The sequence below is a fragment of the Gordonia sp. 852002-51296_SCH5728562-b genome (assembly GCF_001665475.1).
Classification (GTDB): Bacteria; Actinomycetota; Actinomycetes; order Mycobacteriales; family Mycobacteriaceae; genus Gordonia; species Gordonia sputi.
Genome location: NZ_LZMI01000079.1, coordinates 57,672 through 144,299, shown reverse-complemented (window position 1 = coordinate 144,299; position 86,628 = coordinate 57,672). Strand labels below are relative to the sequence as shown.

Genomic DNA, 86,628 nt, shown 5'->3' with positions numbered 1-86,628 from the left:
CGGGCCCGACTGCGAAACGGCAGCCCCCGCTGGTCGAGCGGGCGCGAGCGCAGCGAGCACCCAGGTCGAGACCACTGGGCGCGGCGGGTGATCTCGACAGGCTCGATCAGCGGGGTTGGGGCTCCGACCAGCGGGCCGGGCCCGACTGCGAAACGGCAGCCCCCGCTGGTCGAGCGGGCGCGAGCGCAGCGAGCACCCGAGTCGAGACCACTGCGCGTCGCAAACGTTAGTCGGCGGGGGTGACCCTGCCCGGATAGGTTGCGGTGCGTGCCGCGTGGACGGGGCAATAGTGCATCGACTTGCCGCGTTCGGATTCTGGCGGCAGGTTGCGCGACGGCGTCTCGACGAGCGGTGCGTCGGCGGCAACGCGCCCGTTCACGCGGTCCCACGCATCGCGTGCGCGGGGGTGTCGCCACGGCCGCCGGGGCAGCAACCGATGGAACACGAGGTTGTAGGTCTTGCCGAGGAGACGGAACAGCCTCTCGTCCCGGTCGGTCCAGGGGAGTGCCATCATCTCGCGGATCGGTTCGTCGTAGAACCCCGTGGTGAGCCAGATGAAGTTGCGGGCGACCGCAGGGGCGATGACGCGACGCCAGAGCGCTGTCGGGAGGAACGAGAGGTACGGAGGTGGGGGAAGCGTCGAAATGTCGAGGACCGTGCGTACCGACTCGTGGTCGCGAAGCACGTTGCGGCACATGTGATCCCAGTATTCGAGGAAGTCTTCGTAGGTGTCGGGTACCGGGCGCATGCTCACGCCGTACATGGCGTACCAGTTCTTCGATTCTTCGAAGAGTTGCCGCTTCTGGTCTTCGCTCAACCACGGACCGAACCTCTCGCAGAGGCGCACGTTGCCGTACCAGAAGGTGGCGTGTGCCCAGTAGAAGACGTCGGGGTCGAGGGCGTGATAGCGCGAGCCGTCGGGCATGGTGCCCTTGATCTCGCGGTGATAGTCACGCACCTCTGTGCCGGTCTCGAAGCCCCAGTACTCGTCGAAGACGACTCCGCCGATCGGATACAGCGACCGCATGAGGCGTTGCCAGCGTTCGCCGAAGAAGTCGGAGTGATCCCAGACGGCTTGCCCGAGCTTGGGGTGCATGTTCTGAATCGACCCGGCCCACAGGCCCTGGATCATCCCGGTCCAGGTTCCCCACACCTGCCACGTCAGGGAGTCGGGGCCCAGCGGCGGGTACTCGACATGCGGGTACTCGGAACGGCGTGGGGTGTCGGTCGACGCAGCCTCGCGCTCGACGGCGTCGGACGTTTCGGTTGACGAGCTCGACGGGTTGGCTGTGACGTGCGTCATGAGACGAAACCCTAGGTGCGTCTCACGACGCTGTCAACGCCGGGCGGCGGTGATCAGCTCGGCCGAAAGCGGACGAGCGTGCCGGCGACGAGTTGCGCGGCGGCCGAGACCGACGTCGCCGACAGGACGCCGACGACCGGATATCCGCCTGTCACGGGGTGATCGGCGAAGAAGATCACCGGTTCGCCGGCAGGCGGAACCTGCACCGAGCCGTGGGCCACGCCCTCGGAGGGCATCTCGGGAAGGTTTGTGCGGTGTGTCAGGGTCGGCGCGGTGTCGTCGTCGCGACGTCGCAGGCGTACCCCGACCCGATTGCTCGCGGGCGTGACCTCCCATGTGCCCGCGAAGAGGTGGCCCGGCTCGGTGAGGCGATCAGCGCGTGGGCCGGGAAACGTGGTGAGTTCGACGACGCCGGCCCGTCGAGTGTCTGCCGGAGCATGCAGAGTTGCGGGCCATGTCTGGTGTGCGTCGCCGACGATCAGCTCGTCGCCCTGCGCCAGGGGAGCGGGTCCGGTTCCGGAGAGTGTGTCGGTCGACCGCGATCCGAGCGACGGCTCGACGTCGAATCCGCCTCGCGCGGCAACGTAGTTGCGGCATCCCCAGTGCGGCGTGCCGACCTCGACACTCGCGCCGGCGCGGGCCACGACAGCCGAATTGATCCCGACGGCAACACCGTTGACCGAGACCGAAGTGTCGGCTCCCGTGACGGCCACGAGTGTGTCTGTGTCACAACGGAACACGAGGCCACCGAGTGTGGTTTCGATCGTTGCGGCATCCTCGGAGTTGCCGACGAGGCGGTTGGCAAGTGTCATCGCGACTCGATCTGCGGCACCCGATCTCGGCACTCCGAGGTGTTGGTAGCCGGGCCGTCCGAGATCCTGGATCGTCGCCAACGGCCCGGTGGCGATCACCGCGACGCGAGTCACCGGTTCTCCGTGTCGTCGTCAGGTCGGGCGGCAAGGTCTCGGGGGACGCCGGCGTCGACGAATCGGACGCGGGTACCGGGTGCGAGCATGGCCGGCGGGTCGTCGTGTTCGTTCCAGAGGCTGATTCTGGTGCGCCCCAGCAGGTTCCAGCCTCCGGGGCTGTCACGTGGATACACCGCGCTGTATCCGGCGGCGATCGCCACCGACCCGGTCGGCACTCGGGTACGGGCGTGTGGCCGTCGGGGGAGGTTCAGCAGTCCGGCGAGGTCGGTGTCGGCGGCGTCGAAAGCGGGTACCAGATAGCCGAAACCCGGTGCGAAACCCATGAACTGGACGATCCACTCAGTGCCCCGATGCGCCGCGATCACCGCCTCGACACTCATGCCGAGTGCGCTGGCGACGTCGTCGAGGTCGTCGCCGTCGTAGTGAACCGGTATCTCCACGGGTTGCTGCGTCGACTCCGCAACGTCGATTCCGGCGGTCCCGAACCGCAGCGCGCGATGAATGCCGAGGACATCCACACCGCCACCTGTCTTGCCCTGCACCAGAATTGACGACGCACTCGGCACCACGTCCTCGGTGGCCACGAGACGACCGTCGGCAATCGCGGCCCGCAATGCGGTCGCCGATGTGAGCACCGCGTGTGCCGGGTCGTCGGAGTCGGCGAAGTCGAGAAGCACCGCATCGGGGCCGGCGGGTAACTCCTGCATACCGATCGAATCTACCGTCGACGGCCTCGTCCGGATGGCACACTGGGCGCGTGACACGCATGGGAGCGGATCGGTGAGAGAGATCGTCGTCTGCGGTGAGGCGCTCGTCGACGTGGTGTCCACGACGGCTCCTGGCCCCGATCCGTCGCACCTGCCACCGTTGCAGCCGGCACTCGGCGGCGGACCGTTCAACGTCGCGATCACCCTCGGCAGGCTCGGTAGTGCCGTCTCGTTCTGCTCCGCGGTCTCCACTGACACCTACGGCGACGCCATCGTGGCTGCTCTGAGTGCCGGGGGTGTCGGCACCACGCTGGTCCAACGTCGCTCCGAACCCACGTCGCTCGCACTGGCCACGATCGGCTCCGACGGCGCAGCGCACTACTCCTTCTATGTGGAGGGCACCGCCGACCGCCTGGTCTCCGAGCCCGGCGACTTCGCCGCGACCGTCTCCGCGGTGTGCTTCGGAACGTTGTCCATGGTCCTCGAGCCGGGTGCGAGCGTCTACGAGCTGGTGATGCGTCGAGCTCACGACGCCGGGCGTCTCGTCGCACTCGACCCGAACATCCGACCCTCCGTGATCGACGAACCCGACGTCTACCGTCGACGATTCCTGGACTGGGTACCCATGATCGACGTCCTCAAACTGTCCGACGAAGACGTCGACTGGCTCGGCGATGGAGCCGACGGCTCGTCGGTCGACGACTGGCTCCGCGAGGGCGCGGGGGCCGTCGTGATCACCCACGGAGCCGACGGAATCTCCGTTCGCACACGCGAATTCACCGTGCTGGCACAGGCTCCGGAGACAACCGTCGTCGACACGATCGGGGCGGGCGACAGTGCGCTCGGAGGGTTGCTCCATTTCTTCGACGAGTCGGGCGATTTGTCCGCATCCGCAGTGCGGTCGCGCGACGCCGACTACTGGCTGCGGGCGGCGGACTACGCGGCACGAGTCGCCGCGGTGACCGTTTCGCGTCCCGGAGCCGACCCTCCGTGGGCGAGCGAGCTCGATGCCCCGTGATCGAGGCGCAGGTCAGGCGGTATTCGGCTACGGTTGACCAACGTCAATGCACCCTCCGTGGGCGCGCATGTCGATAACCGACTACGTTTAGTAACGGAGAGTCCGACTCACAGTGCGTCACATGTACCTGTGGGTCTCATACCTGAGTAAAGGGGTTTTGGAGTGTCCGCTGAAACAGCTCCCGCCGACTCGGCATCGGATACCGCCTCGTCGACGTTCATCTACCCCGGTGGGCAGCTCGAGCTTCCCATTCTCAAGGCCACCGCGGGCAGTGATTCGGTTGCGCTGGGCAAGTTCCTCGCAGAAACGAATCTCACGACGTTCGACGGCGGCTTTGTCAACACCGCAGCCTGCAAATCCGCGATCACCTACATCGACGGAGAAGCAGGCATTCTGCGCTACCGGGGTATCCCGATCGACCAACTGGCAGAGAAGTCGACCTTCATCGAGGTCAGCTACCTGCTGATCTACGGCGAGTTGCCGACTCCGAGCCAGCTCGAAGAGTTCAACAACAAGATCCAGCGGCACACCCTGCTGCACGAGGATCTCAAGCGATTCTTCGACGGCTTCCCGCGCAACGCACACCCGATGCCGGTGCTGTCGAGCGCAGTCAACGCACTGAGTGCCTACTACCAGGACTCGCTCGATCCCAAGGACCCCGAGCAGGTCGAACTGTCGACGATCCGTCTGCTCGCCAAGCTGCCGACGATCGCGGCCTACGCCTACAAGAAGTCGGCGGGTCAGCCGTTCCTCTACCCCGACAACTCGCTGTCGCTGGTCGAGAACTTCCTGCGCATGACCTTCGGCTTCCCGGCCGAGCCTTACGTGGTCAACCCCGAGGTCGCCAAGGCCCTCGACATGCTGTTCATCCTGCACGCCGACCACGAGCAGAACTGCTCGACGTCGACCGTGCGTTTGGTCGGTTCATCGCAGGCCAACCTCTTCACGTCCATCTCGGGCGGCATCAACGCACTCTGGGGCCCGCTGCACGGTGGCGCCAACCAGGCCGTGCTCGAGATGCTCGAAGACATCAAGGCTTCCGGTGGCGACACCAAGGCGTTCATGACCAAGGTCAAGAACAAGGAAGACGGTGTGAAGCTCATGGGCTTCGGACACCGCGTCTACAAGAACTACGATCCGCGCGCAGCGATCGTGAAGAAGACCGCCGACACGATCCTCGAATCGCTCGGCGTCCAGGACGATCTGCTCGATATCGCCAAGGGACTCGAAGAAGTCGCCCTCAACGACGACTACTTCATCTCGCGCAAGCTCTACCCGAACGTCGACTTCTACACCGGCGTCATCTACCGGGCCATGGGCTTCCCGACCCGCATGTTCACGGTGCTCTTCGCACTCGGACGTCTGCCGGGTTGGATCGCGCACTGGCGTGAGATGAACACAGATCCCGCGACCAAGATCGGCCGACCGCGTCAGCTCTACACCGGTTACCCAGAGCGTGACTACGTCACGATGGGCGACCGCTGAGTTCGACGCTTCGACCTGACCACCAGCCGACTCAAAGGAGAGTCCCGTGACCAGTACCGAGAAGCCAGAAGTCGAGTTCCAAGAGGGTCCCGCTCCCAGTGAGCTGGTGATCGCAGACATCATCGTCGGCGACGGCGATGAGGCAAAGCCGAGCGACGTCGTCGACGTGCATTACGTCGGCGTCGACTTCGAGTCGGGTGAAGAGTTCGACTCGTCGTGGGACCGTGGTCAGTCGGCCAACTTCCCGCTCGATCGGCTGATCCCCGGCTGGCAGCAGGGAATCCCGGGCATGAAGGTCGGCGGTCGTCGTCGCCTCACCGTGCCACCCGCGCTGGCCTACGGGCCGGAGGGTGCGGGCCACCGGTTGTCCGGACGGACACTGGTCTTCGTCATCGACCTGCTGGGTGTGGGCTAGATCGCCTCGCAACGCAACAACGCCGGTGCATCGGATGTCGATGCACCGGCGTTGTGCTGGCTGCGGCGTGATCTGCGACTAGGGGATCTCCCGGCACTGGGCGAAGCGATCGGCGACGGCAATCGCGAGGTTCTCGTCTGCTTCGTGCTCGACCCACGTCTCGAATCCTCTTCAGGCGAGCGACGACTCGCCTTTCTCTACGACTCGCTACGCGAACTCGACGCCAAGCTCGACGGCAAACTCCTCGTCGTGCGTGGACGCCCCGACGAGGAGATCCCACGACTGGTCGACGCCGTCGGAGCGGGTTCGGTGCATGTGAGCGAGGACTTCTCGCCGTTCGGGCGACGTCGAGACGATGCCGTCGTCACTGCACTCGAAGAATCCGGCGCGACGTGGCAACCCGTCGGCTCGCCCTACCTTGTCTCGCCGGGGAGGGTGACGAAGTCCGACGGCACACCGTACAAGGTCTTCACGCCGTTCTTCCGAGCATGGCGCGACCACGGTTGGCGTGCGCCGGCAAAGACCGAAGCGCCGTCGAACATCCTGAATCCCAGCGACATTCACCCCTCCGGTCGTATCAGGATTCCGGCGGCACCCACGACGCTGGACCTGCCTGCCGGTGAAGACGCGGCACTCGAGCGGTGGCGCACCTTTGTCGACGACGACCTGTCGGGCTACGAGTCCGACAGGGACAGGCCAGATCTCGACGTGTCGAGCAGGATGTCGGCGTATCTGAAGTTCGGCAACATCCACCCGCGCACGATGGCCGCCGACCTCGGTAGGTCGCAGTCGGCGCAGGCATATTTGCGGGAGCTGGCATTCCGCGACTTCTACGCCGATGTGCTCTACAACTGGCCAAAGAGTCTGTGGCACAACTGGAATGACCAGTTCGACGACATCGCACTCGATACCGGAAAGTCCGCCGAGAAGCACTTCGACGCTTGGCGTGAGGGACGAACCGGCTTCCCGCTCGTCGACGCGGGGATGCGCCAACTGAGCGAGACGGGATTCATGCACAACCGGGTGCGCATGATCGCCGCGTCGTTTCTGGTGAAAGATCTGCACCTGCCGTGGTGGTGGGGTGCGAAGTGGTTCCTCGACCAACTCACCGACGGCGATATGGCGTCGAATCAGCACGGGTGGCAGTGGGCCGCGGGCACGGGAACCGATGCGGCACCGTACTTTCGGGTGTTCAACCCGGAGACGCAGGCCAAGAAGTTCGATCCCGACGGCGACTACATTCGACGCTGGATTCCCGAATTCGACACCGACGACTACCCGGAACCGATCGTCGATCACAAAGCCGAACGCGAAGAGGCACTTCGACGCTTTGGCGAGCTCTGAGACGCCGAAACCCTCGGTGGCGCAAGGCGATCCCCGCTCACGAGCGAACCCGCGTTCTTGACGCGCGAGAGTAGCGGGAGCAATTCGTACGAGGTGATCCCGTCGAGAGTTCCGAGGACATCGGTGACGAACGAGTACAGCTCGTCGGTGTCGTGCACCATCACACTGGCCGTGATGTTGGCCGCGCCGGTGACAGCAACCGCGAACGGCACTGCGGGGTGAGCTGCGAGTGCCTCGCCGGTCGCTGCCAGATGTCGGGGGTGCACTGTCAGCCAGATCGCGATCGCATCGCGCCCTAACGCGGCCGTGGCGAGATCGACGTCGAAGTAGGCGATGCCCGACCACACGAGCTGCTCGACGCGTCGGGTCACCTTGCCCGGCGTCGAACCGACTGCGCGTGCGAGGTCGGTATACGACGTCCGACCGTCGCGGGTCAGCACGTCGAGGATCGCTCTGTCGGTGCGATCGATCGTCGTCGTCGACGACGGCGCGCGGCCGGGTGCACGCGGAATGCGTGTTCTCCCAAGTGCGTCCGCCTCCGTCTGGGTGAGCGCATCATGCCAGCCCTCCCAATCCGTCGGTGCCCCGCCGACAAATGTGTGGAGCACCGCGGCCGGTCGTACGTCGAGAACGGGTGCAGCCTTGGGGAGTGTGCGGGTGAGGAGCTCCATTCCGCCGTGCGGATCGGCTGCGCGCAGATTGAAGACGATCTCCCAGCCGGCCTCGTAGATGGATACCCATGAGACGTCGTCTCGCGCTGCCAAGGCACCGGCGATACCGTCGGCTCCCTCCGGTCGACACCGCACACGCACGACCCACGTCGAGTTACCCAGGGCACGAGGATCGGTGGCCATGGTGACGCGCAGGAGGCCATCGCGTCGTAGTCGGCGATAGCGTCGGGCAATCGTCTGTTCGGCCACACCGAGGACGTCGGCGATCTCGCGGAACGAGGCCCGCGGCGACAGTTGGATGGCGCGAGCGATTCTCGTATCCAGATCGTCGAGAATGGAGGATTCTGGCGAGGTTGTGGCTCCCATGTCATGAATCTTACGGAATCAGGGTCTCCTGGCGACGCCGACCGATCGTGGGATCACACTTGGTTCATACCGCCTGAGGTGCGTTGACGCACCGGATTCGGGCGAAATCCTCGAAAGGTACACACTCATGGAACGTAAATGGTGGACGCTTGTCGTCGTCTGCGCGGCGACATTCATGTTGCTGCTCGACGTCACGATCGTCGTCGTCGCACTTCCCGACATTCAACATGCACTCGGCGCCAGTTTCAGTCAGTTGCAGTGGGTCACCGACGCGTATGCGCTCGCGCTGGCCTCGTTGCTGCTGACATCCGGATCGATCGCCGACAAGTTCGGCAGACGTCGAATCTTCTCGATCGGTCTGGTGATCTTCACACTCGGCTCGCTGCTCTGCGGCGTCGCACAGGACCCGGTCATGCTGATCGTGTCCCGCGCACTGCAAGGTGTCGGCGGCGCGATGCTGTTCTCGACGTCGCTCGCGCTTCTCGCGTCGACCTTCCACGGCCGTGAACGCGGCGTCGCCTTCGGCGCGTGGGGTGCGGTCACCGGCATTTCGACGGCACTCGGCCCGATCCTCGGCGGCGTGCTGACGACCGGTGTGAGCTGGCGTGCGATCTTCCTGGTCAATCTGCCCATCGGCATCGCCGCCCTGTTCGTCACGTGGAAGATGGTCGACGAGTCGCGCTCGCCTCATGCTCGTCGGATCGACTGGCCGGGCGTCGTCACATTCACCGCGGGTCTCGTCGCTCTGGTCTACGGACTCACCGAGGCCGGACAGCGCTCGTGGGGCGACAGCCTTGTCGTCGGTTCGTTCATCGTCGCCGCGGTCTTGCTCGTGGCGTTCGTGATCATCGAATTGCGTGTCGACGAGCCGATGTTCGACCTCTCACTGCTGCGGATTCCCACCTTCACCGGCGGTCTGATCGCCGCCTTCACGATGAACGGCTCGCTGTTCGCGATGCTGCTGTACGTGGTGCTCTACCTGCAGGAGGGCCTCGGCTACTCGGCGTTGCAGACGGGCCTGAGGCTTCTGGTGATGTCGGGCTGCACGATGGTGAGCGCCACGATCGCGGGCCGACTGTCGGACAAGATGCCGCTGCGCTGGCTCATCGGACCTGGCCTGCTCATCGTCGGCGTCGGACTGTTCGTGATGGCCGGTCTCGACGCGAACTCGTCGTGGACGCACCTTATCCCCGGCCTGATCATCGCGGGTATCGGCAGCGGCCTGGTCAACCCGCCACTCGCCGCGACCGCTGTCGGCGTCGTCGACGTGCACCGCTCCGGCATGGCGTCGGGCATCAACACCACGTTCCGGCAGATCGGCATCGCCGTGGGCATCGCGGTCTACGGCACCGCCTTCAGCTCGAAGCTGAGTTCGTCGTTCCGCGAGAACCCCGCCGGCGGCAAACACGCCGCCTACGCCGACGCCCTCAACACGCTGTTCTGGATCAGCGGCGCCGTCGCCGTTGTTGGCGGCCTCGCCGCGCTGCTGCTGATCCGCAGCCGCGACTTCGTGCCGCACGGCCCGGCCCCGACCGCCGAGGGCGGCGACACGTCGAGCGAGGGCGCCGGGGTACCTGCCGCGGCCTGACGCTGGCCCTCGCGGCTGGCCCGGCCGGCAGAAACCCGCGGAAGGATTCTTTCCGCGGGTTTCGTGTCTTTGCTCGTGTTGTTTCTCGAGGAGAGGTCAGTTTCTGGGGGAAAGTTTCTCTTCCCCTGGTTTCTGCGGGCGGGGGTGCTGGGTTGGTGGTGTTCGTCCCCGGGTATCTGCGGGTGGGGGCGTGGTGTTGGTCCTCGGCGTCGAGCCTCTCAGCTGGGCAGAAACCCGCGGAAGGGTTCTTTCCGCGGGTTTCGTGTCTTTGCTCGTGTTGTTTCTCGGGGAGAGGTCGGTTTGTGGGGGAAAGTTCTCTTCCCCTACTTTCTGCGCGGGCAGGGACTCTGCGCGGCCGCGGGCAGGGGGCCCGAGGCCCGGGGTGCTCAGGCCCCAGGCCCCGACCGCCCGCCCCGCCCCTAGCGCGCCATCGAGAGCACTTCGGACCACTTGACGCGGCTGCCCGTGCGCAGGATCGAGCGCTGGTAGATGCGCGCGGCGAACCAGGTCGCGGCGGCGCAGGCCAGGATCATCAGGATCAACGTGACGACGATCTGCATGGCGTTGGTGTCGCCGGTGGCGATCCGGATCGGCATCAGCACGGCCGAGAACGGCGGAATCCAGGTCAGCACTTCGATGAACGTGGACTGCAGCGACTGCACTCCGAAGATCCCGGCGTACATCACGGCCATCGACAGCACGGTGAGCGGCATGATCGTCGAGCCAAGTTCTTCCTGGCGCGAAACCAGTGCTCCCGCAGCGGCATACAGCGTTGCGAAGAACAGGTATCCGAGTAGGAACCACACCAGCACCGCGAGGAACATCCAGATGGCGGTACCGGCGATCGTCAACATCCCGGTGGCGATCCCCGCGATCAGAGCGGTCAGCCCGAGTATCACCACCTGCCCGAGCGCAACGGCACCGATCCCCAGGATCTTTCCCCACATCAGGTGTAGCGGCTTGACCGTCGCCAACAGCAGTTCGACGATCCGCGACGTCTTCTCCTCGACAACACCGACCGCAATCATGTTGCCGCCCAGCATGATTGCTGTGATGAGCAGAATCGCACCGACGAGTGCGATCACGATCCGCTGCGCCTTGTCAGGCTTGTCCGGGGTGGTCTGAACAGTGGTGACCGTCGGGGTCGGCAGCGACGCCGCGTCGACACCGCGGGCCGCAAGGCCTTGGGCCAACTCGTGCTGCTGGATCGACCCGCGCAGCACTCCCGACAGCGAGTCCGACAACCCCGTCTTGCTGACGATCGCATACGACTCACCGGAACCCCGCACCACCGCGGCATCGAGATCACCGGATTCGACGCTGCTGCGCGCCTGCGACAACGCATCCGGACCAGAAGCGATTGATACGACGGTGATCGGCGTGCCGCTGGCCTCGCCCACCTGGCCGATCGTCGTCGACAGGGAACTGTCGCCTGCGACGCCGACACGCTCCGGGTCGGTCCCGCCGCCGGAGATCGCCTTCCAGACAATCAGCCCGACGACGATCACGAGCATCAACACGACGGTGCTGATGATGAAGGATCGCGTCTTGGCGCGCGTGGCGATTTCGCGTTGTGCCACAAGTCGAATCGATTGCAGCGCACTCGCGCCGGTGGACGTTGTATTGCCAGTGGAATTGTGGGAGGTCATGCCGTCACCACCTCTCGGAAGAGTTCGGTCAGGTCGGGTGTTGTCCGCGCGAAGCGGTGTACCGGTCCGTGCGTCAACGCGCGATTAAGGACAGCCTGGTCGTCGAGCGTCGTCGGGTCGACGCGCAGCCGAGCACCGCCCGGCTGGTATTCGGCCTCCAGCACTCCCGGGCAGTCCTCTGCCCAGCGGGTCGTCGAATCAGGACCGTCGACCTCGAGGATCACGCCTGCACGTGTGCGGAGATCGTCGACGGCGCCGAGCGCACGCATTCTGCCCTTGACGACGATGCCGACGCGATCACACAGTCGCTGCACCAGATCGAGCTGATGCGACGAGAAGATCACCGGAATGCCTTCGGCTGCTTTCTCTTTCAGGACGTCGCTCATCACGTCGACGGCCACCGGGTCGAGGCCCGAGAACGGTTCGTCGAGGACGAGTACGTCCGGATCGTGGACCAGCGCCGCGGCGAGCTGTACGCGTTGCTGGTTGCCGAGCGAGAGGTCGGCGACGTTGTCGTCGTAGCGTTCGTCGACGCCGAGTCGCTGCGTCCAGCGTCGTGCACTCTCGGTGGCCTGGTCGGCACTCATTCCGTGAAGACGCGCGAGGAACACCAGCTGCTCGCCGACCTTCATCTTGGGATAGAGCCCACGCTCCTCCGGCATGTACCCGATTCGACGCCGCGTGCTGAGGTCGATGGGTGCGTCACCGAGCGTCACCCGACCCGAATCCGGTTCGAGCACACCGAGAATGATGCGCATCGTCGTCGACTTGCCTGCGCCGTTACTGCCGACGAAGCCGAAGATCTCTCCGGGTGCGACGGTGAATGTCATGTCATCAAGGGCGACGACGTCGCCATACCGTTTGGATAGTCCGTCAACGGTGAGGGATTCAGGCATGATCTTCCTCCTCGTAGGTTGCGAAATCTTCGGGGTCGGCGTCGTCGCTCCACCACGCGGTCAGCATGGTTGGCACGAGGGCGCCGGTCAGCACGAGGCTGATGAGCAAAATGGCGGTGCCGTAGACCAGCTGGCCGTGTACCTGCTCTCGGGTGCCCAGGACGATCAGGATGATGTACGGGATGAACATCAGCGAGAAGAGGGCGATGAATCCCACTGATCGGGCCGAGTTACGTTGCGCGAGTTGGATTTCGTCGAGCGCGGTGACCGGGGTTTCGGCGATGGAGCCGGTCACGATCCGCAGCAGATACTGCACGACGAACGCGCCGACGATGGCAATGATGAACGGGATGAAGAACGCGTAGGTGAAGAATGCCACCACCGCGCTGGCCAAGAGCACGACCAGCACCACGATCTCCGCAAGGACGATCCGTCGCGCGGCTCGACGATTGCGCCAGCTCATCAGCTTGCCTGCATGACGTTGGTTGAAGCGAACATGGCGTTGACCACGCCACTCGTCGTAGCGACGCCACAGCTCGGGCGTCGCTTCGGCCGGGATGGCCGAGTTGGGATCCCTCATTGTGCTTCCTCCGTGGTGGACGACGGTTGCGGTGAGTGTGTTTCGTCGACGCGGATGGCGCGTCGGGGGTAGAGCTCGGCCGACATCGCCGAGAACTCGGTGCGACTGAACACCGCTTCCACGGGGAGGTCGAAGACGTCGCAGATGCGAAATGCGAGGTCGAGGCTCGGGTAGTTGTCGCCGCGCTCGAGCGCGCCGACGGATTGGACGTTGATGCCGACGAGTGCTGCCAGATCGGCACGCGACATCCTCCGCTCGGCGCGTAGAACTCCGATGCGGTTGTAGATGGGGAGCTTTTCTCCCCGCCGTACTGGACTCACACTACATAGTGTTGGGAAAACACAACAACTTGTCAAGGCTGGGCGTCAAGAATCTCCACAACGTTCCGCGCTGCCTCGCGACCCGCGCGGTTGGCGCCGATCGTCGACGCTGACGGTCCATAGCCGAGTAACTGGATGCGCGGGTCGTCGGCGACGGTGGTCGCGAGGCGTCCGGTCATGACGATTCCGCCGCCGGGTCCGCGCAGGTGAAGCGGTGACAGATGATCGAGCGCGCTTCGGAATCCGGTGTTCCAGAAGATGACGTCGACGTCGAGCTGCTCGCCCGCAGCCACCACGCTGCCGCCGGCAGCCCCGTTCCCGCCGGCCACGCCCGTGCAGTCCCAGCACACGCCGGTATCGGTGATGCGGGTGAACATCGGTCGCCAGTTGTCGAGGAGTCCGTCGCGCTGCGCGGCTTCGATGGCGGGCGTCAGGGCAAGTCCGGTCACCGACACCACCGACGTCGGCGGCAGTCCCGCGCGAACCCGACGTTCGAGGCGTGCAACGGCTTCGCGACCGAGTTCGGGTGAGAAGGGATTCGAATCGAAGCGCGGCTCGGTGCGCGAACACCAGAATGTCTGGACGCCGGGAGCGCGTCGAGCGATCTCGATCAGTAGCTGAACTGCCGAGATGCCCGAGCCGACGACCAGTACGCGCTGACCGGCGAACTCCTCGGGGCCGGTGTAGTCGTGCGTATGCAGTTGCCTGCCGCGAAAGTCTGCTGCTCCGGGAATGTGGGGGATAAACGGCCTCTCCCACGTTCCGGTGGCGTTGATGAGTGTGCGCGCGGCGACCTCTCGTCCGCGGAGTCGACCACCGAGCGTCACCCGGAAACCTTCGCCGTCGCGTTCGACGGAACGTACGTCGACGGGTCGACGCACCCGTAGCCCGAACATGCTCTCGTACTTCGCGAAATACTCGGGAACCACCGACGACGCCGGGAACTCGCCGCGGTCGATGCCACGGCTTCGGCAAGTCCGTAGCCGGGCAGGTCGTGCACACGGTTAGTGCCCGACAACGTGAGCGTCGGCCATCGGAACTGCCATGCACCGCCGGGACGCGGGGCATGGTCGAGCAACTGGTAGCGGTCACCGAGGCCGAAGCGCTGCAGAAAGTACGCCGCCGACAGTCCCGCCTGTCCGCCACCGATGACGAGGACATCACTGAACGCGTCGGGGTCTTGTGCGACGGATTCGTGCACATCGGGGATTGTGGACTCGGAGGACAGCGACGGACTCGACACCTCTCCAGTGTGCCCGCCGGAATATGGCAGGGCTGGGTAGTCTCTCCTGCATGATCCACTCGCATGCAGAAGGTTCGGTGACGACGATCGAGCTCGATCGCCAGGACAAGCGCAACGCACTCAACGAGGACATGGTCGACGGTCTCGCGAAGGCTTTCGCCGACGCCGTCGACGCGGGCAGCAGGGCCATCGTGATCACCGGCCGCGGCAGCGTGTTCAGCGCAGGCGCCGACCTGTCCGGCCCCGTCTACGACCCCGCGTTCCTCGAGAAGCTCATCGCCACGCTGCGCGAGATCGAGTCGGTGCCCGTGCCCGTGATCGCTGCACTCAACGGTTCGGCACTCGGCGCGGGACTGCAATTGGCAATGGCGGCCGACCTTCGGGTGATGGCTCCCGACGCACTCGCGGGTATACCGGCAGCGAAACTCGGTGTTGCCGTTGACGAGTGGACAATTCGACGCCTCGTCTCGCTTGTGGGCGCCGGTCAGGCGCGCGGCATGTTGATCGGCTGCGATCCGTTGTCGGCCGACCGCGCGCACGCGCTCGGCTTCGCCAATCGCATCGGCGACCTCACCGACGCCCAGCACTGGGCGGCGACCATCGCCGATCTCGCACCCTTGACTCTGCAGCACTACAAGTTGGTACTCAACGGCGACGGCGCGCGCGACGACGCCCCCGCCGACCGTCAGGCCGCGATGCGTCGCGCGTGGGAAAGCGAAGACCTGCTCGAGGGGCGCGCCGCCCGCTCCGAGAAGAGAAAGCCGGAGTTCACGGGAAAGTAGATCGGACAACACTTTTCATTGTCGACGGTGCGTCTGCGGGCGCATCGTCGAACAGTTGTGGCCGTGATGTCTAGTTTTCCTGTGTGAAACATTCCGAGTAACTCGCCGAAACATGGCGTCCGTACGTTTGGCCGGTCTGTAACTCGGATCACTCAGGAGGGCCGATGGCCAGCGATAAGCATCACGAACACGTCGGCGAGGTGGCCGACGAGGTCGGCGAGATCGAGAACGCCGAACACAGCATCATCGCAACGGGTGCGCAGGCTGCGGCCATGCGAGAAACCCTGGAGGACTACACACTTCGGTTCGCGCCGCGCAGCTACCGTAAGTGGGGACCGGGCGTCGTCGCCATCTCGGCTCTCGGTGGTATCGCCTACCTCGCCGACTTCGCCATCGGCGCCAATATCGGCATCGCCAATGGCACCGGAAATGCCTTGTGGGGCATCCTCTTCTTCGCCGTCGTCATCGTGATCACCGGCTACCCGCTTGCGTTCTACGCCGCCCGGTACAACATCGACCTCGACCTCATCACGCGCGGAAGCGGTTTCGGCTACTACGGCTCGGTGCTGACCAACGTCATCTTCGCGTCGTTCACCTTCATCTTCTTCGCCCTCGAGGGTTCGATCATGGCGCAGGGCCTCAAACTCGGCCTGCACATACCGCTGTGGCTCGGCTATCTTCTCTCGTCGCTGTTGGTCATCCCGTTGGTCATCTACGGCATGAACACACTCGCCAAACTGCAGGTGTGGACCACGCCGCTGTGGCTGGTCATGATGGTGCTGCCATTCATCTACCTGGTGATCAAGCATCCGTCGGCCATCGGTGACTTCTTCGCGTTCAGTGGTATCGACGGCGACGGCAACCCGGCAGGGAAGGGCGTCAGCTTCGCGGGAACCATGCTCGCGGCCGGTGTCTGCTTGTCCCTGATCGCACAGATCGCCGAGCAGGTCGACTACCTGCGCTTCATGCCGCCCCGCACCCCCGACAACAAGCGAAAGTGGTGGGCCGCAACGCTTATCGCCGGCCCGGGGTGGGTGTTCTTCGGTGCCATCAAGCAGATCGTCGGCCTGTTCCTCGCTGTGTACCTGATCGGAATCAGCGTCGACAACGCGGGCATCGCGAACCAGCCCGTCCATCAGTTCGTCGAGATCTACCAGGACTTCCTGCCGCACTGGCTGGCTCTGACCCTCGCCGTGATCCTCGTGGTGATCAGCCAGGTGAAGATCAACGTCACCAACGCCTACTCGGGTTCGCTGGCCTGGACCAACGCTTTCACGCGCGTCACCAAGACCTACCCCGGACGCCTGGTGTTCCTGTTCTTCAATGTGGCGATCGCGATCGTGCTGATGGAAGCCAACATGTTCAGCTTCCTCAACAACCTGCTGAACTTCTACGCGAACTGCGGTATCGCGTGGATCGCCGTCGTCGCGTCGGACATCGTGATCAACAAGTACATCCTGGGTATCTCGCCGAAGCAGCCGGAGTTCCGTCGCGGCATGATCCACAGCGTCAACCCGGTCGGATTCGGCTCACTCCTGATTTCGGCGGGAGCGTCGATCCTGGTGTACTTCCACGTCTTTGGCGATGCCATTCAGCCGTACTCGCCGCTGGTGGCACTTGTGCTCGCCATCGTCCTGCCGCCCATCTTCGCGATCGCCACCAAGGGCAAGTACTACCTGCGTCGCGTCGACGACGGCATCGACATCCCGATGTACGACGAGCACGGCAACCCCACCGACGAGAAGTTGCTGTGCTGCGTCACCAACATCGAGTTCGAGCGACCCGACATGATCGCTTCGGCGGTGCCCGGTCCGAACGGCGAGAAGCAGTACATCAGCTCGCTCGCGCTCTCGTGCGACAAGACCGGTGAGCACGTCCTGCCCGCTCAGGACGTGATGTCGATGACCTCCGACATCCCCGCTGCGACAACCGAAGAGGCGACGGCTACACCGAGCTCGTCCTCGGAGGCGTCGAAGAAGGACGCATAGCGCCACGGGCAAGAATTGACGACGTCGGGTTCGCTCAGGTCGGGTTCGCTTCAGAGATGGAGCGGACCCGACGTCGTGTGTAATGGGGCAGCCGAGGCGGCGTGTCGATCCGCGATCAGCTGCGCGGCAATCGACACGGCGACCTCGGCGGGCGTATGTCCCCCGAGGTCTAGTCCGAGTGGCGAGCGCAGGCGACTCAATTGCGCTGCGGTGACGCCGGATTCGACGAGACGCTCGTTGCGATCGGCTACCGTCCGCCGGGAGCCGAGTGCTCCGACGAACCCAGCGGCGGAATCGGTCAGAGCCAGGCGAAGCGTCGGGACGTCGAACTTGGGGTCGTGCGTCATCACGCAGATCGAGGTGGTGGCATCGACTGCGCCGGAACGTATCTCGGACTCGAGGTAGCGATGCGGCCAGTCGACGATCACCTCATCGGCGTCGGGGAATCGAGCGCGTGTGGCGAAGACCGGGCGCGCGTCGACGACGGTCACCCGATAGCCGAGTGAGCGCCCGATGCTGCTCGTGGCACGCACGAAGTCGTTGGCGCCCACCAGGATCAGCCGTGCGTTAGGGGCAAAGGTCTGTACGAACGTGCGCGGACGGTCGCCGCCCGACTCCGCGGGCTCGTCGCAGTCGTCGACGCCGATGATGCCGCTACGTCCCGACGTAAGGAGATCGGCGACGTCGCGGCCGAGCCGACGCCACGGTTCGCGTGTCGACGTCGTGATGTACCACTCGGGGGAGTCGCTCAGCGTGGTTGCCCAGGCGACTCGACGGTCCGCCGCGAGATGTCCGGCGAGGTCGTCCAACGCGCGTCGATGACCGGAGTCGATGCGCTCGACGAAGACCTCCAGAGATCCACCGCAGGTCAGGCCGACTTCGATGCCATCTGGATCGGCAATACCGAAATGCTCGACGACCGCACAAGCGTCGTCGAGCACGGTCATGCAGGTGTGGACGAGCGCTGATTCGACGCAGCCACCCGAGACCGACCCGATGACCTCGCCGTCGGCCGTGACAGCCATCGCAGCGCCGACACCGCGCGGGGTCGGGCCACTCGTGCCGATGATGCGAGCGATGGCGACCGGCCCACGGCTGAGACGATCGATCACCACCGGCAACACATCACGCATTGATCCAGTGTCGGTGCCGCGGCGCGGTTGCGCCACTCGGCGTCACCGTCTCAGCGTGGCGCCACGTGCGTCATGACGTCACGGACCAGAGACTCCGTGATGGCACCGAGCGCGCTGTCGTCGGCTGTCGAGAGGTAGACCAGGGTGATCGCGATGATGTTCGCGATGAACACCGGAGCAATACGCGCAACCGGTGTGAGCCATTTGATCTGCGCCTCGTCGCCCGCTGCCGCCAACCCTTGTGCGGCAAGGCCATAGAGGTGCTCGTACATCTGCTTGCCCGCAGGTTGCAGTTCGGGATGATTGTGCGCGTAGATGCCGAGTGAGATGGTCGCCTGGAGCCGCCCGGGGTCGGCTTTGAGCATCATGTAGAACGCGTCGAGTTGCTCGAACATCTTGGTACGCATCGCCTCGACGCCGACCGCCGACGATCCGCCCACCGGCAGCAGCGATTCGAGCATCAGCGAAACGTCCTCGGGCACAGCCTTTTCCATCACTGCCCAGAGCAGCGCGGTGCGACTTTCGAACGCGTAGTGGAAACTTGCCAGTGGCATCCCGGCATGCGCGCAGATGCGTCGCGTCGTTGCGCCTTCGACGCCGTGATCGGCGATCACACGATATGCGGATTCGACGAGCGCTGTGCGCCTGTCGTCGACGGACATCCGAGCCAACGGACCGCTCACTCCCCAGTTGAAACGGATAGGTGACGGAAGCCTATCAGGGTCGATATCGGTCAGTGAACAATTGTGCGCTGAAGTGGTCTTCACGCGCGTCCGATTGATCCGGGGCCGAAGGCGATAGTCTGGCGGAATGGTCGCAAGGAGTTCTCGCCGGACACCGAATTCCCTACGAGGCAGGGATCCCCGCTCATGATCAGTCGTCTCGCCGACGTCGGGGTACGGGTGGCCGATTCGGCGACCGGCGCATTGTCGGCAGCTGGACTGCCCGCGGCCCGCGCGCTGGGCGCCGACCGCGACGCGATCCGACCGTACGTCGAGTCGTCGGAGTATCTCGTCGACGGCGCCTTCGTCAATCCCGAACCGTCGTCATTCGGTGTGGCAGCCGATCTCCAGGTCGCCCTCGACATGGCTCGTGGCCCCGGCAAGCCGAGCCGACCGGTCCTCGTCACCGTGCCCCGATTCGACGACGAACCGGGCAAACTCACCGTCACCTGGCTCGGGCACGCGTCGGCACTCGTCGAACTCGACGGCACCCGCATCCTCACCGATCCGGTGTTCAGCGAACGGTGTTCCCCCTGGCAGCAGGTGGGACCGGCCCGTCTGCATCCGGCGCCCGTCACGGTTGCCGACCTCCCGCAGATCGACGTCGTATTGCTCAGTCACGATCACTACGACCACCTCGACATGGACACCGTTGTCGCCGTGGCCGACTCATCGCCAGACGCGGTGTTCGTCGCACCTGTCGGTGTCGCAGCGCACCTCGTGAGCTGGGGAATCCCCGGTGACCGCATCCGGCAGGCCGACGTCTGGCAGAGAGTCTCGGTCACCTGCGGAGCAACCACACTCGAGTTCTTCTGCGGGCCGGCTAGGCATTTCTCCGGGCGCGGACTCACCCGCAACCTCACCCAGTGGGCGAGCTGGGCCGTCGTGGGACCCGAGCACCGGTTCTTCTTCTCCGGAGACACGGGCTACAGCGAGCGGTTCGAAGAACTCGGCGCACGGCACGGACCGTTCGACCTGACGCTCATCGCCGTCGGCGCTTACGACGCGTCGTGGCCGGACGTACACGTCGACCCGGAGGAAGCCGTCGCGATCCATCGGATGGTGTCGGGCGAATCGGGCTCCGACTCCGTGTTCCTACCCATCCACTGGGGAACGTTCAGTCTCGCGCGACACTCGTGGGCCGATCCCATCACGCGCCTGCTGCCCGCGGCCGAGCGACACAACACGTCCGTCGTCGTGCCGCAGCCCGGCGGCACCATCGACATCACCGCGCGGACCGGGACCGGACTGCGCATACCCACATGGTGGGAGACCTCGGCGTGAGCGAGCAGAGCACAGCGGCCCCCGAGCGGGGCCTGACCGCCGATGAGGTCGCCCAGCGCGTCGCCGACGGCAAGGTCAACGACATGCCCGACCGCTCGGGGCGCTCGGTCGGCGACATCATCAAGGCCAACGTCTTCACCCGGATCAACGCCATCCTCGGGGTGCTGTTCGCGATCGTCGTCTTCACCGGCTCACTCATCAACGGACTGTTCGGTCTGCTGATCATCGCCAACGGCGGCATCGGCATCATCCAGGAGGTCCGCGCCAAGAAGACCCTCGACAAACTCGCCATCGTCGGACAGGCCAAACCGCGGGTGCGACGCGACGGCGAGGTCACCGAGATCCCACCGAACGAGGTGGTGCTCGACGACATCATCGAGATCGGTGCGGGCGATCAGATCGTGGTCGACGGCGAGATCGTCGAGTCATATGTCCTCGACGTCGACGAGTCGCTGCTGACCGGTGAGGCCGATCCCATCGACAAATCCGTCGGCGACAAGGTGCTGTCCGGCAGCTTCGCGGTGTCCGGGGCAGGTGCCTACCGTGCGACGAAGGTGGGCGCCGACGCGTATGCCGCGAAGTTGGCGTCCGAGGCGTCGAAGTTCACGCTCGTGTCGTCGGAATTGCGGTCGGGCATCAATCAGATCCTGCGGGTCATCACCTGGCTGCTGATTCCCGCGGGGCTGCTGACCATCGTCAACCAGTTGTTCATCAGCAACAACGGTCTGCGTGCATCGCTGCTCGGTATGGTCGCCGCACTCGTGCCGATGGTTCCCGAAGGCCTCGTGTTGATGATGTCGATCGCGTTCGCGGTCGGGGTCATCCGTCTCGGACAGCGGCAGTGTCTTGTCAACGAACTGCCCGCGATCGAAGGACTGGCCCGCGTCAACATCGTGTGTGCCGACAAGACCGGAACACTCACCGAGAACGGCATGCGCGTCTCGGAGCTGCGGATCATCGGCGACGACGGGAAGGTCGAGGACAGCGGCGGGGGAGCAGCGTCGTCGGATCGTCGCACGGAGGCCGAGCAGGCACTCGCCGCGCTGGCCAAGAACGATCGCAGTCCCAACGCGAGCATGCAGGCCATCGGCGAGGTCTACGACGACGCGCCCGACTGGACGACATCAGCCGTCGAACCGTTCACCTCTGCCAAGAAGTGGAGCGGCATGTCGTTCGTCGACGCCGACGGCAACGACGCGGGCAACTGGGTCCTCGGAGCCCCCGACGTGCTGCTCGACGACGACTCCGAACCGGCGCGCGTCGCAAGCGATCTGGGTGCACAGGGCCTACGCATCCTGCTCCTGGCGCGACTCGACGTCGCCGTCGACACCGAACCCGACGCGGGAGCTGCGACGCCCGGGCGCCTGACTCCGGTCGCACTCGTCGTGCTCGAGCAGCGGGTACGTTCCGACGCTCGTCCCACGCTCGACTACTTCGAGCAGCAGGACGTTGCCGTCAAGATCATCTCCGGCGACAACGCCCGATCGGTGGGCGCGGTCGCGGAGTCGCTCGGCCTCGGCTCACCCGACACCTCCGTCGACGCGCGCGAGCTGCCGACCGAACCGAACCAGCTCGCGCACGCCGTCGAAGAAGGTGTGACGTTCGGGCGAGTGCGGCCCGACCAGAAGCGGGCGATGGTGCGCGCGTTGCAGTCCGACGGCAACAACGTCGCGATGACCGGCGACGGCGTCAACGACGTGCTCGCCCTCAAGGACGCAGACATCGGCGTCGCGATGGGATCGGGGAGTTCCGCCGCTCGATCGGTGGCCCAGATCGTGTTGTTGGACAACAAGTTCGCGACGCTGCCCTATGTCGTCGGTGAGGGTCGTCGGGTCATCGGCAACATCGAGCGTGTCTCCAACCTGTTCCTCACCAAGACCGTCTACGCGGTGCTGTTGGCGCTGTTCGTGGGTATCGCGGGACTCGGCGCGAAGCTGTTCGGCACGCCGTCGATCAGCTACCCGTTCCAGCCGATCCACGTGACGATTGCGGCGTGGTTCACCATCGGGATTCCGGCGTTCATCCTGTCGCTCGCACCCAACAACGAGCGGGCCCGTCCCGGATTCGTGCGGCGCGTGCTGACTCAGGCGGTGCCGAACGGAATCATCGTCGGACTCTGCGCATTCGTCACCTATCTGATCGTCAATCCGGGCGGGTCGGGTAACTCGCTCGGCGGTGATTCGGTGGAACTGTCGCCGCACCAGACACAGGCTGCGACAGCAACGCTGATCACGTTGATCGCCATCGCGGTGTACGTCCTGGCCGTTGTCGCGCGGCCGTACACGTGGTGGAAGGTGCTGTTGATCGCGGTGTCCGCCGGCGCATACGTGCTGATCTTCTCGTGGCCGTTCACCCAGCACATGTTCAAACTCGACTCGTCGAACTGGCAGATGAACTCGGTTGCATTTATTTCAGCGGCCGTCGGCATCGTGGCCGTCGAGATCATGTCGCGGATCGGGCCGCGCATCATCGCTCGTCACGAGCGTGAACGTGACGACGCCGAGCAGACGGCCTTGCGAGCGGCGAAGACGCAGTCGGCTCAGTCCTGATTTCTGGTCCATTGGTCCGTGGTTCCGGCCCTCCGATGGACATAGACTCAACTGCACGCGACGCGGCTCCCGCGGCGTCGACGTAGACCCAATCATCGAGTGCGACCAGGAGCAGACCATGGATCTCAAAGGACTCGTCGACAAGGCGAAGGAAGCACTCCGGGGCAACCCGAGTCTGATCGACAAGGGTGGCGACGCCATCGACAAGGCGACCGGCGGCAAGTACGCCGACCAGGTCGACAAGGCTCAGGACGCCGCACGCAAGGCTGTTGGCGCGGAAGACGCGCCCGCCGAGCAGAAGCCGGCCGAACAGAAGCCTGCTGAGCAAAAGCCCGCCGGGGATCAGCAGCCTCCGGCCAACGGCTGAGCGAGTTGGAACCGAGTTGCGGTTGCTGTGGGCTGCGGAATCCGCGCCTCGCGGCAACCGCAACTGTTGTCTAGTCGGCCCGCGGGTGGCGACGGTACGCCGACACCGTCGGATCGTCGGTGATCCAGTAGCGCCACGCGACGTCGGCGTTGCGTCGAACCCCAACGCGCGGCCCAGAGCTGATCGGTACAGAACTGATCGGTACAGGGTTGTGCGGTACAGGGTTGGCGGTCTGGCCGTCGACCTCATCCGGCGTGACGAATCGGACCCCGCGCGAGCGTGGTGCGTCGAGGTCGACGCCGAGATCGTCCATCGTGATCCCGAGCGCTTTGGCCAGATTCCCGGGTCCGCGAGCCAGTCGCGCCGGGGCGATGTGTTCCCCGCGCCTGCGAAGCGCAACGTCGAGGCCGTCGACCACCTCGCCCGCACGCAGCAGCACCGCCGACGCCTCGCCGTCGGGTCCGGTGACGACGTTGGCGCAGAAGTGACCGTGGATGCGGTACACATACAGCCTCGACGGCGGTCCGTACATGATCTCCGAACGGGGCGTCCGCGTGTACGCGTGCGAGGCCGGATCGAGCGGGCCGGCGTACGCCTCGACCTCGGTGATCCGAATGGTCACACCGTGCCCGCGCAGAAATCGGCCCAGCATCGAACGTGCGGCGGTGGTAACGCTAGGCTGACGAACCATGGCTAAGACGAGCAGCTCCATCGAGGTCGATCTTTCCCCGGAAGATACCTGGTCAGCAGCGTCGGATCTGAGTCGGTACTCGGAGTGGCTGCTTCTGCACGACGGTTGGCGTTCACCGATACCCGGTCCCGGCGAACTCGCAAAGGGTACGAAGGTCGCGTCCGTCGTCAAGGTCAAAGGCACGCGCATCCGGTTCGACTGGGTCGTCGAGACGTACGACCCGACCAGCCAGGTTCGTCTCAAGGGCAACGGCAAGGGTGGGATCAAGGCGAAACTGGATCTCGCCATATCGCCCACGGAGACCGGCTCGTCAGTAGTCTTCACTGTTGATCTGGGTGGTCTACCGCTGATCGGGCCCGCAGGGAAGGCAGCCGCGATGGCTGTCTCGGGCGACCTGACCAAGTCGCTGGACACCTTCCGCGAGGTCTTTGCGTAGAGCTCTCGAAGTCGACCGCAGACATACTTCTCGGCGCGCGCAGCGCCGATGACACCAGGGGGACGCACGACGATGGGGCGGCACTATTCCGACTCCGATTCCGACGGTCAGGGATTCGAGAGCCAGGAGTCCGACGGTCGGGGTTCCGACAGTCAGGGGTTCGGCGGTCAGGGATTCGGCGGCGACCGGGATGATCGGCGTCGCGAACCAGGCGCACCCGATCGTGGCACCGGCGGTTTCCCGGACAATCCGACCCGCGCCGGTGCGCGACCAACGCCGCCGCGACAGACACCGCCTCCGCGCCAATCGCCGGCTCCGCGCCAATCGCCGGCTCCGCGACAGACACCGCCTCCGCAGGGGCCCCGACAACAAGTTCCGGGCCGCCAGGCTCCTCGTCCCCAAGTTCCTGGATCCCAAGCTTCTGCATCCCAGCCTCCTGGATCCCAGGCCCCTCGGCCTCAGACGTCGCGACTGCAGGGCCAGACTCCACAGGGCCAGACTTCACAAGGCAAGACGCCCCCGCCCGCGCCTCAGCGCCGACAGGCCGCGTCCCCGACAACCCAGCCCGCCTCGGGTCGCCAAGCGGCGCAGCCCGACTCGGGTCGCCAAGCGGCGCAGCCCGACTCGGGTCGCCAAGCGGCGCAGCCTGACTCGGGTCGCCAAGCGGCGCAGCCCGCTTCGGGTCGCCAAGCGGCGCAGCCTGACTCGGGTCGCCAAGCGGCGGCGGCCGGCCTGGCGGCGTCGAGCGGTCAAGCCACGCCGCGTGGCAGCCGATCAACGCGCAAGGGTGGCTCGGGCGACGGGTTCGGATTCGAGCATCGTGAGGCGCGCAGCGGTCGTCGAGGGCTATGGCTGTGGAGTGCGGCCGCGCTGCTTCTCGTCGTCGCGATCGTCGGTGGCATAGCGATCTGGAAGTCCGGAATCGTCGGAGGCTGTGGCGACCGCACATCGGTCAGCATCGCGGCCGACCCGGCAATCCGAGATGCGGTCGCCGACGCCACGTCGAAGATGTCGTCGGATTCCTGCTACGACTACACCGTCACCGCGGTGGCGGGCGCCGACGTCCCCGGCCTCCTGACCAGCGGTGACAAGGCGCCAGACCTGTGGGTACCCGACTCGACGCAGCAGGCGAGGCGGGTGACGACGCAGGTGCGTCGCCAACTCGACACCGTCTCACCGTCGATCGCCGCCACACCCGTCGTGGTGGCGGGTACGCAGGTCGGAAAGCTGTCGAATTGGGTCGACGTGATGAAGCTCGACGGCCTGCGAGCGGGCAACCCGATCGACACCAGCACCGGCGACGCGCCGATCGTCGGAGCACTCGCCGAGGTCGACGCGGGCAAGCTCACCAACGACGACCTCATCGAAGCGATGACTGTGCTTGCGGTCCAACAGAACAACGCCCGCCTGGTCAACGACAACGAGGGCACCCGGCTCAATCTGGCCAACACGTCGACGACGCCGGTGGTCACCACTGAGCAGCAACTCACCCTGTTCACGCGAACGCATCCCGGTTCGAAGCTCAAGTCGTCGATCCCCGAGGACGGCACCGTAATGCTCGACTATCCGCTCATCAACACCGCACCGGAGTCGCGGGCGGAGACTGCGACAGCGGCGGCCAAAGAACTCGCCGATGCGCTCACCGCCGGCGACGGCGCTTCGTCGGTCACCGACGCCGGATTCCGAAAGCCCGGTGACAACAAGGGTTTGACGGTGCTGCAACTCAAGGACCCGTCACAGGTCGACAAGGCTCTGCGCCAGTGGCAGGTGCTCGGCGTCCCGATCCGCACACTCGTCGTCGAGGACACGTCGGGGTCCATGGCCGAGAAGGACGGCGGCGAGACGCGTGCGCAGCTGACGATCGACGCGTCACTGACAGGACTGAAACTGTTCCCCAACAACACCGAGATCGGCGGGTGGGCGTTCGGCGTCGACAAGGGCGGACCGGGACAGGACTGGAAAGAACTCTCGCCGATTCGTCGGCTCGACGCTCAGGCATCGGGCGGTGGCACGCACCGCGACGAACTGAGTGCAGCGGTGAAGGCAGGGCTGGCGCCGTCGGAGCTCGGTGGTGGTACCGGGCTTTACGACACGACGCTGGCGGCGTTCAAGAAGGTTCAGGACAGCTATGACCCGAACTACTCCAACAGCGTCATCATCCTCACCGATGGGCAGAACGAGGACCCGAACAGCATCAGCCTCCAGCAGTTGCTGTCGCGGCTCAAGCAGCTCGAGGATCCCGCGCGGCCAGTGCTTGTGCTCACCATCGGAATCTCCGAGGACGCCGACACCGACGCCCTGAAGCAGATTGCCGAGGCGACCGGCGGCTCGTCGTACGTGGCCAAAACCGCCGGCGACATCCAGACGGTGTTCGTCGACGCGATCCGCGCCCGGGTGCAGGCGGCCGGCCGCTGACGTCCGTCAGTTCGGCAACACCGACTGATCGTGGGCGACGTCGTGGAGGACGTCCAGCGCTCGTTCGACGATCGGGGCGTCGGCGGTGACGAGTCGGGCCGCCGCAAGATCGACGGGGTCGGCGTCGGGCGTCATCGGTAGGTAGCGGACGCCTGCGATTCCCAGAGCGGCGGTCGGCTCGGGCACGACGGCGACGCCGAGGCCCGCTGCCACAAGCGTGACGAGCGTCGAGGTCTCCTGTACCTCGTGTCGGATCTGCGGGACGAACCCAGCGGCGGCACACAGTGCGGCCAGTTGGGTGTGCATCACCGAACGTCCCTGTCCCGCATGGGAGATGAAATCGTCGTCGTGTAGATCGGCGAGCGCCACGTGCTGCTGGTGTGCCTGTGTGTGACTGTCGGGAAGCGCCACCAGCAACCGGTCGCGCCGTACCGGGGTGACAGTGACCTCGGGTGCGGTGATCGGTGGACGCAGCAGGGCGAGGTCGATGTCGCCCGCCAGCAGCGCCGCGATCTGTGCGGGCGCGAGCATCTCGCCGCGCACACTGACGTCGACGTCGGGGAGCTCTTCGCGAAGCGCCCGGACGAAGCGGGGGAGCAGCGAATAGGTCGCCGATCCGACGCACCCGATGGCAAGGCGACCCTGTGTGCCCTCGGCGATTCGTCGGGCGTGCGTTCCCGCATGGTCGACGGCGTCGAGGATGGCGACAGTCCGTTCGAGATATGCCTGCCCGGCAGGCGTGAGTTCCACGGTGCGGGTGGTGCGGATGAGGAGCGGGAAGCCCAGCTCGTTCTCGAGCTGACGGATCTGTTGAGACAGCGGCGGCTGCGCGATGTGCAGTCGCTCGGCGGCGCGCCCGAAGTGCAGCTCCTCCGCGACCGCGCGGAAGTAGCGAAGGTGGCGCAGCTCCATCGGGGCTCCCCTCAGTATGGATATCTCTGACGTTATTAATATTCCTGAAATCTTAATAGATCCCAAATGGATACTTCTCAATATCGCTGCCAGTTCCTAGGGTTGAATCCATGAACGCCCCCACAGATGTCGTGATCTGCTCCCCGCTGCGCACCCCGGTCGGACGCATGGGAGGTGTCTTCGCGCCGCTGTCGGTCGCCGACCTCGCGACAGAGCTACTGCGCGAACTCACGACGCGGACCGGTCTGGGCGAGGGCGACATCGACGATGTGATCCTCGGGCAGGGCTACTCCAACGGCGAGGCCCCGGCACTGGGCAGGATCGCCGCACTCGACGCAGGGTTGGGAGTCGGGGTGCCGGGCATGCAGGTCGACCGACGCTGCGGCTCGGGATTGCAGGCGATACTCAACGGTGCGGCGCAGGTCGCGACCGGAGGGGCGAACCTGGTGATCGCCGGTGGTGCGGAATCGATGTCGAACGTCGAGCACTACGCGCTCGGACTACGCACCGGCGTCCGCGCAGGCGGCGTCGAACTGATGGACCGGCTCGAACGCGGGCGTCTGACGGCTGGGGGCGAGTCGCATCCGGTACCTGGCGGAATGATCGAGACCGCGGAGAACCTGCGTCGTGAGTACCGGATCGGACGCGACGAGCAGGATGAGTTGGCCGTCCGATCGCATCATCGGGCCGTCGCCGCCCAACGGGAGGGACGATTCGACGACGAACTCGTCGCCGTCACCGTGCCAGGTCGACGCGGCAAACCGGATACGATCGTCGATCGCGATGAACATCCCCGCGCGGACGCAAGCGTGGAATCGCTTGCAGGACTTCGCCCGGTGCGCCAGCGCATCGACGCTGAGTCCACGGTCACCGCAGGAAACGCCTCGGGTCAGAACGACGGCGCAGCGATGTGCATTGTCACGACACGGTCAGAAGCGGAACGTCGAGGCCTCGATCCGATGCTCAGCCTGCGATCCTGGGCGGTCAGCGGATGTGCCCCGGAGACAATGGGTCTCGGACCCGTCGGCGCCACCGCAGCAGCGCTCGACCGCGCCGACCTCACCCTCGACGACATCGACCTCATCGAACTGAATGAGGCATTCGCCGCCCAGGTACTCGCGGTGCTCGCTGAGTGGAAGGTCGACGCCGAGGATGATCGCCTGAACCCCAACGGATCCGGCATCTCGCTCGGACATCCCATCGGTGCAACGGGAGGTCGAATCCTTGCGACCGCCGCGTACGAGGCGCGCCGTCGTGACGCTCGGTACGTTCTCGAGACCATGTGCATCGGTGGCGGACAGGGGATCGCTGCGATCTTCGAGGCAACCCGATGAGCGCGGTCGAGGTCAGTGCGCACGTCACAGGCCGCCCCGATGCGCCGTTCGTGGTGCTGTCGAATTCCCTTGGCTCCACTCATCGAATGTGGGACGCGCAACTCCCGGCGCTCGAGCAACGGTTCCGAGTGGTGCGCTATGACACTCGCGGACATGGTGATTCGCCGGTGCCCGTGGGTCCCTACACGATCGACGACCTCGCCGACGACCTCGTCGGTGTGCTCGATCGATTCGACATCGCATCGGCCCACGTCGTCGGACTCTCCCTCGGCGGACTGACCGCGATGCGGGTGGCGATTCGCAACCCCGAGCGGGTCGACGCTCTTGCGCTCCTGTGCACCGCAGCATGTTTCGCGCCTCCGCAGCCATGGCTCGATCGTGCGGCCACAGTGCGCGCCGACGGTACGAGGGCGATCGCCGATGCGATTCTCACACGTTGGTTCACCGCGGAATACCTTGCCGACGAACGTAATACGGACACGGTCGCGTGGTATCGCGCGATGATCGCCGGCACCCCGGCGGAGGGATACGCAGCCTGCTGCGAGGCGCTCGCCACCGCGGATGTGCGCGCCGAACTCGGGGCCATCAAGGCGTCGACGCTCGCGATCGCAGGCACCGATGATCCCGCGACGCCGCCCGATCGTCTCGTCGAGATCGTCGACGCGGTGCCCGACGGTCGGCTGGAAGTCGTCGGACACGCGGCCCACCTCGCCAATGCGCAACAGCCACAAGAGATCACACCTCTCCTCCTCGAGCATCTGGAGCACTCATGACCAACGTCAATTCGTCTGCACGGCACAGCAAAGTGGCCGAGTCGGCGGTCAGCGCCGTCGCCGACATCCCCGACGGCGCAAGCCTCGCAGTCGGAGGTTTCGGACTCTCCGGCATTCCCAAGTTCCTCATCGACGCCCTGCTGACGCAGGGAGCGAGTGGACTGACCATCGTGTCCAACAACTGCGGCGTCGACGGTGCGGGATTGGGCCTGCTGCTCGAGGCGCGGCGCATCGACAAGGTGATCGCGTCGTACATCGGCGAGAACAAGGAGTTCGGCCGCCAGTTCCTCGCGGGCGAGGTGACCGTCGAACTCACACCGCAGGGCACGCTCGCCGAGCGAATGCGGGCCGGCGGCAGCGGAATCGGCGCCTTCTACACGCCGACCGGGGTGGGCACTCCCGTCGAGGAGGGCGGTCTGCCGTGGCGATACAACTCCGACGGCTCGGTCGCACTCGCGTCGGCTCCGAAGGAGGTGCGGACATTCCACGGGCGGCAGATGGTGCTCGAGGAATCGATCGTCACCGACTACGCACTGATCCGCGCGGCCGTCGTCGACACTGCGGGCAACTGCTGTTTCCACGCTGCCGCACGGAATTTCAATCCACCTGCCGCGATGGCCGGACGCATCACGATCGTCGAGGCAGAGCGCGTCGTCGAAGTCGGTGAACTCGACCCCGACGAGGTACACCTGCCCGGAATCTTTGTGCAGCGGGTCGTCGAACTGACGCCGCAGCAGGCGGAGGACAAGGGAATCGAACATCGGACAACCCGGCCGCATCCCGTGGCAGTCGGCGCAGCAGAGGTGGCATCATGACCTGGACTCGTAACGAAATGGCCGCGCGCGCAGCACAAGAGCTGAGACCCGGCGACTACGTCAACCTCGGCATCGGACTTCCGACGCTGATTCCCGACCAGATGCCCGACGACTCGGGGATCACGCTGCACGCAGAGAACGGCATCCTCGGCGTCGGCCCGTTTCCCTACGACGAGGACGTCGATCCGGATCTCATCAACGCGGGCAAACAAACCGTATCGACGCTGCCGGGCGCGTCGTTCTTCGATTCGGCCACCAGCTTCGCAATGATCCGCGGCGGTCATGTCGATGTCGCAGTACTCGGCGGCATGCAGGTCGCGATGAACGGCGACCTGGCCAACTGGATGGTCCCCGGCGCGATGGTCAAGGGCATCGGCGGCGCGATGGACCTCGTCAACGGCGCCGGCCAGGTCATTGTGCTCATGGAACACGTCACCAAGAAGGGCGACCCGAAGCTCGTCGCCGCATGCTCACTTCCGCTGACCGGCCGCTCCGTGGTGAGCCGGGTCATCACCGATCTGGGCGTATTCGACGTTGCGGCAGAGGGATTCGACGTCGTCGAGCTCGCGCCCGGCGTCGAATTCTCCGACGTCGAAGCGAAGACCGGCGCGCCGCTGCGGGCGTCGACGTCGGCGTAGATTCTTCGGGAGGTCGAGGTCCGGGGTCTGGGGCTGCGTGCTCTTCCGCGGGTTTTGGGTGTTTCCGCGTGTTGTTTCGCGGGGAAGGCTATGGAGCTAGGGGAAAGTTTCCTTCCCCTACTTTCTGCGCGCGGGGTGCGGGCGCGACCCCAAACTCTTCCGCGGGTTTCGGGCGTTTCCGCGTGTTGTTTCGCGGGGAGGCGTCGGGATCTGGGGGAAGGGTTCTTTCCCCTACTTTCTGCACGCCGCGCCCGGCGCCGCGCCTACCGCCTCAGCGCGGCAAGCTCGGCGCGGGATCGGATGCCGAGCTTCGCGTAGGTGCGGGTGAGGTGATACTGCACGGTCTTCGGTGAGATGTAGAGCTCGGCAGCGACTTCCCGATTCGACAACCCGCGCGCGACCAGTGCAGCGACCGACTCCTCCTGCGGAGTGAGTACGACGTCGCTGTTGTCGGTGCGGGAGGTGTGGAGCCCGCCGGCCTTCAACTCGCGGTCGCACCGCTCGACGTATGTGACGGCACCGAGCGACGCGAAGATCTCGCGAGCGGTCCCCATCACGGTGTCGGCCTCCCGTCGTTTGCCGGAGCGGCGCAGGGTCTGGCCGTATGCGAAGTTGATTCGCGCGGAGTCGTAACGCAGGGGGAGACCTTCGACGAGCCGAAGTGCCTCCTCGAAAGCGGCTCGCGCGCCATGGATGTCGCCGATGGCGCCGAGGTAGCGGCCCCGTGCGTAGCCCAAGCGGGCTTGTGCCGGATGGTGACCGCGTTGGGCCGCGAGTGTTTCGTGTGGAGTGAGCAGATCGTCTGCGGCGTCGTGACGACCGCTGAGCACCAACGCATTTGCGAGCACATCGACCCAGGGCCACCAGCCGGGTTCGACGAGTGCGGGCGTGTGAGCTGCCAACTGTCGCAACGGCTCGAGTGCGCGGATCACGCCGGCGTAGTCGGCCTTGGCCTCGGCGAGATGCGCCCTGGTCAGCATCTGAGGCACGCGGATGATCTCGTAGTCGCCCGCGAGCGCAGTCGCCTCGTTGAGGTCGGCGTCCGCTGACTGCCAGTCCCCGCGAAGCGAATGAATCTGTGCGGCAGTCCACGTGAGCAATCCGGTGACCAGATGTATGCCGCTCGTCCTGGAAAGACGCCTACCTTCCTCGACGACGCGCAGCGCGGAATCCCAATCCCCGGTGGAAAAGTGCACGCGCGCAAGCCAACCGAGAGACCACAGCGAGATCCGGGTGGATCCGCCGAGCGCTGCCATCGACACTGCGCTTTCCAGGAGGCTCCGTGCGGTGACGACGTCGCCGAGCCCCAACCTGAGCCAACCATGGCCCATCGTGACCCGCTGTGCCTGCGCTCCGAACCGCACATGCGCGGAGAGCGACTCGTAGGAGGCGAGCGCCAGGTCAGGTCGTCCCGACCAGGCAAGCCCCAGCCCGCGGATGCTCGCGGCCTCAATCCCCGCGGGTGATGTGTCGCCTGCCATCGAGATGGCTCTGTCCGACCATTCGACGAGTTCTGTTCCGCGGCAACGTACCAGGTCGTGGAGGACCCACCGTTGTGCTATCACCGCCGCGACCTCTGGCTCGCGCTCGAGGTTGACGATGCTCCATGCACGCTCGAGCCGGACCTGTGCTTCGGTGGAGCGGCCACGCAGGATGGCCAGATACGCGAGAGTGGCGTCACGAAGCGGCGTCTCGCGAAGAATCTCCACCGACGGGACGAGGGAACCCGCTGCGATGCAGTCGCCTGCGGCGAGCAGTGCGTCGACCGACAGCGTGATCCGTTCGTCACGCAGGATCGGGTCGGAAGTCAATCGTCCTGCGTGGCGGAAGAGTTCGGCCGCCTGCGCCCATGCGCCGTCGGTACCGAGGGATTCGGCCATCGAGGCGACGTCATCTGCCAGTGCAGGGTCTGCGGCGGGCGTCGCGGCGATTCGATGACCAAGCTGCTGTGCGGGATCGGACGTCAATTCCGCAGCGCGACGGTGCATGTCGGCGACGCCGCGCAGCCCCATCAGCTCGACCACCGCGGCACGGGTCATGGGATCTGCGGGTCGAGGGCGTGTGGTGGAGGGCGTGAGTGCGAACGGTGCGACGAGGAGTCCACTGTTGAGTGCGTTGTCGATCGCCGAGAGCGGATCGGCGCAGTCGGCCAACTCCAATGCGGTACCCATCGGTTCCGAATCGTCGAGGATGCAGACGGCCTCGACGAGACGCCTTGTGTCGTCGTGCTGTTCTGCGAGAACCCGCGCGACATCGTCTCGGACTTTCCGAGGTGCGGGGAGGGCGACATCGGCCTGAGTCCATGCGGCACTGGGTAACTCGTCGAACAGTGCAAGCATCGCTCGTGGATTTCCCGCTGTATGTGCGAGGAGACTGTCGACCACGCTCGGATGGATGGCAAGCCCACGCGCCGACGCGAGAATGTCGACAGCTGCACGATCGATTCCGTTGAGCTGCAACGTATCGGCGAGGAGCGCGTCGATTGCGGGTGTGCGGGTGGTCGCAGCGAGCGCGACAAACCCGTCGGTGTCGCCGCTCATCGCAGTCGCCAACTCGTCGCCGCTGAGCAGGTCAGCGTCGTCGACGATCCGTAGAGACAGCCCTTGCTCCGCAGCGCGCCTGAGCGTTTCGCGCAGGACCGTGCTGTTTCCCGTTCCCGCGGCACCGAGCACGACCACGCGGCGTCGACCGTCAACCGAGTCGGCCGACGCCGCGGCACGGTCGAGGATGGCGGCGATCTCCCGATCACGGCCGACACACCTGGCCTCGATGATCACCGGTTCATCCTATTCGCGACGCTGCGGCCGCCATGGCGGAACGTCGATGTCTACCCCTGGTCACCGCCCGCAACGGGGAGTACGGAACCGGTGATGTACGACGCCTCGTCGGACGCGAGGAAGCAGCTCGCGGCGACCTGTTCGTCGAGCGTGCCGTACCGCTTCATCAGCGACGACTCCTCGGTCTGTTCGATATGGGCGTCGAACCACCGCTGCTCGACGTCGTTGCGGGGTTGCGGTGTACCGCGCGATATCCGTCGTGGTGGCGCCTGTGTTCCGCCGGGAGCTGTTGCGGCGACACGGATTCCGTACTCGGCGTACTCCATCGCCAGTGATGCCGTGATCGCATTGACGCCGCCCTTGGCAGCGGAGTAGGGGATGCGGTGTATCCCTCGGGTGGCAGCGGACGACACGTTCACGATGACTCCCTGTCCGGCCTCGACCATCGGCGGCAGCGCGGCCCGGCAGGCGAACAGCGTCGTCATCAGTGAGCGGTCGATCTCGGCGCGGATTTCGGCGTCGTCGAACTCCGTGAACGGTTTGAAATTGATGGCACCGCCGACGTTGTTGATCAACACGTCGACGCGTCCGAAAGTGCCGATCGCGCAGCTGATCGCGGCACGTGCGCCGTCGTAGGTCTCCATGTCGGCGACGGCACCAACCGCGCGCACCCCGTCGTCTTCCAGGGACGACGCGACGTCGTGGACGACCTCGGCACGGTCGGCGCACACCAGCGCGCCTCCCTCGGCCCCGATGCGTCGTGCGGTGTGCTCGCCGATGCCCTGAGCGGCGCCGGTCACGACGACGACCTTGCCTGCGAATCGGCCGGGACTGACGAAACGGGGTCGACGGCGCGTCAGTTCGTCAGCCATGGCGCGACGCATCGTCTGCTTTGATCGATCGGCGTGCGCGGAGATCAGACTGCGTGCACGGTTGCGGTCACCGGAAGTGAACGCCTCGACGATGTCGAGATGGTCCTGTGCGCACAGCGGGTGGCACCACGTGGCGTTGCGTAAGACCTCACCCATTCGACCTTTCACACCGAGGGCCGAGTAGGCGGCGAGCAGGTGATCGTTTCCCGTGAGGCCGAACAGGTAGTCGTGGAACGCGGCGTTGGTCTCGGTGTATTCGGCTGCGTCGACGAACTTTTCGCCGTCGACGAAGGGCACTGTGGCTTCGGCAAGCAGTCGGTATCCGGCCAACTGTCCATTCGTCATGCGACCGAACGTGAGCTCGAGAGCTCCCAATTCCAGTGCGGCGCGGGCCTCGAACAGCGCGTCCGACTCGTGGATACCCGGATGTTCCTCCCCGATTTCGTAGCCCTGCTCGGTCACGGTCGGCGGTGTTGTCGGGATGTCGACGACGGGCATGGGCGACGGCGTCTCTTTCGCGTTCGCGTCAGCTTCGGACAGGCGTGCGAAGACGGATTGTCCTGCGATCGAACGGGTGTCGTCGCAGACGAGTAGCGTACCGGTGTCCGCGTCGAGGGCGCCGGGCGCAGCGGACGTCTGGGCATCGGACCACACCTGCTGTCCGGCGATGCGCCCGATCGCACCGGCGTCGTCGATCGCGGCCGGCCGCGTCGACAGTGCTCCCAGATCGCTGCGCGCGAGAACTTCCTGACTCGCGATGCTGCGAGCGTCTGCGGCCTCGAGCACCTCGTGCTCTCGGCTCGACGACTCGTCCGGCGTGGAAAGCTCTGCGCTGGAGGAAGAGTCCGGAGTGTCGGGGATGGTCTTGGCAGGCACGGCGAGCGCGAACTTCTCGTAGTAGAAGCCGACTGGCTCAATGCCGGCATCGGCGACGTGGCTGCGTACCGATTCGACCATCGGGGGCGGACCGCAGAGATAGATGGCCACGTCACCGTCGTACAGATGCTCCGGGCGAATGAGGCTCATCACGTAACCCTTGTGCGTCGCAGCAGTATTCGGGTCGGACACGCAGTGATCCCAGGTGAAGCCCGACAGCTCGTGCGCGAAGTACTCGATGTCGTCGAGCGCGACGAGGTCGGCGTCGGTCGACACACCATAGATGAGGTGCACCTTGCGGGGGCTGTTGTCGTCGAGCATCTTTCGAAGCATGGACAGAATCGGCGCCACACCTGTTCCGCCCGCGAGAAGCAACACGGGCCATGCCGACTCGCGCAAGAAGAACGACCCGTGCGGGCCGGTGAAGCTGATCTCGTCGCCGCGTGCGGCACGCTCGGTGAGGTAATCCGACATGGCTCCGCCGGGGGTGAGCTTGATCAGGAAGACCAGCCGTTCCTCGTGCGGGCCGTTGGCGAACGAATAGGAACGACGCACCACCGTGTCCGTGCCGTCCGGAGCCTGCTCTCCCGGTACCGCGATATTCACGTACTGGCCGGGGAGAAACACAAGATCCGCGCGGTTGGGGATCTCGACGGTCATACGCATCGTCGACGTCGAGAGGCGCTCGAGATCGACGATGCTCCCGGCGAATTCGCCCGCGGCGGTCTTGGCGATATCGGAGGTGGCGGCGATCTGGAGTACCAGGTCTGACTGCGGTTTCATGCAGCACGGCAATGCGAAACCGTCTGCGCACTCCGATTCCGACAGTGCGTCGTCGATGTAGGTGCCGCCGTCGTAGTCACCCGACTCGCAGAATGCCTTGCACGTTCCGCACGCGCCGTCTCGACAATCGAGCGGGATGTTGATGCGTTGTCGATACGACGCGTCGGCAACTGTCTGGTCTTCCCGGCAGGTGATGAACCGCGTGACCCCGTCCTCGAATGTCAACGCCACCTGGTGTGTTGGACCTGTCGCGGCTGATCCACTGGCTTGCATATCGGTAGTTCTTGCGGTTTCCGTATCGGTAGTGAGTGTCATGCGCGTCGCCTCAGAAGTGGTAGATGTCCACCACGTGGTGGATGTAGTCGTTCTTGAGCACAACCGTCTTTCGGCGGATGAGCGGCGACTCGGCGGAGAAGTCGATCGTGTAGAACGAGGTGCCGTAGTACGGGTCGACGGTGTTGTAACGGAAATACATTGTGTGCCAATTGAATCGGACATCGACCAGGTCGCCACGCCTCTCGATGACCTCGACGTTGCTGATGTTGTGCGACGTTCTGGGTTCGGGAATCGACGTGGCCGAGGATCGTTCGGTTCGAATACGGAACACCCGGTCTTCGAGTCCGCCCTTGTTGGGGTAGTAGATGAGTGAGATGTCGCGCTGCGGATTCTCGACGAGGTGGTCGTCGTCTGTCCAGGCGGGCATCCAGTACTCCACGTCGTCGGCATAACAGCCGAGCCACTTCTCGAACTCGCGATCGTCGAGGTAGCGTGCCTCGCGATAGAGGAACTGCTCGATCATGTTCTGCGTGATGAGGGTTTCGGTGGTCGTGACAGCTGGGTCGACGATCGGCGACTGCGAGGTGGTCATCTCACTTCCCTTCCGGGTTGATGGCGGCACGCATGGTGTCGAGCCAGTAGCCGTGCTGGACCGGGTAGAGGCCCTCGTCCTCGTTTTTCATTCCGGCAGAGACGATCTCGGTCATGCCGAGACTCTCGGCGACGGGGTCGGGTCCGGAGAGCCAGTGCTGCGCACCACGACTCATGTCATTCCACGGCGCGGCGGTGGCGCGGAAGGTCAACTGGCACGAGCGGAACTCTTCGAGGTCGTCGGGAGTGGCCATGCCCGATGCATTGAAGAAGTCTTCGTACTGCCGGATGCGATGCGCGCGTGCGGTGTCACTCTCACCCTTGGGTGCGATGCAGTAGATGGTGACTTCGGTCTTGTCCGGGGCGATAGGGCGGAAGTGTCGGATCTGGGTCGAGAACTGGTCCATGAGATAGACGTTCGGGTACAGGCACAGATTGCGCGATCCCTTGACCATGAATTCGCCCTTCGCGTCGCCGAATTCGCGCTTGAGTTCGTCCATCTTGTCCCACAGCGGACGGTCCTGCGGGTTGGCCGCCCAGGTCCACAGGCACAGGTGTCCGTGCGGGAATGACCAGTAGCCACCGCCCGACTTCCCCCAGCCGCCCGCGTCGAGCGCCTTGGTGTCGTTCGCCGATTCGCCGGTGTTGCGACGCGACGTCGTCGCTGCGTAGTTCCAGTGCGTCGCGGTCACGTGGTAACCGTCTGCGCCGTTCTCGGCCTGCACCTTCCAGTTTCCGTCGTAGGTGTAGGTCGACGATCCCCGCAGCACTTCGAGTCCCTGCGGCGACTGGTCGACGAGCATGTCGATGACCGTCCTCGTGTCGCCGAGATGTTCGGACAACGGGAGGACGTCATCATTGAGGCTCGCGAACAGGAATCCGCGGTAGCTCTCGAACCGGGCAACCTTCGTGAGATTGTGTGAGCCCTCGACGTCGAAGGTGTCCGGATAGCCTGCGCCGTCGGGATCCTTCACCTTGAGCAGTGTGCCGTCGTTGCGGAACGTCCAGCCGTGGAAGGGGCAGGTCAACGTCATTCGATTGTCGGTCTTACGGCGACAGATCATGGCACCGCGATGCGCGCATGCATTGATCAGGCAGGGGAGTTCGCTGTCTTTGCTGCGGGTGATGACGACGGGTTGCCTGCCGATGTAGGTCGTGAAGTAGTCGCCCGGATTCGCCACCTGACTCTCGTGGGCCAGATAGATCCAGTTGCCCTCGAAGATGTGGCGCATCTCCAGCTCGAAGATCTCCTCGTCGGTGAAGATCCTGCGGTTGGCCCGGTATACGCCGGCATCGCGGTCGTCGATGACGGCATCGGCGAGAATGCTTCGCACATGATCGGTCGTGGCTGTCGTCGCTGGTGCGGCGTTGCCGGCGAGTGTCATCTGGGTACCTCCTGGTGTGGGCTGTCTCCCGACTGTGGCATTACGTGTGGACAGTCACACTAGGGCTTTTGCCAGTCCTGACTCAGCGTCGAATTGATCAATGCCGTCGATCAATCACACGAATATGAGTCCTTGTCTTGTATGGATCGGGCTTCTACCGCGGAACTCGAAAGTGGCGGCAGTCACATGATGCTCAGGGAGTGACTCAGCTGTCGCTTCCTCCGAGTAGTCGGCACGAGAGGAGAGGCGACATGGAGCTGAGGCACCTGCGGTACTTCGTGGCCGTCGCCGACATGTGTCACTTCGGGCAGGCCGCCGCCACGTTGCACGTCGCGCAGCCGGCACTGTCGTACGCGATCAGGCAACTCGAAGCCGAACTCGACGTCACGTTGATGACCAGAACGACTCGCCAGGTCTCACTCACTCCGGCAGGGCTATACCTGCAGGCAGAGGCCAGGCGCATCCTCGGCGACGTCGACGGATGCGTCGACGAGGTGCGACGTATCGCCGCGGGGCGCAGCGGAGTGGTGCGACTCGGGCTGACCGGCATCGGGGCCTTCTCGCATCTGCCGAGGATCGCCCGCGCCGTCAAGCAACAGCTCCCCGACGTCGAGCTCGCGATCTCCGCTGACATGCTGACTCCGACACAACGCGACGCTCTCGTCGCGGGCGAGATAGACCTCGGACTGCTGCGTCCACCGGTGGCCGGTGACGGCATCGAGGTACGCACCATCGACGTCGAGCCGTTGGTCCTCGCCGTGTCCAGTGATCACCGGTTGGCATCCGAACCTGTTGTGGCGCTGCAGGATCTGCGCACCGAACCATTCGTGATGTACGGCAGTCGTGACTCCGCCGTCAACGACGCCGTGTTGCGGTCTTGCAGGAGTGCGGGTTGGCCTGCCGGAGTGGAATCTCCGCGGCACCTGGATCGCCGATGACGAGGGGCACTTCGAGATTCACAGCCTGCAGCCGGCGCCGTACCAGATCCCCACGGACGGTGCGTGCGGCCAACTCATCGAGGCCGCGGGATGGCATGCCTGGCGACCCGCGCACCTGCACTTCAAGGTGAGCGCGCCGGGCTACGAGTTGATCACCACGCAGCTCTACTTCCCGGGTGATCCGCACAACGACGACGACATCGCCTCGGCCGTCAAGCCTGAACTGATGCTCGACCCGCAGCCGGTCGAGGGAGGCGTCGCCGTGACGTACGACTTCGTCCTCGATCCCGAGGCCTGAGTTCAGCTTTCAGATCGGGCGTCCGCAGTGTCGGACGCCCGATCGACGACCAGGGAAGGTCGATCATGTTGGTAGCACCGACAACACTTGTCGCCGGCACAACGTCGGACGACCTGGCGCGGGTCCGCGGTCAGGCGTCGTCGTGGCGTTCTCCCGAGATCGCCATCGCCGACCGGGATCTCACCGACGCGGCGCTGAGCGACCTGATCACGACAGCGGATTCCCTTGGCGAGGAATCCTTCTCGCGTGCTGTCGGTGCGATCGTGTCATCGCGGGCAGGCCACTTCGCGCCGATCCCACACCTCGACGCCGCTGTCGAGATCTTCCGGACCTTCCTGCGGCACGAGATGATCGACGGCTGGCTCTACGTCCGCGAGTCCGACGGTTACCTCCATCCGTATCTCGTCATGGACATCACGCTCGAGCACGGTGACCGAACGCATGGTCCGCGAATCAAATTCACGATGGAAGCAGACAATGCCACCGTGAAGCGGCCCTCACGCAAGCCGCGGGTCCTGTACTTCGAAGACACCGATGTCGTCGGCAAGACACCCGCGGATGTGCTGTTGGCAGGCGGTGCCTACAAGGAGAGCGCCGACCTCACGGCCGAGTACCAGGCGCGTCGTGACCGCTACCAGCACATCATCGACACCGGTTTCGGACAGCAGTACACGTTCAGCGGCAAAGTGATCCGTACCGACGACTATCGCTCACCCAACTCGCGGAACAATCGCAAGGTGGTGCACGACGTCGCACCCGACGAGATCGCACCGCTACGGATGGTCGCCGCTTCGGTGCTCTACGACAACAACCGTTACGGCGGAGACGATTTCGGTCCCGTGCCGGTCACCACGGCCGTGCGAGTGTTCGATCTCGGCGCGCAGGACTTCCTCGACGTCAACACGGCCGACCTCGCCGAGTACGTCTACGAGACGCACCTGCAGGACAAACTCGTTCTGCCCGACGACCAACGCGAGCTGCTGAACATTCTCACAACAGATATTTCGGTGTTCACCGGCGACATCATCGGCGGGAAGTCGGCGGGTAACGTCATCCTCGCCAAAGGGCGGCCAGGCGTCGGCAAGACACTCACCGCCGAGGTCTATGCGGAGGTCACCGGACGTCCGCTGTACTCGATCCACTCCGGATCACTGGGCATCACAGCCGAATTGGTGCGCAAGAACCTCGAAGTGATCTTCGATCGAGCCAAGCGGTGGGACGCGGTTCTCCTGCTCGACGAGGCCGACGTGTTCGTCATGGAACGCGGACTCGACCTCGCGCAGAATGCCATCGTCGCCGAATTCCTGCGCACCCTGGAGTATTTCGACGGCTTGCTGTTCCTCACCACCAACCGCATCGACGGTGTCGACGAGGCGATCCTCGCCCGCTGTGCGGCGATCATCTCCTACGCGCCGCCCGGACCCAAGGACGCCCGACAGGTCTGGCAGATCCTGGCCGCGGGTAACGACGTCATCCTGGGAGAGGACCTTCTCGACGACCTCGTGGGCGGGTTCCCCGACATCACGCCGCGCGACATCAAGATGCTCCTGCGGCTCGCGCTGCGTATGGCGCGGCATCGTGACGTCGAACTCGACGCATCGGTGTTCGCGAGCAGCGCGGTGTTCCGAGGGCTGACATACGTGCCGCGTTCGCAGAGATGACCGGTCAGTGCCGGCTGCGTAGCCTGGGAGCATGGAGCTCAGGTACGACGTCGAGATCGTGACGTTCGTCGTCTCACCTGCGCACGCCTACTTCGGACGACCGAAGGACGGTCCGGCCGCAGACGTGCCGACCGAGACTCCGTCGAGCGTTGAGATCATCGCCGACAAGGGGATTCGTGGCGACAGGTTCTTCGGCGTGCGCGCTCACACCGAAGCTGCCGTGTCGTTCTTGGCGCTCGAGGCGTGGGAGGCGGCGGCTGGCGACGTCGACCCGGTTGTCGCGCGACGCAACGTGGTGGTGCGGGGCCTCGAACTCGACCCGCTGCGCGGGCGGGAGTTCAGCGTCGACACCGGCGACGGCCCCGTGCGATTTCGCGGCGGACGTCCGGCCCACCCGTGCGCGTGGATGGACACGATGGCCGGCGAGGGTGCCCGCAAGGCGCTGATCGGTCGCGGCGGCCTGCGGGCCCAGCCGCTGACCTCGGGGACGCTGCGCGTCGGCCGGGCCTCGATCGTCACCGACATCGAACTCGACGCCACCCGCGCCGCCGCGCAGGTCAAGCGCGCGCAGCCGCTGGGGTGAGCCCACCGCTGGTCGAGCGGCGAGCCTTCTGCTGGTCGAGCGGGCGCGAGCGCTGCGAGCACCCGAGTCGAGACCACTTTTGCCGGGCGGTGATCTCGACAGGCTCGATCAGCGTTGACGGCTCGCTCCGCGGTTGACGGCTCGGTCGGCGGGCGGCCCACCCGCTGGTCGAGCGGGCGCGAGCGTAGCGAGCACCCGAGTCGAGACCACTTTGGCCGGCGGGTGATCTCGACAAGCTCGATCAGCGGGTAGCAGCTCGATCAGCGGTAAACGGCTCGCTCCGCGGGTGGCCCCCCGCTGGTCGAGCGGGCGCGAGCGTAGCGAGCACCCGAGTCGAGACCACCCCGCTCAGCCCGACACCAGCGCGCGCAGGAAGAATCCCAGGTTCGCGGGCTTCTCGGCGAGGCGTCGGACGAAGTAGCCGTACCACTCCTGGCCGTAGGGGATGTAGACGCGGACGGCGTGGCCGGCGGCGGCCAGGCGCTGTTGCTCGTCGGCGCGGATGCCGTAGAGCATCTGGTGTTCCCAGCTGTGTGGCTCCCGGCCGAACTCGATCGCCATCAGCTCGGCCGCCTCGATCATCGTCGGGTCGTGGCTTGCGACCATCGGATATCCGTTGCCCTTCATCAGGATTCGTAGACATCTCAGATACGCCTCGTCGATCAGTGAGCGCTCGGGATAGGCGACCGACGCGGGCTCGGAGTAGGCGCCCTTGCACAGCCTGATTCGCGCACCCGATGCCGCGAACTCTCGACAGTCGTCCTCGGTGCGACGCAGGTATGCCTGCAAAACCGTTCCCAATTCGGGGTATTCGCCCCGCAGAGTCCTGACGATGTCGAGTCGTTCGTCGACGGTGCCGTGGTCCTCGGCGTCGACGGTGACCAGGACTCCGGCCGCGGCGGCGGCACCACAGATGGTGTGTGCGTTCTCCTCGGCAATCTTTCGACCGTGCCGCGGCAGACACTGGCCCAGAGCGGTGAGCTTCAACGAGACCTCCAGAGCCCCGGGCCGCACATCGAACCGCGACATCCCCTGCAGCAGGCTCAGATACGCCGCAACCGTGGCCGACGCTTGAGTCTCGTCGGTCGTGTCTTCGCCGAGGTGGTCGATGGTCACAGAGAGTCCGCTACCAAGTGCGTCGGCGATGGCCGCGAGTGCGTCGCCTTCTGACTCGCCCGCGACAAAGCGGTCGACGACGCGCTCGGTGACCGGAAGTCGTTGCGACGTCTGCTTGATGCGTTGGCTACCCGCCGCGCGCGTGATCACCGGGCGCAGGACGGAATCGAAGAGTGCGCTCATGTCATGTCACCTCAGTCCGTCTCGGTGGCGTCGGATGCCATGTGGGGATACGCGGAATCTGTCGGCGGCACAAAGGTTTCCTTGATCGTCCGGGTCGACGTCCAGCGCATGAGGTTCGCTTTCGAGCCGGCCTTGTCGTTGGTGCCCGACGCACGTGCCCCACCGAAGGGCTGCTGGCCGACGACGGCTCCGGTCGGCTTGTCGTTGATGTAGAAGTTGCCCGCCGCGTTGCGCAGCAGATTCGACGCCGTCGACACGGCGGCGAGGTCGGTGGCGATGATCGAGCCGGTCAGCGCGTACCGCGCAGTGGAATCGACCATGCGCAGCGTCGATTCGAAGTCGGCGTCGTCGTAGACGTGAAGCGACAGGATGGGTCCGAAATACTCGGTGGAGAAGGCTTCGTCGGTCGGGTCGTCGCCGAGCAGCACTGTCGGCCGGACGAAGTAGCCCTCGGAGTCGTCGCACTGCCCGCCGACCGCGACGGTCATCGACGCGACGGTCTTCGCGCGGTCGATCGCGGCGACCTGCTTGTCGAAGGCGCGTCGGTCGATCACGGCGCCGCCGAAGTTGGACAGGTCTCGCACATCGCCGTAGGTCAATTCGGCTGCCTCGCTGAGGAAGTCGTCGCCCATGCGATCCCACACCGACCGCGCAACATACGCGCGCGATGCGGCCGAGCACTTCTGCCCCTGATACTCGAAGGCGCCGCGAATGAGCGCGGTGCGCAACACATCCGGGTCCGCTGACGAATGTGCGACGATGAAATCCTTGCCGCCCGTCTCGCCGACGATGCGCGGATAGTTGCGATAGTGATCGATGCGGTTGCCGACTTCGCGCCACAGATGCTGGAAGGTCGCGGTCGAGCCGGTGAAGTGGATGCCCGCGAGATTCTCGTCGGCGAGCGTGACGTCGGACATCGCCCGTCCGTCGCCGTTCACCAGGTTGATGACGCCCGCGGGGAGTCCCGCCTCTTCGAGGAGCTTCATGGTGACGTGTGCGGCGTAAGCCTGTGTCGGAGAAGGCTTCCACACCACGGTGTTGCCCATCAGCATGGGTGCGGTCGGTAGGTTGCCTGCGATGGCGGTGAAGTTGAACGGTGTGATGGCGTATACGAATCCGTCGAGCGGACGATGATCGAGCCGATTCCACACCCCCGACGACGAGATCGGTTGCTCGGCGAGGATCTCCCGAGCGAACTCGACGTTGAACCGCCAGAAATCGACGAGCTCGCACGGTGCGTCGATCTCGGCCTGCTGCACAGTCTTCGACTGCCCGAGCATCGTTGCGGCAGCCAACTTCTCACGCCACGGTCCGCTGAGAAGGTCTGCCGCGCGCAGAAGGACGGCGGCGCGGTCGTCGAAAGTGGTGTGCGCCCACGACTCCTGCGCTGCCATCGCCGCGTCGACAGCGGCGCGGGCATCGTCGTGGGTGGCGTTGGTCATGGTGCCGAGCACCTCGTGATGAGAGTGTGGCTGCACGACGTCGAGTCGCTCACCGTCCCCGATGTGCGCCGCGCCACCGATGATGTGCGGCAGCTCGGCCGGTTCGGCCGACGACTGTCGCGAGAGCTCGTCGACGATCCGTCGACGTTCCGGGGTGCCGGGCGCGTAGGTGTGCACCGGCTCGTTGATCGGGCGTGGGGGAGTGGTGATCGCATCCATGGTCTCAGTTCACCGAGACGGAGTTGATTCAGCTATGTCCAATCGGCCAATGTCAATGCGAACTGTTCGGTGGATTGCACAACGGGAGCGCACAACAGCGTCCGATTGCACTGCAACCGGACGTCCGTCGTGCCAGCCGCCTAAACCGCTCGCGTGCGGATTCTCCCGAGAACCGTGAGCGCGACCAGCGTCGTCGCCAGCAGCACCGTCGTGCAGGCTGCGGCATCGAAGACCTGACCACGATCGGAGAGTCCGAAGATGGTCACCGGCAACGTCTTCCAGGTCGCTGAGTACACCATGACCGTCGCGCCGAGCTCGCCCATCGAGAGTGCCACTGCGAGACCTGCGGCGGCCCCGAGCGCGGGCGTCAACAGAGGTAGCGTGACGCGGGTCAGCACGCGGAACGGGCTGGCGCCCAACGATTCCGCCGCCTGCTTGTACGCGGGATCGAGTCGTTCCAACGCAGCGGTGACCGAACTGAACGCGAAGGCAAGGACGAGCACGGTGTGCGCGACGATCACGATCCAGCGCGTGCCGCCCAAGAGCAACGGCTTCGAATTGAAGCTGATCAGCAAACCCAACCCGATGGCGACGGAAGGCACCGCGATCGGCAGGTGGAAGACCGCGTCGGTGAAGCGTCGAATCGGCGCTGGTGCCTCCCGGGACGAGAGTGCCGCCCAGGTACCGAGGACCAGCGCGATAGCGCCTGCGATGAACGCGGTCTGGATGCTGACCGACAGCGAAGCGAGGTTCTCACCCGAGAGCGCGTCTCCGAAATGGTTGAGACCCAGGTTCGACGGCAGTGGGCCCGTCCACGAGCCTGCGAATCCGGCGATGACGACGGTGGCAATCGGTGCGACGAAGACCACGAGTACGACGATCGCGAAGATCGTCCAGGTGATCACCCGGCTGGTGCGAGTCCAGAGCAACATCAGATCTTCTCTCGACGGGTCGTGATACGTGCGAACAGCAATCGGTATGCGCCGTACAGGGCAAGTGACAGTGCGACCTGAACGGTCGCGATCACCGCCGCCCCCGGCAGGTCGAACGTGACGATGCCACGGGTGTAGATCAGGACGGGCAGCGTCGTCACGTCTTTGGCGCCCGTGAAGGCGACGATGCCGAACTCGTTGAGTGTCAACAGCAGAACCAGGCTTCCGCCCGCGGCCAACGCCGGCCATGCTTCGGGAAGGATCACCGAGCGGAGCACCCGTAACGGTGAAGCACCCAGCGACGCAGCCACATTGAGCTGATCGGTCGACATCATCGCGAACCCGGCCAACAGCGGACGTACGACGAACGGTGTGAAGAAGGTGATCTCGGCGAGGATCACACCCCACGGCGTCGTGAGAAAGTGCAGTGGACGTTCTCCGGTTACCGCAGCGATCGCCGAGTTCACCGCTCCCGCAGAGCCATAGAGAAATGTGAACGCCAGGGTGATGAGAAACGACGGCAGTGCGAGCACCGTATCGATCATGCGTGCCACCAGGCGCGAACCGGGGAAGGGCACGAACGCCAGGACCACGGACAAGAACGTGCCGAGCACAACGCATCCGACCGTCGACGCGATCGCGATCCACGCGGTCGTGGTCAACGCTCGCACGAACGCCTCGCTGCTCAACACTGCGCCCCAGGTGCTTTGACCTTGACCGTCAGCGGATTCGGCCAGCATTCGTATCAGCGGATACACCGCGATGACGGCGATCACCACGAGAGGCGGCAACGCCCAGACGAGTGCTCCGAGACGACGCGGCGCCTGATTCGACGGCGGCGGTGCGGATGTCGTCGGTTCCGCGAGCGTCGCCGATGTCATCGCGGACCTCCGGCGGTATCGACCAATGTGCCTGCAGGGTCGGGCAATCGCACACCGACGACCTCGTCGACTGGGTGGTCGGCGCGGCCTGCGACGTCGGCGTCGATCAGTTGATCGGGCAGACCGTCGACGGCGAGCGTCAACCGTGTCGACGCCCCACGCCAGACCGACGTCGTGACGCGGGCACGCAGCGATCGGTGTGCGCCGACCGCGGTCACCTCGATTTCGTGTGGCCGGATGCACAGGTGCGCAGGCAACCCGGGCGTCCACCGAGACAGCGGTTCAGGGGCGGTCGCCGACAGCATCTTCTCGCCCACCTCGACCAAAGCCGTTGCGCCGGAAACACGTCCGACCTTGCAGGGAAGAAGATTGGCGCCACCGAGGAACGACGCCGTGAAGCCCGACGGGGGTCGAGACCACAGTTCTTCGGTGGTGCCGATGTCGACAAGGCGAGCATCGCGCATGACACCGATCCGATCTGCGAGTGCGAGAGCTTCGGTCTGATCGTGCGTCACATACAGCATCGTGGTGTCGGGCAGAGCATCTCGCAGCCGTTGCAACTCCCCGACCATCGTCTGGCGTAGGGCGGCGTCGAGCGCTGCGAGCGGCTCGTCGAGTAGTAGGACGTCGGGCTTGATGGCCAGTGCTCGTGCGATGGCCACACGCTGCTGCTGTCCGCCGGAGAGTTCGCGGGGCAGGCGTGAACCGTACTCGGACATGCTGACCATGCCGATTGCCTCCTCGACCCGCTCGCCGACCTCGCGCTTGGAGAGGCGCCGCGCTCGCAACCCGAAGGCGACGTTGTCACGCACCCGCATGTGCGGGAAGAGCGCGTACGACTGCACGACGACGCCGATGCCGCGACGTGCGGGCGGAAGGTCGGTGATGTCGTTGCCGGACAGTCGAACCCGACCGGCTGTCGGTCGCACGAAGCCTGCGAGCGACTTGAGTGCCGTCGACTTTCCGGAACCACTCGGACCAAGCAGCGCGACGGTCTCACCACGGCTGACGCGCAAGGTGAAGTCGCGCAACGCATCTGTGGAGTTCTTACCGCGTCCGTAGGAGACGGTCACGCGATCGAAGGCGATCGCCGGTTGCTGTGGGGAGGCCCCGGAGGGGGTCGACGCCGAGAGCTCGGCGTCGACCTTCCTGAGAGTCAACGGATTCTGTGCCATGTCAGTTGCCGGTTGCCTTCTGATATGCGGCGACGTCGGCGTCGAGCGAGGAGAGGACCGACTTCCAGTCCGGATGCCAGATCGTCACGCCTTGGATCGTCTGTGCGGGGCTCGGCGACGTGGTGGGTGCGGCCACGTCGGTGCGAACGGAGACGCCGAGCGCATCGGGTCCGACCGTGTTCTGTACGTCCTTCGAGAGCAGGAACGTCAGGAGCTTCTTGGCGTCGTCGGCGTGCGGTGCGCCCTTGGTGATTCCCGCGAAGTACGGCAGCGACACCGTGGTTCGCGACCCGTCGGGCATGGCGGGGAAGAACAGATCGAACTTCGAGCCGTCGTCGCGGATCGATGCGAGGTTCATCTGTACGTCACCGTTGGCGACGAGCAGTTCGCCGTTACTCACCTTCGGTTGCAGCTTTCCGGTCGAGCTCGACGGTCCGACGTTGTTGGCCTGCAGCTTGCCGAGGTAGTCGAGCGCACCCTGTTTGCCCATCAGATGCTGCAGAAGCAGGAGTACCGCGGTGCCGTCGCCTGCCTGGCCGGGCGTCGAATACTGGATCTTGCCCTTGAAACGAGAGTCGAGAAGATCGTTCCACGACGCGGGCGCAGGCTGTGCGGACGGATTGCGGATGAACGACAGGTAGTTGTCGACGATGCCGACGTAGTTGCCGCCGACGGCAGACGGATCGACGCCGGTGGTGTCGACGCCCGGCGCGACGAGAAGTCCGTCGGCGTCGGCCTTTTGGATGAACGGGGGGAGTGTGACGAGGAGGTCGGCCTGCGGGTTGGACTGTTCCTTTTGCACGCGGGAGACGACCTCGCCCGAGCCGGCCTCGACGATGTTGACCGAAATGCCGGTCTGATCTTTGAATTTCGCGAACTCGCTCTTGTACCAGGTGCCGAGACCGTCTGCGGTGTAGACGGTCAATGTCTTGCCGCCGCTGGAGTCGGACGACCCCGTGCCGCCGCAGGCCGCGGTCAGCGTGACCGCTGCGACGGTCGCGGCAAGAGCGACGGCTCGCATCGAGGTGCGGGTAAGACGTGAAATGCGCATGAGAGAACCCCCTGTGGGTGATGACGTGGGCGTGGCGGATGGCGCTGTGCCGCGCCGATGCAGCACAACGGATGTGGATGGATGGTGTAGTTCTGGGTGGTGTCGAGCGGGTGATCAGTTGCCGAACAATGCAGCGGCGGCGCCGATGTCGGCGACGACATCGGTTGCGCCTGCCGCGCGGAGTGTGTCTTCGTCATGTGCGCCGGTCAGTACGCCCGCGACGATGCCCGCGCCGGCGCGCACGCCGCTGGTGATGTCGTTGGCGGTGTCACCGACGACCGCCACCTGACGCACATCGTCGATGCGCAGTGTGATGAGGGCCGACAGAATCATGTCGGGAAAAGGCCTGCCGCGCAGGGTTTCCGACGGCGCGATGACAAGGTCGGCGAGATCGTGCCAGCCGAGGGAGTCGATGAGTAGCTTCTGAGTGTTCGCGCTGAAGCCTGTGGTCAGCGCAACCTTGATACCTGCGTCGCGCAGCTGTGAAATGGCCTGTGCCGCACCGTCGATAGGGGTGGCACCGCCGTCGGCGATTTGTGCGTCGTAGGCCTTCTCGAACGCCGCATTGGCCGCCTGTGCCCGTGCTTCGTCACCATCGACGAGGTGTCGGAAGACGGTGATCTTGGATTGTCCCATCGTGTCGACGACATATTGCCTCACCTCGTCGTGGCCGGGGCCGTCGGTGGGTAGGCCTGCGGCTGCGGCCGCGGCGTCGAACGCGGCGAGGACCGAGCCGCCGTCGGCGACCGTTGTGCCTGCCATGTCGAGGACTGCGAGTGTGATCGGGTTGTCGGACAAGGTATTTCCCTTCGGGTGTGGCGTGTGTTCAGAGGTTCATGAGGTCTGCGGTGTCGTCACCGATGGCGGGGCCGAGCGTCATTCCACGCCCACCCGGTCCGGTGACGACCCAGACGCCGGGCGAGACCTCGCTGCGGTACACCAGTTCTGAGGAGTCGAGGCACTGCGAGTAGACGCCTGCCCAGCGTCGTGCGATGGGCGGAAGGCGCCGCCCGAGCAGGTTCTCGACGACTGAAACGAGGTGCTGGTAGGGGTCTTCGGTGACGTCGAAGCCGAAGGTGTCGGCATCGTCGCCGTCGGCGGTCCGGTCGTAGGCGTGGGTGTCGCCGATCGTCAGACCGCCGTCGAGGCGTTGCACGCACAGCAGTTGCATGTGGTGTTCGGCAGCGACGGGCGACTGCGACTGCACGCGGCCGAGATGGTCGAGGGCGTCGCCCGCGAACGCGGGGTAGTAGCGGAAGCTGTCGCCGTCGGCGATTGCGGTGGTGAGCTTCTCGTCGAACGGCGCGGTTTGCATCATCTGGAGCCGGACCCGTCGGACCGGTGGTTGCTCGCCGACCAGTTCGCGTAGCAGGCCCGAGTGCGCGGCCCCTGTGCACACGACGACGGCGTCGCCGCGATGGGTTGCGCCGGTGTCGTCGGTGACCTCGACGGTGCCCGAGGTCGACGTCACCGACCGGACCTCACGCCCTCCGAGATACTCGAAACGTCCGGTGGTGGAGAGGAATCCGCGAAGCGCCGGGAGTGCGACACGAGATTCGACGGCTCCGTCGCGTGCGCAGTGCAGGCCTGCGACATAGGTGCCCTGCAGTGCTGGATTGAGCGCGCGTACCTCGGCGGGGTCGAGGAGTGCGAACTCGCGTTGGGCGGAATCGCTCTGTGCGAGAGTCTCTTCCGCGACGGCGAGTTCAGCGGCGGTGCGGACGAGTGTGATCGAGCCGCACGGTCGGAAGCCGATACCGGGAACGTCGGCTCCGATCTTTTCCCAGAGGTCACGTGAGCGCTGAGCCGCGGGGAGTTCGGTCGCGGATCGTCCGGATACCCAGACGAGCCCGAAGTTCCGGACTGTTGCGCCACGCGCCTCACGCTCTCGTTCGAGCAATAGCACCTCATGTCCGCGTTCGATAGCTGCTCGCGCATGCGACGTACCGAGGATTCCGCCTCCGACGATGATCACCTTCATGTGGACTAGTGTGCCCATTTGGTCTAGACCAATAAAGGACGTTTCGGAGAACTCTGGGTTAACTCTTGGTCTAGACCAAATTGGTAGAGTGAACCGCATGTGTGCGGATGTGGTTGCCGAGGTCGAGGACGTGCTGCGCTCGTTGCGCGGCGTCTGGGACGAAGAGGCCGTCGACGAGCTCGATCACGCGCTACAGGCGGGCCATAACGCTGCGGCGGCGGGCGCGGATGACGAACTGGTAGTCGCCGCTGTCCTTCACGACGTCGGGCACAGTCCGCTCGTCGAATCCACTGCTCGCCATGACGACGATGCGCGGGCCTGGCTGACTCCGCGATTCGGCGACCGCGTCGGATGGCTTGCGGGTTCGCATGTCGCGGCGAAGAAGTGGCTCGCGGCACACGATCCGGCGTATGCGAATGGGCTGACCGCGACATCGGTCGCCTCGCTCGCAGAGCAGGGAGGCGCCGCCGATCTGGGTGCGGAGTGGACACGGCACCCGTGGTGGCCCGACGCCATCGCACTGCGCCGATTCGACGACGCGGCAAAGATTCCCGGGGCTTCGGCACTCACGATCGACGAGGTCGTGGTGGTCGCGCGGCGTGTGCTCGGCGTCGAGCGGGGTGGCCACTGATGGCGCCCGACACCCAACCGAAGTACGTGCGGGTGCGAACCGAACTCGAGCACCTACTCGCCGACCTGGAAGAGGGCGACTCGGTGCCGTCCGAACGCGTGCTGTCCGAACGGTTTTCGGTCGCGCGCGAGACGGTACGGCAGGCGCTGCAGGAACTGCTCGTCGAAGGTCGTATCGAACGGCGGGGGCGCGGAACGGTCGTGTCGGCACCAAAGATGGTGCAGCCGTTGTCGTTGAAGTCGTATACCGAGGGTGCGCGCCAGTTCGGGCGGGTACCCAGTCGTATCAAGGTGACGTTCGATGACGCAGTGCCCGACGAATCCGTCTGCGCAGGTTTGGGTTTGGCGCCAGGCTCGACGGTGATGCACCTTGAGCGCGTACTGCTCGCCGACGGCCAGAAGCTCGGGCTGGAGAGTACGTTTCTCCCGAAAGAACGATTCGGACACTTCTACGAGACCTTCGACCCGGAGACATCGTTGTACACGGCGATCCGTGCCGAGGGCGTCACGTTCGCGAGCGCCGAGGAGCGGATCGAGACGGCGCTGCCGAGTCCCCGGCAGGCCGGGCTGCTCGAGACGTCGACCGCCATGCCGATGCTGTTGCTGCGCAGGAGATCTCTCGACGCCGACGGCCAGCCCGTCGAGGTGGTCTGGTCGCTCTTCCGCGGCGACCGCATCGCCTTCGAGGCCACGCTGCGGGAGTGAGGCGCTGCGGGGCGAGTGGTTTCGACTCGGCTGCTCGCTGCGCTCGCGGCCGGCTCAACCAGCGGTCGGGGCGAGCGTTCCCCGCTGGTCGAGCGTCCTCCGCTGGTCGAGCGTGCCCCGCTGGTCGAGCGTTCCTCTCGCTGGTCGAGCTTGTCGAGACCACCTCTGCCCGGGGTGAGTGGTTTCGACTCGGCGGCTCGCTGCGCTCGCGGCCGGCTCAACCAGCGGTAGGGGTCGGCTCCAACCAGCGGTAGGGCGAGCGTTCCCCGCTGGTCGAGCTTGTCGAGACCACCTCTGCGGGAACAGCGGGCCGCTCAGCCAGCGGGCCGCGGGACCCGGAGCGTCAGCGCGACGACCAGGCGGGTGGTCGGGTCGTCGAGGTCAATGCCCGTCAGCTCCCGCACGCGACGAATCCGGTAGCGCAACGTGTTCGGATGGATGTGCAGCGCGGCGGAGGCTGCCCGGACGTCGCCGAAATGGTCGAGATACGCGCGCAGTGACGGTGTGAGTTCGGTTCCCGACGCTTCGTCGCGCGCCGCGAGGTCGAGGACGCGGGCGTCGATCAGCTCCGGATTGTCCTCGATCAACGCGACGATCTCGCCGAGCAGCACTCCCGTCGTCGACGCCGCGACCGTCGTGACGGGTTCGATCAGATCCGATTCGCGTTGTGCCGCATCGAGAACGCGATCGGCCTGAGTCCGCAACGTCGGCGCTAACCCAAGCCCGGCAGCAGGCCCCGCGACCACGGCACGCGCTTCTACTCCGAACTGTCGACGCGCCGCCGCAACCGCCGAGCCGGCCCACGCGACCGTTGCGTCCTGATCGGCACCGGGAAGCACGACGTAGGCTCGCCGTCCGATCGTCGACGTCACCGAAAGTGGGCTGAATGCGCTGGCGTGCAACGTCAATGCGGAGATCATCGCGGGTGTAGGTGAGGAAACCGACGCTCTCGACGGATCGGCGAGCAGGCCGCCGAACGCGACCACCAGCAGGTGAGTGTCGGGCGAGATGCCCAATTGATTGCCAAGGAATTCCGAGTCGACCGTCTCACCGCGTGCTCCGAGTAGTCGGCGCACCAGTTCGTCATGTCCGCTACCCGCGCTGCGTCGTCGAGAGATGATGCGCGCCGCGACGGCGGCGGCGCCCGCGAGAATGTCGGAGGTGTTGTCGGCGAACTGATCTCGCCCCTGTTGTAACCAGATCGCGCCGAGGTAGTCGCCGACTCCCCGCTCGTGTGGAGAGCGGATCGAGATCGCCAACCGCGGGCGCAACCCCAGCTCGCCGCGTTCCTCGACGGACACCAGTGTCTCGGTGGTGCGCAGCGCATCCAGCACGCCCCACTGGCGCAACCAGGCGAGCATGTCCGGTGGTCCCTCGCGCCCGAGGATCGACAATCGTCGGAGCTCGTCGGCCTCGTCACCGGCGCTGCTGTAGGCGAGTACATGCGAGCGCGCGTCCTCGATGCTCACGAGCCCACCGGTGCGCCGCGCGACCTCTGCTGCGAGTTCGAAGAGGTCGCCGATGCTGCCTGCCTGCATCGATTCGGCGCCGGGCTGGACCGACGACGCCTCCAGCACTCGCAGGACAAGTCGATAGATGCGTTCCCACCGCGCGTGCGGGTCGACGTCGATGACCGCGACGGAAAGCTCGGCGATGCGTGAGATAGCTTCCGCCGAAGGCGATTTGAGCATGACGGCGACAGGCATCTGTGATCCGAACCCGTGGAGCCATCCGACAACGTCGTCGGCGTCGACTCCGACCATCAGGAACAGATCCGCGTCGCGCGCCGACGTGTGCAGCGGGAGGCGCAGGTCGTCGGGGTCGATGAGCGCGACCGAGTCGATCACGACGTCAAGGCCTCGCGGTGCGGCAGCCAGTGACGCCAGCGTCGCGTCGAGCGCGAGCAACAGCCGCCCCACACCCACACCCGATTCATCCATATCGACAAAGATACCGATCAGTCCTGGCGGATCGGCCAAGAAGTTCGCAAAAAGCGACGTGCCCCCCGGGAGATATCCCGGCGGGCACGTCACGTGTTCGCGTCAGAGAATGGTCAGCATCTCGTTGTACGTCGGAAGCGGCCACAGGTCGTCGGCGACGACTCCCTCGAGCGCGTCGGCGACGTCGCGCACGCCGTTCATCGCGGGGATCAGCGACTTGAGTGCGTACTCCGACTCCTCCTCGACGGTCTCGCCGTGGAAGCCCTCGATAGCGTCCTCGAGCGTGTCCATGGCGTTGTTGAGCTCGCTGACCTTGCCGGTCATGGTGCCCAGCGCCGGAGTCTCCATCTCGATTCCCGCAGCCTTGAGGCTTGCCGCGGTGCTCGCGAGTTCGCCCATGTAACGCGTTGCCGCGGGCAGGATCATCGTCTTGGCGATCTCGAGGGTCTCCTTCGCCTCGACGAGCAGGGCCAGCGAATACTGTTCGAGCACAACATCTTTGCGTGCCTCGAGCTCGCGCTCGGACAGGATGCCGTACTTGCTGAACACCTCCTTGATCTCCGGGAGGTCGTACTGTGCCATCGCGTCGACGGTGGTGCGCAGGTTGAGCAATCCGCGCGACTCCGCCTCTTCCTGCCACTCGTCGGAGTAGCCGTTGCCGTTGAAGACCACCTTGCCGTGCTCGGTGATGATGCCCTCGAGCAGCTTCTGGACTGCGGCGTGGAACTCGGTTCCCGCAGCGAGTTCCTTGTCGAGGAAGTCGGCGACGTACTCGAGCGAATCGGCGAGCATCGCGTTGATCGCGATCATCGGGTCGGCGATCGACTGGTTGGAGCCGGGTGCACGGAACTCGAAACGGTTGCCGGTGAACGCAAACGGGCTGGTGCGGTTGCGATCGCCCGCGTCGGCCTTGAACGGCGGCAGCGTGTCGACGCCGAGCTCGATGACGCCCGACGTCTTGCTCTGCTTGGCGCCACCCTTCGCGATCTGGTCGAAGATGTCGGAGAGCTGCTCGCCGAGGAAGATCGAGATGATCGCGGGCGGCGCTTCGTTGGCGCCGAGCCGGTGATCGTTCGACGCCGAGGCGATGGACGCACGCAGCAGCCCGCCGTACTTGTGTACGCCGCGGATGATCGCCGCGCAGAAGACGAGGAACTGCTCGTTCTCGTGCGGGGTGTCGCCGGGGTTGAGCAGGTTGCCCTGGTTGGAATTGCCCATCGAGAAGTTGACGTGCTTACCCGAGCCGTTGACGCCGGCGAACGGCTTCTCGTGCAGCAACGCGATCATGCCGTAGCGCTCGGCGACCTTCTTGATGGTGGTCATCATGAGCTGCTGGTGATCGTGTGCGATGTTCGAGCGCTCGAAGACCGGGGCGATCTCGAACTGCCCCGGTGCGACCTCATTGTGGCGGGTCTTGGCCGGGATGGCCTGCTTGAACAGTTCGCGGTCGAGTTCGATCATGAACGCGAGCACGCGGTCGGGGATGGCGCCGAAGTAGTGGTCGTCGAACTCCTGCCCCTTCGACGGCTTGGCGCCGAACAGCGTGCGGTTCGTCGTCATCAGGTCGGGGCGGGCGAAGTAGAAGTGGCGATCGATCAGGAAGTACTCCTGCTCGGGGCCCGCGTACGACACGACGGTGTCGACGTCCTCGTGGCCGAAGAGCTTGAGCACACGCATGGCCTGCTTGCTCATCGCCTGCTGACTGCGTAGCAGCGGCACCTTCTTGTCGAGGGCCTCACCGGTCCACGAGATGAAGATCGTCGGAATGCACAGCGTGTTGCCGTTCGGGTTCTCCAGGATGTACGCCGGGCTCGTCACGTCCCACCCGGTGTAGCCGCGCGCCTCGAAGGTGCCGCGCAGGCCGCCGTTGGGGAAGCTCGAGGCGTCGGGCTCGCCCTGCAGCAGCGTCTTACCTGCGAATTCGGCGAGCGAACCGTCGGCGCCGTCGGGCTCGAGGAACGAGTCGTGCTTCTCTGCCGTGAAGCCGGTCAGCGGGTAGAAGACGTGCGCGTAGTGCGATGCGCCCTTCTCGATGGCCCAGTCCTTCATTGCGGAGGCGACGTAGTCGGCGAGGGTCGGGTCGAGTGGAACGCCCTTGTCGATGGTTGCCGCGACAGCCTTGAAGACGTGCTTGGGCAGGCGGGTTTTCATCGCCGAGAGGGTGAAGACGTTGCGGCCGAAGGTGTCTGCCAGTGGCTCGGGGAAGCCGTCGCATTCCATCTCGTACGTGGTCACGGCCTCGATGGCCTGACGGCGGGACATGCTGCCACTCATACATAAACTCCTGGGTCGGCTCTCCGGTGCGACGCGTGTGCGCCTGCCGTGGCCGGGTGGCCCCGAAGAGTGAGTGTCGTTGGTTCAAGCAAAACGACGCTATGAGCACCACGTACCCAGGTCATTGCCTCCATGTGACGCTCGTGAAAACACGCTTCACAATGGTGCGAAACTAGTGAGGCCTCTAGCTACGCGAATGATTCGACGCGGAGTTCGGTTGGGGCAGCTCGGGTTCGGCGTCGGCCTGCGGTGCGTTCGCGGCGTGACCATGCAGCGCCGCGATGTCGTGTCCGCGGACCGTCAGTGCGGCCACGACGATCCCGACCACGATCCCGATCGCGGTGTCGAGCACGCGATCGACGGCCGCCTCGGGGCTCAACCCCGCACTGAGGCCGGTGAGCAGCAGTGCCATGGGTGTGACCGCGAGCGAGCAGAGCGCGTAGTTCACGGTCGAGAGGATCTCGGCGAGGACCTGGAAGATGACGATGCCAGCGACCGCGCCCCAGTATCCCAGCGGCACCGCGAGGAGTACGCCCGCGATCACCGCCCCGCCCAGGTTGCCCAGCAGTCGCTGGACGCCACGTCGAACAGTGAGGTGATATTCGACGCCCTGCATCGCCGCGACCGCACCCATCGCGGCCCACATCGGGTGATCGAGATGGATGGCGACGGCGATCGTGGCCGCTATCGCAGCAGCGACGGCGATGCGGATCGCGGTCACGGCGAGGTGCTTACGATGCGCGGGGGCCTGTCCGCCCGCGAGGGTGACCCAGATCGATTCGCGTCGCGCTGGAGGAGTTTTCGACGCAGCGTCGTCTGTACTCGATCTCAGGAGTCGCGACCTGAGTAGTTCGACGGACCACGGCGCCAGGGCGATGAGAATGCCGATCACGGCGCCGATCGCCGAGGCGAGCGTCGCACGGCCGATGTCGGCTGCACTGTGTGCGTACCCTGCTGCGCCTGTCGCGGCGAAGACGAAGATGACGGCGCCCGGTCCGACAATGCGCAGCGCCGACACGACGTAGCACGCGATCCCGGCCAGCACGGCGGTCACGACGATCTCGGTGACGATGGAGTTCGCGTAGGTGCCCATCGTCGCGCCGACCGCGATGACCGCGGTGACCCCGACGCCGAGTGCGATCAGTCGGGGCGCGCGGACGGGGTAGGGGTCGGGTCGGCAGAACGCCGAGACCAGCGCGCCCAGTGCCGCGAGGCCCGCGAGGTCGCGAAGACCCAGTAGTGCGCCGACGACCAGGACCACTCCGACGGCCAGACCCACCCGCAGCGGGGCGGCAACGCCGGTCCGGCTGAAGTCGAGGCGCAGGGCGTCGCGCCAGGTGGTCGGGCTCACCACGTGCTGGAGAGCTGCACCGCGGACACGGACGTGCGGAGTGATCAGGGAACGCTGCATCGGACTAATTTATCACTGTTTTACTAGTGAAGTAAATGTAGGAGGTCGTTATGATCGTCACGTGACCGACACTCCCGACACCCGCGCGAGCCGCGACCTGGTCGACCGGATCGAAGCGGAGTGGGCGCGGTCTTATCCCCACCTCGACATCGAGCCGATCGGCATTCTCGGTCGGATTCAGCGCATCGCGACGGTCTCGAACCACCGACTCGACCGCAAGCTGGAGGCACATGGGATCGGACGGTCGGAGTTTGACGTCCTCGGCGCTCTGGCCAGGTCGGACCGTCCACTGCGTGCCAGCGAGGTGGTGTCGACGACCATGCTCAGCGGAGCGTCGATCACCAAGATCAGCGAGGCGCTCTCGCGGCGCGGACTGCTTGCGCGACGAAAGTCCGAGCGCGACGGCAGGGTGGTGCTGCTGGAACTGACCGAGGAGGGACGGGCGCTGGTCGACGCCGAACTTCCCAACAGGCTCGCCGACGATGCCGACGTCCTCTCCCCGTTGAGCGCAGACGAACGCGCACAGCTCGTCGACCTTCTGCGACGCATCTCGGCGGACCTCGTCGAGTGAGGTGTGACCCGATTGTCGACGTCGACAACGGGTAATGGAACATTGTGCGTAGTTGCGTCCACCGCCGTCTCGGCGGAACAACACGAGGAGTGCAGATGCCAGGGGTGAGCCACAGCGCGGTGATCGATGTGCCACGTCAGAGGGTGTTCGACTACGTCAACGACTACAACAACGTGCCCGGCTACATGTTCGGGATCACTCGGTTCGATCCGACCACCGACCACACGTCCGGTCTCGGCGCGACGTTCAACGCGGAGATGAGGGTGGGGCCGAAGCTGCTCAAGTCCACGGTCGAGACCAAGGAATGGGTCGACGGTGAGCTGATCGCCCTCGTGTCCGTCGACGGCTTTCCCGCGAACACCACCTGGCGATTCGCCGACGCCGATGGCGGAACGAGGGTTGAGGTCGAGTTCCAGTACAAACTCCCCGGCGGGCTCAGCGGGCGTGCGCTGGGTGCCATTCTCGAGCCGTTCGTCGGCCAGGCGATCAAGCAGACCGACAACAACCTGCGGTCGCAGCTCGTCTGACGCCTCGGGTCCGAGTTGCGTGGGACCCTCGGGGGCATTTTTGTACCCCTGTGTCCCACACAACTTGGGTCTGTGGATAGATTCTCGGCGTCGCGTCGGATCTGCGACATCCTGAGCGGGTGCGATCTGACGAGGGGTGGCTGGCGCTCGCGCACCGGCAGGAGAACATTGCGACACGTGCGCAGCTCGCTGAGGCAGGCGTCGACAAGCGAACCGTGCGGCGGCGAGTCGGCTGCGGTGAGTGGAAGGCATTCGGTCCGCGGGTTCTGATGCTCGCTCCAGGTGCTCCGAGCGAGTCGCAGCGCGTGTGGATCGGCGCGCTACATCCCTGTGGCACAACAGCTCTGGCGGGTCGCGCTGCCCTGGCGGTGCATGGGTTGAAGGGCTGGGAGGATGGGCCGGTGGTGTTCCTTGTCGGAGCAGACGATCGCAGCGCGCGGAGGGCGCCTGACGGAATCGACTACGTCCGTACCCGCCACGACCTGACCTCGCTCTCCGTGCGACGCGCGGGTATGACAACGCTGCGGATCGAGCCCGCGACCCTCACATTGGCTTCCGCGCTCAACGACGGTGCGTGGGGTGAGCATGCATCGGCACGGTCGGCCGGTGGTCTTCTTGCCGCCGTCGTGCAACAGCGACTGACCACGGCCGAGGGGCTGCTCACCTGGTGCGACAAGCTGCCACGGCTGCGTCACAAACCTCTCCTGCGCGGATTTCTCGACGACATTGCGGGCGGCTCGGAGTCGATGGCCGAAATCGACCTGGTCACGATGTGCCGTGACTTCTCCCTGCAGCAGCCCGTGCGTCAGCGGGCTCGCACCGACAGTGATGGTCGACGCCGCTACACCGACGGCGAATGGGATCTGCCGGACGGATCGACGGTGGTGCTCGAGGTCGACGGGTCCTTTCACAGGGACCACTCGTCGTGGGAGGCCGATCTACGTCGGCAGCGCCGTTTGTCTGCTCCTGGCCGCCGCCAACTGCGGTGTACCGCCGTCGAGTTGCGTACGGAGCCCGAAGAAGTGGTCAAGGATCTCGTGGCGGCCGGAGTGCCGCGGATCTGAGTCGAGGCGCCGAGTTGCGTGGGATCCTCGGGGGCATTTTTGTACCCGTGCGTCCCACGCAACTACCTGCACACCGGCCGGAGGCCGGCGAGGATGTCACTGTGCCCCCGGCAGGAATCGAACCTGCGACACCCGCTTTAGGAGAGCGGTGCTCTATCCACTGAGCTACGAGGGCGGGGACTGGGTGAAGTGATGGAGGAAGTTCCCGCGATTTCGTGCTTTCGCGGGGCTTCTACCTGGGATTATCTTCGTCCAGCCCGTGTCGGTGACCGCAATCGCTGTGGCTACCGACGTGTGGAGTATACGGCAGCGGTGTGCGGGCATGGCAATGCACCTCGCGCCACTTTGGGCGTGAGGTGACGCTGGCGGTGTTCGTAGTTGCTGATCAGCCGGGGTGTCGCGGGCGCTCAGGGCACGGGCGGCTCGCCTGGGTCGGGGTGTTCGTGTCGCCAGAGCCGGTCGGCGTAGGCGTTGCGGGCCAGCGCGTGGCCGAGCATGACCAGGTATTGGCCGTCGCATGTGGTGGAGATCGCGCGGCCTCGGTACCAGTCGGCATCGATGGTGTTGTTGGCTGATTCCGCATCGGATCGGTAGGGGTAGATGCGGTTGTAGACGGTGGCGGGTTCGCTGTCTTCGGCAGCGACAGCTTGGCGAAGGTATTCCACGCGATGGGTCGCACCGTCACTCGCGGGTTCGTTGATTCGTACGCGATGTGCTGCGCCGCAGGGCAATTGGATTGTGACGTACCAGTCGTAGCGTCCAGTGGTTCGGTGTGTGGAGTGGAGTTTAAGCAGATTGCAGCGGTCGTGGTGGACGGCGCCATCCTCGTCGACGCGTTCGGCGACCAGCGTTCCTTTGCGGGTGTAGAGCTTGTGGGTTCGCCCGCACGCGCAGGTGAGGCTGTCGAAAGGTTTGAGCGCGGCAGTCGTCTCGTGGGGCGGGGAGAAGATCATGTATCCGGCGTCGGCGAGTGGCTGCAGGTGCACGCCCCGGAAGGCGCCGTCGTAGCAGACGGTGGTGGCACCGGGTTCGGCGGCGGCGAGGTCGAGGAGCGCTTGGACACTGATGGCGGCCTCACCTCCACTGTCGGGCGCAGTGTGGATCATGTCGATGAAGATGCGGCTGTTGCGTGCCGTACTGGGACGGGTCACGATGTGCTGGAATTTCATGCCCAGCGTGAGGTCCTTTTTGTCACCTTCTTTGTGGAGTTCGCCGTCGACCCGCTGTCCTGCGGCTTCGCGCTTCTTGACTGCCCTTTCGGTGAAGATGCTGGAGATCACCTTGCCGTCGGCGTAGACGACGTTGCCGCGTTCGGGGTTGGTGAGCGAGCGGCGGTGCGGAACGAGAAGGCAGCCATGCCGTTGGGCGAGTGCACGCGCTTCGATAACGAACCGCACCCGCAGGGTCTCCAAGAGTTCACTGACGTGGCCTGCCGTGACGGAGGTTGATGCGTCCAGGATACGTTTGCGGGCGTCCTGGCAGTTCCACCGTTTCGGCGGGCGCGGGTTCAGGTCGATACCGTGCAGGGCGCACCCAGCACACAGGATTGACCAGTACCTGCTGTGCGATAGCGCCTTTGCCGCTTTGCGGTGCGAGCCAAGGACTCCGGCGAGTGACACGTAGAAGATGACGAGCACCTCGTGGTAGCTCCGCCTCGGTCCGGTCGACCCCTCGATCTTGGTGGGGAGTTCTCTGGCCAGTGCGTAGACGGCGTCGTCAGCGGCGAGTGCTTCGATGTACTCGATTTCCAGCGGCCGGGAATCGCGGTCAGGCATCGACGAAGCGGCCGCAGCACCTGCCGAGGACTCCTTCGCGGCTTGCTTGGCGTAATACCGCCGGTTGCGCCTCTTGCTCATCCGGCCTGCCCCTGCCAGTCGAAGCCGATCAGCGAGGCGGCACTGTCGAGGGATCGTGACCCGGTCACGCTAGCGGCGTCTTCGATATGGCCGGTGCGCGCGAAGGCCTGCGCTCCGGCGTACGCAGTCAACGATGTTGGCGTGATCGCCGAATCGACCGACAGCCCAGCGGCGCGCAGCACAGCTCCGACGGTCATCCCCACTCGCGCTTGGCGTGCCGCATCCGATCCTGTTCCGGTGTCGCACAGGGGTTGTCGCGGGTCCCGTCCAAGATGGTAGATACGCGCCTTGAGAACCATGGCGGCGTAATCGTCGAGTTGCACGACGCGTTCGGCGTACTTGACCGAGCCGTGCAAGTGCGCGGCCTTCTCGTCAACGTCGATGTCACCGACAGTGAGGCGGCCGATCTCACCGGTCCGCGCACCCGCCAGCAACAATGCGACTGTCGACGAATGTCGTTTGTGAGCACCAAGATCGGCGAAGAACCGTACGAGTTGCGCTTCGTCCGGGGTGAGCGGCCGACGTTGCCCGGGTTGCGCACGGCCGGGCAGGTCCATGACTGTTGTCGGGTCGTCGCAGCCGATGCCAAGTGAGCGAGCGGTGCGAAAGAAGACGCGAAGCGTCGAGAGCCGAATGTGTTTGGTAGCCAACGACGGTTCCATGCGCTCACCCGATCGATCGCGGCCCCTAGCATGCACAAAGTCTCCGACGAGGGTTGGCGTGATGTCGTTGATGGACTCGATGCCGTGCGCGACGGCGAAGCGGCAGAACCGGTTGACGAGCAACGAGAACTTGGCGACCGTCTGCTGCGACATAGCACCCGAGGCGGCGGCGCGGTTCCACGCGGCGAACACGGCGGCAGCGATGGTGGTCAGGCGTTCGTCACCCACGATCGACCACCGCAACGCGAGGCAAAGTTGATGGCCGGTCATGCCCGGCCGCCTTCACACAGAGTCGAATGGTGCTCATAGGCACCACTATTGCGGTGGGGTACGACAAGTCGAGTACCGACAGACCCGACAGGTAGGCTGAGCTGGTGGTTTCCACACACCCACGAGCCCCAATCGAGTATGTTGCTGCTGGCGTATGGCCGGAGGCAGCCCTGCGTGACGATGCGCCCATCCAGGTGCAGGCGGCCCAGCTGTTCGCCCGAAACCTGCGGGCTGCACTCGACGCCGAAGGGATCGGCCTGCGCACGCTCGCGACGCGGGTGGGGGTCAATCACGCCACGATCAGCCGCGCGCTCGCGGGGCTGCGGTTCTGTGACGCCGCGACCCTGGCACGGCTGGAAGCGGGGCTTGATACCGCGTTGTGGCCCACCTACGAGACCACGATCGGCTACCGGACGCCGACGAACTGAGCGGACTAGGTGGGGCCGTGCTTCATACACCGGTCCGGCGCACCGGATCGGATAGTATGAGTCGCACGGCCCGAAAGGGCCTACACTCAAAACAGCACTCCTGACTTTCGCAATGTGGGCGTGTGTTGGTGGCCCCAGCTGTGCACTGGGACCGATCTTTGAAGGCCCTCCGCCCTGCCAGGTGGGGGGCCTTCGTCATGCCCGGTCCGGGCTGGGGCCCTTCTAGTGCATGACTGTCGCGGAATCAATCGTTGCAGGAACGGCCCCCATGACACGTTTTCGATACGGTCAAATCGCCGATCCGCACAGAATATTGTCCTAAACCCCCGGTTATCTCCTCAGGTTCTATGACTAGAACACATACTTATTTTGCCAGTGCACATGTACACCCGAATTGGTGGTAGCGTCCGAAGAATGCCGTCCAGCTTCGTGCCTCGCCGGTGGTGCGTGAGGGACACCGACTTCGGGCGTCGCGCGGTGGCCGAGTTCAGGTCGGCAGTGGCGGTGACCAGCGACGAACCCGACGGTGTCACCGGGATTCTCCAAGGGACCCCACGATTGCTTGCCGCGATCACCCACCATCGACTTGTGTACGAAATGCGGCTGGCGCTGTTCAAGATCGATATGACCAACGAGACCTATGCGCGTCGGGCACGCTACTCAGCGAACCCATCGAGCAACCGGGTCAACCAACTCTTCAGCGGTCGATTGCCGATCAAACTCGACGACATCGGCCTCGCGTACACCATCCTTGGCGACCACCTACCGGCCCTCGATCCACGCGGATGGGCTTCGGAGATGCGCTACCGCTATATGCCGTCGCGCGGTGGCGAGTCACCCGTCGACTTCTCGCCCTCCGGCGATCTGCTCGGTCTGTCGAATCAGTTCGACGGCTGAAATGTCGAGCGCGGAAGCTAACGCCCACAACCGATCTAGCGTGATCGTGTTGATCGATCCCTCAATCCGGGCGATCGTCGGCCGCGACACTTCCGCACGCTCAGCCAAGGCCTCCTGGGTCAGACCGCGATCCTCGCGTGCCTGACGGATCACGTCACCAAACGCCCGCCGATGCGCAGCTCGGCGCGCAACTTCGGCATCGGACGGCAACGGATCGGGAGTGGGCATCCCGACAACACTCCGATGCCGACCACGCCCAAGTCTGTATCAAATGTGATACAACTACCGCCGAGTGAGGTGTCCTTGTCAACCTCCTCAACCCACGTCACCGACAGCACGGAGAAGCACACCCATGATGCCGCCGACCACGCCCGCCGCCACCTATCGGCAGGCCCGCTCGATCGGGTTCACCCGCCGCGACATCTTCAAATACGCGGCTCTCGCGTCCGGTGCGATGATCGTCGCCGCCTGCTCCGGAAACGACCCGGGTTCCGAACCTGTGAAGAAGTTTGCCCAGGGCACCTGGAAAGTCACCGTCACCCGATCGCCAAGTACCGACCCCAACGTGACCAGCGAACCCACCGGCCCGCAAACCTTCCAGATCGCCATCGCCGACGGCACCTACGCCGCCACCGACAACAGTTGGGTTCCAGCCAGCGGCACCTGGACCTGGAACGACGGCGGCACAGTTCAGATCACAGCGAAGAAACCGAGCGTCGCCACCGGCGTCCCTGACACAATCAACAACGCCAAGCAATTGGCGTGGCAGTACGGCAACGACCGCTTCGCCGTCCAAGCCTCCTGGAACAGTGACAACAAAACCCTCACCCTCATCGGCACCGACGGCAACGGCAATCCACTCCCGATCAGCGCCGTGAAGCAGTAGTACTGCTCGGGCAGGTTTTTGTCTCAGTTGCCGATTCGGACGGAGTTGTCACCGGTCGGATCGGTGCACTCCAGGTAGGAGTCGGCGTGGCTACGGCCTGGGACGTAAGGCCATGTGCAGCCCCACCCTCGGATCGTCGCGAACTGTCCTTGCCCCTCGGGTTCACCGCGCTGAATCGCGGCTAGGTAGTCGCGTGCGACGGCGAGTGCTGCGGCACAGTTGACGCTGCCCTTAAGCACAACGACCGGTTCTGAGGTATTGGTGTTCGGGTTGGCGATCAGGTCACACATGACGTCCACCGACGTCAGGTGGGTGGACGACGGTACAGCCGGGGGTGCTTCGGAGGTGTCCGAAGGCGTGGACGAGAACGCCGTCTCCGATGAGGTCGAGGATGGTGCACTTGTTGTGGTGCTGGTGTCTTGCGATGACGAGTCCGCGGCGCTGCCGGGAGATTGCGAATTCGCCGCGCACCCGCCAACCAGCACGATCCCGGCCACGATGACACCTATGCGAACAATCCGATCAATAACCGCCATGTCGACTCCTCTGATGAGTACCCCAAACCACACCCTGTGGTCCACGGACACCGTAGTAGGACCGTTTCTCGGTGCGGCCCCGCTCCGTCCGCCTAGACGGTGTGCAACCGCCGGTCCGGGGAGAGAAAAACGGTCTCCGGAGCAGAGCTACTGCGCCCACACATACGGGCAACCTCGGAACGCGACAGCCCTCCACGGGTGACCAATGCGTCACCGATACTTGCTGCCAGGCGAGGCGTTTCGGGTAGAACCAACTCGTCATCGGGCTCGTGTACCTTCCACCCTTTGGCGTTCATCGAGCGATAGAAGCTGGTCCGTTCAGTCGCGCTGACCAGTTCCATGCGGTAAGCACGTTCGAAGATTGCTTGCATCGAAACGCCCCAAACGCGCTTCATGGCTCGGAGTTTGGCTGGCTTGAGCGCCGTCAATTCGGGTCGGATCACATGTTCGGGCATCAGCAGTTCGGCAGCAAACTCGTTGGCCTGCTGTTCGACATTCTCAGTGGTGAATTCGCTGTGGAGCACAAGATGGCCCAGCTCATGTGCGAGGGTGAGCCGTTTGCGGGGCGTTGGCAGCGTGCTGTTGATGATTACGACCGGATAGTCGGCCGCCCACTGGGACATCCCGTCGATGCGGTGAGTTCCGAAGTCGTACTCGATTACCAGAATGCCTGCTGACTCCATCCACGCCGTCAGGTTTCGCACCGGCCCGATGGGGAACTTCCACTGCGCGCGCACCATCCGCGCCGCATCAACGGGCGACGTATCGAGCGGGTCGAACGTCGGCAGATGATTTTCTGGTCGCATACCGACGCGCGCCAACAGAAATGCTGACCGCATGCGGATGAGGTTGAGCTGAGCCTCGATTCTGCGCCAGTCGCTGACCTTTGCCGTCTTCTGTCGGCGCATGTGCGCATCGGCAGCAATGGCGCCCCGTAGACCGAACGCATGGGTCAAGAAGTCCGTCGACAGATCAAGCGCACGACCCAACGCCGCCAACGTCGGAGGGTCGACATCGCGCTGACCGTTTTCATATCGCGACAAGGCAGCCTGAGTGACGCCGAGTCGCTCAGCGAGTTCCTCTTGTGTGATCCCAGCAGCTCGGCGGGCCGTGATGATCACGTCGCCGACATTGTTCATGATCCGCCTTCGGTCCCATCTTCGTCTTCTTCGATGATGTCGCGAAGGTCGAGCTGGGGCAGGTTCGGCTCCAGGGGTGTCCAGTCGATTGGCGCGGGACCCGATCCAGCAGCCTGGATTGGGTTGGCACCCAACGAGACTGACCACAATGGGCGATCAAGCTCAGTGCGGTAGGACAGGAGTGCACCCTTCACGGCAGCCTCATCGACATCCCACAGGTAGCCGAGCGCGAGGCTATGGGTCTCTGTGCCAGGAATCATCGCCACGTTAGTCCAAAACGCCAACGCACCCGAGGTCGGGTACGTGCTGATCTTCAAGTCGGACCGGTGGCGCTTGAACCGGATCACGTAGCGATCGATGAGGATCTGACGAGTCGGCTCCTGATCGATGATCTGAACCGCCGATTCGTCTGCCACCTCGCGCACCATCCGGTCCCACATGCGCTCATGGACGAAGTTCGCGACGAACCGTTTTGAGAAGTTGACGAACCAGGTAGGAAAAGCGTCCCGGAATGCCTCCAGGTCGACCGCCGCCCCGTCGACCGATTGAATGAACGCTCCGAGGAGCTTGTCGCCGAGGTCATCCACAACCTTCTGCGCATCCGGATATGAATTCATACCAGAAAATATACCAAACCCCCCCTACGCTCCACCGATGCACAACCATATCTCTGATTGAGTGCGCGCAATCGACGTAGGAACCGGCCGATTGCCGCGCGGACCGCGCGTGTCAGTGACACCGCACCACTCACCTGCGGCGACCACGAAGGGGACTGTCCGCGACTTTCAGAGCATCGTGTACGCCTGCATCGCCAACTGTGCGAGGTCGGTACCACCTGCCGACCCGAGCGCACCCGCGAACGCGGTCGCCGCAGTGAACATCAGCTGCTTGAGCTTGCCCGGATTGGACTTGGCGTCGCCTGCCAGTTCGGCCTCAATCTGCGCCGCCAATACGCGCCCCTCATCCTGCTGGTCGGTGTCGGCGGAGGCGGTCCGTACGAGGTTGGCGACTTCTCGAACCAGCTGAAAGCTGCCGGTATTCGTGACAGCCTGCTGGGCGTAGGCAGAATCCACCGCGACCGCCGACCGTTGGTCCCGGTAACTGTGATGGTGTTGTGCGAGTTCACTACATGCGGCGCCTGAGGCTGCTCGTCTCTCACCGAACGCCCCTCCGACAGGTAGCGTTCTCCCTTGGCTTCGAGCGACATACGAATCACTCCATGACCCTATGTCCCCTGACCTCGGATGAAGCCCTCGTTCTTAAGCCAAACCGTGGCGTCGTTGACCTCCTGCTCTGATAACGGAGTGTCGGACCAGGCAAGTAGCGTTCATCACGATGTCGGCCGAGGCGTTGGCGTCGCCCCTTCCAGATGCGATCTCGCTGCCTAGCCACGCCAGGACCGCATCACGGGTCATCCACAACCGGTCGAACTGGTTCATGTTGCTCCTTTGCCACACGTCCGCTGCCCGCAATCGGTACTCACAGTAGTCGGCGCTCGCGACACACTCTCAGGGCGCGCGTGGACCACCACCGAATGACAGTGGCACCCAATTGTGCGGTAGTCTGGGCAGCCGGCGACCGCCCCAAGCTGCAGAAACCTACGCAGAGGACTGAATCATGGCAAGCAGTTCGCAGACCGTGTGGAAACTCCTAGCGCCAAACCCCCTCGTCGGAGCTAGAGTTGAGTCATGACCCAGACAACTCACACGGCGCTGCGGCGGACGATGAGGCGCGGAGTCGACCGATGAGCATTCAACCTCGTCCACTGCTGAACCAGACTCGGATGGAACAGACGAGTGCCGCCGCAATCCTGAAGAACGCTGCGAAGATGATTCAGAGGTCGGGCAACTAGAGCACGACCTCGACACAGCAGAGGCTGCCCTTGAAGGCGAGATCGTCACTGACCCTCCTTCGCCGCGTCGCGTGCGACAAAGTAAATGGAAGGCTCCACTTCCGCCGCCAGAGGCGTTAGCTGCGTACAACGCGATCGATCCATCATTCGCGGAACGAATCGTCCGCTCGTACGAGCGGCAGATCGAGATCGCGGAGCGCAGGGAAGACTCGATCAATACCGCCGTGGATGCGCAGGTTCGGATTCAGGGAATGCTCGCCAGCGCCGATGTCTCATTGACAAAGCGCGGCCAGTGGATGCTCTACTCTATTGCGGTCTTCTCGCTCGTGGCTGCTGTTGTGTTCGTGGTCCTGGGAAGTCCCATCGCAGCAGTTGTGTCGGTCATCCTCGGAGTGCTATCGCTATCTGTCAACCTGGTGACGACCGTCAGCGCGGTCAAGCCACCGACCAAACGCTCAAACGGGCAGGAGGTCGAAGACGATTCGGCTGATTCGGATCCATAGTCGGTCAGCGTAAACTTGAGGCCCCGGAGCTGGTGTGCTCGTGTTACGAAAACAACGGAATCGCGTTACCCCGCGTACCCGCTAGACACGCTGACGTGTGGCTTTGTGAACTTCCTCCAGTCCCACGAGGGCGGGTCGTGAAGACCGACGCAGGAAGTCTACGTGACGGGCCGATCCCCGATCGGAGCGGGAGTCGGTGCGCCAGGTCGGGCTCGTCCGAGGTGCTTCTGGTCTCGCGGTCGCAGCGAGACGATACGGTGAAGCGGTGACACCAGCTCAGCTCACCGTTCTCGTGACCGGCGCGACCAGTGGAATCGGCGAAGAGGTGGCGCGGCAGTTCGCCTCCGCCGGCCATCGAGTCTTCGGCACGAGTCGACACCCCGACAAGGTTGCCGATCCGATTCCCGGCGTGACCTACGTACGTCTCGACAACGCCGACTACGAGAGCGCCACGGAGTGTGCCCAGGAGGTCGGCGACGTCGACATCCTGATCAACAATGCGGGCGAGTCGCAGGCGGGCGCGCTCGAGGACACGCCGATCAGTGCTGTCGAAGATCTGTTCCGTGTCAACGTGTTCGGGCCGATCGCGCTGACCAAAGCCGTGCTCCCGGGTATGCGTGAGCGGCGTCGAGGAACGGTCGTGATGGTCGGGTCGATGCTGTCGAGCTTCCCGGTGGCGTTCCGATCCAACTATGCCGCAACGAAATCCGCGCTGAAGGCGTATGCGTTCGCGACTCGACGTGAGGTAGCGCCGTACGGGATTCGGATGATCAGCGTCGAACCGGGAACGATCGCCACCGGCATCGGTGACCGGCGCAGCATCTACATCGGCGAGAACTCGCCCTACCGTGACGAGTACGAGACCCTCGCGGCCGCAACGCGACACAACGAAGAAGAGGGCATCAGTGGGGCCGAGATGGCGGCCGTCATCGTCGACGCCGCGCTGGCCGAGCATCCGAAGCCGTTCTACGCCAAGGGAAATTCGGCGGGACTCGTGTTCGCGTTGCGACGCCTGCTGCCGCGCCAGTTCATCCTCGACATGACCGCCCGCAAACATGGTCTGCGACGCGTGAAGATCTGATTCGACGATGCGAATAACGTTGCGGGTCATCGGGATCGGTCCTGGTGATCCACGGCAGATCACGCTCCAGGCGATCGAAGCGATGTCCGACGTCGAGGTGTTTGTCGCGCTGGAGAAGGGGAGTGCGAAGACGGGGCTGCTCGACGCTCGGAAGGAGATCCTTGCGCGCCACGCCAATTCGTCGCATCGGCTCATCGAGATCGCTGACCCGCCGCGTGATCGCGCGCCGGCGGACTACGACGCCGAAGTGCGACGTTGGCACGCGGCACGAGCCGATCTGATCGCTTCCGCGCTGCGCGACGAACTGCCCGACGGGGGAGTCGCGGCGTTCCTGGTCTGGGGCGACCCGGCGCTGTACGACAGCACTCTGCGCATCGTCGACGATCTGTCCGAACGGTCCGATCTGACCCTCGACGTCGAGGTCATCCCGGGCGTGACGAGCGCCAGTGCGCTGACCGCGGCGCACGGAATCGTCGCCAACCGGATCGGCGAACCCATTCACATCACGACGGGTCGTCGGCTCGCGGAGACGCCGCCGGGCGTCGACTCCAACCAGATCGTGATGCTCGACGCCGACCTCGCGTTCCGGCAGACAGCAGACCCCGACGATCACATCTGGTGGGGCGCCTATTTGGGTACCGCGGACGAGATCCTGATCAGTGGTCGGGTGGGCGACGTGGGTGAGCGCATCGCCGCGGAACGCGCTGCGGCCCGCGAGCGCGTGGGCTGGATCATGGACATCTACCTGCTGCGCAAACAGCGCTGAGCTGGGTGGGCGCGGCTGGGTGGTCTCGACACGCCGCTCGTTCCTCGCGGCTGCTCGACCAGCGGTGAGGGTGCTCGATCTGCGGGGTGGCTGGGTGGTCTCGACACGCCGCTCGTTCCTCGCGGCTGCTCGACCAGCGTGTAGGGGCGCTCGACCAGCGTGTGGGGCTGCTCGGCTAGCGGAAGGGCGCTCGGCCAGCGGTGAGGGCGCTCGATCGGCGACGACTCACCAGATCCGGGCGAGGACGCCGAGTAGGTCGTCGGCGATCTCGGATCGGCAGATGACGAAGTCGGGCATGTACGGGCGCGGGCGGTTGTAGAGGATGGGCGAGCCGTCGAGGCGGCTGCAGTGCAGCCCCGCGGCGAGTGCGACGCCGACCGGGGCGCAGTTGTCCCACTCGTACTGGCCGCCCGAGTGGACGTACGCGTCGACGTCGCCGCGGACCACGGCCATCGCCTTGGCGCCCGCCGACCCGATCTCGACCGGCGCCAGACCGAGTGCGCGAGATACCGCGGCCACCTCATACGTTCCGCCCCAACGAGATACGGCCATGCGGTGTCGTAGCGGGCCGCTTGTGCGTTCGACGGTGTCGGTGCGGAACAGTTCGCCGGTCGCGGGTAGCGAGACCGCCGCCGCTGTCACCACGCCGGACTCGGTGAGCGCGACATGGACTGCCCAGTCGGCAGTGCCGGAAGCGAACTCGCGCGTGCCGTCGAGCGGGTCGATGATCCAGACACGGTCGGCGCTCGCGCGGTCGCCGACGTCGTCGGCCTCTTCCGAGAGCACGGCGTCGGAGCCGCGATGTCGACGCAGCACGTTGCCGATCCACGCCTGGGCCATCGCGTCGCCGAGGTCGCCGAGTTGTCGACCACCCAGCAGCTGTCCCGAGCGCACTCCGACGAGGATCTCACCTGCCCCGACCGCGATCCGAGCGGCGAGCTCGGCGTCGGAATGTGCGGAGATCATGCACTTACTAGAGCACACTGAAGGCATGCCTGAGCTGCCCGAGGTCGCCGCCATCGCCGATTACGTCGACGATCACGCTGCCGGCTTCCCGATTTGTCGTGTCGACGTCGCGTCGCTGTCGGTACTCAAGACAGCAGATCCGCCGTACACCGCGCTGATCGGGCGCATCGTCGACTCCGCGTCGCGGATCGGCAAATACCTCGTCATCACGACGATTCCCGGCAGCGCCGAACAGGTCGACGAACCGACGATCAGCCTGGTCATCCACCTCTCGCGCGCGGGGTGGCTGCGCTGGAGCGAGGATCTCTCGCCGCGGCCGCTGCGTCCCGGCGGCAAGAGCCCGATCGCGCTGCGCGTGCACTGCGGACTGCCCGGAGAGGGCTTCGACGTTACCGAGGCCGGCACCCAGAAGCGGCTGGCCGTCTGGGTGGTGCGGGATGTGTCCGACGTCGAGCGCATCGCCTCGCTCGGACCGGACGCGATGGGTGTCACGCGCGACGAACTCGCCGCGATCCTGCGCGGCACGTCGGGCCGAATCAAGAACGTGCTGACCGATCAGCGGGTGATCGCCGGGATCGGAAACGCCTACTCCGACGAGATCCTGCACACCGCAAAGCTTTCGCCGTTCGCGTCGTCGAAAACACTGTCCGACGCCCAGATCGACACCCTCTACGAGTCGATGCGGGCTGTACTCACCGACGCGACCGGACGGCTCGAAGGTCTCGGCGTCGCAAAACTGAGGTCGGAGAAGCGAACCGGGCTACGCGTACACGCACGTACCGGGATGCCGTGTCCGGTGTGCGGCGACACGATCCGGGAGGTCAGTTTCACCGACAGGTCGTTCCAGTACTGCCCGACGTGTCAGACCGGCGGGAAGGTGCTCGCGGACCGTCGGATGTCGCGGCTGCTCAAGTGACGGACGCCCACTCGGCGCGCGGCAACGCACAGTCGGCAGTACAGAGCGCCCAGTCGGCGCTGGCCGCGCGGCTGCGGGCGGCGGGCTGTGTGTTCGCGGAGGAGGAGGCGGCCGTTCTGGTCGACGCCGCGCGCGACGTCGAACATCTGGAAGAGATGGCCGTGCGGCGTTGTGCTGGCGAGCCGCTCGAGCATGTGGTGGGGACGGTCCGGTTCGGTTCGATCGACCTGCAGGTGGGGCCGCGGGTGTTTATTCCTCGACAGCGCTCGCTGCTCCTCGCGCGTGTTGCCGGGGAGGCATTGCGCGAACGTCACGTCGAGCAACCCGTGGTGGTCGAGGCGTATTGCGGAGTCGCGCCGATCGCGGTGGCGGTGGCAGACGGGACGGTCGGTGCGCGCATCCACGTCGTCGACATCGACCCGACAGCGCTGGAGTATGCGCGCCGCAACCTCCCCGTGGGCGCACACGCTCACCTCGGCGACGGACTGTCGACGTTGCCGCGGCAGCTACGGGGAGCCGTGGACATGATCGCCGCAGTACCGCCCTACGTCCCCGACGGCGCCGTCGACCTCCTGCCGCACGAAACCGAACACGAACCTCAGGCCGCGCTTCTTGCCGGTCACGACGGCCTCGACCACATTCGACGACTCGTCGCCGACGCCCCGACCTGGCTCGCCGACGGTGGCGCGCTGCTGATGGAGATGAACGCCGCGCAGGCAGAGCAGATCCTCACTGAGCGCGGTGACGACTGGGCCGACTCCGAGCGGATCGTCGGCGATGACGGTCAGACCGCGGTGGTACGTCTCGTTCGACGTTCCCGCGTCCGGGGGTAGGTTGTCCTGCGTGACGACCCGACAAAAGATCCTGATCACCGGCGCGAGCTCGGGGCTCGGCGAGGGGATGGCCCGTGAGTTCGCTGCGCGCGGCCGTTCGCTGGCCCTGGCCGCCCGACGCGTCGACCGCCTCGAGACCCTCGCCGACGAACTCCGGCCGAGTGCGCCGCAGGTCGCCGTCAGCGCACTCGACGTCACCGACGTCGACGCCGTGCCCGTCGTCTTCGGCAAGCTGCGCGACGAACTCGGCGGTCTCGACCGCGTGATCGTGAACGCGGGGCTGGGCAAGGGGGCGCCGATAGGCACGGGCAAGGCGCACGCCAACATCGAGACCGTGCAGACCAACCTCGTCGGAGCGCTCGCACAGGCCGAGGCGGCGATGGAGATCTTCCGCGCGCAGAACCACGGTCACCTCGTGCTGGTCAGTTCGATCAGCGGAATTCGTGGACTTCCCAAGGCGCAGACCGCGTACTCGGCGTCGAAAGCCGGTGTCACGGCGATCGGGCAGGGTCTGCAGGCAGAACTCGTCAACTCGCCGATCACGGTCTCCGTCGTCGCGCCCGGCTACATCGAGACCGACATCAATCGCGGTGTGAAAACCGCGCTGATGGCCGACACGGAGTCCGGAGTCGCGGCGATGGTCAAGGCCATCGAGGCCGAGAACGGTTACTCACCGGTGCCGGCGTGGCCGTGGACTCCTATCGCCGCGGCGCTGAAGTATCTGCCGGGGTTCGTCACGCGTCGGATGATCTGAGCCGCTCTAAGGCCAGCCACGTCCTCAGCCTGCAGGTGGCGCGGGAGAACTGCTGACGACGTCAGCCGGATTGCGCCACACGACGGGCGCCTGCTTGTAGTCGAGCGAGTCGTCGCCGGTGGTGTCGGCCCAGTAGATGACCCGCGTGAGCTTTTGCCCCTCATCGGCGTAGGCGACGAGGCAGGTGGCGTAGGAGTCGCCGCGGCGCATGGTTTCGGGGGGCTTGGGGTTGGCGCAGTCCTTCAGGGAGGTCGACGGCGGCAGTGTCAGCGCCGCGGTGCGTCCATCCGCCGAACCGGCGAGGCCGAGGACTTTGGGGGCGGGCGCCGGACGTGGTGCCAGAGACGTCACTGTGACGTAGACGAAATACGCTGTGCCGCCACGGGTTTGCGCGCTCGGCACGTGTTTGCCCTGCGTGATGCCGGTGACGGTGTAGAGCGCCGTGGACCCGCCCGCGCGATAGGCGTCGGCAGGCAGCGACGCGGAGGCGCCGAAGTCGAGCGTGGTTCCGGGCGCTGTGCGCGGATGCTGCTGCCCGGGTGCGACGGTCACGGCTGCCGATCGGGGCACCGACGTCGCGGATTCGGCGGTACCTCCGGAGTCCGACGAGCATGCCGCGATGCCGAGCACGCCCGCGACACAGGCCAGCGACACCACGAGCAGTCGCGGCCGCAAAACGGTAGTCCTCACGTGCGTAAGGTATCGGATGTGGGTTCCACACAGGGGCAAGTGGTCGCCAATGGCGCGTTCGCACTCTTCTCGCGACGACGAGCAGACGACGTGAGTGAGCTACTCGAGTCGATCTTCGGGCGCGACGACATCACCGCGATCGGCGCCGATTGGCGCGGGATCGTCTACTTCACCCTCGACGACGACGAGGAGCTCGCGTCCGACACCGTCATCGGCTTCGACCCGTCGAGTGGAGCGTCGGGACCGCTCGCCACCCTCGACGAGGTGCTCGCAGCCGTCCGCGACGGCGAGATCGCCGACGCCGTCGATGTCTCCGGATTCGACGCCTGGCGGGTTGCGACCGGCACCCGCGAACTCGCGATGGGCGACTGCGTGCCGCCGCTCGTACTCGAGTTCCTCGGCGGCGACCCGGCAGAGCGCGCCGACGAACCGCAGGACCTCATCACCTACGTTGCGGTCGCGGCCGCGCTCATGGGTCGGCTCGAGGCGCTCGGAGTGCAACCGGGCGACGAGATCCCGCCCGAGGTGTTCGACGACGAGCGCTGGTCCTGACTCAGGCCTTGCGTCCGCGCTCGGCGCGGTACCAGCGCACCAGTGCGTCGGTCGACGAATCACCTTGCTGCGCAGGCGCTTCGGCGTCGGTGATGACGCCCAGAAGTTCTTTGGCCTGCGTCTTGCCGAGTTCGACGCCCCACTGGTCGAACGAGTTGATGCCCCACAGCGTGCCCTCGACGAAGACCTGATGCTCGTAGAGCGCGATCAACTGACCGATCACCGCCGGGGTCAGTTCGGACGCGAGTATCGACGTCGACGGCCGGTTGCCGGGCATCACCTTGTGCGGCACCACCTTCTCGTCGACGCCCTCGGCCCTGATCTCGTCCGCGGTCTTCCCGAACGCCAGCACCTTGGTCTGCGCGAAGTAGTTGCTCATCAGCAGGTCGTGCATCGAGCCGGTGTCATCGGCTGTGGGCAGATCGTCGGTGGGATTGGCGAAGCCGATGAAGTCGGCGGGCACCAGACGTGTTCCCTGGTGGAGCAGTTGGTAGAAGGCGTGCTGGCCGTTGGTACCCGGCTCGCCCCAGAAGATCTCGCCGGTGTTGGTGGTCACGTGCTCGCCGTCGGCCTTGACCGACTTGCCGTTGGACTCCATCGTCAACTGCTGCAGGTACGCGGCGAAGCGTGCCATGTCGTTCGAATAGGGGAGCACCACCCGCGACTGCGCGTCCCAGAAGTTCGAGTACCAGAATCCGATCAACGCCAGCAGCACCGGCGCGTTGCTCTCCAGCGGCTGCGTACGGAAATGGGTGTCGACGGTGTGGAATCCGCCGAGGAATTCGGCGAAGCGTTCTTTGCCGATCGCCGCCATCACCGAGAGGCCGATCGCGGAATCCACCGAGTAGCGGCCACCCACCCAGTCCCAGAAGCCGAACATGTTGACGGGGTCGATTCCGAAGTTCGACACCGCTTCCGCGTTGGTGCTGACGGCCGCGAAATGCTTGGCGACGGCGTCCTCGCCCGCACCGAGTTTCTCCAGCAGCCACCGCTTGGCTGCCGCCGCGTTGGTCAGCGTCTCCAGCGTCGTGAAGGTTTTCGAGGCGACGATGAAGAGCGTCTGCTCGGCGTCGAGGTCGGCAAGTGCCGCGACCATGTCGGCCGGGTCGACGTTGGACACGAAGTGGCAGCGGATGTCGGTGTCGACGTAGTGGCGTAGCGAGCCGTACACCATGACGGGCCCGAGGTCGGAGCCACCGATGCCGATGTTGACGACGTCGGTGATGGGTTTTCCGGTGTGGCCCTTCCACTCTCCGCTGCGCAGCTTGTCGGTGAATGCGCCCATCGCGTCGAGCACCTCGTGGACGTCGTGTACGACGTCCTGGCCGTCGACGACGAGTTGCGCGTCGGCAGGCAGGCGGAGCGCGGTGTGCAGGACCGCGCGGTCTTCGGAGGTATTGATGTGCACGCCGGCGAACATGTCGTCGCGGTGCTGTTCGAGATTCGCTTCACGCGCGAGCGAGAGGAGGAGCTCGATGGTCTCGGCGTCGATGAGGTGTTTGGAGTAGTCGATGTGCAGATCGCCGACGTCGATGGTGAGCTCGCGTCCACGGGAGGGGTTGTCGGCGAACAACTCCCGGAGATTGCGTGCGGCGAGGATCGGCTTGTGAGCCTCCAACGCCTGCCAGGGTTGAGTAGTGGTGATGTCCTTGCCGCTGCGCGAGACGTCGGTGCCCATGAACCAACACTAGGTCTTCACGGCGTGGCGCGTGCTCGATAAGAGGGGAGACCGACGTCTCGTAACCGATGGTTCACCAATCGCGAACCCGGCGAGCGGTCAGCGACCGAGCGGACCCCTGCCGAGGCGCAGCAGCAGCATGGCGAGCGTGTGGCCCTCCTGGCCGAGCACGGCGAACCGGTCGATGACCTTCACCTCGCGCGAATGCACCAGCCGCGGGCCACCCGACGCCATCCGGGTGGCGCCGACCTTCTTCGACACGGCAGTCCTGCGCTTGATCGCGGCCAGGATGATCGCGTCGAGGCGGTCGATCTCGACCCGCAGGTCGTCGATCTCGTCTGACAGGTCGTCGATGGAGGGGTCGAGGCGGTAGTACTCGAGATCGATCGTTTCCTCGAACGGCACCGGCACGTCCGACGAGGCGTCGGGTGTCGTCGCAGGGTTCTGATCGTTGCTCGCATCGCTCACCGGGGTGATTTTGCCACGCGCCACCCGCGGCGGTTCTACTAGATCCCATGCCGAGCAGCCCGACGGTGACGTCGCAGTCACACACATCCGACGAGCCGCATCGACACCGATCCCTCGCCGGCCGGATCGGCTCACTCACCGTGGTGACGGCGATCGTGCTGATCGTCGCGCATCTGGTGGTCCGCGCGTGGCTGGTCGCGACCGGCAACTTCTACTGGGACGACCTCATCCTCATCGGCCGCGCGTCGACCCTTCCCCTCTGGTCGTGGGACTACCTGGGCCAGAGTCACGACGGCCACTTCATGCCTGCGGCCTTCCTGGTCGCCGGGCTCTCGACGCTGGCAGCACCGGTCAACTGGGTGATCCCGGCGGTCACGCTGGTCGTGTTGCAAGCGCTCGCGTCGCTGTCGGTGTGGCGAATGATTCGCGTGGTGGGATCGGCGGCGGGAGGTGACCGGGCGGGTCGTCGACGGCCCGCGCTCGAGGTCGGCGCATTGGCCGCCCTGGCGTTCTATCTGTTCACTCCGCTGACCGTGCCCGCGTACATCTGGTGGGCCGCGGGCCTCAACTCGCTGCCGATGCAGGCGGCGATGGCCTGGATCGTCGCCGACGCCATTCTCTTGTGCACCGGCCGCGTGCCGGAATCGTCGCGACGACTCGTCGTCATCAGGTCGACGGTGATCTTCGTGGTCGCGCTCGCCTTCTTCGAGAAGTCGCTGTTCATCCTGCCGGTGGCCTTCATCGCGGCCGTGCTGGTCGTGCGTTTCGACCGCACCTCAGAGCCCTCGGATGACACCGGCGAGCCTGCCGACCGCACTGTCTCGGCGCTCCCGCGTACCCCGCTCATCGTCGCCTTCACGCGGGGTCGCGCGCTGTGGACTCCGCTGACCGTCGTCTTCGTGGTGTGGGTCATCGTCTACTTCTCGGTCTCCGACGCGACGGCGGGGACGCACTCGGTGTCGCAGACCGCGCAACTGGTGTGGCGCTCGATCAACAAGGCGCTCGTGCCGTCCCTGGTGGGAGGTCCGTGGGACTGGGAACGCTGGGTACCTTCTCCGCCGATGGGGTTCCCGTCGATCTGGATGATCGTGCTCGGCTGGATCGTGGTTGCCGGTTTCGTCATCTGGGCGATCAGAACGCGCGTCGGTGCGATCGGCGTGCTCGTTGCCGTCGCGTTGTACGTGGTGGTCGTGCAGATCCCGCCCATGTGGAATCGGTCGAGCGCCAACACGGCGCTCGAACTCGCACAGACGATGCGCTATCTCCCCGACGCCGCGCTGGTGTTGGCTCTGGCGTTCACGCTGCTCCTGATCTCGCCGAACCGTGCGTCTACCGGGGCGTCGCAGACGGATGGCGCCGATCGGGGTCCCGCGCGGCACGCACGCGAGGCGGGTACATCGCCGCTGCTGCTCGTCGGCGTCATGGCCGTGGCGTTCGCGGTCGCGTCGTCGATCATCTCCACCGCGGCCTACTCGGCGTCGTGGAATGACGATCCGACCGGCCCGTATCTCGCGAACGCCAAGCGCGCACTCGCCGCGAACAAGGACACGACGATGTTCGACCAGGCACTACCCCTCGAGGTGTTGCTTCCGGTCGCCTATCCGGAGAACCAGATCAGTCATACCTTCGGCAAGCTGCGTGATCGGCCGACATTCGGCACCCACACCGACCGTCTCATCGTGCTCGACAACTCGGGCAACGCCGTGCCCGGTGCCGTGACGCCGCGGCGCTCGATCACCGCCGGGCGCGGGTCGTGCGCGCGACCCGAACTCGACGGCCCGAGCCGACTCCGACTCGACGGTCCGCTGATCCAGTGGCAATGGACCATCGCACTGGGATACTGCGCCAATTCCGCTGGGCAGGTGCATTTCTCGCTCGACGGTGGAGCGCCCGTCACGGTGCCGGTCACAGCCGGGTTGCACGTCGTCTACGTGCAACTCGACGGTCGCGGCACCGAACTCGACGTTCGGCCGCTCACGCCCGGCCTCGCACTGCACACCGGAGCGGGGCGTGTGGGTGAGGTTGTCGACGCGCGCCTCCTCGGGGGCTGAGTGTCGGTGGTGGCGAGTAACCTGAACTCTCGATGACCAGTTCCACCCGCACCCCCGCCACGCCCGCCGGCCGCGCTCCGGCAGCAAGCCCCGACGACGCGTCCGCGCGCCTGCTCGCCGGGCTCAATCCGCAGCAGCGCGAGGCTGTGTTGCATTCCGGCTCGCCGCTACTGATCGTGGCGGGCGCGGGGTCGGGTAAGACGGCGGTGCTGACCCGCCGCATCGCCTATCTGCTCGCCGAGCGCGACGTCTCGCCCGGTCAGGTCCTGGCAATCACCTTCACCAACAAAGCGGCCGCCGAGATGCGTGAGCGCGTCATCGGCCTCGTCGGTCCGCGCGCCAACTTCATGTGGATCTCGACCTTCCACTCCACGTGCGTGCGCATTCTGCGTGCACAGTCGGCGCTCCTGGAGGGCCGTAACTCCAACTTCTCGATCTACGACGCCGACGACTCCAAGCGGCTCCTCGGCATGATCATCCGAGATCTCGACCTCGACCCCAAGAAGTTCGCGCCGCGCGGGGTGTCGGTGATCATCTCGAACTACAAGAACGAACTGGTCACGCCCGACGAAGCCATCACCGCGACAGCGCAGGGCGACCCGACCGAGCAGGCGATCGCGCAGATCTACGCCGAATACCAGCGCAGGCTGCGCACCGCCAATGCCTTCGACTTCGACGACCTGATCGGCGAGACCGTCGGGTTGCTGCAACGCCACCCCGAGGTCGCCGAGTACTACCGCAGACGCTTCCGCCACGTACTGGTCGACGAGTATCAGGACACCAACCACGCGCAATACGTTCTGGTGCGCGAGTTGGTACTCGGAAGCACCTCGGACGACTCCGCCGACGAGCCAGATGCCCGCAGCGTCGAGCCGTCGGAACTGTGCGTCGTCGGCGACGCCGACCAGTCGATCTACGCGTTCCGTGGCGCGACGATCCGCAACATCGAGGAGTTCGAGCGCGACTTCCCGAACGCGGAAACCATTCTGCTCGAACAGAATTACCGCTCCACTCAGACCATCCTGTCTGCCGCGAACGCGGTCATCGCGCGCAACCCGAATCGACGCGAGAAGCGGCTGTGGACCGATTCGGGCGACGGTGAGCTCATTGTCGGCTACGTGTCGGATTCCGACCGCGACGAGTCGATGTTCATCGGCACCGAGATCGAACGCCTCACCGACCACACCATCGGCGGGGTGTCGGAGTCGTACAAATACTCCGACATCGCCGTGTTCTACCGAACCAACACCGGCTCACGACCGATCGAAGAAGTCTTTGTGCGCCACGGCATTCCGTACAAGGTGGTCGGCGGCACCCGCTTCTATGAGCGCAAGGAGGTCCGCGACGTCGTGGCCTACCTGCGCACCGTCGCCAATCCCGACGATTCGGTGAGTCTGCGCCGCATCCTCAACACACCCCGACGTGGCATCGGCGACCGCGCCGAGGCGTGCGTCGCGGTGCACGCCGAGAACGCGGGTGTCAGCTTCTACCAGGCGCTGCTCGACGGCGCCGAAGGCAAAGTGGCCCTGCTCAATTCGCGCGCGGTCAAACAGATCGGTGGATTCGTCGACCTGATCGAGGGATTGCGCCGCGACTTCCTGACCACCTTCGGCCAGGCCGACGACGAGGGCGCCGACGTCGCGACCGTGTCCGATGCGACGGAGGAGGGTGCCGACATCGGAGAGCTGGTCGCCGCCATCGTCGACCGCAGCGGGTATCGGGCGGAGCTGGAGGGCTCGAGCGACCCGCAAGACGCCGCACGCCTCGACAACCTCAACGAGCTGATCTCCGTCGCAGCCGAGTTCAGCACGGAGGCAGCCGAACTCGACGTCGAATTCGATGACGAAGCGGATGGCGATGAAGACCTGGGCGGAACCGACGGCGAACCCGAACCCGGTTCACTGGCCGCCTTCCTCGAGAAGGTCGCGCTCGTCGCCGACGCCGATCAGGTGCCCGACGAGGGCGACGGTGTCGTCACTTTGATGACCTTGCACACCGCGAAGGGGCTCGAGTTTCCGGTCGTGTTCGTCACGGGCTGGGAGGATGGCCACTTCCCGCACATGCGTGCCCTGGGCGATCCGGCGGAGTTGAGCGAGGAGCGTCGACTCGCCTACGTCGGCATCACCCGTGCCAAGGAGCGGCTCTACCTGACCCGTTCGGTGACGCGCGCATCCTGGGGGCAACCCGTCTCCAATCCGGAATCGCGCTTCCTGCAAGAGATCCCGCAACATCTCATCGATTGGCGACGCACCGAGCCTCGACGTGGCGCGCGTGGATTCGGTTCCACCGGAGGCGTTTTCGGGCGATCCGACAGTGGATCGTCGCGCACGCTGGGTCGCTCGCAGTACTCGACCGACCCCAATCGTGGCCGGAACAAGCAGATCCACCTCGACGTCGGCGATCGACACAACCATCCCAAGTACGGCATGGGGAAGGTAGTGGGCAAAGAGGGGAGCGGTGCCACCGAGCGGGTGGTCATCGACTACGGCGGCAAGACCGGTCGTATCACCTTGCTGACCGCGGGCGGAATTCCGGGCGACAAGCTCTGAGGTCTCGACAAGCTCGACCAGCGGGTCAGTCTCGACCAGCGGGATATCGCTCGACCAGCGGGGTATCGCTCGACCAGCGGGTCAGAGCGACCCGGTAGGTTGGGCCCCGGATCAGGGTCGGGTGAGGTGACTCAGCCCGTGTAGGCCGACATCCGGACGCCGTGCTCGGCGAGCCACGGGGCCGGGTCGATCTTGGTGGTGCCGTTCTTCCAGACCTCGAAGTGGCAGTGCGGGCCGGTCGACTGACCGTCGGAGCCGACGAGGCCGATCACGTCGCCCGCCTTGACGGTCTGGCCCTTCTGAACCAGCACACCGGACGAGTACATGTGGCCGTACACGGTGACCGTACCGTCGGCGGCTTGGACCTGAATCCAGTTACCGAAGCCCGACGCCGGTCCGGCTTCTTTGATGACACCGTCGGTCGCCGCGTGGATCGGGGTACCGAGCGGGGCGGCGAAGTCGACGCCGCCGTGCATGCTGCCCCAGCGCATCGCGAAACCGGAGGTGAATTGGTAGACGCCGAGCGGGACCGGTGACTCGAAGTACGGACGGCTCGCGGCTGCCTTGCGTGCAGCCTCGTCCTTGACGAGCTGTTCACCCTCTGCGAGCTGCGAGGTGAAGACGCTCATGTCCTGCGAGGAGTTGTCGGGCGCCGCGACTCCCGGTCCCAGATCGGCGACGGGAGCTGCCTTGTCGACGTTCGCGGTGTTGGTGGGCGTCGTCGCGGGTGCCGGCGCCTTCTCGGTGGTGCCGGCGTGGGCTGCCGCGGCGACTGCTGCGCCTGCGGCCATGGCGATGAGGGCTGCACGACCCCCGCGCAGAGCGGTCGGGGGTGCGGCAAGGCGGTGCTTTCCGCGGGTGCGGGTGCGGCCAGGCTCGGGAACCTGCCGGAACGGCTTCTCAGCGGGCCGTAGGTCGATCTCGCCGCTGTGGGTGAGGTCGAGGTCGGCGTCGGCGGGGAACGAATCGAGCTGCGCGCCCTCGCTCTCGAAGGGATCGTCGGCGTACGCCTCGAATCCGCCCTCGGGAATGAGGATGTCCTGCGTCAGTTCGGAGCGGGTGGGCCGGTAGTAGGGGTCCCACGTGGACGGCGACCATGTTGTCTGGTCGTAACCGTCGGCGTACTCGCGCTCGGCGGAATCGGCGGCCCAGGGATCGTACGAGTCGAGGTCGTCGATCGGGATGATCGCGGTCATCTCCTCGGCCGGGATGTCGTCGTAGGTATTTCCGCGTCGTGATGCCACGGTGCCCACCGTCGACGTCGACCTGCTCGGAGCTCCGCGTTCCGCCAAGTCGCCCACCTCAATTCCTGTTGCTTCGTTCCCGATATCGGTCTTGTTACTGTTCGTGACCGATTCGTGATCCGTTCTGCTCGACTGACGGTAACGAAACGATTGCGGCAAGTCCAACGATCGACGGTAAGAACCCGCTCAAATGTGAGCTGAGTCACCAATACCGGCTGTGCGTACACCCATCGTGAAGGCGGTGTTCTAGATGTCGAATCTCACCCAAAACCGTTGCGCTGCGCCCTTCTTCCCGACTTCGTGCCCGCGTACGGCGGACCGAGGGCAGACTCTATACGAGGAGCGTGGCGCGCTGATCGATGGCCGGTGTCCTGCGATGGGGACCGCCGACCGAACGAGTGATCTGTCGCACAAGCCACGGAGGCCCCCATCAGGGCTGTGTCCGGCAGGTTTAGAGTCCGATATGGCCCGTGTTACACCCAACATCAGCGGGCACAACGACGAAATGGTGAGCTGAATGGATCTCTTCGAATACCAGGCGAAGGAACTGTTCGCCAAGCATGGGGTTCCCACCACACCCGGTCGGGTCACCGACTCCGCCACCGATGCACGAGCGATCGCCGAGGAAATCGGCAAGCCCGTGATGATCAAGGCGCAGGTCAAGACCGGCGGACGTGGCAAGGCAGGCGGCGTGAAGTACGCCGCGACCCCTGACGACGCGCAGACCAACGCAGAAAACATCCTGGGCCTCGACATCAAGGGGCACATCGTCAAGAAACTCCTCGTCGCGGAAGCCAGCGACATCGCCGAGGAGTACTACATCTCCTTCCTTCTCGATCGCGCCAACCGCACTTACCTGGCGATGTGCTCGGTCGAGGGCGGCATGGAGATCGAAGAAGTCGCAGCGACCAAGCCGGAGCGGCTGGCCAAGGTGCCCGTCGACGCCGTCAAGGGTGTCGACATCGCCACCGCGCGATCGATTGCCGAGCAGGGCCACCTGCCCGCCGAGGTGCTCGACGCCGCTGCCGTGACCATCGCCAAGCTGTGGGAGGTCTTCGTCGCAGAAGACGCCACGCTGGTCGAGGTCAATCCGCTGGTCCGCACCCCCGACGATCAGATCCTCGCCCTCGACGGCAAGGTGACACTCGACGAGAACGCCGACTTCCGTCACCCCGACCACGCCGAGTTCGAGGACAAGGACGCCACCGATCCTCTCGAGCAGAAGGCCAAGGAGAACGACCTCAACTACGTCAAGCTCGACGGCCAGGTCGGAATCATCGGCAACGGCGCGGGACTCGTGATGAGCACGCTCGACGTCGTCGCCTACGCGGGTGAGAACCACAACGGCGTCAAGCCTGCCAACTTCCTCGACATCGGCGGCGGCGCGTCGGCCGAGGTCATGGCTGCCGGTCTCGACGTCATCCTCGGAGACGAGCAGGTCAAGAGCGTGTTCGTGAACGTCTTCGGCGGCATCACCGCGTGCGACGCGGTGGCCAACGGCATCGTGGGAGCGCTCAACAAGCTCGGCGACGAGGCCGACAAGCCTCTGGTGGTCCGCCTCGACGGCAACAAGGTCGAAGAAGGCCGCAAGATCCTGGCCGATGCGAATCACCCCCTGGTGACGCTCGCCGAAACGATGGACGCAGGCGCCGACAAGGCTGCCGAACTGGCGAGCAAGTAAGGGGCGACGAATCAATGTCGATCTTTCTGAACAAAGACAACAAGGTCATCGTCCAGGGCATCACCGGCGGTGAGGGCACCAAGCACACCGCGCTGATGCTCAAGGCGGGCACCAACGTCGTCGGCGGTGTCAACGCGCGCAAGGCCGGCACCACCGTCACCCACAAGGACAAGGACGGCAACGACATCGAGTTGCCGGTCTTCGGATCTGTCGCCGAGGCGATCGAGAAGACCGGAGCCGACACGTCGATCGCGTTCGTGCCGCCGAAGTTCTCCAAGGACGCCATCATCGAGGCGATCGACGCGGAGATCCCGCTGCTCGTCGTCATCACCGAGGGCGTTCCCGTGCAGGACACCGCGTACGCGTGGGCCTACAACGTCGACAAGGGCGCCAAGACCCGCATCATCGGACCGAACTGTCCGGGCATCATCACGCCGGAGGAGTCGTTGGTCGGCATCACGCCTGCCAACATCACCGGCAAGGGTCCGATCGGCCTCGTCTCGAAGTCGGGAACCCTGACCTACCAGATGATGTATGAGCTGCGTGACCTCGGCTTCTCGACCGCCATCGGCATCGGCGGCGACCCGGTCATCGGCACGACGCACATCGACGCCATCGAGGCCTTCGAGAAGGACCCCGACACCAAGGTCATCGTGATGATCGGCGAGATCGGCGGCGACGCCGAGGAGCGCGCAGCCGACTACATCAAGGCCAACGTCTCCAAGCCGGTCGTCGGCTACGTCGCGGGCTTCACCGCCCCCGAGGGCAAGACGATGGGTCACGCGGGCGCGATCGTGTCGGGCAGCTCCGGCACCGCTCAGGCGAAGAAGGAAGCCCTCGAGGCGGCAGGCGTGAAGGTCGGCAAGACGCCGAGC

76 protein-coding genes, 1 tRNA gene and 3 pseudogenes (1 of these 80 cut by a window edge) are annotated in these 86,628 nt (G+C 65.3%); 39 read left to right on the top strand and 41 right to left on the bottom strand.

The features are described 5' to 3' along the window. Nucleotides 1-226: 226 nt before the first annotated feature. Genes A5766_RS14800 through A5766_RS14790 form a run of 3 tightly spaced genes read right to left on the bottom strand, consistent with a single transcriptional unit; the run spans nucleotide 227 to nucleotide 2,939 of the window. Nucleotides 227-1,303, bottom strand: coding sequence for an oxygenase MpaB family protein (locus A5766_RS14800; RefSeq protein WP_005209283.1), 1,077 nt, complete (start codon nucleotides 1,301-1,303; stop codon nucleotides 227-229). A gap of 53 nt (nucleotides 1,304-1,356) precedes the next feature. Continuing rightward, nucleotides 1,357-2,229: a biotin-dependent carboxyltransferase family protein gene (locus A5766_RS14795; protein ID WP_064905181.1), complete on the bottom strand. Its 873-nt coding sequence runs from the start codon at nucleotides 2,227-2,229 to the stop codon at nucleotides 1,357-1,359. Further along, nucleotides 2,226-2,939 carry a 5-oxoprolinase subunit B family protein gene (locus A5766_RS14790; protein ID WP_064862690.1) on the bottom strand — a complete coding sequence of 238 codons (714 nt, stop codon included), beginning with the start codon at nucleotides 2,937-2,939 and terminating at the stop codon, nucleotides 2,226-2,228. Before A5766_RS14790 ends, A5766_RS14795 begins: the two co-directional genes overlap by 4 nt. Before the next feature lie 73 nt (nucleotides 2,940-3,012). On the opposite strand from A5766_RS14790, the gene A5766_RS14785 reads away from it, so the two are divergent. The 4 genes from A5766_RS14785 (at nucleotide 3,013) to A5766_RS14770 (ending at nucleotide 7,201) form a co-directional block, all read left to right on the top strand. Continuing rightward, nucleotides 3,013-3,957 (top strand): carbohydrate kinase family protein, encoded by a 945-nt coding sequence (locus A5766_RS14785; protein ID WP_064905200.1) that lies wholly within the window; start codon nucleotides 3,013-3,015, stop codon nucleotides 3,955-3,957. A gap of 162 nt (nucleotides 3,958-4,119) precedes the next feature. Continuing rightward, nucleotides 4,120-5,442 (top strand): citrate synthase, encoded by a 1,323-nt coding sequence (locus A5766_RS14780; RefSeq protein ID WP_005209290.1) that lies wholly within the window; start codon nucleotides 4,120-4,122, stop codon nucleotides 5,440-5,442. A gap of 46 nt (nucleotides 5,443-5,488) precedes the next feature. Next, a complete protein-coding gene (locus A5766_RS14775) occupies nucleotides 5,489-5,857 on the top strand; it encodes an FKBP-type peptidyl-prolyl cis-trans isomerase (RefSeq protein ID WP_005209292.1) in 369 nt (122 codons plus the stop codon). 60 nt (nucleotides 5,858-5,917) lie between these two features. Beyond that, nucleotides 5,918-7,201, top strand: coding sequence for a cryptochrome/photolyase family protein (locus A5766_RS14770; protein ID WP_039857048.1), 1,284 nt, complete (start codon nucleotides 5,918-5,920; stop codon nucleotides 7,199-7,201). On the opposite strand, the gene A5766_RS14765 is transcribed toward A5766_RS14770, so the two are convergent. Continuing rightward, nucleotides 7,153-8,238 carry an Lrp/AsnC family transcriptional regulator gene (locus tag A5766_RS14765; protein WP_064862812.1) on the bottom strand — a complete coding sequence of 362 codons (1,086 nt, stop codon included), beginning with the start codon at nucleotides 8,236-8,238 and terminating at the stop codon, nucleotides 7,153-7,155. The genes A5766_RS14770 and A5766_RS14765 overlap by 49 nt on opposite strands. A gap of 127 nt (nucleotides 8,239-8,365) precedes the next feature. Here A5766_RS14765 and A5766_RS14760 point away from each other — a divergent pair, with 127 nt between their 5' ends. Further along, nucleotides 8,366-9,826: an MFS transporter gene (locus tag A5766_RS14760; RefSeq protein WP_064862813.1), complete on the top strand. Its 1,461-nt coding sequence runs from the start codon at nucleotides 8,366-8,368 to the stop codon at nucleotides 9,824-9,826. Nucleotides 9,827-10,245: 419 nt separating this feature from the next. On the opposite strand, the gene A5766_RS14755 is transcribed toward A5766_RS14760, so the two are convergent. The 5 genes and pseudogenes from A5766_RS14755 to A5766_RS14735 form a co-directional block, all read right to left on the bottom strand. After that, nucleotides 10,246-11,475 carry an ABC transporter permease gene (locus A5766_RS14755; RefSeq protein WP_064905180.1) on the bottom strand — a complete coding sequence of 410 codons (1,230 nt, stop codon included), beginning with the start codon at nucleotides 11,473-11,475 and terminating at the stop codon, nucleotides 10,246-10,248. Next, entirely contained in the window at nucleotides 11,472-12,371 is a 900-nt protein-coding gene (locus A5766_RS14750; protein ID WP_064905178.1) for an ABC transporter ATP-binding protein, read from the bottom strand. Before A5766_RS14750 ends, A5766_RS14755 begins: the two co-directional genes overlap by 4 nt. After that, the gene (locus A5766_RS14745; RefSeq protein WP_064905176.1) at nucleotides 12,364-12,951 is read right to left on the bottom strand and encodes a hypothetical protein; all 588 of its coding nucleotides are present in this window, start codon (nucleotides 12,949-12,951) and stop codon (nucleotides 12,364-12,366) included. Before A5766_RS14745 ends, A5766_RS14750 begins: the two co-directional genes overlap by 8 nt. Next, the gene (locus A5766_RS14740; protein ID WP_064905174.1) at nucleotides 12,948-13,271 is read right to left on the bottom strand and encodes a helix-turn-helix transcriptional regulator; all 324 of its coding nucleotides are present in this window, start codon (nucleotides 13,269-13,271) and stop codon (nucleotides 12,948-12,950) included. Before A5766_RS14740 ends, A5766_RS14745 begins: the two co-directional genes overlap by 4 nt. 32 nt (nucleotides 13,272-13,303) lie before the next feature. After that, nucleotides 13,304-14,472 (bottom strand): annotated as a pseudogene (locus tag A5766_RS14735) (NAD(P)-binding domain-containing protein). A 92-nt stretch (nucleotides 14,473-14,564) separates the two neighbouring features. On the opposite strand from A5766_RS14735, the gene A5766_RS14730 reads away from it, so the two are divergent. After that, nucleotides 14,565-15,296 (top strand): enoyl-CoA hydratase, encoded by a 732-nt coding sequence (locus tag A5766_RS14730; RefSeq protein ID WP_064905198.1) that lies wholly within the window; start codon nucleotides 14,565-14,567, stop codon nucleotides 15,294-15,296. Nucleotides 15,297-15,460: 164 nt separating this feature from the next. Then, a complete protein-coding gene (locus A5766_RS14725) occupies nucleotides 15,461-17,284 on the top strand; it encodes a purine-cytosine permease family protein (RefSeq protein ID WP_064905172.1) in 1,824 nt (607 codons plus the stop codon). 50 nt (nucleotides 17,285-17,334) lie between these two features. Here A5766_RS14725 and A5766_RS14720 read toward each other — a convergent pair whose 3' ends face one another. After that, nucleotides 17,335-18,417 (bottom strand): XdhC family protein, encoded by a 1,083-nt coding sequence (locus A5766_RS14720; protein WP_064905170.1) that lies wholly within the window; start codon nucleotides 18,415-18,417, stop codon nucleotides 17,335-17,337. A 50-nt stretch (nucleotides 18,418-18,467) separates the two neighbouring features. After that, nucleotides 18,468-19,079, bottom strand: coding sequence for a TetR/AcrR family transcriptional regulator (locus A5766_RS14715; protein WP_039857044.1), 612 nt, complete (start codon nucleotides 19,077-19,079; stop codon nucleotides 18,468-18,470). 207 nt (nucleotides 19,080-19,286) lie between these two features. Here A5766_RS14715 and A5766_RS14710 point away from each other — a divergent pair, with 207 nt between their 5' ends. From A5766_RS14710 to A5766_RS14700, 3 genes are all read left to right on the top strand, one after another. After that, a complete protein-coding gene (locus A5766_RS14710) occupies nucleotides 19,287-20,423 on the top strand; it encodes an MBL fold metallo-hydrolase (protein ID WP_064905169.1) in 1,137 nt (378 codons plus the stop codon). Beyond that, on the top strand, nucleotides 20,402-22,972 hold the full coding sequence (locus A5766_RS14705; protein ID WP_210734387.1) for an HAD-IC family P-type ATPase: 2,571 nt from the start codon (nucleotides 20,402-20,404) through the stop codon (nucleotides 22,970-22,972). Before A5766_RS14710 ends, A5766_RS14705 begins: the two co-directional genes overlap by 22 nt. A 118-nt stretch (nucleotides 22,973-23,090) precedes the next feature. Next, the gene (locus A5766_RS14700; protein WP_005209317.1) at nucleotides 23,091-23,339 is read left to right on the top strand and encodes an antitoxin; all 249 of its coding nucleotides are present in this window, start codon (nucleotides 23,091-23,093) and stop codon (nucleotides 23,337-23,339) included. Nucleotides 23,340-23,409: 70 nt separating this feature from the next. Here the strand turns inward: A5766_RS14700 and A5766_RS14695 are convergent, their stop codons facing one another. After that, nucleotides 23,410-24,051 carry a DNA-3-methyladenine glycosylase gene (locus A5766_RS14695; protein WP_005209319.1) on the bottom strand — a complete coding sequence of 214 codons (642 nt, stop codon included), beginning with the start codon at nucleotides 24,049-24,051 and terminating at the stop codon, nucleotides 23,410-23,412. On the opposite strand from A5766_RS14695, the gene A5766_RS14690 reads away from it, so the two are divergent. Both A5766_RS14690 and A5766_RS14685 read left to right on the top strand, forming a co-directional pair. Next, nucleotides 24,029-24,466, top strand: a complete 438-nt coding sequence (locus tag A5766_RS14690) for a type II toxin-antitoxin system Rv0910 family toxin (protein WP_005209321.1) — start codon at nucleotides 24,029-24,031, stop codon at nucleotides 24,464-24,466. The genes A5766_RS14695 and A5766_RS14690 overlap by 23 nt on opposite strands. Nucleotides 24,467-25,198: 732 nt before the next feature. Continuing rightward, entirely contained in the window at nucleotides 25,199-26,881 is a 1,683-nt protein-coding gene (locus A5766_RS14685; RefSeq protein ID WP_082965529.1) for a VWA domain-containing protein, read from the top strand. A 6-nt stretch (nucleotides 26,882-26,887) separates the two neighbouring features. Here the strand turns inward: A5766_RS14685 and A5766_RS14680 are convergent, their stop codons facing one another. Continuing rightward, complete coding sequence (locus tag A5766_RS14680) at nucleotides 26,888-27,793, bottom strand: LysR substrate-binding domain-containing protein (protein WP_064862748.1); 906 nt, start codon at nucleotides 27,791-27,793, stop codon at nucleotides 26,888-26,890. A gap of 110 nt (nucleotides 27,794-27,903) precedes the next feature. On the opposite strand from A5766_RS14680, the gene A5766_RS14675 reads away from it, so the two are divergent. The 4 genes from A5766_RS14675 to A5766_RS14660 are packed head-to-tail and all read left to right on the top strand — an operon-like array spanning nucleotide 27,904 to nucleotide 31,353. Beyond that, nucleotides 27,904-29,127, top strand: a complete 1,224-nt coding sequence (locus A5766_RS14675; RefSeq protein ID WP_064905167.1) for an acetyl-CoA C-acetyltransferase — start codon at nucleotides 27,904-27,906, stop codon at nucleotides 29,125-29,127. Then, nucleotides 29,124-29,900, top strand: coding sequence for a 3-oxoadipate enol-lactonase (gene pcaD / locus A5766_RS14670; RefSeq protein ID WP_064905165.1), 777 nt, complete (start codon nucleotides 29,124-29,126; stop codon nucleotides 29,898-29,900). Before A5766_RS14675 ends, pcaD begins: the two co-directional genes overlap by 4 nt. Then, nucleotides 29,897-30,715, top strand: a complete 819-nt coding sequence (locus A5766_RS14665) for a CoA transferase subunit A (protein ID WP_064862751.1) — start codon at nucleotides 29,897-29,899, stop codon at nucleotides 30,713-30,715. The genes pcaD and A5766_RS14665 overlap by 4 nt, the downstream gene beginning before the upstream one ends. Further along, entirely contained in the window at nucleotides 30,712-31,353 is a 642-nt protein-coding gene (locus tag A5766_RS14660; protein ID WP_005209332.1) for a 3-oxoacid CoA-transferase subunit B, read from the top strand. Before A5766_RS14665 ends, A5766_RS14660 begins: the two co-directional genes overlap by 4 nt. Nucleotides 31,354-31,616: 263 nt before the next feature. Here the strand turns inward: A5766_RS14660 and A5766_RS14655 are convergent, their stop codons facing one another. Genes A5766_RS14655 through benA form a run of 4 tightly spaced genes read right to left on the bottom strand, consistent with a single transcriptional unit; the run spans nucleotide 31,617 to nucleotide 38,913 of the window. Further along, complete coding sequence (locus A5766_RS14655) at nucleotides 31,617-34,130, bottom strand: LuxR C-terminal-related transcriptional regulator (protein WP_064905164.1); 2,514 nt, start codon at nucleotides 34,128-34,130, stop codon at nucleotides 31,617-31,619. Between the two features lie 50 nt (nucleotides 34,131-34,180). Next, the gene (benC, locus tag A5766_RS14650) at nucleotides 34,181-36,976 is read right to left on the bottom strand and encodes a benzoate 1,2-dioxygenase electron transfer component BenC (protein ID WP_064905162.1); all 2,796 of its coding nucleotides are present in this window, start codon (nucleotides 36,974-36,976) and stop codon (nucleotides 34,181-34,183) included. A gap of 10 nt (nucleotides 36,977-36,986) precedes the next feature. Further along, nucleotides 36,987-37,529: a benzoate 1,2-dioxygenase small subunit gene (benB, locus tag A5766_RS14645; RefSeq protein WP_005209338.1), complete on the bottom strand. Its 543-nt coding sequence runs from the start codon at nucleotides 37,527-37,529 to the stop codon at nucleotides 36,987-36,989. Nucleotide 37,530: 1 nt separating this feature from the next. Beyond that, a complete protein-coding gene (benA, locus tag A5766_RS14640) occupies nucleotides 37,531-38,913 on the bottom strand; it encodes a benzoate 1,2-dioxygenase large subunit (RefSeq protein WP_005209340.1) in 1,383 nt (460 codons plus the stop codon). A gap of 251 nt (nucleotides 38,914-39,164) precedes the next feature. Between benA and A5766_RS14635 the strand changes: the two are divergent. The 4 genes and pseudogenes from A5766_RS14635 to A5766_RS14620 all read left to right on the top strand — a co-directional run. Further along, nucleotides 39,165-39,809 (top strand): annotated as a pseudogene (locus A5766_RS14635) (LysR family transcriptional regulator); the annotation flags it as partial. Continuing rightward, a pseudogene (locus A5766_RS14630) lies at nucleotides 39,808-40,149 on the top strand (dioxygenase family protein); the annotation flags it as partial. The pseudogenes A5766_RS14635 and A5766_RS14630, both read left to right, overlap by 2 nt. 65 nt (nucleotides 40,150-40,214) lie before the next feature. Continuing rightward, a complete protein-coding gene (locus tag A5766_RS14625) occupies nucleotides 40,215-41,810 on the top strand; it encodes an AAA family ATPase (protein WP_064905160.1) in 1,596 nt (531 codons plus the stop codon). 31 nt (nucleotides 41,811-41,841) lie between these two features. Continuing rightward, a complete protein-coding gene (locus A5766_RS14620; RefSeq protein ID WP_064905158.1) occupies nucleotides 41,842-42,393 on the top strand; it encodes a hypothetical protein in 552 nt (183 codons plus the stop codon). Between the two features lie 348 nt (nucleotides 42,394-42,741). Here the strand turns inward: A5766_RS14620 and A5766_RS14615 are convergent, their stop codons facing one another. From A5766_RS14615 to A5766_RS14580, 8 genes are all read right to left on the bottom strand, one after another. After that, nucleotides 42,742-43,692: a proline dehydrogenase family protein gene (locus A5766_RS14615; RefSeq protein ID WP_005208963.1), complete on the bottom strand. Its 951-nt coding sequence runs from the start codon at nucleotides 43,690-43,692 to the stop codon at nucleotides 42,742-42,744. Between the two features lie 11 nt (nucleotides 43,693-43,703). Then, nucleotides 43,704-45,353, bottom strand: a complete 1,650-nt coding sequence (gene pruA, locus A5766_RS14610; protein WP_064905156.1) for an L-glutamate gamma-semialdehyde dehydrogenase — start codon at nucleotides 45,351-45,353, stop codon at nucleotides 43,704-43,706. Nucleotides 45,354-45,493: 140 nt separating this feature from the next. After that, on the bottom strand, nucleotides 45,494-46,285 hold the full coding sequence (locus A5766_RS14605) for an ABC transporter permease (RefSeq protein ID WP_005208966.1): 792 nt from the start codon (nucleotides 46,283-46,285) through the stop codon (nucleotides 45,494-45,496). Beyond that, entirely contained in the window at nucleotides 46,285-47,166 is an 882-nt protein-coding gene (locus A5766_RS14600) for a 2-aminoethylphosphonate ABC transporter permease subunit (RefSeq protein WP_005208968.1), read from the bottom strand. Before A5766_RS14600 ends, A5766_RS14605 begins: the two co-directional genes overlap by 1 nt. Then, nucleotides 47,163-48,341 (bottom strand): ABC transporter ATP-binding protein, encoded by a 1,179-nt coding sequence (locus A5766_RS14595; RefSeq protein ID WP_005208969.1) that lies wholly within the window; start codon nucleotides 48,339-48,341, stop codon nucleotides 47,163-47,165. Before A5766_RS14595 ends, A5766_RS14600 begins: the two co-directional genes overlap by 4 nt. A 1-nt stretch (nucleotide 48,342) precedes the next feature. Further along, nucleotides 48,343-49,392: a 2-aminoethylphosphonate ABC transporter substrate-binding protein gene (locus tag A5766_RS14590; RefSeq protein ID WP_005208970.1), complete on the bottom strand. Its 1,050-nt coding sequence runs from the start codon at nucleotides 49,390-49,392 to the stop codon at nucleotides 48,343-48,345. Between the two features lie 114 nt (nucleotides 49,393-49,506). Then, the gene (locus A5766_RS14585; RefSeq protein ID WP_005208971.1) at nucleotides 49,507-50,190 is read right to left on the bottom strand and encodes a phosphonatase-like hydrolase; all 684 of its coding nucleotides are present in this window, start codon (nucleotides 50,188-50,190) and stop codon (nucleotides 49,507-49,509) included. 28 nt (nucleotides 50,191-50,218) lie between these two features. After that, on the bottom strand, nucleotides 50,219-51,373 hold the full coding sequence (locus A5766_RS14580) for a TIGR03364 family FAD-dependent oxidoreductase (RefSeq protein WP_039856983.1): 1,155 nt from the start codon (nucleotides 51,371-51,373) through the stop codon (nucleotides 50,219-50,221). A 97-nt stretch (nucleotides 51,374-51,470) separates the two neighbouring features. Here A5766_RS14580 and A5766_RS14575 point away from each other — a divergent pair, with 97 nt between their 5' ends. Together A5766_RS14575 and A5766_RS14570 are read left to right on the top strand one after the other, a co-directional pair. Next, nucleotides 51,471-52,004, top strand: a complete 534-nt coding sequence (locus tag A5766_RS14575) for an HD family phosphohydrolase (protein ID WP_197501460.1) — start codon at nucleotides 51,471-51,473, stop codon at nucleotides 52,002-52,004. Next, nucleotides 52,004-52,708, top strand: coding sequence for a GntR family transcriptional regulator (locus A5766_RS14570; RefSeq protein WP_064905152.1), 705 nt, complete (start codon nucleotides 52,004-52,006; stop codon nucleotides 52,706-52,708). Before A5766_RS14575 ends, A5766_RS14570 begins: the two co-directional genes overlap by 1 nt. A 314-nt stretch (nucleotides 52,709-53,022) precedes the next feature. Here A5766_RS14570 and A5766_RS14565 read toward each other — a convergent pair whose 3' ends face one another. The 3 genes from A5766_RS14565 to A5766_RS14555 all read right to left on the bottom strand — a co-directional run bounded on the left by A5766_RS14565 (nucleotide 53,023) and on the right by A5766_RS14555 (nucleotide 58,333). Beyond that, entirely contained in the window at nucleotides 53,023-54,648 is a 1,626-nt protein-coding gene (locus A5766_RS14565) for a PucR family transcriptional regulator (RefSeq protein WP_064905151.1), read from the bottom strand. Nucleotides 54,649-54,750: 102 nt separating this feature from the next. Continuing rightward, complete coding sequence (locus A5766_RS14560) at nucleotides 54,751-56,922, bottom strand: glutamine synthetase III family protein (protein WP_064905149.1); 2,172 nt, start codon at nucleotides 56,920-56,922, stop codon at nucleotides 54,751-54,753. 184 nt (nucleotides 56,923-57,106) lie between these two features. Continuing rightward, a complete protein-coding gene (locus tag A5766_RS14555) occupies nucleotides 57,107-58,333 on the bottom strand; it encodes an FUSC family protein (RefSeq protein WP_064905147.1) in 1,227 nt (408 codons plus the stop codon). Between the two features lie 61 nt (nucleotides 58,334-58,394). On the opposite strand from A5766_RS14555, the gene A5766_RS14550 reads away from it, so the two are divergent. From A5766_RS14550 to A5766_RS14540, 3 genes are all read left to right on the top strand, one after another. Continuing rightward, nucleotides 58,395-58,904 (top strand): MarR family winged helix-turn-helix transcriptional regulator, encoded by a 510-nt coding sequence (locus tag A5766_RS14550; RefSeq protein WP_064905145.1) that lies wholly within the window; start codon nucleotides 58,395-58,397, stop codon nucleotides 58,902-58,904. A 95-nt stretch (nucleotides 58,905-58,999) separates the two neighbouring features. After that, nucleotides 59,000-59,431 carry an SRPBCC family protein gene (locus A5766_RS14545; protein WP_064905193.1) on the top strand — a complete coding sequence of 144 codons (432 nt, stop codon included), beginning with the start codon at nucleotides 59,000-59,002 and terminating at the stop codon, nucleotides 59,429-59,431. A 119-nt stretch (nucleotides 59,432-59,550) separates the two neighbouring features. Next, entirely contained in the window at nucleotides 59,551-60,495 is a 945-nt protein-coding gene (locus A5766_RS14540) for a hypothetical protein (RefSeq protein ID WP_064905143.1), read from the top strand. A 102-nt stretch (nucleotides 60,496-60,597) separates the two neighbouring features. On the opposite strand, the gene A5766_RS14535 is transcribed toward A5766_RS14540, so the two are convergent. The 3 genes from A5766_RS14535 to A5766_RS14525 all read right to left on the bottom strand — a co-directional run bounded on the left by A5766_RS14535 (nucleotide 60,598) and on the right by A5766_RS14525 (nucleotide 63,283). Continuing rightward, nucleotides 60,598-60,670, bottom strand: a tRNA-Arg gene (locus tag A5766_RS14535). Nucleotides 60,671-60,902: 232 nt separating this feature from the next. Further along, nucleotides 60,903-62,351, bottom strand: a complete 1,449-nt coding sequence (locus tag A5766_RS14530) for a hypothetical protein (protein ID WP_064905141.1) — start codon at nucleotides 62,349-62,351, stop codon at nucleotides 60,903-60,905. Next, complete coding sequence (locus A5766_RS14525) at nucleotides 62,348-63,283, bottom strand: tyrosine-type recombinase/integrase (RefSeq protein ID WP_039856989.1); 936 nt, start codon at nucleotides 63,281-63,283, stop codon at nucleotides 62,348-62,350. The genes A5766_RS14530 and A5766_RS14525 overlap by 4 nt, the downstream gene beginning before the upstream one ends. A gap of 104 nt (nucleotides 63,284-63,387) precedes the next feature. Here A5766_RS14525 and A5766_RS14520 point away from each other — a divergent pair, with 104 nt between their 5' ends. Further along, nucleotides 63,388-63,711: a helix-turn-helix domain-containing protein gene (locus A5766_RS14520; protein WP_141630971.1), complete on the top strand. Its 324-nt coding sequence runs from the start codon at nucleotides 63,388-63,390 to the stop codon at nucleotides 63,709-63,711. Between the two features lie 414 nt (nucleotides 63,712-64,125). Next, a complete protein-coding gene (locus A5766_RS14515; protein WP_156527463.1) occupies nucleotides 64,126-64,608 on the top strand; it encodes a hypothetical protein in 483 nt (160 codons plus the stop codon). Here the strand turns inward: A5766_RS14515 and A5766_RS23940 are convergent. Further along, the gene (locus A5766_RS23940; RefSeq protein ID WP_082965527.1) at nucleotides 64,546-64,836 is read right to left on the bottom strand and encodes a helix-turn-helix domain-containing protein; all 291 of its coding nucleotides are present in this window, start codon (nucleotides 64,834-64,836) and stop codon (nucleotides 64,546-64,548) included. The two genes, A5766_RS14515 and A5766_RS23940, sit on opposite strands and share 63 nt — an antisense overlap. A gap of 124 nt (nucleotides 64,837-64,960) precedes the next feature. Between A5766_RS23940 and A5766_RS14505 the strand changes: the two genes are divergently transcribed. Beyond that, on the top strand, nucleotides 64,961-65,494 hold the full coding sequence (locus A5766_RS14505; RefSeq protein ID WP_005208997.1) for a hypothetical protein: 534 nt from the start codon (nucleotides 64,961-64,963) through the stop codon (nucleotides 65,492-65,494). A gap of 23 nt (nucleotides 65,495-65,517) precedes the next feature. On the opposite strand, the gene A5766_RS14500 is transcribed toward A5766_RS14505, so the two are convergent. From A5766_RS14500 to A5766_RS14480, 4 genes are all read right to left on the bottom strand, one after another. Continuing rightward, nucleotides 65,518-65,784, bottom strand: coding sequence for a hypothetical protein (locus A5766_RS14500; RefSeq protein ID WP_005208998.1), 267 nt, complete (start codon nucleotides 65,782-65,784; stop codon nucleotides 65,518-65,520). A 338-nt stretch (nucleotides 65,785-66,122) separates the two neighbouring features. After that, a complete protein-coding gene (locus A5766_RS14490) occupies nucleotides 66,123-67,169 on the bottom strand; it encodes a helix-turn-helix domain-containing protein (protein ID WP_005208999.1) in 1,047 nt (348 codons plus the stop codon). Then, nucleotides 67,166-67,756 carry a hypothetical protein gene (locus A5766_RS14485; protein WP_141630972.1) on the bottom strand — a complete coding sequence of 197 codons (591 nt, stop codon included), beginning with the start codon at nucleotides 67,754-67,756 and terminating at the stop codon, nucleotides 67,166-67,168. Before A5766_RS14485 ends, A5766_RS14490 begins: the two co-directional genes overlap by 4 nt. Before the next feature lie 198 nt (nucleotides 67,757-67,954). Next, nucleotides 67,955-68,242, bottom strand: coding sequence for a hypothetical protein (locus A5766_RS14480; RefSeq protein ID WP_005209001.1), 288 nt, complete (start codon nucleotides 68,240-68,242; stop codon nucleotides 67,955-67,957). A gap of 850 nt (nucleotides 68,243-69,092) precedes the next feature. Here A5766_RS14480 and A5766_RS14475 point away from each other — a divergent pair. The 3 genes from A5766_RS14475 (at nucleotide 69,093) to cobF (ending at nucleotide 71,371) form a co-directional block, all read left to right on the top strand. Then, nucleotides 69,093-69,524: a DUF2335 domain-containing protein gene (locus tag A5766_RS14475; protein ID WP_005209002.1), complete on the top strand. Its 432-nt coding sequence runs from the start codon at nucleotides 69,093-69,095 to the stop codon at nucleotides 69,522-69,524. A gap of 265 nt (nucleotides 69,525-69,789) precedes the next feature. Next, complete coding sequence (locus A5766_RS14470; RefSeq protein ID WP_005209004.1) at nucleotides 69,790-70,605, top strand: SDR family oxidoreductase; 816 nt, start codon at nucleotides 69,790-69,792, stop codon at nucleotides 70,603-70,605. A gap of 7 nt (nucleotides 70,606-70,612) precedes the next feature. Beyond that, the gene (gene cobF / locus A5766_RS14465) at nucleotides 70,613-71,371 is read left to right on the top strand and encodes a precorrin-6A synthase (deacetylating) (protein ID WP_005209006.1); all 759 of its coding nucleotides are present in this window, start codon (nucleotides 70,613-70,615) and stop codon (nucleotides 71,369-71,371) included. A 225-nt stretch (nucleotides 71,372-71,596) separates the two neighbouring features. On the opposite strand, the gene A5766_RS14460 is transcribed toward cobF, so the two are convergent. Next, nucleotides 71,597-72,337, bottom strand: a complete 741-nt coding sequence (locus A5766_RS14460) for a 3'(2'),5'-bisphosphate nucleotidase CysQ (RefSeq protein WP_005207326.1) — start codon at nucleotides 72,335-72,337, stop codon at nucleotides 71,597-71,599. 25 nt (nucleotides 72,338-72,362) lie between these two features. Here A5766_RS14460 and A5766_RS14455 point away from each other — a divergent pair, with 25 nt between their 5' ends. From A5766_RS14455 to A5766_RS14445, 3 genes are read left to right on the top strand one after another with little or no spacing between them, the layout of a single operon-like run. Beyond that, nucleotides 72,363-73,253, top strand: a complete 891-nt coding sequence (locus A5766_RS14455; protein ID WP_064905137.1) for a DNA-formamidopyrimidine glycosylase family protein — start codon at nucleotides 72,363-72,365, stop codon at nucleotides 73,251-73,253. Further along, nucleotides 73,250-74,086, top strand: a complete 837-nt coding sequence (locus A5766_RS14450; protein WP_005207323.1) for a N5-glutamine methyltransferase family protein — start codon at nucleotides 73,250-73,252, stop codon at nucleotides 74,084-74,086. Before A5766_RS14455 ends, A5766_RS14450 begins: the two co-directional genes overlap by 4 nt. Nucleotides 74,087-74,096: 10 nt before the next feature. Further along, entirely contained in the window at nucleotides 74,097-74,840 is a 744-nt protein-coding gene (locus A5766_RS14445; protein ID WP_005207322.1) for an SDR family oxidoreductase, read from the top strand. A gap of 24 nt (nucleotides 74,841-74,864) precedes the next feature. On the opposite strand, the gene A5766_RS14440 is transcribed toward A5766_RS14445, so the two are convergent. Continuing rightward, nucleotides 74,865-75,530, bottom strand: a complete 666-nt coding sequence (locus A5766_RS14440) for a hypothetical protein (protein WP_231894654.1) — start codon at nucleotides 75,528-75,530, stop codon at nucleotides 74,865-74,867. Nucleotides 75,531-75,548: 18 nt separating this feature from the next. On the opposite strand from A5766_RS14440, the gene A5766_RS14435 reads away from it, so the two are divergent. Beyond that, nucleotides 75,549-76,082, top strand: coding sequence for a hypothetical protein (locus tag A5766_RS14435; protein ID WP_039856203.1), 534 nt, complete (start codon nucleotides 75,549-75,551; stop codon nucleotides 76,080-76,082). A 1-nt stretch (nucleotide 76,083) separates the two neighbouring features. Here the strand turns inward: A5766_RS14435 and pgi are convergent, their stop codons facing one another. Together pgi and A5766_RS14425 are read right to left on the bottom strand one after the other, a co-directional pair. Next, nucleotides 76,084-77,760, bottom strand: a complete 1,677-nt coding sequence (gene pgi / locus A5766_RS14430; protein WP_005207319.1) for a glucose-6-phosphate isomerase — start codon at nucleotides 77,758-77,760, stop codon at nucleotides 76,084-76,086. Between the two features lie 99 nt (nucleotides 77,761-77,859). Next, a complete protein-coding gene (locus tag A5766_RS14425; protein WP_039856226.1) occupies nucleotides 77,860-78,228 on the bottom strand; it encodes a chorismate mutase in 369 nt (122 codons plus the stop codon). 47 nt (nucleotides 78,229-78,275) lie between these two features. Here A5766_RS14425 and A5766_RS14420 point away from each other — a divergent pair, with 47 nt between their 5' ends. Then, entirely contained in the window at nucleotides 78,276-80,279 is a 2,004-nt protein-coding gene (locus A5766_RS14420; protein WP_231894653.1) for a hypothetical protein, read from the top strand. A 32-nt stretch (nucleotides 80,280-80,311) separates the two neighbouring features. Further along, on the top strand, nucleotides 80,312-82,828 hold the full coding sequence (locus A5766_RS14415) for a UvrD-helicase domain-containing protein (RefSeq protein ID WP_005207314.1): 2,517 nt from the start codon (nucleotides 80,312-80,314) through the stop codon (nucleotides 82,826-82,828). Nucleotides 82,829-82,959: 131 nt separating this feature from the next. On the opposite strand, the gene A5766_RS14410 is transcribed toward A5766_RS14415, so the two are convergent. Then, nucleotides 82,960-84,129 carry a M23 family metallopeptidase gene (locus A5766_RS14410; protein WP_039856221.1) on the bottom strand — a complete coding sequence of 390 codons (1,170 nt, stop codon included), beginning with the start codon at nucleotides 84,127-84,129 and terminating at the stop codon, nucleotides 82,960-82,962. A gap of 460 nt (nucleotides 84,130-84,589) precedes the next feature. Between A5766_RS14410 and sucC the strand changes: the two genes are divergently transcribed. Continuing rightward, nucleotides 84,590-85,753 (top strand): ADP-forming succinate--CoA ligase subunit beta, encoded by a 1,164-nt coding sequence (gene sucC, locus A5766_RS14405; RefSeq protein WP_005207311.1) that lies wholly within the window; start codon nucleotides 84,590-84,592, stop codon nucleotides 85,751-85,753. Nucleotides 85,754-85,767: 14 nt separating this feature from the next. After that, nucleotides 85,768-86,628, top strand: the 5' portion of a protein-coding gene (gene sucD / locus A5766_RS14400; protein ID WP_005207310.1) for a succinate--CoA ligase subunit alpha. The gene runs 42 nt beyond the window's last position; the window shows 861 of its 903 coding nt (coding positions 1-861); its start codon is at nucleotides 85,768-85,770; its stop codon lies beyond the right edge, outside the window.

What these genes read in the sequence shown, in the direction of transcription:
- A5766_RS14800 (WP_005209283.1), bottom strand. Translation starts at nt 1,303, where the DNA reads ATGACGCACGTCACAGCCAACCCGTCGAGCTCGTCAACCGAAACGTCC.
- A5766_RS14790 (WP_064862690.1), bottom strand. Translation starts at nt 2,939, where the DNA reads ATGCAGGAGTTACCCGCCGGCCCCGATGCGGTGCTTCTCGACTTCGCC.
- A5766_RS14765 (WP_064862812.1), bottom strand. Translation starts at nt 8,238, where the DNA reads ATGGGAGCCACAACCTCGCCAGAATCCTCCATTCTCGACGATCTGGAT.
- A5766_RS14760 (WP_064862813.1), top strand. Translation starts at nt 8,366, where the DNA reads ATGGAACGTAAATGGTGGACGCTTGTCGTCGTCTGCGCGGCGACATTC.
- A5766_RS14755 (WP_064905180.1), bottom strand. Translation starts at nt 11,475, where the DNA reads ATGACCTCCCACAATTCCACTGGCAATACAACGTCCACCGGCGCGAGT.
- A5766_RS14750 (WP_064905178.1), bottom strand. Translation starts at nt 12,371, where the DNA reads ATGCCTGAATCCCTCACCGTTGACGGACTATCCAAACGGTATGGCGAC.
- A5766_RS14745 (WP_064905176.1), bottom strand. Translation starts at nt 12,951, where the DNA reads ATGAGGGATCCCAACTCGGCCATCCCGGCCGAAGCGACGCCCGAGCTG.
- A5766_RS14730 (WP_064905198.1), top strand. Translation starts at nt 14,565, where the DNA reads ATGATCCACTCGCATGCAGAAGGTTCGGTGACGACGATCGAGCTCGAT.
- A5766_RS14725 (WP_064905172.1), top strand. Translation starts at nt 15,461, where the DNA reads ATGGCCAGCGATAAGCATCACGAACACGTCGGCGAGGTGGCCGACGAG.
- A5766_RS14720 (WP_064905170.1), bottom strand. Translation starts at nt 18,417, where the DNA reads ATGCGTGATGTGTTGCCGGTGGTGATCGATCGTCTCAGCCGTGGGCCG.
- A5766_RS14715 (WP_039857044.1), bottom strand. Translation starts at nt 19,079, where the DNA reads ATGTCCGTCGACGACAGGCGCACAGCGCTCGTCGAATCCGCATATCGT.
- A5766_RS14710 (WP_064905169.1), top strand. Translation starts at nt 19,287, where the DNA reads ATGATCAGTCGTCTCGCCGACGTCGGGGTACGGGTGGCCGATTCGGCG.
- A5766_RS14705 (WP_210734387.1), top strand. Translation starts at nt 20,402, where the DNA reads ATGGTGGGAGACCTCGGCGTGAGCGAGCAGAGCACAGCGGCCCCCGAG.
- A5766_RS14700 (WP_005209317.1), top strand. Translation starts at nt 23,091, where the DNA reads ATGGATCTCAAAGGACTCGTCGACAAGGCGAAGGAAGCACTCCGGGGC.
- A5766_RS14690 (WP_005209321.1), top strand. Translation starts at nt 24,029, where the DNA reads ATGGCTAAGACGAGCAGCTCCATCGAGGTCGATCTTTCCCCGGAAGAT.
- A5766_RS14695 (WP_005209319.1), bottom strand. Translation starts at nt 24,051, where the DNA reads ATGGAGCTGCTCGTCTTAGCCATGGTTCGTCAGCCTAGCGTTACCACC.
- A5766_RS14680 (WP_064862748.1), bottom strand. Translation starts at nt 27,793, where the DNA reads ATGGAGCTGCGCCACCTTCGCTACTTCCGCGCGGTCGCGGAGGAGCTG.
- A5766_RS14675 (WP_064905167.1), top strand. Translation starts at nt 27,904, where the DNA reads ATGAACGCCCCCACAGATGTCGTGATCTGCTCCCCGCTGCGCACCCCG.
- pcaD (WP_064905165.1), top strand. Translation starts at nt 29,124, where the DNA reads ATGAGCGCGGTCGAGGTCAGTGCGCACGTCACAGGCCGCCCCGATGCG.
- A5766_RS14665 (WP_064862751.1), top strand. Translation starts at nt 29,897, where the DNA reads ATGACCAACGTCAATTCGTCTGCACGGCACAGCAAAGTGGCCGAGTCG.
- A5766_RS14660 (WP_005209332.1), top strand. Translation starts at nt 30,712, where the DNA reads ATGACCTGGACTCGTAACGAAATGGCCGCGCGCGCAGCACAAGAGCTG.
- benC (WP_064905162.1), bottom strand. Translation starts at nt 36,976, where the DNA reads ATGACACTCACTACCGATACGGAAACCGCAAGAACTACCGATATGCAA.
- benB (WP_005209338.1), bottom strand. Translation starts at nt 37,529, where the DNA reads ATGACCACCTCGCAGTCGCCGATCGTCGACCCAGCTGTCACGACCACC.
- benA (WP_005209340.1), bottom strand. Translation starts at nt 38,913, where the DNA reads ATGACACTCGCCGGCAACGCCGCACCAGCGACGACAGCCACGACCGAT.
- A5766_RS14625 (WP_064905160.1), top strand. Translation starts at nt 40,215, where the DNA reads ATGTTGGTAGCACCGACAACACTTGTCGCCGGCACAACGTCGGACGAC.
- A5766_RS14620 (WP_064905158.1), top strand. Translation starts at nt 41,842, where the DNA reads ATGGAGCTCAGGTACGACGTCGAGATCGTGACGTTCGTCGTCTCACCT.
- A5766_RS14615 (WP_005208963.1), bottom strand. Translation starts at nt 43,692, where the DNA reads ATGAGCGCACTCTTCGATTCCGTCCTGCGCCCGGTGATCACGCGCGCG.
- pruA (WP_064905156.1), bottom strand. Translation starts at nt 45,353, where the DNA reads ATGGATGCGATCACCACTCCCCCACGCCCGATCAACGAGCCGGTGCAC.
- A5766_RS14605 (WP_005208966.1), bottom strand. Translation starts at nt 46,285, where the DNA reads ATGTTGCTCTGGACTCGCACCAGCCGGGTGATCACCTGGACGATCTTC.
- A5766_RS14600 (WP_005208968.1), bottom strand. Translation starts at nt 47,166, where the DNA reads ATGACATCGGCGACGCTCGCGGAACCGACGACATCCGCACCGCCGCCG.
- A5766_RS14595 (WP_005208969.1), bottom strand. Translation starts at nt 48,341, where the DNA reads ATGGCACAGAATCCGTTGACTCTCAGGAAGGTCGACGCCGAGCTCTCG.
- A5766_RS14590 (WP_005208970.1), bottom strand. Translation starts at nt 49,392, where the DNA reads ATGCGCATTTCACGTCTTACCCGCACCTCGATGCGAGCCGTCGCTCTT.
- A5766_RS14580 (WP_039856983.1), bottom strand. Translation starts at nt 51,373, where the DNA reads ATGAAGGTGATCATCGTCGGAGGCGGAATCCTCGGTACGTCGCATGCG.
- A5766_RS14575 (WP_197501460.1), top strand. Translation starts at nt 51,471, where the DNA reads ATGTGTGCGGATGTGGTTGCCGAGGTCGAGGACGTGCTGCGCTCGTTG.
- A5766_RS14570 (WP_064905152.1), top strand. Translation starts at nt 52,004, where the DNA reads ATGGCGCCCGACACCCAACCGAAGTACGTGCGGGTGCGAACCGAACTC.
- A5766_RS14565 (WP_064905151.1), bottom strand. Translation starts at nt 54,648, where the DNA reads ATGGATGAATCGGGTGTGGGTGTGGGGCGGCTGTTGCTCGCGCTCGAC.
- A5766_RS14560 (WP_064905149.1), bottom strand. Translation starts at nt 56,922, where the DNA reads ATGAGTGGCAGCATGTCCCGCCGTCAGGCCATCGAGGCCGTGACCACG.
- A5766_RS14555 (WP_064905147.1), bottom strand. Translation starts at nt 58,333, where the DNA reads ATGCAGCGTTCCCTGATCACTCCGCACGTCCGTGTCCGCGGTGCAGCT.
- A5766_RS14545 (WP_064905193.1), top strand. Translation starts at nt 59,000, where the DNA reads ATGCCAGGGGTGAGCCACAGCGCGGTGATCGATGTGCCACGTCAGAGG.
- A5766_RS14530 (WP_064905141.1), bottom strand. Translation starts at nt 62,351, where the DNA reads ATGAGCAAGAGGCGCAACCGGCGGTATTACGCCAAGCAAGCCGCGAAG.
- A5766_RS14525 (WP_039856989.1), bottom strand. Translation starts at nt 63,283, where the DNA reads ATGACCGGCCATCAACTTTGCCTCGCGTTGCGGTGGTCGATCGTGGGT.
- A5766_RS14515 (WP_156527463.1), top strand. Translation starts at nt 64,126, where the DNA reads ATGCCGTCCAGCTTCGTGCCTCGCCGGTGGTGCGTGAGGGACACCGAC.
- A5766_RS23940 (WP_082965527.1), bottom strand. Translation starts at nt 64,836, where the DNA reads ATGCCCACTCCCGATCCGTTGCCGTCCGATGCCGAAGTTGCGCGCCGA.
- A5766_RS14505 (WP_005208997.1), top strand. Translation starts at nt 64,961, where the DNA reads ATGATGCCGCCGACCACGCCCGCCGCCACCTATCGGCAGGCCCGCTCG.
- A5766_RS14500 (WP_005208998.1), bottom strand. Translation starts at nt 65,784, where the DNA reads ATGTGTGACCTGATCGCCAACCCGAACACCAATACCTCAGAACCGGTC.
- A5766_RS14490 (WP_005208999.1), bottom strand. Translation starts at nt 67,169, where the DNA reads ATGAACAATGTCGGCGACGTGATCATCACGGCCCGCCGAGCTGCTGGG.
- cobF (WP_005209006.1), top strand. Translation starts at nt 70,613, where the DNA reads ATGCGAATAACGTTGCGGGTCATCGGGATCGGTCCTGGTGATCCACGG.
- A5766_RS14460 (WP_005207326.1), bottom strand. Translation starts at nt 72,337, where the DNA reads ATGATCTCCGCACATTCCGACGCCGAGCTCGCCGCTCGGATCGCGGTC.
- A5766_RS14455 (WP_064905137.1), top strand. Translation starts at nt 72,363, where the DNA reads ATGCCTGAGCTGCCCGAGGTCGCCGCCATCGCCGATTACGTCGACGAT.
- pgi (WP_005207319.1), bottom strand. Translation starts at nt 77,760, where the DNA reads ATGGGCACCGACGTCTCGCGCAGCGGCAAGGACATCACCACTACTCAA.
- A5766_RS14420 (WP_231894653.1), top strand. Translation starts at nt 78,276, where the DNA reads ATGCCGAGCAGCCCGACGGTGACGTCGCAGTCACACACATCCGACGAG.
- A5766_RS14415 (WP_005207314.1), top strand. Translation starts at nt 80,312, where the DNA reads ATGACCAGTTCCACCCGCACCCCCGCCACGCCCGCCGGCCGCGCTCCG.
- sucC (WP_005207311.1), top strand. Translation starts at nt 84,590, where the DNA reads ATGGATCTCTTCGAATACCAGGCGAAGGAACTGTTCGCCAAGCATGGG.